Annotated in this window: 98 protein-coding genes and 1 tRNA gene (2 of these 99 cut by a window edge); 36 read left to right on the plus strand and 63 right to left on the minus strand. The window is 39.2% G+C overall.

Annotated features, from left to right (window positions below):
• Positions 1-601, minus strand: partial view of an NO-inducible flavohemoprotein gene (gene hmpA / locus PQO01_RS19270; protein WP_274315860.1) — the 5' portion only. It extends 551 nt beyond the left edge of the window; 601 of the gene's 1,152 nt are visible here — the first part of the coding sequence; it begins with the start codon at positions 599-601; the stop codon falls past the left edge of the window.
• Between the two features lie 117 nt (positions 602-718).
• On the opposite strand from hmpA, the gene PQO01_RS19275 reads away from it, so the two are divergent.
• Together PQO01_RS19275 and PQO01_RS19280 are read left to right on the plus strand one after the other, a co-directional pair.
• The gene (locus PQO01_RS19275; protein ID WP_274315861.1) at positions 719-1,117 is read left to right on the plus strand and encodes an RrF2 family transcriptional regulator; all 399 of its coding nucleotides are present in this window, start codon (positions 719-721) and stop codon (positions 1,115-1,117) included.
• A complete protein-coding gene (locus PQO01_RS19280; protein ID WP_274315862.1) occupies positions 1,089-1,709 on the plus strand; it encodes a hypothetical protein in 621 nt (206 codons plus the stop codon). Before PQO01_RS19275 ends, PQO01_RS19280 begins: the two co-directional genes overlap by 29 nt.
• A 2-nt stretch (positions 1,710-1,711) precedes the next feature.
• Here PQO01_RS19280 and PQO01_RS19285 read toward each other — a convergent pair whose 3' ends face one another.
• Positions 1,712-2,050 carry an STAS domain-containing protein gene (locus PQO01_RS19285; protein WP_274315863.1) on the minus strand — a complete coding sequence of 113 codons (339 nt, stop codon included), beginning with the start codon at positions 2,048-2,050 and terminating at the stop codon, positions 1,712-1,714.
• Between the two features lie 185 nt (positions 2,051-2,235).
• On the opposite strand from PQO01_RS19285, the gene PQO01_RS19290 reads away from it, so the two are divergent.
• The 3 genes from PQO01_RS19290 to PQO01_RS19300 are packed head-to-tail and all read left to right on the plus strand — an operon-like array spanning position 2,236 to position 5,667.
• Positions 2,236-2,961, plus strand: coding sequence for a succinate dehydrogenase cytochrome b subunit (locus PQO01_RS19290; protein WP_274315864.1), 726 nt, complete (start codon positions 2,236-2,238; stop codon positions 2,959-2,961).
• A gap of 1 nt (position 2,962) precedes the next feature.
• A complete protein-coding gene (locus PQO01_RS19295) occupies positions 2,963-4,897 on the plus strand; it encodes a fumarate reductase/succinate dehydrogenase flavoprotein subunit (protein ID WP_274315865.1) in 1,935 nt (644 codons plus the stop codon).
• Complete coding sequence (locus tag PQO01_RS19300; RefSeq protein WP_274315866.1) at positions 4,897-5,667, plus strand: succinate dehydrogenase/fumarate reductase iron-sulfur subunit; 771 nt, start codon at positions 4,897-4,899, stop codon at positions 5,665-5,667. The genes PQO01_RS19295 and PQO01_RS19300 overlap by 1 nt, the downstream gene beginning before the upstream one ends.
• 230 nt (positions 5,668-5,897) lie before the next feature.
• Here the strand turns inward: PQO01_RS19300 and PQO01_RS19305 are convergent, their stop codons facing one another.
• Together PQO01_RS19305 and rsgA are read right to left on the minus strand one after the other, a co-directional pair.
• Complete coding sequence (locus tag PQO01_RS19305) at positions 5,898-7,742, minus strand: DUF748 domain-containing protein (protein WP_274315867.1); 1,845 nt, start codon at positions 7,740-7,742, stop codon at positions 5,898-5,900.
• Between the two features lie 15 nt (positions 7,743-7,757).
• A complete protein-coding gene (gene rsgA, locus PQO01_RS19310) occupies positions 7,758-8,960 on the minus strand; it encodes a ribosome small subunit-dependent GTPase A (RefSeq protein WP_274315868.1) in 1,203 nt (400 codons plus the stop codon).
• A gap of 66 nt (positions 8,961-9,026) precedes the next feature.
• Here rsgA and PQO01_RS19315 point away from each other — a divergent pair, with 66 nt between their 5' ends.
• The 7 genes from PQO01_RS19315 (at position 9,027) to PQO01_RS19345 (ending at position 14,150) form a co-directional block, all read left to right on the plus strand.
• Positions 9,027-9,740: a zinc metallopeptidase gene (locus tag PQO01_RS19315; protein WP_274315869.1), complete on the plus strand. Its 714-nt coding sequence runs from the start codon at positions 9,027-9,029 to the stop codon at positions 9,738-9,740.
• Positions 9,741-9,817: 77 nt separating this feature from the next.
• Positions 9,818-10,666, plus strand: a complete 849-nt coding sequence (lpxC, locus tag PQO01_RS19320; RefSeq protein ID WP_274315870.1) for a UDP-3-O-acyl-N-acetylglucosamine deacetylase — start codon at positions 9,818-9,820, stop codon at positions 10,664-10,666.
• Between the two features lie 2 nt (positions 10,667-10,668).
• Positions 10,669-11,598: a 3-hydroxyacyl-ACP dehydratase FabZ gene (fabZ, locus tag PQO01_RS19325; RefSeq protein WP_274315871.1), complete on the plus strand. Its 930-nt coding sequence runs from the start codon at positions 10,669-10,671 to the stop codon at positions 11,596-11,598.
• Position 11,599: 1 nt separating this feature from the next.
• Positions 11,600-12,385, plus strand: a complete 786-nt coding sequence (lpxA, locus tag PQO01_RS19330) for an acyl-ACP--UDP-N-acetylglucosamine O-acyltransferase (protein ID WP_274315872.1) — start codon at positions 11,600-11,602, stop codon at positions 12,383-12,385.
• Between the two features lie 9 nt (positions 12,386-12,394).
• Positions 12,395-13,291, plus strand: a complete 897-nt coding sequence (locus PQO01_RS19335; protein ID WP_274315873.1) for a nucleotidyltransferase family protein — start codon at positions 12,395-12,397, stop codon at positions 13,289-13,291.
• On the plus strand, positions 13,292-13,780 hold the full coding sequence (locus tag PQO01_RS19340; RefSeq protein ID WP_274315874.1) for a CYTH domain-containing protein: 489 nt from the start codon (positions 13,292-13,294) through the stop codon (positions 13,778-13,780).
• Positions 13,773-14,150 (plus strand): peptide chain release factor family protein, encoded by a 378-nt coding sequence (locus PQO01_RS19345; RefSeq protein WP_274315875.1) that lies wholly within the window; start codon positions 13,773-13,775, stop codon positions 14,148-14,150. Before PQO01_RS19340 ends, PQO01_RS19345 begins: the two co-directional genes overlap by 8 nt.
• Position 14,151: 1 nt before the next feature.
• Here the strand turns inward: PQO01_RS19345 and rluF are convergent, their stop codons facing one another.
• The gene (rluF, locus tag PQO01_RS19350; protein WP_274315876.1) at positions 14,152-15,042 is read right to left on the minus strand and encodes a 23S rRNA pseudouridine(2604) synthase RluF; all 891 of its coding nucleotides are present in this window, start codon (positions 15,040-15,042) and stop codon (positions 14,152-14,154) included.
• 182 nt (positions 15,043-15,224) lie between these two features.
• Here rluF and PQO01_RS19355 point away from each other — a divergent pair, with 182 nt between their 5' ends.
• The gene (locus PQO01_RS19355) at positions 15,225-15,782 is read left to right on the plus strand and encodes a sugar O-acetyltransferase (RefSeq protein ID WP_274315877.1); all 558 of its coding nucleotides are present in this window, start codon (positions 15,225-15,227) and stop codon (positions 15,780-15,782) included.
• 362 nt (positions 15,783-16,144) lie between these two features.
• Complete coding sequence (locus PQO01_RS19360) at positions 16,145-16,669, plus strand: NADPH-dependent FMN reductase (RefSeq protein ID WP_274315878.1); 525 nt, start codon at positions 16,145-16,147, stop codon at positions 16,667-16,669.
• 93 nt (positions 16,670-16,762) lie between these two features.
• Here PQO01_RS19360 and PQO01_RS19365 read toward each other — a convergent pair whose 3' ends face one another.
• The 7 genes from PQO01_RS19365 to mnmC1 form a co-directional block, all read right to left on the minus strand.
• The gene (locus PQO01_RS19365) at positions 16,763-18,025 is read right to left on the minus strand and encodes a cell division FtsA domain-containing protein (protein ID WP_274315879.1); all 1,263 of its coding nucleotides are present in this window, start codon (positions 18,023-18,025) and stop codon (positions 16,763-16,765) included.
• Between the two features lie 102 nt (positions 18,026-18,127).
• Complete coding sequence (locus PQO01_RS19370; RefSeq protein WP_274315880.1) at positions 18,128-19,180, minus strand: serine/threonine protein kinase; 1,053 nt, start codon at positions 19,178-19,180, stop codon at positions 18,128-18,130.
• A gap of 3 nt (positions 19,181-19,183) precedes the next feature.
• Entirely contained in the window at positions 19,184-20,821 is a 1,638-nt protein-coding gene (locus PQO01_RS19375) for an ATP-binding protein (protein ID WP_274315881.1), read from the minus strand.
• Between the two features lie 146 nt (positions 20,822-20,967).
• Positions 20,968-22,941: a transketolase gene (gene tkt / locus PQO01_RS19380; protein ID WP_274315882.1), complete on the minus strand. Its 1,974-nt coding sequence runs from the start codon at positions 22,939-22,941 to the stop codon at positions 20,968-20,970.
• A gap of 180 nt (positions 22,942-23,121) precedes the next feature.
• Positions 23,122-23,349 carry a hypothetical protein gene (locus PQO01_RS19385; protein WP_274315883.1) on the minus strand — a complete coding sequence of 76 codons (228 nt, stop codon included), beginning with the start codon at positions 23,347-23,349 and terminating at the stop codon, positions 23,122-23,124.
• 306 nt (positions 23,350-23,655) lie between these two features.
• On the minus strand, positions 23,656-24,510 hold the full coding sequence (locus tag PQO01_RS19390; RefSeq protein ID WP_274315884.1) for a tetratricopeptide repeat protein: 855 nt from the start codon (positions 24,508-24,510) through the stop codon (positions 23,656-23,658).
• 46 nt (positions 24,511-24,556) lie between these two features.
• Positions 24,557-26,461: an FAD-dependent 5-carboxymethylaminomethyl-2-thiouridine(34) oxidoreductase MnmC1 gene (mnmC1, locus tag PQO01_RS19395; protein WP_274315885.1), complete on the minus strand. Its 1,905-nt coding sequence runs from the start codon at positions 26,459-26,461 to the stop codon at positions 24,557-24,559.
• Between the two features lie 135 nt (positions 26,462-26,596).
• Between mnmC1 and PQO01_RS19400 the strand changes: the two genes are divergently transcribed.
• From PQO01_RS19400 to PQO01_RS19410, 3 genes are all read left to right on the plus strand, one after another.
• Positions 26,597-27,292 (plus strand): potassium channel family protein, encoded by a 696-nt coding sequence (locus tag PQO01_RS19400; protein ID WP_274315886.1) that lies wholly within the window; start codon positions 26,597-26,599, stop codon positions 27,290-27,292.
• A complete protein-coding gene (locus PQO01_RS19405) occupies positions 27,292-28,941 on the plus strand; it encodes a cation:proton antiporter family protein (RefSeq protein ID WP_274315887.1) in 1,650 nt (549 codons plus the stop codon). The genes PQO01_RS19400 and PQO01_RS19405 overlap by 1 nt, the downstream gene beginning before the upstream one ends.
• 83 nt (positions 28,942-29,024) lie before the next feature.
• A complete protein-coding gene (locus tag PQO01_RS19410) occupies positions 29,025-30,404 on the plus strand; it encodes an NAD-dependent malic enzyme (protein ID WP_274315888.1) in 1,380 nt (459 codons plus the stop codon).
• A 2-nt stretch (positions 30,405-30,406) separates the two neighbouring features.
• Here the strand turns inward: PQO01_RS19410 and PQO01_RS19415 are convergent, their stop codons facing one another.
• Positions 30,407-31,126, minus strand: a complete 720-nt coding sequence (locus tag PQO01_RS19415; protein ID WP_274315889.1) for a GAF domain-containing protein — start codon at positions 31,124-31,126, stop codon at positions 30,407-30,409.
• 122 nt (positions 31,127-31,248) lie between these two features.
• Between PQO01_RS19415 and PQO01_RS19420 the strand changes: the two genes are divergently transcribed.
• The gene (locus PQO01_RS19420) at positions 31,249-32,370 is read left to right on the plus strand and encodes a response regulator (RefSeq protein ID WP_274315890.1); all 1,122 of its coding nucleotides are present in this window, start codon (positions 31,249-31,251) and stop codon (positions 32,368-32,370) included.
• Here the strand turns inward: PQO01_RS19420 and PQO01_RS19425 are convergent.
• The 3 genes from PQO01_RS19425 to PQO01_RS19435 form a co-directional block, all read right to left on the minus strand.
• Positions 32,358-32,498, minus strand: coding sequence for a hypothetical protein (locus tag PQO01_RS19425; RefSeq protein WP_274315891.1), 141 nt, complete (start codon positions 32,496-32,498; stop codon positions 32,358-32,360). The two genes, PQO01_RS19420 and PQO01_RS19425, sit on opposite strands and share 13 nt — an antisense overlap.
• A gap of 3 nt (positions 32,499-32,501) precedes the next feature.
• Entirely contained in the window at positions 32,502-33,038 is a 537-nt protein-coding gene (locus tag PQO01_RS19430) for an RNA polymerase sigma factor (protein WP_274315892.1), read from the minus strand.
• 103 nt (positions 33,039-33,141) lie between these two features.
• Positions 33,142-35,166, minus strand: a complete 2,025-nt coding sequence (locus PQO01_RS19435) for an ATP-dependent helicase (RefSeq protein WP_274315893.1) — start codon at positions 35,164-35,166, stop codon at positions 33,142-33,144.
• Positions 35,167-35,319: 153 nt separating this feature from the next.
• On the opposite strand from PQO01_RS19435, the gene PQO01_RS19440 reads away from it, so the two are divergent.
• The 6 genes from PQO01_RS19440 (at position 35,320) to PQO01_RS19465 (ending at position 43,147) form a co-directional block, all read left to right on the plus strand.
• A tRNA-Lys gene (locus PQO01_RS19440) sits at positions 35,320-35,392 on the plus strand.
• Between the two features lie 40 nt (positions 35,393-35,432).
• Entirely contained in the window at positions 35,433-35,657 is a 225-nt protein-coding gene (rpmB, locus tag PQO01_RS19445; RefSeq protein WP_007278385.1) for a 50S ribosomal protein L28, read from the plus strand.
• A gap of 75 nt (positions 35,658-35,732) precedes the next feature.
• Positions 35,733-36,215 (plus strand): adenylyltransferase/cytidyltransferase family protein, encoded by a 483-nt coding sequence (locus PQO01_RS19450; RefSeq protein ID WP_274315894.1) that lies wholly within the window; start codon positions 35,733-35,735, stop codon positions 36,213-36,215.
• A 112-nt stretch (positions 36,216-36,327) separates the two neighbouring features.
• Complete coding sequence (locus PQO01_RS19455) at positions 36,328-39,732, plus strand: PPi-type phosphoenolpyruvate carboxykinase family protein (protein ID WP_274315895.1); 3,405 nt, start codon at positions 36,328-36,330, stop codon at positions 39,730-39,732.
• A 176-nt stretch (positions 39,733-39,908) separates the two neighbouring features.
• Complete coding sequence (locus PQO01_RS19460) at positions 39,909-41,654, plus strand: c-type cytochrome (RefSeq protein ID WP_274315896.1); 1,746 nt, start codon at positions 39,909-39,911, stop codon at positions 41,652-41,654.
• 11 nt (positions 41,655-41,665) lie between these two features.
• Positions 41,666-43,147, plus strand: a complete 1,482-nt coding sequence (locus PQO01_RS19465; RefSeq protein ID WP_274315897.1) for a DUF7133 domain-containing protein — start codon at positions 41,666-41,668, stop codon at positions 43,145-43,147.
• A 200-nt stretch (positions 43,148-43,347) separates the two neighbouring features.
• Here PQO01_RS19465 and vapC read toward each other — a convergent pair whose 3' ends face one another.
• The gene (gene vapC / locus PQO01_RS19470; protein WP_274315898.1) at positions 43,348-43,749 is read right to left on the minus strand and encodes a type II toxin-antitoxin system tRNA(fMet)-specific endonuclease VapC; all 402 of its coding nucleotides are present in this window, start codon (positions 43,747-43,749) and stop codon (positions 43,348-43,350) included.
• On the minus strand, positions 43,749-43,976 hold the full coding sequence (vapB, locus tag PQO01_RS19475; protein ID WP_274315899.1) for a type II toxin-antitoxin system antitoxin VapB: 228 nt from the start codon (positions 43,974-43,976) through the stop codon (positions 43,749-43,751). The genes vapC and vapB overlap by 1 nt, the downstream gene beginning before the upstream one ends.
• Positions 43,977-44,563: 587 nt before the next feature.
• Here vapB and PQO01_RS19480 point away from each other — a divergent pair.
• Complete coding sequence (locus tag PQO01_RS19480; RefSeq protein ID WP_274315900.1) at positions 44,564-45,802, plus strand: IS4 family transposase; 1,239 nt, start codon at positions 44,564-44,566, stop codon at positions 45,800-45,802.
• Positions 45,803-46,248: 446 nt separating this feature from the next.
• Here PQO01_RS19480 and PQO01_RS19485 read toward each other — a convergent pair whose 3' ends face one another.
• The 23 genes from PQO01_RS19485 to PQO01_RS19595 form a co-directional block, all read right to left on the minus strand.
• On the minus strand, positions 46,249-47,415 hold the full coding sequence (locus PQO01_RS19485; RefSeq protein ID WP_274312071.1) for an IS256 family transposase: 1,167 nt from the start codon (positions 47,413-47,415) through the stop codon (positions 46,249-46,251).
• Between the two features lie 447 nt (positions 47,416-47,862).
• Positions 47,863-48,282: an SMI1/KNR4 family protein gene (locus tag PQO01_RS19490; RefSeq protein ID WP_274315901.1), complete on the minus strand. Its 420-nt coding sequence runs from the start codon at positions 48,280-48,282 to the stop codon at positions 47,863-47,865.
• 83 nt (positions 48,283-48,365) lie between these two features.
• A complete protein-coding gene (locus PQO01_RS19495; protein WP_274315902.1) occupies positions 48,366-48,659 on the minus strand; it encodes a hypothetical protein in 294 nt (97 codons plus the stop codon).
• A gap of 645 nt (positions 48,660-49,304) precedes the next feature.
• Positions 49,305-49,652, minus strand: a complete 348-nt coding sequence (locus tag PQO01_RS19500; RefSeq protein ID WP_274315903.1) for a hypothetical protein — start codon at positions 49,650-49,652, stop codon at positions 49,305-49,307.
• A gap of 78 nt (positions 49,653-49,730) precedes the next feature.
• On the minus strand, positions 49,731-50,036 hold the full coding sequence (locus PQO01_RS19505) for a type II toxin-antitoxin system RelE/ParE family toxin (protein ID WP_274315904.1): 306 nt from the start codon (positions 50,034-50,036) through the stop codon (positions 49,731-49,733).
• Positions 50,029-50,271 carry a type II toxin-antitoxin system ParD family antitoxin gene (locus PQO01_RS19510; RefSeq protein ID WP_274315905.1) on the minus strand — a complete coding sequence of 81 codons (243 nt, stop codon included), beginning with the start codon at positions 50,269-50,271 and terminating at the stop codon, positions 50,029-50,031. The genes PQO01_RS19505 and PQO01_RS19510 overlap by 8 nt, the downstream gene beginning before the upstream one ends.
• Positions 50,272-50,415: 144 nt before the next feature.
• A complete protein-coding gene (locus tag PQO01_RS19515) occupies positions 50,416-50,748 on the minus strand; it encodes a hypothetical protein (protein WP_274315906.1) in 333 nt (110 codons plus the stop codon).
• Between the two features lie 86 nt (positions 50,749-50,834).
• A complete protein-coding gene (locus PQO01_RS19520; RefSeq protein ID WP_274315907.1) occupies positions 50,835-51,389 on the minus strand; it encodes a hypothetical protein in 555 nt (184 codons plus the stop codon).
• 314 nt (positions 51,390-51,703) lie between these two features.
• Positions 51,704-53,023: an IS1380 family transposase gene (locus PQO01_RS19525; RefSeq protein WP_274311999.1), complete on the minus strand. Its 1,320-nt coding sequence runs from the start codon at positions 53,021-53,023 to the stop codon at positions 51,704-51,706.
• A gap of 392 nt (positions 53,024-53,415) precedes the next feature.
• Positions 53,416-53,817, minus strand: coding sequence for a hypothetical protein (locus PQO01_RS19530; RefSeq protein ID WP_274315908.1), 402 nt, complete (start codon positions 53,815-53,817; stop codon positions 53,416-53,418).
• 80 nt (positions 53,818-53,897) lie between these two features.
• Positions 53,898-54,368: a hypothetical protein gene (locus tag PQO01_RS19535; protein WP_274315909.1), complete on the minus strand. Its 471-nt coding sequence runs from the start codon at positions 54,366-54,368 to the stop codon at positions 53,898-53,900.
• 338 nt (positions 54,369-54,706) lie between these two features.
• Positions 54,707-55,111 (minus strand): hypothetical protein, encoded by a 405-nt coding sequence (locus tag PQO01_RS19540; protein ID WP_274315910.1) that lies wholly within the window; start codon positions 55,109-55,111, stop codon positions 54,707-54,709.
• Between the two features lie 69 nt (positions 55,112-55,180).
• Positions 55,181-55,414, minus strand: coding sequence for a hypothetical protein (locus PQO01_RS19545; protein ID WP_274315911.1), 234 nt, complete (start codon positions 55,412-55,414; stop codon positions 55,181-55,183).
• 552 nt (positions 55,415-55,966) lie between these two features.
• The gene (locus PQO01_RS19550) at positions 55,967-56,314 is read right to left on the minus strand and encodes a hypothetical protein (RefSeq protein ID WP_274315912.1); all 348 of its coding nucleotides are present in this window, start codon (positions 56,312-56,314) and stop codon (positions 55,967-55,969) included.
• Positions 56,315-56,393: 79 nt separating this feature from the next.
• Positions 56,394-56,864: a hypothetical protein gene (locus PQO01_RS19555; RefSeq protein ID WP_274315913.1), complete on the minus strand. Its 471-nt coding sequence runs from the start codon at positions 56,862-56,864 to the stop codon at positions 56,394-56,396.
• A 432-nt stretch (positions 56,865-57,296) separates the two neighbouring features.
• Positions 57,297-57,983 (minus strand): DUF4288 domain-containing protein, encoded by a 687-nt coding sequence (locus PQO01_RS19560; protein WP_274315914.1) that lies wholly within the window; start codon positions 57,981-57,983, stop codon positions 57,297-57,299.
• 67 nt (positions 57,984-58,050) lie between these two features.
• The gene (locus tag PQO01_RS19565; RefSeq protein WP_274315915.1) at positions 58,051-58,401 is read right to left on the minus strand and encodes a hypothetical protein; all 351 of its coding nucleotides are present in this window, start codon (positions 58,399-58,401) and stop codon (positions 58,051-58,053) included.
• Positions 58,402-59,034: 633 nt separating this feature from the next.
• Complete coding sequence (locus tag PQO01_RS19570) at positions 59,035-59,481, minus strand: DUF6036 family nucleotidyltransferase (protein ID WP_274315916.1); 447 nt, start codon at positions 59,479-59,481, stop codon at positions 59,035-59,037.
• A gap of 274 nt (positions 59,482-59,755) precedes the next feature.
• On the minus strand, positions 59,756-60,172 hold the full coding sequence (locus PQO01_RS19575; RefSeq protein WP_274315917.1) for a hypothetical protein: 417 nt from the start codon (positions 60,170-60,172) through the stop codon (positions 59,756-59,758).
• A 1,343-nt stretch (positions 60,173-61,515) separates the two neighbouring features.
• Entirely contained in the window at positions 61,516-61,842 is a 327-nt protein-coding gene (locus tag PQO01_RS19580) for a hypothetical protein (protein WP_274315918.1), read from the minus strand.
• A gap of 90 nt (positions 61,843-61,932) precedes the next feature.
• Positions 61,933-62,352 (minus strand): SMI1/KNR4 family protein, encoded by a 420-nt coding sequence (locus PQO01_RS19585; protein WP_274315901.1) that lies wholly within the window; start codon positions 62,350-62,352, stop codon positions 61,933-61,935.
• A 650-nt stretch (positions 62,353-63,002) separates the two neighbouring features.
• Positions 63,003-63,473, minus strand: a complete 471-nt coding sequence (locus tag PQO01_RS19590) for a hypothetical protein (RefSeq protein WP_274315919.1) — start codon at positions 63,471-63,473, stop codon at positions 63,003-63,005.
• A gap of 579 nt (positions 63,474-64,052) precedes the next feature.
• Positions 64,053-64,385, minus strand: a complete 333-nt coding sequence (locus PQO01_RS19595; protein WP_274315920.1) for a hypothetical protein — start codon at positions 64,383-64,385, stop codon at positions 64,053-64,055.
• A gap of 468 nt (positions 64,386-64,853) precedes the next feature.
• Between PQO01_RS19595 and PQO01_RS19600 the strand changes: the two genes are divergently transcribed.
• From PQO01_RS19600 to PQO01_RS19615, 4 genes are all read left to right on the plus strand, one after another.
• The gene (locus tag PQO01_RS19600; protein WP_337994461.1) at positions 64,854-66,128 is read left to right on the plus strand and encodes an integron integrase; all 1,275 of its coding nucleotides are present in this window, start codon (positions 64,854-64,856) and stop codon (positions 66,126-66,128) included.
• 277 nt (positions 66,129-66,405) lie between these two features.
• A complete protein-coding gene (locus tag PQO01_RS19605; protein ID WP_274315921.1) occupies positions 66,406-67,461 on the plus strand; it encodes a CNNM domain-containing protein in 1,056 nt (351 codons plus the stop codon).
• A gap of 154 nt (positions 67,462-67,615) precedes the next feature.
• On the plus strand, positions 67,616-68,086 hold the full coding sequence (locus PQO01_RS19610; RefSeq protein WP_274315922.1) for a vacuolar protein sorting-associated family 26 protein: 471 nt from the start codon (positions 67,616-67,618) through the stop codon (positions 68,084-68,086).
• A gap of 484 nt (positions 68,087-68,570) precedes the next feature.
• Entirely contained in the window at positions 68,571-70,997 is a 2,427-nt protein-coding gene (locus tag PQO01_RS19615; protein WP_274315923.1) for a sulfatase-like hydrolase/transferase, read from the plus strand.
• Positions 70,998-70,999: 2 nt separating this feature from the next.
• Here the strand turns inward: PQO01_RS19615 and PQO01_RS19620 are convergent, their stop codons facing one another.
• Genes PQO01_RS19620 through PQO01_RS19635 form a run of 4 tightly spaced genes read right to left on the minus strand, consistent with a single transcriptional unit; the run spans position 71,000 to position 73,453 of the window.
• Positions 71,000-71,542, minus strand: coding sequence for a hypothetical protein (locus tag PQO01_RS19620; RefSeq protein WP_274315924.1), 543 nt, complete (start codon positions 71,540-71,542; stop codon positions 71,000-71,002).
• Entirely contained in the window at positions 71,535-72,017 is a 483-nt protein-coding gene (locus tag PQO01_RS19625) for a hypothetical protein (RefSeq protein ID WP_274315925.1), read from the minus strand. The genes PQO01_RS19620 and PQO01_RS19625 overlap by 8 nt, the downstream gene beginning before the upstream one ends.
• Positions 72,014-72,568, minus strand: coding sequence for an RNA polymerase sigma factor (locus PQO01_RS19630; protein WP_274315926.1), 555 nt, complete (start codon positions 72,566-72,568; stop codon positions 72,014-72,016). The genes PQO01_RS19625 and PQO01_RS19630 overlap by 4 nt, the downstream gene beginning before the upstream one ends.
• Positions 72,569-72,574: 6 nt before the next feature.
• A complete protein-coding gene (locus tag PQO01_RS19635; protein WP_274315927.1) occupies positions 72,575-73,453 on the minus strand; it encodes a hypothetical protein in 879 nt (292 codons plus the stop codon).
• Between the two features lie 144 nt (positions 73,454-73,597).
• Between PQO01_RS19635 and PQO01_RS19640 the strand changes: the two genes are divergently transcribed.
• Both PQO01_RS19640 and PQO01_RS19645 read left to right on the plus strand, forming a co-directional pair.
• On the plus strand, positions 73,598-74,290 hold the full coding sequence (locus PQO01_RS19640) for a type II secretion system protein (RefSeq protein ID WP_274315928.1): 693 nt from the start codon (positions 73,598-73,600) through the stop codon (positions 74,288-74,290).
• 161 nt (positions 74,291-74,451) lie between these two features.
• Complete coding sequence (locus tag PQO01_RS19645; protein ID WP_274315929.1) at positions 74,452-75,237, plus strand: type II secretion system protein; 786 nt, start codon at positions 74,452-74,454, stop codon at positions 75,235-75,237.
• A gap of 190 nt (positions 75,238-75,427) precedes the next feature.
• On the opposite strand, the gene arsH is transcribed toward PQO01_RS19645, so the two are convergent.
• The 11 genes from arsH to PQO01_RS19700 all read right to left on the minus strand — a co-directional run bounded on the left by arsH (position 75,428) and on the right by PQO01_RS19700 (position 95,294).
• Positions 75,428-76,111 (minus strand): arsenical resistance protein ArsH, encoded by a 684-nt coding sequence (gene arsH / locus PQO01_RS19650; RefSeq protein WP_274315930.1) that lies wholly within the window; start codon positions 76,109-76,111, stop codon positions 75,428-75,430.
• Between the two features lie 35 nt (positions 76,112-76,146).
• A complete protein-coding gene (sigZ, locus tag PQO01_RS19655; protein ID WP_274315931.1) occupies positions 76,147-76,689 on the minus strand; it encodes an RNA polymerase sigma factor SigZ in 543 nt (180 codons plus the stop codon).
• Between the two features lie 72 nt (positions 76,690-76,761).
• A complete protein-coding gene (locus PQO01_RS19660) occupies positions 76,762-80,130 on the minus strand; it encodes a DUF1588 domain-containing protein (RefSeq protein WP_274315932.1) in 3,369 nt (1,122 codons plus the stop codon).
• A gap of 6 nt (positions 80,131-80,136) precedes the next feature.
• Positions 80,137-81,354, minus strand: a complete 1,218-nt coding sequence (locus PQO01_RS19665; protein WP_274315933.1) for a DUF1552 domain-containing protein — start codon at positions 81,352-81,354, stop codon at positions 80,137-80,139.
• A gap of 204 nt (positions 81,355-81,558) precedes the next feature.
• Positions 81,559-84,792, minus strand: a complete 3,234-nt coding sequence (locus PQO01_RS19670) for a DUF1588 domain-containing protein (RefSeq protein WP_274315934.1) — start codon at positions 84,790-84,792, stop codon at positions 81,559-81,561.
• A gap of 9 nt (positions 84,793-84,801) precedes the next feature.
• The gene (locus tag PQO01_RS19675) at positions 84,802-86,016 is read right to left on the minus strand and encodes a DUF1552 domain-containing protein (RefSeq protein WP_274315935.1); all 1,215 of its coding nucleotides are present in this window, start codon (positions 86,014-86,016) and stop codon (positions 84,802-84,804) included.
• Between the two features lie 350 nt (positions 86,017-86,366).
• Positions 86,367-86,996, minus strand: coding sequence for an HAD family hydrolase (locus PQO01_RS19680; protein WP_274315936.1), 630 nt, complete (start codon positions 86,994-86,996; stop codon positions 86,367-86,369).
• 121 nt (positions 86,997-87,117) lie between these two features.
• Complete coding sequence (locus tag PQO01_RS19685) at positions 87,118-90,339, minus strand: DUF1588 domain-containing protein (RefSeq protein WP_274315937.1); 3,222 nt, start codon at positions 90,337-90,339, stop codon at positions 87,118-87,120.
• A gap of 8 nt (positions 90,340-90,347) precedes the next feature.
• Positions 90,348-91,556: a DUF1552 domain-containing protein gene (locus tag PQO01_RS19690; protein WP_274315938.1), complete on the minus strand. Its 1,209-nt coding sequence runs from the start codon at positions 91,554-91,556 to the stop codon at positions 90,348-90,350.
• 429 nt (positions 91,557-91,985) lie between these two features.
• Positions 91,986-94,223 (minus strand): DNA polymerase domain-containing protein, encoded by a 2,238-nt coding sequence (locus PQO01_RS19695; protein ID WP_274315939.1) that lies wholly within the window; start codon positions 94,221-94,223, stop codon positions 91,986-91,988.
• Positions 94,224-94,427: 204 nt separating this feature from the next.
• Entirely contained in the window at positions 94,428-95,294 is an 867-nt protein-coding gene (locus PQO01_RS19700) for a ThuA domain-containing protein (protein ID WP_274315940.1), read from the minus strand.
• A gap of 155 nt (positions 95,295-95,449) precedes the next feature.
• Here PQO01_RS19700 and PQO01_RS19705 point away from each other — a divergent pair, with 155 nt between their 5' ends.
• From PQO01_RS19705 to PQO01_RS19720, 4 genes are all read left to right on the plus strand, one after another.
• Entirely contained in the window at positions 95,450-96,112 is a 663-nt protein-coding gene (locus PQO01_RS19705; RefSeq protein ID WP_274315941.1) for a type II secretion system protein, read from the plus strand.
• 52 nt (positions 96,113-96,164) lie between these two features.
• Positions 96,165-99,110: a glycosyl hydrolase family 95 catalytic domain-containing protein gene (locus PQO01_RS19710; protein ID WP_274315942.1), complete on the plus strand. Its 2,946-nt coding sequence runs from the start codon at positions 96,165-96,167 to the stop codon at positions 99,108-99,110.
• A 33-nt stretch (positions 99,111-99,143) separates the two neighbouring features.
• Positions 99,144-100,511, plus strand: coding sequence for a sulfatase-like hydrolase/transferase (locus tag PQO01_RS19715; protein WP_274315943.1), 1,368 nt, complete (start codon positions 99,144-99,146; stop codon positions 100,509-100,511).
• A 119-nt stretch (positions 100,512-100,630) separates the two neighbouring features.
• Positions 100,631-102,601, plus strand: coding sequence for a serine/threonine-protein kinase (locus tag PQO01_RS19720; protein WP_274315944.1), 1,971 nt, complete (start codon positions 100,631-100,633; stop codon positions 102,599-102,601).
• Positions 102,602-102,616: 15 nt separating this feature from the next.
• Here PQO01_RS19720 and PQO01_RS19725 read toward each other — a convergent pair whose 3' ends face one another.
• Positions 102,617-103,219, minus strand: a complete 603-nt coding sequence (locus tag PQO01_RS19725; protein WP_274315945.1) for an RNA polymerase sigma factor — start codon at positions 103,217-103,219, stop codon at positions 102,617-102,619.
• Between the two features lie 146 nt (positions 103,220-103,365).
• On the opposite strand from PQO01_RS19725, the gene PQO01_RS19730 reads away from it, so the two are divergent.
• On the plus strand, positions 103,366-105,099 hold the full coding sequence (locus PQO01_RS19730; RefSeq protein ID WP_274315946.1) for a glucoamylase family protein: 1,734 nt from the start codon (positions 103,366-103,368) through the stop codon (positions 105,097-105,099).
• Positions 105,100-105,271: 172 nt separating this feature from the next.
• On the opposite strand, the gene PQO01_RS19735 is transcribed toward PQO01_RS19730, so the two are convergent.
• From PQO01_RS19735 to PQO01_RS19760, 6 genes are all read right to left on the minus strand, one after another.
• Complete coding sequence (locus tag PQO01_RS19735) at positions 105,272-106,276, minus strand: ThuA domain-containing protein (RefSeq protein ID WP_274315947.1); 1,005 nt, start codon at positions 106,274-106,276, stop codon at positions 105,272-105,274.
• Between the two features lie 460 nt (positions 106,277-106,736).
• Positions 106,737-107,390, minus strand: coding sequence for a c-type cytochrome (locus PQO01_RS19740; protein WP_274315948.1), 654 nt, complete (start codon positions 107,388-107,390; stop codon positions 106,737-106,739).
• Between the two features lie 6 nt (positions 107,391-107,396).
• Positions 107,397-108,740 carry a DUF1552 domain-containing protein gene (locus PQO01_RS19745; RefSeq protein ID WP_274315949.1) on the minus strand — a complete coding sequence of 448 codons (1,344 nt, stop codon included), beginning with the start codon at positions 108,738-108,740 and terminating at the stop codon, positions 107,397-107,399.
• A gap of 12 nt (positions 108,741-108,752) precedes the next feature.
• On the minus strand, positions 108,753-112,553 hold the full coding sequence (locus PQO01_RS19750; protein ID WP_274315950.1) for a DUF1592 domain-containing protein: 3,801 nt from the start codon (positions 112,551-112,553) through the stop codon (positions 108,753-108,755).
• Positions 112,554-112,924: 371 nt separating this feature from the next.
• Positions 112,925-114,640 (minus strand): sodium:solute symporter, encoded by a 1,716-nt coding sequence (locus PQO01_RS19755; protein ID WP_274315951.1) that lies wholly within the window; start codon positions 114,638-114,640, stop codon positions 112,925-112,927.
• Position 114,641: 1 nt separating this feature from the next.
• A protein-coding gene (locus PQO01_RS19760) for an enolase C-terminal domain-like protein (RefSeq protein ID WP_274315952.1) crosses the window boundary here: on the minus strand, positions 114,642-115,343 show its 3' portion. Its footprint extends 561 nt past the window's final position; only the last 702 of its 1,263 coding nucleotides appear in the window; its start codon lies off the right edge, out of view; it ends in the stop codon at positions 114,642-114,644.

The following is a 115,343-nucleotide window of genomic DNA, read 5'->3' on the forward strand; positions in this document are numbered from 1 at the left end:
CTTCACCAAGGTCAAGTTTCATACTAATATATTGCCCTGAATCGTAGGAAATTATTGGTGATCCATCTTCTGCTGCAAAGTAAAAAGATGTCACGCTAGCAGACTCTTTGACTTTTTTGATCACTTTAAATGACTTATACCCATTCCAACCGCCCGCTTTATCTGCAGTTTTTTGATACTTTGTTTTTTCTACGCCAATTAAAATCTCTGCAAGAAAGCCATAAGCTTCGCCCCAAGCGTTCGCAATCTCAGGAGTCACTGCATCACCTAACACTTCTGCGATTGCCGCAAGTAAACACTCTCCCACAATCGGATAATGCTCTGGCTGTACATTTAATGAGGCATGCCTTTCTGTAATACCTTCCACAGCTCCGCCCAAGGCTCCTAAATTTTCAATATTCAAGGCATAGGCCACAACCGCATTTGCTAAAGCTTTTTGCTGCAAGCCTTCTCGTTGGTGACTTTGGTTGAAAAATTCTTTTACCATAGGGTAACGTTCGAACATTATGGGATAAAATCTACTCGTTATTTTTTCGGCGTTCTCGCCTACGACTGGTGCAGTAGCTTTTACTATATCAATTGTTTCTTGTGAAAGTGCCATATCATTTTCCTTCTAAATAAAGTGATGTATACTTAAACATGAATATTTAAGTTAAGTTTAATATTAAATTGTATTTGCTCACATTCAAATTATAGTTCGAAAAAATATAGAGATTCTATGAGATTAAATTTAAAGACCGACTATGCATTACGCATTTTACTCCATGCCGCAAGAAACAAGGATACACTGACGACTTCCACAGAAGTTGCCAAGGTCTACAACATCACCCAAGCTAACGTCACCCAAATCGTCAATACTTTAAAGAAGAAAGGTTATTTGAGTGTGAAGCGCGGCCGCTATGGTGGCGGGTTTACTCTGGCTGCACCTGCGGAAGAAATGCGAATCGGCAACATAATTAAGGATATTGAACCTGACTTAGACTTGGTTCAGTGCTTTAATAAAGAAAAAAACACCTGCCCCATCATAGATAGCTGCAGACTTGCTGGCTTAATGTATTCTGGACTTAACGCTTTTTTGGAGAAAATGAATGAACAAACTTTGGCTGACGTTATTTAGCTCTCTCTTTTGCTTTTCGTGTATCACAAAAACCGAAGTAGAAGATTTAAGTGAAAACGAATTACTTATCAAGCAGGATAAGCTAAAAATCATCTACAACAAAACAAATGGCGGCCATATAGCCAAAGCCACTTTTGATGGTAAACATGCCTTCTATTATATCCAGGAGACTTTCCCTTATCCAGCAAAAAACTTCCGCTCCAGCAAGAGTTCTAATATTGACGACGAGGAATCAATTGTTTCTCGCACTTTTCATCTAAGCCCTAAACTTAGCGTCAATCGTTCGTTTGAACTCAAAGAAAATGCTCTCGAGTTAAACTGGCGTTTTAAAAACACTTCCCAAGAACTGATCTCTGGAAAATTCCAAGTAGACCTAAAAATAGATAAAAATGCTAAAACTAGAGCCAATGAAAACGGCACAGAACTTACTCTAAGTAATGGTTTGAAACTCTTTTTTAATCACTCGGATGATTTGCGCTTAATAAACACAAAAAATGGTTTTACCTTTATCGATAAGCAAATACGTGAAATTAAACCTTCCCACAGGAACTCCGAAAAAATAAGCATATCTTTCTCGAACACTAGCCATTAAGCTTATTTTTTTTCTGCGGCTAACTCTGCACTACTTTTATTGATACCTATGGGAAACTGTTGATTGAGGCGAAATAACTCCAGACGTGATAATGTCTCGTCTGAGCATCCGATTACCATAAATTGACAATCGCGCTCCTCGCACATTTTAAACAAAAATTTAATGTAGCCAAAAGCGGCACTACACAAGGAACCTGCATTAAAGAGATCGAGAGTCATCTGCTCCCATTCCCCAAATGCATCAAAACCTACCGCAAGCTCTAATTGTAAAGCTTCAAGCTCCTGTAAGCCTAAATCACCCTCAAGCTGTATAAAAAAAATCTTGTTATCAACTAGTATCATGCTATCAAAAATCGCTTTGGTTTATATTATCTCCTTAACTGTATACTTACGGATAAAAAAAAACAGGAAGCTTGTGTAACTTTAAGCTTATTTTTTACAAATTCGGTATTGTTCCATGTTGAAATAAACCACGTATGACACATATTTGAGCGCGACTTAATATGAATTAAATAAAGAGAAAAAAAATGAGCAAATGCAAGTGCAGATTTATCTCATCTACCATAGGGATGAAAGTCCTTATGGCTGCTACGGGCCTCCTTCTCACAGGCTTCCTAGTAACACACCTTGCCGGTAACTTCCTGCTTCTCCCCACAATTGGTGGCCCTGAAGCCTTCAATGAATACGCCTACAAACTCACATCTTTGGGTCCCGTTCTTTGGGCTGCTGAGTTTGGCCTCCTCGCCCTTTTCGTGACTCACATTTTTTGCGCCATCCGCACGAAAATGATCAGTTCTGCTGCACGTGGATCGGATTACGTCGTCCGTAAAACTCATGGCGAAAGTAACCTTTCATCACGTTTCATGGTTCACACTGGTGGCATTATCTTGGTTTTCTTAATTGTTCACCTCGTAACATTTAAGTTCGGCACTGAGCACGCTCTAGAGCCAACTGCTGCGGCTCCCGCAACACGCGACCTCTACAGAACAGTTGTTGAACTATTCGCCAACAAACTTTACTCGGCTTACTATATTGCATCAATGGTACTTCTTGGTTTTCACCTTAAACACGGCTTCCAGAGTGCATTTCAAACACTTGGTCTCAACCACCCGCGTTACACACCATTAATCAAAAAAACATCTTTAGCTCTTGCTCTAATTTTTGCTATTGGTTATTCAATCTTCCCTATCTACTTCGGTTTCATTAACCCCGTAGATTGTTCGTCAACACCATGCTGCCCAGGAGAACACTAGTATGAAACTCAACGGAAATGTCCCTGAAGGCGACCTAAAGACACTTTGGGAACAACACAAATTCAACATGAAGCTGGTCAACCCAGCTAACCGCCGTAAATTCAAAGCAATTGTGGTTGGCTCTGGCCTTGCTGGTTCATCTGCAGCGGCATCACTCGCAGAAATGGGCTATAACGTTGATTGCTTCTGTATTCAAGACAGCCCACGTCGCGCTCACTCAATTGCTGCACAGGGTGGAATCAACTCTTCGAAATCATACCCCAATGATGGCGACAGTGTTCACAGACTTTTCTACGACACAGTAAAAGGTGGCGACTACCGTGCTCGAGAAGCTAACGTTCACCGTCTAGCAGAAGTCTCTGGTAACATAATTAACCAATGCGTTGCACAAGGTGTTCCATTTGCTCGCGAATACTCAGGCTACCTCGCCAACCGTTCATTCGGTGGTGCTCAGGTTTCACGTACTTTTTACGCTAAAGGCCAAACTGGCCAACAGCTTCTCCTCGGTGCTTACAGTGCATTAAGCCGTCAAATCAAATCTGGCCAAGTTACTATGCACACTAGGACAGAGATGCTTGACCTCGTTATGGTTGACGGAAAAGCTAAAGGTATTATAACTCGTAATCTACACTCAGGTAGCATTGATCGTCACGCTGCTGACGTGGTTCTATTATGCACTGGTGGATATGGTAATGTTTTCTTCCTTTCTACGAACGCAATGGGCTCAAACGTAACAGCAGCATGGCGTGCACACAAACGTGGCGCATACTTCGCTAACCCATGTTACACTCAAATCCACCCAACTTGTATTCCTGTACACGGTGAGAATCAATCCAAACTCACTTTGATGTCCGAATCACTACGTAACGATGGTCGCGTTTGGGTTCCACGTAAAAAAGAAGATGTAGAAGCCATTCGTAAAGGCACAAAAACTGCCAAAGATATTGCTGATGCTGATCGTTACTATTATCTAGAAGAACGCTACCCTGCTTTCGGCAACCTTGTTCCACGTGATGTAGCATCTCGCGGTGCAAAACTCGAATGTGACAACGGCCTTGGCGTGAACGAAACTGGCGAAGCCGTATTCCTTGACTTCAGTGCTGCAATTGAACGTGACGGTTACGAAGCTATTAAAGCTCGTTATGGTAACCTCTTTGATATGTATCAGTGTATTACAGCTGACTCACCTTACGACGTACCAATGAAAATTTACCCAGCTATTCACTACACAATGGGCGGACTATGGGTTGACTACAATCTCATGTCTAACCTCGAAGGCCTCTTCGTTCTCGGCGAAGCCAACTTCTCAGATCATGGTGCTAACCGTCTTGGCGCATCTGCACTCATGCAGGGACTTTCAGATGGTTACTTCGTAGCTCCTTACACAGTATCTAACTACCTCGGTTCCAACAAGCAAGAAAAAGTTAGCACTGACATGCCTGAGTTCGAAGCTGCTGAAAAAGCGGTAAAAGAAACTAATCAAAAACTTCTCGATATTAATGGTAAGCAATCAGTGGATGACATCCACAAGCGCCTTGGTAAAATGATGTGGGAATACTGTGGTATGGCTCGTAACAAAGCTGGCCTCGAAAAACTAGTTAAAGATACCTCAGAACTTCGCAAAGAATTTTGGTCCGATGTTTCAGTTGTTGGCGAAAATGCTGATTTAAATATCACACTAGAAAAAGCTGGTCGTGTAGCTGACTTCCTTGAACTCGGTGAACTCATGGGTCGCGATGCTCTTGCTCGTGAAGAATCTTGTGGCGGTCACTTCCGTGAAGAATCTCAGACTGAAGATAATGAAGCCAAGCGTGACGATGAAAACTTCCAGCACGTAGCTGCTTGGGAATTTAAGGGAGCCGACAATGAACCTGAACGACACATTGAAGAACTCGAATTCAAACACTGCATACCATCACAAAGGAGTTATAAATAATGAGCTCTAACGGAAAACTACTCAAGCTTACTCTTAAAATCTGGCGTCAAAAATCTCGCTCAGAGAAAGGTTTCATCGAAACTCACGAAATGGAAGGTATTTCAACCGAAATTTCTTTCCTAGAAATGCTCGATACACTCAACGACCAACTAGAACGCAGCGGTAAAGCTCCCGTTGTATTTGATCACGACTGTCGCGAAGGTATTTGCGGTATGTGCTCGCTCTATATCAATGGTCAGCCCCACGGTCCTGCTAAAGCAACAACAACTTGTCAGCTTCACATGCGTGAGTTTAGCGATGGCGAGACTATCTTCATTGAGCCTTGGCGTTCAGCTGCCTTCCCAGTTGTTCGTGACTTAAGAGTTGATCGCTCTTCTTTTGACCGCATCATCCAATCTGGTGGGTATACTTCCATCAAAACTGGCTCAGCTCCTGATGCTCACGCGATACCCGTACCTAAAGAGAATGCGGATCTCGCAATGGACGCAGCTACTTGCATCGGCTGTGGCGCTTGTGTAGCAGCTTGTAAGAACGCTTCAGCAAGCCTCTTTACTTCTGCTAAAGTATCACAGCTAGCTCTTCTCCCACAAGGACAAGTTGAACGTACAGAGCGCGCCCTCAACATGGTAGCTCAAATGGATGAAGAAGGTTTTGGTCACTGCACAAACGAAAGTGAGTGTGAAGCGGCCTGCCCTAAAGAAATTTCAGTTGAAAATATTGCTCGCATGAACCGCGAGTACTTAAGAGCTTCTGCTATTTCTCGTAAGTAAAACTTACTTTTACTTCATTAAAAAAATCCTCGGTTTTTACCGGGGATTTTTTTATCATAATTACTACCCCTATTAAATCTCTAAATCTAACGGCTTAAAGCTACCTAGAGTTGCCCGCCTCCAACCAAGCCCTCCCATATTCGACACGGTAGAGACTTCTGACACACCAACAAAAAAGGCTTGAAGCAACAATCACTTCAAGCCTTTTAACAAATCAAAACTTTCTTAGCTTAACGACCGAAAAGTCCTTTAAGCTTGTCATCAAGTTTTTCTTTGGCTTTCTCAATTTTCTCGTCAGCTTTCTTGCGAACTTTTTCTTCAGCCTTCTTTTTCTCAGCATCAATTTTCTGCTTAGCTAACTTTTTACCCGACTCCACAAGCGCCTTTTGAACTCGCTCCATTAAGCGATCGTAATCAATCTTAAGCTTTGGCTTATCCCACGACCCCAAGAACTCACCTTGAACATCTAATGACTCCATCGCATTGAGAACCATTTCAGCATCTTTTTCTTCTAAACCTAAAATCTTTTTACCAGGTCGAACATCGACATTCAGGTTTCTCAATTTAAGTAAAAAAGGAAGCTTCATTTGCTTAGCTGAAAAAGTTCCATCTAAATCAAAACTCATATCACCATCGCGAAGAACTGCCGCTGTATCTTCACCAAAATCAATATCTTCTTTTCTTTTCAAATCGCTCACTTTCACCATCAGCGTACTATCCGCATTTAACTCATGTACATTTAGTGTTGACTTAGCAGAAATATTTTTCCCATCCGTTAAATCAACTAATACTGGTTGCCCGATAATTACTGGGTGACTGCTAATATCAGAAACCTCTAAAGTGTAAGATCTTGAAGCTGATTTAATATTGCTAACACTCGTTTGCTTAATATGCCAAGCAGCCGAATTTTGATAGAGTTCTCTCGCTCTTAAATTGAGAAAACCTAACTTCTCAGCTTGTTCACGAAGATCTTCTTTAGTACTTTTCACAGGTTTATTCTCGGCTTTGGCTTGAGCATCCTGTTCTTGCTTAGCAAGGTAATCTTTTATTTTGTCGTAGTATTCTCTGTACTGACCTGCTTTATCCAAGTACTCATTAATGTCAAATTCACCTTCTTTATCCGTAGATTTTTCTTCAGGCTCTTTAGTCTCTTTTTCAGAACTAGAATCATAATCTTTACCTGGCGATTTACGCACAACACCAAACTCAACTGTATCAACTTTTAGCAGCTCAACCACCGCACGACTACGAAGTAAATCTGACATCTGAACATCTAGTGAGACATCTTGAATTTGAACACTATTTTTTGACAGGTCTGAACTATCGGTAAACTCTAAGCCTTTCATATTCAAACTGCCTTGTCCCATAGAGAAGTGTAATTCATTGATATTAACTTCCGCACCATTTGCACGAGTCAACTGTTTCTCGAGCTGAGACTTCATAATACTTTCCAGTAAGAAAAACTCCGCCACCAAGACAATGACTGCAGTAAAAATAATAAGCCCTAGGCCCATTGGACGGAAGAGTGGATGTTTTTTATCTTCTTGATCTTCTTTGCTGGGAAGCTTGCCTCCAAAGGCAATAAACAAAAGTGCTTTAACCCAAAACTTTTCATTGAGCTCCTGCATTTTGTCACTGCCTTCGAGCTTGAACATGCGTTCACGGAGCGACACAACTGTTTTACCTAAAAATAAACCAATTGCACCACCAGCTATTATACCCAATGGAACACCGCCTACTAAGCAGTAACTATCTAAACCTACCCAAGCAACAACTGCCGTATTATGCAAACTAGTAAACAGGCCTTGAAGGCTGGAGATTAATACATAACCAATTTCGAAGGTAAGAGGCGACAAGCCATAGCAAGCCAAAGTCCCTACCAACAAGCCCATAAGCATAAAACCAAAATTTGCATTCAGTAATAACACCAAAAACAGCATAAGGAATTGCGCCAAATTAAACCCTGGGATTAAACCCCACATCATACCGAGCATAAAGCCCAAAGTGATTTCACGAGTCGTGGCTCCGCCTCGTAAAATCTTTCCTATCTTCCTTAATAATTTTAAAGTAAACATCTTCCTATCCTTTTTTTATGTATCACTTTTTGGTAAAGTTTCTAAAATTCTTAAATAACTCTCATAACGACGATCGTAAATTTTTTCATCATCCACAGCATCTATGACCATGCAACCTAATTCGTGAACGTGCTGACAATTATTAAATTTACAACTATCAAGCCCTTCGAATTCGGGAAAATAAAATTTTAATTCTTCCTTACTGATTTCCATTAAATTAAACTCTCTGAAACCAGGCGTGTCAATTATATAGAGATCATCATCCTCTAAATAATGAAAGATTGACATCACAGTCGTATGCCTTCCTCGTCCCCTCGCCTTCTCTCTAGTTTCTTGTGTTTTTATATCGAGATCGGGGCTAATCGCATTAAGCAGAGAAGATTTACCCACTCCACTAGTCCCAACAAACACTGATTTGTGTCCCTTTAAGAATTTCTTTAAATCGTCAATCCCTTGATTATCATGCGCCGATACTTCAAAGATATTTACACCCAGATTTCGGTAGTAATCCAACTCCTTTAAGACCTGCTCTTTGTCATCGACTTCTAAATCCATCTTATTGAGGCACAAAACAAAATCCGCACCACTTTGACGTGCTCCAATGAGAACTCGATCGATAAAAAAGGGATTAAAGATGGGACTATCTAAAGACGACACCATACAGACATAATCGATATTCACGGCAATAACACGTTCGATCTTAGGACGTAAAGGGTCGGGGCGTGAGAAAATACTTTTACGCTTCGCGATACGCTCAACTAAAGCACTGCCATCGTCTTTCATCGAGTAAAAAACCTCTTCCCCCACCGATACACCAGTCTTCTGCAACATGGCTAATTCTGATTTTAAAAAGAAGGTGATCTCTCCATGCGAACCACGCAAAATTCCGCCTCCGCGAGAAATACTTTTCACCACACCTTCGAATAATTCGCGATCACTTTCTTTTTCTAGGGTATTCATCGAGTCGGCTAATTCCATCGCCTTACGCGTCCAATCCTCTAAGACATCGGGCTTTTGTTTCGCCATCCTCGAGGCTTTTTTTCCTGAATGATCTCTTCCGCGTTCTAAATTGCGTTTCCAGTCCCCACGATCACTGCCTTTCATCTTGTGCGCTTTACGCAAACGAGCCGCGGAACTAAGGATTTCCATTTTTTGTTCTTCGCTTAAATTCTCAAAGCGTTCGAGGTGACTTTTTTTTTGCTTTTTCTTCTTTGCCATATTTTTCTTTTGGAATTAATTATGATTTAAAATAAATTACTTAATTTCAAACTCAAGGAGATTAACATGATCTTTGCACCTTTAGCTGTTTTCGCTTTTGATATGACTTACATATTATTTTTCTTTTTGCCCGCCTTAGCGCTATCTCTTTTTGCGTCTTGGCATACAAAATCAACCTTTAATCGCTACAAAGAAGTTCCTGGCAGCAAAGGCTTAACTGGGGCTCAAGCGGCCAATGAAATGTTACAAAGAAATGGCGTTCACGATTGTACTATTGAAATAACCCAAGGTTTTCTTTCTGATCACTATGACCCCAGAGTCAAAACCTTGCGCCTTTCTCCCGATGTCTATAATGGTCGATCACTATCTGCCATTGGAGTCGCTTGCCATGAAGCCGGCCATGCTCTACAACACGCACAATCTTATGCTTTTTTAAACATGCGCTCAGCTATGTGCCCCTTAGTTGGCATTGGCAACCAAGTTGGTAACATTTGCTTAATTGCTGGATTGTTCCTAAGTTCACGACCCTTTATGCTAATCGGAATTTTAGGCTTAGCTCTAGCTTTTCTCTTCACTGTAATCACTCTTCCAGTCGAATGGGATGCCTCTGCTCGTGCAAAAAAGGCAATGATGACTGCAGGCCTTCTTGCTCCTCGCGAAGTGGATGGTGCCGGCAAAGTCCTCAATGCTGCTTTCTTAACCTATTTAGCTTCTGCGATTTCCGCACTCATGACCTTGATTTATTACGTCATGCGATATATGGGCTCCAGAGACGAGTAAAATTTCTTGCTCTGCCGTGAAATAAAGGCAAGTTCTCGTATAGTGTGCGATGATAAAATTATAATTTGGATCGCACTTTGAACCCAGACAAACAACACACAATTGAAAAGTCCGTTTCCTTCACGGGGATTTCCCTGCATACAGGGCACCGTGCTAGACTCACTTTCAAAGCGGCACCCGCCAACACAGGCATAATCTTCCGTCGTATGGATCTACCTGGACAGCCAGGAGTTCTTGCCGTTGGCACCAATGCAACAGACGTGGAACGTGCTACAACTTTAAAAGATGGCGATGCCGTCGTCCATACTGTTGAACACGTCTTAGCAGCCCTCATGAGTAGAGGCATAGACAACGTCTTTGTCGAAATGGATAGACCAGAGCCTCCCATTGCAGATGGTAGCTCATTACCTTTTTTAAAGATCTTAAAAGAAGCTGGCACCGTAGAACAGGATGCTGAACGTGAGTACTTTACGGTTGACGAAGTTCAAACCTTAGAAATGGATCACGCTCTTATCACGGTAGTTCCTGACGATAAATTCCGAATTTCATGCACGGTGAAATACGATCAATCCGTCTTAGACACTCAATACCTCAGTATGGAAGTCACACAAGATTCATTTGAAAAAGACTTGTCTGAAGCAAGAACTTTCTGCTCTTACTTTGAGCTCGAATACCTCATGAACGCCGGCCTCATTAAAGGTGGCAGCCTCGATAATGCTACTGTCATTCACGGCGGAACAATTTACTCCAAAGATGGCCTGCGTTATGACGACGAATTCGTTCGTCACAAAATGCTCGACATCGTCGGAGACTTTTCTTTACTCGGCAAGCCCTTAAAGGCTCACATCATTGCCGTAAAACCTGGCCACCCATCCAACGTGACCATGGTTCAAAAAATGCTTAAACTTACATCAGGATCAAAATAAACATGTCAAAAATCATTTCTTACCCCGAACTCTTCGACCTCATCCCTCAACGTTTCCCCGCGCTCTTAGTTGATCGTATAGAAGTTTCAGATGAAGCAGGTAAATACAGAGCTTTAAAAAATGTAACTGTTAATGAACACTACTTTGTAGGTCACTTCCCCAATAACCCTATCATGCCAGGTGTTTTACAATTGGCCGCAGTAGCTCAAGTTGCGGGTGCCGCATTTAAACTTGAGGGTGGCAAAGGCACTCCTTGGGTTAGAAAAATCAATAAAATGCGTTTCAAAAACCCTGTCCTTCCCGGCGACCAACTCATTATTGAACTCAGCATTTCCGAAGTCACTGAAAAATCTGCTCAAGTAAGTGCGACTGCTAAAAATAGTCACGGAAAAGTTTGCAGTATAGTGACTTTGACTCTCGGAACACTTGAGTGTACACCTATCGAACCATCAGTCCTTATCCCCGAAACTCTTCCTGAATTCGCTGAGTATAAAGAAAAAGTTATGGATACAAATGCGATCTCCGCAAGTATTCCGCACCGCTTTCCCTTTCAGTTTATTGATAATGTCATTCACATGGAAGACATGCATATCGTTGGAGAAAAACTTGTAAGCATCAATGAACCTTACTCACAAAACTATATTCCTCCTTCACCGGTTCTTCCCGTTTCTGTACTTACCGAAACTTGCGCACAACTCGGCTGTGTTTACATGCTCGCTCAACCGGAAAACAAAAATAAGATCGGTCTATTTGTCTCTATTGAAGAAGCTGAATTCTTCCGCCCCGCTGTTCCTGGCGATCTCTTAACGATTGATTTTAAACTCGATTTCCTTAAATCTCGTTTGGGTCGTGGTATATGTAAAGTTTACTGTGGCACTGAACTGAAAGCTGAACTCGCCATGGCCTTCGCCCTCGTAGACAAGGAAGCGTAATATGGCTTCAAACATCCACCCACAAGCTTTTGTTCACCCTAACGCTAAAATTGGTGACAACTGCGAAATCGGCCCTTTCTGCACTATTAGTGAACACGCGGAACTTGGCGATAACTGCTACCTCCAATCTCACGTTGTTATTGATGGTCGTACTAAAATTGGCTCTAACTGTAAAATTTACGCCTTTGCCTCTATTGGCTCACAATCACAAGATCTAAAGTTTAAAGAAGGCAACATCACTTATACTGAAGTCGGTTCAAACACAATCATTCGTGAGTATGTAACCATCCACTCTGGCACCGACGATGGTACCATCACAAAAGTCGGCTCAAACTGCGCACTCCTAGCTCTTTCTCATGTAGGACACAACACAATTGTTGGTGACCACGTCGTCCTCAGCCACAACGCAACTCTAGCTGGACATGTAAGTGTTGCGGACCACGCAAACATTGGCGGCTTATCTGCCGTTCACCAATTTTGTCATGTAGGTAAAAATGCCATGATTGCAGGTATGGCTCGCGTCGTCCAAGACGTACTGCCATACACCATATGTGAGGGTGCTCCCGCATCTTGTCGTATTATCAATAAAGTTGGCATGGAACGCAGTGGCTACAGTAAAGATGATGTGCGCAATGCTCTTGAAGCTTTTAAAATACTTTTCAAAAGAGGCAATACCGTCGAGCAAGCCATTGCATTACTCAAGGAAAACTTTGACAATAGCGACGTCATCGACAATATTATTAAATTTTGCGAGAATTCAGAGCGCGGTTTAGCCCGCCCACAATAAGGATAGTCAATGAATAAAACTCTTGTTATTTTAGCCGCAGGCATGGGCTCGCGCTATGGTGGCCTAAAACAATTAGATCAGCTCGGCCCCTCTGGTGAAGCCATCCTTGAGTACTCTGTATATGACGCTCTTCGTGCAGGCTTCAACAAAATTATTTTTATCATCCGTCGCGATTTCGCCAAAGAATTTAAAGAACTCATTGGCCCCAAATTCAATGACTTAGCAGAAATTGTGTACTGCTACCAAGAACTCGACCACCTACCTAATGGTTTTGATTGCCCCAGCGATCGCGAAAAACCTTGGGGTACGGGGCACGCTTTACTTTCTACTATCGATACCATAAAGAATCCCTTCCTCATTATAAATGCGGATGATTTTTATGGCCTCGAAAGCTTTAAACTAGCCTCTAACATGATTGACTCATGGGAAAATACTGAGGAAGAAAAAAGCGGCATTGTCACTTTCGAACTTGTACAAACACTCTCACAAAATGGTTCAGTTTCACGTGGGGTATGTCAAAAATCTTCCACAAATTCTTTAAGCGATATTACTGAAACTCATGGATTGACTCAACAAGGCGACAAAATCCTCGATGAAAACTCTAATGAGTTCTCAGCCAAGACGCCCGTCTCCATGAACATGTGGTGCATGAGTGCCTCTATGTTGGCTCATTATGAATCAGCATTCATTAAGTTTCTCTCAAATAATATCAATGTCCCGAAGTCTGAATTCTATATCCCCTCTGTAATTGATGAACTCATCAAAAATAATAAGATCTCATGTGATATTATCGAAAGCCCATGCAAATGGTTCGGAGTAACATATAAAGAAGACAAACAAGATGTGATTGATGCTTTGCAAGAAGCCGTCAAACAAAAGATTTACCCTCCAAGTTTACACATTTAAATGGCTATCGAAATTGAAAAGAAGTTTCTCGTCAAGGGATCCCCTTGGATTGGAGCTCCTTTTCAAATTTTGCACCAAGGCTACATAGCCAAAGAGGGCAAAGCAACTGTTCGTGTGCGCACTTCGCAAACGCAAGCTTGGCTCACTATCAAAGGACGAACTGCAGATAAGAGCTTTTCACGCCTTGAATGCGAATACGACATCCCTCTTCAAGACGCCGAAACTATGCTCAAAGAACTGGCTAGCTCAGACATCATCAGTAAAAAGCGTTACACCCTTATACACCAAGGTTTTGAATGGACTATAGATGTGTTTGATGGCAATAACGAAGGACTTGTGCTAGCTGAAATTGAGCTCCCCTCTGAAGATACGAAATTCGAATTACCCACCTGGGCCTATCGTGAAGTAACTTTTGATCACCGCTTCTCCAACTCTTCACTATCTAAACTTCCTTGGTCGAGCTTTTGTGGAGAATTCAGCGATGAATAATCGCCTTGAGAAACTCCCCTTTGGCTACGTCATCCCTAGTGAAGATGATGAACTTTTTAAAGAATGTCAATTTTCTGCTTTTCGTGCTTCTGGCGCTGGTGGCCAACATGTCAACACCACCGATTCCGCCGTACGCCTTGTCCACTTTCCCACTGGTTTAGTGGTTCAATCATCTGAATCACGTAGCCAACACCGCAATCGAGAAATCTGTCTTAAAAAATTGCGCCAAGCGCTAATACAAGCAGGAAGAAAGCGTAAACGACGTGTCGCAACACGTAAAAAACGCAGTGTTTCGGTACGCGAACGTCAGTATCGCGAGGCTCACAAGCAAAAAAAACAAAGCCGGCGTAAAATCGACCCAGAGGAATAATTTAACGTCGCTTTTTTTGCGGTCGAGAATTATTTTTGCGCTTTGAACTTTGACTCGATTTTTGCCCACCGCGTTTAGATTGGGGGGATTTACTCGTTTTAGAAAAAGCTTTAGCTTTGCCTTGAACAGGACGTTTTGCCATTGACCTACGCCCCTGTTTATTAGCATCTTTAGAGGCTTCTTTCGTATTGCTTGATTCAGAAATCATTTTATTAATTTCTTCCATCTCGCTAGGAGTCAAATGTCTCCAAGTCCCAAGCTTTAGCTTTGCCAATTCGACCTTCATGATACGCGTGCGTTGTAAAGAAAGTACACGACAAGCTAAATATTCACACATACGGCGAATCTGACGATTAAGACCTTGAGTTAAAATAATGCGAAAAGTATTCTTACTGACTTTAGTCACCTTACACTTTTGAGTCACCGTATCTAAAATGGGGATACCATTCGACATTTTCCTCAAAAAATCATCGCTAACAGGGCGATCAATGGTCACGACATATTCTTTTTCGTGTGCATTGCCGGCTCGAAGTATTTTATTCACTATATCGCCATCATTGGTCATAAAGATCAAGCCATTTGAGAACTTATCGAGTCTACCAATCGGAAATATTTTATCTGGGTAATTGATGAAGTCAACAATATTGCCTTTAACCGAGCTCTCCGTAGTACAAGTTATTCCCTCTGGCTTATTGAAGGCTAAGTAAACGCGCTCTTTTTGCCGCTTAGCTTTAATGCGTTGACCATCAATTTCAACAAAGTCATTCGCTTCAACTTGCTGACCAGTTTTACTGCGATGACCATTGATCAGCACACGTCCCTGCTCAATAAGTTTATCTGCCTCGCGCCGAGAACAGAAACCTGAATCACTGATGAATTTATTGAGTCGCATGACAATTAACCTACTTTATAGACTTATAAGGCCTCAATAATACAACCAGATCGTGTTTTAACCAGTGGAATCAAAAAGCGCCAAAATACTGAAAAACCGTCAACTAAGCAAGCAAGACAAATTGCTAATTATTATACTTAAGGCTCCAGTATATTCATCTCTAACAATAAGCTTATAAATTTATGACTGAAAAAGAAAAAATGCTTGCCGGCCAACTTTACGACCCAGCTGATAAGACACTCACCCATGAACGCCAAAACGCACGTAAACTTTGTCGACAATTTAATCAATCTACTGAAACAGAGAAAAAACTTCGTGTGAAACTTCTTAAAGAACTCTTCCAAACTGATAATTCGACTATTTGGATTGAACCAAGCTTCAAATGTGATTATGGCTACAACATTAAATTTGGCAATAAAGTATTTATAAACTTTGATTGCGTCATTCTCGACACTGCGGAAGTTAGCATAGGCAATAATGTCATGATTGGACCTGGGGTGCATATCTACACTCCTCAACATCCTATTGATCCCAATGAAAGATCGACATGGAAAGAATACTCTGAACCCGTACACATTGCTGACAATGTTTGGCTAGGGGGCAAAGTAACTATTTGCCCTGGTGTCTCCATTGGCGAGAATAGCGTCATTGGCGCTGGCAGTGTGGTAAGTAAAGATATCCCTAGCAATGTTGTAGCCGCTGGCAACCCCTGCAAAATCATTCGAAAAATTAAATCTTAAAAAAAATTAAAAAAAGTTCATATGTCGCGACAGATATATTCTAAGTGCTCCGTATTATTATTTGAGAAAGGAAATCATCAGATGGATCTTTGGGAAAGGAGACTGATGATGGAGAGGAGGAATTTCGATGTGGACTTTGGAAAGGAGGCATCGAAATTGGAGTCTCACTAATAATTTTGGAGGAAGTTTTTAGTGACTGGAGTAAGGAGAAACAATTTAGCCGCCTAATTGGCGGCTTTTTTGTTGTTTAGACGAAATAATTCCGTCAATCTTAAATCAAAGCCTGCGATTTCATTTATAATGACACTTGCCATTAGCTTTTAATAGGACATTTTAAGAAATCATTATTATAGGAGATTCACATGAAAGTCGTCACAATTCTTGGTTCCGCCAGTGCTTACAGCAATACAAAAAAAGCTTTATCTATCGTAGAAAATAAGTTTAACGACTTGGGGGCTGAAGTCAATCAACTCGACCCACTCTCACTCAAGCTCAACAACCCTGCAACAACTGAAACCGAAGACACTAAACGCATCACTCAACTTGTTCGTGAAGCAGACATTGTGATTATGGCTACTCCAGAGTACCACGGTAGCTACAGCTCCGTCATTAAACTCATTATTGACAACCTTGGCTACCCATCAGCCCTCTGCGGCAAAGCCGTCGGCCTCGTAGGTGTTGCCGCTAGCCCTTTTGGTGCACTAAAAGCTCTTGAGCATTTAAACAGCATCACAACTCACCTAGGCTGCTACACTTACCCCAAGATGGTGAATGTTGCTAGCTGCTATAAAGTTTTTGATAAAACGGGTGCACTCACCGATGAAAACCTCAAGGAAAGACTCGAGGAACTTGCCAATAACATGATGGATTACGCAAAAAAGTTTTAATGATCTCGAGATAATTCAAGAGCTCCATTTAAGGGTTTAATATCTTATTCGCTAAGTTATTAAACCCATTTTTTTGTCTAAGGCATACATGAATTACCACTTAATGTGGGAAAAGAGGTCTTTGACTAAACCGCCAATACGACGGAACTCCGTCGTGAACTGACTTAAAATTGGCATGCTACCCCTTTCGAGGCTAACTTGATAATCTCGCGCGCCAAGAATTAGAGTTCCAAGACAATTAGACCACAACTCTATTTCATCACGCATCTCGGGCAAGACATAACGCGGTTCGTAGTGCGGTGTACTTAAATTAAGATTCGTCACTTCTTGAATAAGACGATTAAAAACCTGTAATTTAGCACCACCACCAGTCATCAAAACGGCACTCACGGAACTATCTTTTTTGACCTGACAAACATCATGCCATATAAGTTCGAGCATTTCTCGCAAGCGAGCCACAACAACAGTTTCCACTGACTGTAGAGACACGCGCCTAGGTTCCGTTCCCGGGAGACCTTTTAATTCAATCATGCCATCTTCACCTTCGGGCAAAGAACCATAGACTTCTATATAGGCTTTTAAGAGTTTTTCCGATTCTTTGGAATGCAGGTCAAAACACTCACCCAAGTCCATACAAATGTGATCCAAACCAATAGGCAAAGTATTAAGGTATTGCTCATTACCTTTATAAACCGAGTAATCTAAAGTTCCATATCCTAAGTTGATACAGAGTGTGCCTCGTTCAGGATCTAAGGTATTTTGAAAAGCATGTGGTAAGACGCGACTACTAGGGAGTAAGCGCATTACGTCGCGACCTAAGTTTTCTTTAATCAAACGACGCACGCCTCCCACATAATTTTGGTCGGCACTTACAAGTACACCATCGCAAGATAATGCTACAGCTACTTGCCCTTCGGGATTGAGGACTTCTTTTTGGTTATCAATAAAGTACTTACATACATCGACGCAGAGCAACTCACGATTCGCGGGAATTTTATGGTCACTTAATAGGTGCTGAAGCTCACGCATCGCCTCTACTGTGACGACTCCCTCCGCATCATAAATATGCACATTGGCATTGGCTAAATCGGTATGAAGACCACTACCTGATATATTGGCGTAGACATAATCCACTGTTGCACCATGAACTAATTCTTCAGCATGTTGAAGTGCAAGTAGCAATTGCTCACCAACTACTTGAACCACTTGAATGTCGCCATTTTTGATTTTCAGGGAGGGTCGGCTAGCACAAGCCAACAAGCGAGGTTCACCATCGATAACTTCAGCTAAAATCACGCGAATATTCATTGACCCCAAATCAAGGGCACAAATTACTGGCGTTTTTTTTGATGGCATTTGGGAAGCTTTCTCACTAATAGTTTTTAGGTCTGCTTCATTGTAACTTTCGAGACTTATTTAATCAATTCAGTGACTGTAAAAAGATCCATGAAAATGGCTTTATCCCGAGACAATTTTTTGTAGTTCATCACGAAGCTGTGGGGGACCAAAAAAATAGAGCCCTGCAAAGAGTAAAACAAAAACTATAAAGCCGAGCATAATGAATCCTGCTGGTGCTTTCTTAGTCGTCTTTTTAGTTGGCTCACGCTGAATTGTTTTATCAATCTTGGGCGTTGCTTTAGGTTTTGCCTGAGCTTTTTTATTGTCTTTTGCTAAATCCGCAAGGACTTTTTTTATATTCTTTGGCGAACCAGGTAGTTTCTTTAATTCAATCAACAATGCCTGACAATCCTTGGGACGTTGATTAGGATCTATGGCCATCATGCGCTCAAGTAAATCATTAACCGGATGATCCTTTAATCCCGGTACAGCACGCATGTTTTTCTTTAAACGAGCTTCCATAACATGCACATACTCGGCTTTACTCCCCAAACCATGAGGATCTCGCTTACTGAGCAAGCGATAAAATATCACTCCCAAAGAATAAATGTCTGCACGGTGATCTAAAGTCTTTTCAGCGTTCAATTGTTCAGGAGACATGTAGAGCAAGGTCCCCATTGCAGTCCCCGTCCGAGTCATATTATTAGAGAGTTCTCGGGTAATGCCATAGTCCATTATTTTAAGTTCGCCCGTTTGACTTAAAATGATATTTTCGGGCTTCAAATCGCGATGTATGAGTCCTTTGGAATGAAAACTATGCAAGGCATTCGCTAAACTCGCGACGACCGCAATGGCCTGAGGTAACTCCATCAAGCGGTGCTCAAGAGTTTTGCCTTCGACCAATTGCATAAGGATACACCAAGAATTGTCGACTTTCTCTAGTGAATGCATATTCACAAAATTGTTGAAGCGCGCCATCTTTTTACCGATGGCAAATTCTTGCTTAAAGCGCTCGACAATTTTACGCTCACGATTTAGATGAGCGTGAAGAACTTTAAGGGCTGCATGCTGACCATTGCTATCTTGAACGCGATAAACAGTCGCCATACCACCGGAGCCCAAAGGGCGTCCGACGATTTTATAGGGACCTATTTGGCGTTGAGCAGCGGGCACGTCTTAGTGAAAGTGCTGACCGTAGAAAAGGTTAACCGCATCAGCCACAATCGGTGAATGGTAGCGATTTTCTTTGCCAAATTTTTCGTCGAAGAAAGGAACAAACTTTTCTAAGAAGAGCTGACGGATTTCTGTCATCGTTTCTGAATTGTAGTCACGTGCCAAAAATTTCGGGTGACAGATCACAAAGAGTTGGTGAGGAATATTGTGACGAAACGCTGGGCCATCGACAATAAATTCAGAGAGTGCCCGGAATAAAGCTTCTACCGCTTCTTGACGATCGTGACCACGACCAACTAATTTTGCAAACATGGGGTCAAAACTTGTGAGTGTATTACCACTATGAACGTAGCCGTAATGACGCATACGATCAGTACGTTTTGGTGGTAAGTAACGTTCAATTGTTTTACCGCCCATTGGACCGTAACTTTCGCTATAGGGGTCAAGATTAGTGATACGTGCTTCGATAGAGTGACCACGGAACTCAATATCTTCTTGTTTAAGAGTAATGGGAGCACCAAAAGCGTAAAGGATTTGCGATCTGAGTAAGTCGACACCAGTTGCTAGATTAGAAACGGGATGCTCAACCTGAATACGTGTATTCATCTCTAAGAAATAAAGATTCTGAGATTCTTCATCGTAAATACATTCAAGGGTTGAAACTGAATCGAGACCACATAATTGTGCGAGTTTGGGTGCAGCAGCAATCATTTTTTCTAATTCTTTAGCGGCTACAGGATCAGTGTCCATCAAACTTTCTGGTGCAAGAAACTCTTCAATTTCTTTTTGCGAAGAACGCATCAAAGTACATTCGCGACCATAGAAAGTGAGGTCTTTAAAAAGCTGAATTTCGTAGTGACGTGAAATCTCGATATTGAGTTCCATCACAAAGTGAGAAGGCCAACCTAGTGCATACGATACATTCTGAACTTCTTCAAATTTAGCAGGCAAATCTTCTGCACCTTGGAAAACAATTTGACCGCGACCACCGCCACCAGCAACTGCTTTTAAACGGAAACGGCGATCGGCGAGTTCGGGATTGTCAGCAATAATCTGTGCATGTGCTTTTTGAGCATCTTCTAAAGTGCGAATATCACCTGCACCCGGAACAACTTGAAGTCCTGATTTTATGGCGATATCACGAGCATTATCTTTAGGCCCCATGATCGACTGCGTGTATTCACCAGGTCCAATAAAGATGTAACCTTCATCGACAACTGCTTTAGCAAACTCAGGCTCTTCCGAGAGCATACCGTAACCTGGATGGATACCAATTTTGAAACCATCTTTACCGAAAAGATCTTCACCAATTTTGCGAACGATGCCACAAGCTGTGAGAAGTGTTGGGATATCCATATAAGGAGTTTTTGCACGACCCGCAGCTACTTGCTCCGGAGAAAAAGTGTCTGGACCAATACAAAGATGATATTCAGACTGTGCCACGTAAGGGTACTGGGCATCACCTGCAGTGTGCAGTGTCGCCGTCAATACGTGGGGGTTCATGATTTCTTTAGCTGCGCGCAAAGTATCTGCAGCAATTTCACCTCGGTTACATGAAATAACAAAGCAAGGTTTATCTTCGGGAATATGGCCCGTAATGCGAATGGATTCACCGTGAACGGTATCAGCGTGATAGCTCATAAATGTAGAGTTCCTGTTAGACTTTAATAATTTTTTGATAATAAAGCTGAAGTCACCATTTATTCCACATCTGATGCCCTAAAAATAGAAAAAGGCCGGCTTAAAAGCCGACCTTTTTTACACTTTTAAAAGTGGATTAGAAATTCTTATGCGAGGTAATCGCGAACTTCTGCAGTTAGAGCCTCAGTCGTATAGCCAAAGTGCTCTGCAACCTTACCACCAGGACCACACTCACCGAAACGATCGAGGCAGTGATGACCACCCTGAAGTCCGATGTAACGGTACCAGCTGATTGAAGAACCGTAATCAATCGCAAAACGACTGCTCACTGCACCTGGAAGAACGCTTTCTTTGTATTCTGCACTCTGCTCTTCGAAAAGAGTTGAAGAAGGCATTGATACAACGCGAACTGATTTACCATCAGCTTCAAGGTTTTTAGCTGTCTCAACTGCGAGCTCAACTTCAGAACCAGAAGCCATGAGGATGAGGTCAATAGAATCACCGCTTTCAGCTTTAGCAACATAAGCACCTTTGGCAACATCGTTGTCAACTGTTTCTGCGAGAGTTGTAAGATTTTGACGAGACATAAGAAGCGCAGTAGGACCATCAGTTTTTCTGATTGCCACTTCCCAGGCTGCTTTAACTTCGTTAGCATCTGCAGGGCGAAGAACAGTAAGACCAGGAATACACTCAAGAGCTGCTTTGTGCTCAACAGGCTGGTGAGTTGGACCATCTTCACCAACGAAGAATGAATCGTGAGTGAATACGTAAATTGCTGGAGTCTTCATAAGTGCCGCTAAACGAATAGTCGGACGCATATAATCAGCAAACACGAGGAAAGTTGAACAGTAAACGCGCATGCCACCGAAGTTGATCATACCATTAACAATGCCACCCATACCGTGCTCACGCACACCAAAGTGAAGATTGCGACCATCAAACTTACCAGTGTTGATATCACCCTCTGCATCGAGGCGAGTTAAGTTCGAGCAATCGAGGTCAGCAGAACCACCAAGAAGGTAAGGAACTTGCGCTGCGAGTGAATTAAGAACGGCGTGTGAAGATTTACGTGAAGCTACTTTTTCGCCGACAGGGAATTCTGGGAAAGAAAATTCTGCGGGGAGCTCGTGATTTTGGTAAACATCCCATTCTTTACGGAGCTCAGGATTAGCTTGTGACCAAGCTGCAAACTCTGCTTCCCATGCTTTTTGTGCTTCAGCACCAGCTGCAGCAGTTTCTGCGCAGAAAGCTTTGACTGAATCACTAACGTCAAAAGCTTCGCCACCGAGAAGTGTTTCACGGAAAGCTGTTACTTCTTCTGCACCGAGTGGAGCACCGTGTACTTTATGAGTACCGGCTTTAGTTGGTGAACCTTTACCAATAATTGTCGTTGCAATGATGATAACTGGCTTATCAGATTGTTTAGCAAGAGTTAAAGAGGCATCTACTGCTTCAATATCATTACCATTACATTCAATAACTTCCCAGTTGTAAGCACGGAAACGCATCGCTACGTCTTCAGTGAATGCTAAGTCAGTTGAACCTTCAATTGTAATACTATTTGAATCATAAACGAGAACTAGGTTATCGAGACCGAGGTGACCAGCAGTTGATGCAGCTTCAGATGCTACACCTTCCATAAGACAACCATCACCACAAATTGCATAAACATTTGAGTCAAGGATTGTGTGATCTGCTGTGTTGAATTTTTCACCTTGTACTTTCGCTGCAAGAGCCATACCTACTGCATTAGAGATACCGGCGCCAAGTGGGCCAGTTGTTGTCTCTACTCCATCAGTATGACCAAATTCTGGGTGACCAGGAGTTTTTGCACCGAGCTGGCGGAAGTTCGCAAGATCATCTTTACTTACATCGTAACCAAAGAGGTGAAGAAGTGAGTAAATGAACATAGATCCATGACCCGCAGACAAAACAAAGCGGTCGCGATTGAACCAACTTGAGTCAGCTGGATTGTGTTTTAAGTGTTTACTCCAAAGTACGCTACCGATGTCTGAACATCCCATTGGCATACCTGGGTGACCAGAGTTAGCGGCTTGAACACCTTCTGCACTGAGTACAGCAATGTGATTAGAAAGCTCTTGTAGTTTTTCTTGGCTCATGTCAAATTATTCCGTGTTATAATTTATGTTAAAGTTGTTTACGTGATTACATATTGCGTTTAGCCCATAAATTTCAAGCACTTCTGAAAACTTTAAGACAAAGTTTAAAAATTCTATGATAATAAGTTCATCATCAATCAATTTTTTGCCGTAAAAATACAAAATAATTGTCTAAGTTGCTTACTTATCTCTACGCAGTTGGCGAATGGTGAATTTTGCTGGGTGCTGGTGCCTGCGAAAGTCGTTTGGAAAACACTCGCAAGTTAAAATTACTACTCCGCGATTCTCGCGTCCCATCGCCCCTTCTTCACCAAACACCTCGCTGTAACAATAAAGTGTACGCCAAGCTAGGTTCTTAAATAGATTGATGGCTGGTTGCTCTACAAATGCATCTTCCGTATAAGTCATTTTACTCCAAACTCCATTTGCGATGAAATAAGCATCTTTTTGATTATTAGTGATTTACGAAAATAATGACCCTCGAGAGTACTTTGCGATGAAATAAAAACATATTTATGAGAGGGGAAAAATTTGTGTAACACAACCTGCAGTGAGTGCAAGGAACGATCTGCAAACTGATCGCTGATTTATAGCGATGTGTCACTCATTCAGGGTTCCGACTGATTTGCTACCTTATCCCCCGCGTTTCGCAAGGGGCTAAATAAGTACTGTTCTTTCAGAGCTCCATTAAATTACCTGACTTCTGGTCTTTGATTACGTCAAAGGATTTTGATTTTTGGCTAGAGTTTCGAGAACTGTATTCGTAACATTTACATTCCCCCCTAGTTCCTCTCCCTCTTTCAATGCTGAAATAATTCGTTTATTTTTTTTCGCTAGTTCATAATCAGGGTCCATCTTTAAGGCCTGATCTAAATGGCTGACAGCTTTTTTAATCTCGCCATCTCTAGCTAGGCAAATCGCCAAGTTACCGTGAGCAGGTGGCGATTCTGGATTAATTTTTACTGACTCAATAAAGAGTTCTTTTGCTCTTTTATACTCACCGTCTTCCATCCAATCCATAGCTTCATGAAAGGTGACTGCTGCGTGAATAAAGTTATCTGGCGATATTCCATTGTGTTCTTCAAAATTGTTTAAGTACTCGAGGCTTTGCACAACAATGGCGTGTTCTTTGGGGAAACTCTCAATGATCTCTAAATGAACTGATAAGGCTTCATCAAATTGTCCAATTTCTTCATATACATAAGCAAGGTTATGATAAGCCTCTATCATATCTTCATCACGATCTATGGCTATTTCCAAATGAATTCGAGCCTCGAAAAACTCTCCGAGTTGAAGGTAAAAAGTCCCCATAACATAATTGAGACTAGCATCCTCAGAGTTATCTTCGTAGATGTCTATTAATGATGTAAGCGCCTGCTCACGACGGCCTTCTTTAAAATCCACAAGTGATTGATCAATAATGTCATCAATTTGCTCTTCGCTTAGTTTTACCCTCACCAACTTAAACTTCTGCTGGAGTTCATTATGCTTTTGTAGACGCAATTTTTCTTTGCGGGCTTTTTTCTTTTGCGCTTTCTGCTGGTTCTTTTTATGTTGATTTTTCTTCATAGATTCTCTACACTTTTAATGATTACTAACTACGTTTGCTATACTACTAAGCCCGTCGCAAGTCACGAATGGTGAATTTTGCTGGGTGCAAGTGCCTGCGAAAGTCGTTTGGGAAAAAGCTACGACCATGAACAATTTCTTCCACGAGCATGCGAGCGCACATGGGAGCCGTCGTAAAACCTCTTGAGCCAAAGCCACTCGCTACAAAAAGCCCAGGCAAGTATTTTGCTTCAGGTAATCGTGAAGCAGCGTGAGTTCTTTTATCACCGCCATAAGTCTCTTTAAAACACTCTAAATCGGGCATCGGACCCACGACCGGTAAATAATCTTTTGATTTACAACGAAACGCTGTACGCCCTTGATCAAACTCAAGATCCGAATCTAAACTAGGAAGTAAATCTTTGAGCGCTTTTGCGAGTTCCGCAAAATCATTTGATCTTAAAGATTGATCCTCATCGTCTTCCTGATAAGTTGCCCCTAAAAGAAAGTCATCACCATCTTTGAGTAAATATTTATCGCCATACATATTGGGCAAATCATCAAACTGTTTAAGTAATTCGCCTTTAACGTGCGCTACTTGACCACGTAAACTGGAGAGTTTCAGAATAGATTCGCCATAAATTTGTTCCACTAATTGTCTTGTCCCAGTGCCCGCAGCAATAATCAGAGTGTCACTGCTTAGCTGACTTCCATCACTCATTGTTAAAGCCCAAAGCTGATCTTTGAATTCAATTTTTTGAACCTGACCTTTAACAAGCTCCGTTTGCGATTCTCGCAAAAAAACCTCACACACTTCAACTGGATTAATGACAGCTGATTGCTGCATATAAAGTGCCTGCTTCGCATAAGGAAATTCTTTTTCACGATGCACATAATCAGTCCCGTGACGTTTCTCTGCGTTTTCATATAGCTGATCATTTTCACACTTAACATCCAATTCATAGACCTGTGGATCGGTGCTGACGCCCAAATCTTCTAGTGCCCGTAAACTGTACTCAGCTCCACAAACTGTTAACATCTCCTGATGATTTCCATGCTGGGTAAAAAGAGGCATGATCATTCCACGACGGTTTCCCGAAGCGCCGCTGGCGACCTCGCCAGAAATATCGATTATTTGACTCTGAATCCCCTTCTTAAAAAACTCGCGTGCAATGCTTGTCCCCGCAATTCCAGACCCAATAATAATGGGTTTACCGTTTGGCTTTTGTTTTTTGTGCACATACCAAGGAAGTTCAATTTTAGCAAAGCGACGTGACCCAGGCTCGAACACCCCATTTAAACGATGACGCTTACCCGCAAAACCTGGAACTTTCTCCATCGCAAAACCGGCCTCCATCAAGCCTCGACGTACAAATCCCGCTGCAGTAAAAGTCGCCAAGGTCGTTCCTTCTCGAGAATGATTGGCTAAGAGTCGAAAAACATCCTGATTCCACATCTCAGGATTACTTGAAGGTGCGAAGCCATCTAAAAACCAAGCATCAGCGCGTAATGAGCACTCAGAAAAGGTATCCTGAACATCACCAAACATTAATAGTAATTGAACTTGCCCCTCTTCGAAATCTATGAGGTGAAAACCCTGCTTAGCTTTCGGCAGACGCGTCAACAAGATATCTGCGAGCTCCGCAAGCTCAGAGTACGGAGCTAAAGCTTTTCTTTGGAGCTCTAAATCTAAAGGGAAAAGTTCACAAGTAAAAAAAATCAGTCGACAAGTTTTCGAAGACTTACGCCAAGTATCCCAAGCCGCCAAAAAATTAAGCCCCGTGCCAAATCCCGTTTCACCAATAATAAGTTCATCTTCTTGCTCGAAACGTTCAGCAATGCAATTACCACCTAAAAAAATCTCTCGACTTTCAGCTAGACCACAACCTTCCATGAAGTAAGTATCTTCAAATTTCTGTGAATAAAGGGTTCCATCTTCTGTAAAGCTCCACGAATTTTCTTTAGCATTCATTTCTCATCCTAGAATTATAAACTTTTGGAATCTAAAGCCATTGATCACTTTTGCACTCTATAAGTAATTGCTAAGTTTATTGAAAATTTCACTTCTTGCTACTTGAGGCTTAACAATACAAATATAGATTCCTCTATGGATAAAAAAATTTACACCGAAAACAAATATATATGGCTGTTAACAAGCCTAGCCATTTTCCTCTTACTTGCTCCATTCAGAGCGACTGATTTGGCTGGGGCCGAATTCTTTTCCAGTATTGCCTACTCATGTATACTCGGAACTGCTATATATACCTGCCGTAAAGACAAACACCTTTTACTGATATCCGCTACCCTCAGTTTCCCGGCAGTTGTTTCTTACTGGGCTCACTCCAATCACCTTTACAGCTCTCCTGAAACACTACTCATTTCAGGATCTTTATTTTACATCTTCTATATTTTCATCATTACACGTGAAGTCTTCCGCTTTCAACAATCCATTTACAATAAGCTTGCGGCAAGTTTATGCACATATTTAATGATTGGTATCACATTTACTTATCTATTTACCTTAATTGAACTCAAATACCCAAACTCCTTCGCATTCCCCGACACCGAGTCCTTAAAACAAATGAATCAAGAGCAAGGGCTACCGCATATGTTTGACCTTATGTACCACAGCTTTGTCACCCTTTCCACTTTAGGGTATGGCGATATACAACCTCGCAGTGGACTTAGCCGCATTCTTTGCATCACCGAAGCCCTCATCGGCCAAATCTACTTAGTCGTTATCGTGGCTGGCATTGTCAGTTCTAGTAACGATGGCTCCCTTCACCCCAAATCTAAAAGATAATGAATGCTATCATTTGGATCGGTATCGCCTTCTTTTTTGGTACCATAGCCAAACTCATCCGTCTACCTCCGCTCATAGGTTATTTAGGCGCTGGCTTTTTACTCCCGAGTATTGCTCAACTCACATCAGATCCAAATCTCGCTTCCGAACTTAAGAATAGTGAAGCACTTAACCAATTTGCAGATCTAGGTGTCACCCTCCTGCTATTTACAATTGGCTTGAAACTAAAAGTTAAAAACTTACTACGATTACCCATTTGGGGAACGGGCTTTGGCCACATGGCTTTGATCACCCTTGCCATGTCAGGCTTACTCTTTCTACTCGCTTCAACTGGACTAGGTCCGATGAGTGGCCTAGATATAAAAGCCATTGCTCTAATTAGTTTTGCCTTAAGTTTTTCAAGTACGGTTTTTGTCGTCAAAGTTCTCGAAGAAAAGGCTGCCATGAATTCCTTTTATGGGAGCTTGGCAATTGGCATCCTAATTATTCAAGATATTGCGGCAGTCATCTATCTAGCTGCCTCAACAGGTAAAATCCCCTCTCCTTGGGCTTTAGCTCTAGTAATTGGACTCTACCCAATCCATCGTCTGATGAAAAAATTCCTCAACTTTATCCAGCACGGAGAACTACTGCTCTTATTCGGCTTACTTATTGCACTTGGTGGAGCGGTACTCTTTGAATCTTTCGGGATCAAAGGAGACCTAGGAGCTCTCATTTTAGGTATCATGCTTTCAAAACATAAGTACGCCACTAATCTCGCGAAAGAATTATTTAATTTCAAGGACTTGTTTCTTGTTGGCTTCTTTTTGAGCATTGGCTTAAGTGGCATCCCGGATTCTGACATCATTCTCACTGCCGCACTCATTTCTTTGGTCTTACCTTTAAAAGCCTTACTCTTTTTCTTTTTTCTCACAAAGTTGCGTGTTACGAGTCGAACTGCTATTCTATCTTCAGCTATCCTCTTCAATTATTCTGAATTTGGCCTCATTGTCGCTAAAGTTGGCGTCGATACACAAGTCTTAAGTCCAGAATGGTTGACAATTATCGCACTTTCGCTAGCCATCAGCTTTCTCTACGCCTCACCACTCTCCGCTAATAGTGAAAAACTCATAGAGTTTTTTATTGAAAAAGCCAAAAAATTCGAATCCAAATCACGTTTACCTGAAGAAATCATTATTGATCCAGGAGATGTCAATATTATTATCATAGGCATGGGACGTCTAGGAACCGGTGCCTACGATGAATTCCTCCACCAAGGCATAGACAAAATTGTTGGTTTTGATAATGATTCTTCTGTTATCGAACGCCACACTGAAGAAGGAAGACATGCCATCCTCGCCAATTCTGTTGATCCTGATTTCTGGGAACGCTTTTGCATAAATCACCCCTCTATTCACATGGTCCTTCTAAGTATGCCCCAAACTTCAAACAATCTCTTTGCTGCCCAACAATTACGATCCAATAATTTTGAAGGGAAAATATTTGCCACCGTAAAATACAAAGAAGACGAAGCCCTTCTTAAAGAAAATGGCGTGGATTACATCTTTAATTTTTATACTTCCGCTGGTGCAGGTTTTGCCAGTGAATCACTCTCGGTTTTACCACAAAAAGAGGGTTCCATGGAAATTTGTGCAGAAAACATTATCTAATGCTTCAAGACTGAGTTCTTCAAGCTTCTTTTCCTTTGGAAAAAGTCTACATTGAATCAACATAATCAATTAGGGAGCTCAATATGCCAAATACAGGTGCTAGCCATTCGATCACAATTCGCTTACAAATGGATCATCAGCCAGGACTTTTTGCTAAAGTCGCTGAAATTATTGGTCGACTAGGCGGTAACATTGGCGCCATTGACATTGTTAAAATCACCAAAGGTAAGATAACTCGTGACGTCACAGTCGACACGAGTGGAGATGATCATAAAGATGAAATCACCGAACAATTATCTCAACTACAAGGACTGAAAGTCCTCCACATCTCTGACCGAGTCTTGCTCATGCATTTGGGAGGAAAAATCGAAGTCAATAGTCGTTTCCCTCTCAATTCTCGTGACGAACTCTCCATGGCCTACACACCTGGTGTCGCTCGTGTTTGCGAAGCGATTCACAAAGATCCTCAACTCGCCCACAATTTAACTATAAAGAAAAATACCGTTGCCATTGTTTCAGACGGAACTGCGGTACTCGGTCTCGGCGATATTGGCCCCGAAGCTGCCATGCCGGTCATGGAAGGCAAAGCTATGCTTTTTAAAGAGTTTGGTGGTGTCGACGCCTTCCCAATTTGCTTAGACACAACTGACACGGAAGAAATCATCCGCACTGTAAAAGCCATTGCCCCAGGTTTTGGCGGTGTCAATTTAGAAGACATCTCTGCGCCACGATGTTTTGAGATCGAACGACGTCTTCAAGAAGAGCTTAACATTCCCATTTTTCACGATGACCAACACGGTACCGCCATTGTCATGATTGCCGGCTTAATTAATGCGCTAAAAGTTGTCAATAAAGAAGCTAAAGACATCAAAGCTGTCGTCGCAGGCGTTGGCGCCGCAGGAACTGCTTGCACCAAAATGATGCTTGATTTAGGGATCACTAACATCATTGGCTTAGATCGTACCGGTACACTCTACGAAGGACGCGATAATATGAATAGTTCAAAAATCGCTTACGCAGACATCACCAATCCACAAAAAATAAAAGGCGGAATGGACGAAGCCATCAAAGATGCTGATTTATTTGTCGGTTTATCTGGACCAGATGTACTCTCGCTAGTTCAACTCAAAACCATGGCAAGAGATCCTATAATCTTTGCCATGTCGAATCCTACGCCAGAAATCATGCCCGAAATTGCCCTGCCCCATGTCGCCGTAATGGCTACCGGCAGAAGCGACTACCCCAATCAACTTAATAATGTTCTATGTTTCCCAGGAATATTTAAAGGTGCATTAAAATGTCGTGCCAAATCTATCACTGAAGAGATGAAGCTTGCTGCTGCTCATGCTATTGCTGCCACTGTAAAAGATAGCGAACGCTGTGCAGATTATATTATTCCAGGTGTTTTCAATAAAGATGTTGCTCGCAATGTTTCACGAGCAGTTCGCAAGGCACACAAATAAAATTAAACTTGGCCAAGTGCCGCAATCACTTCGTCAAGTTTTTCAACCTGACTATCAATACCTTCTTTAATATCACTTAAGTCGTATTCAGTGAAGCCGTCGGCAATGACACCTAAGTTATCAATAACAATTTCCATTTCATTGAGTACTTGACGTAGGAAATCACTATATTGATCTAGGTCAACTCGACCACCACCATTAATCTCACGAGATAGAGCCCGTGCAATCAAGTCTCTAAGGAGGCGTGTTGCGTAATGTAAATGCGTCGGGAGTTTCTTTGAGGCCAACTGCTTATCCATATAAAAAACAGCTTTTAGCTCATTATCAATAAATACTGGAACAACCACTGCTGAACAAATATTAAAATCGACCACTGTCTGAGTCTTATCAGCCGACTGATCTAAAGCATCTTCAATAATAATTTTTTTACCTTCAATCGCTTTTTTAATAAAGCTTCGACTCAAACTATAGGATGAGTCACCGGGCTTGGGCTGAACACGTGCGCACTCGCGCAGATCTTCTTCGCCATTTTCTCCCGCATTAATAAAAGCAAAACCACGCTCAAGGCCAGTCATTTCCATATAAACACTGAGCCCTCTTTCCATTACTTCGTCCACTCCTTCCTTAGGATTGAACATCTGTAAAAAACCCATAGCCATCATTAAGCGCGCCGCATCCGGACTCATACGCCCTTCTTCTTCTTTAGCGCCTCTCCTATTCATGAGCTATTTCTCCATATATTAATTTAAATGCTTGGTTGTCATCAAAACTAACGTTACATTATCGCTGTGTCTATCCTTAATCTCGTACAATTTTGTAACATTAATGACAAAATAATATATTTATGCAGCTAAAAGACTCTTTAAAAGATAGTGGTCAACATACGGTTTTGATCGTGGACGATTTAGAAGACAACGTTTTCATTCTAAAATCCTTGCTCATTTCGCAAAACTATAAAGTCCTCGGAGCCTACACGGGAAGAACTGCCTTAGAAATTTGTTTTGAAGAAAAACCCGATCTCGTCTTGCTCGACCTTTCACTCCCAGACATCAATGGCGTAGAGGTTTTACAAGAAATCCGACAAGAACCAAGTCTGATTAATACCGGAATTATCATTCTTACTGCGACTAGCTCGAGCGATGCCCTCATTAATGGTTTCATGCTCGGCGCCGACGATTTTATCAAAAAGCCCTATCACCACCTCGAAATGTTGGCTCGTATGCAAGCCACTCTTAAGTTGCGAGATACTTATTCACAACTTCGAGATGTCAACAATCAACTTGACTCTATCAACAGAGATTTAGAAGGCACTGTAAAAGCGCAAGTCGAAGAGATAGAGAAATCCAACCGCTTCAAACGCTTCATGGCTCCGCAAGTTATTGATTCTTTCATGACTGAATCAAAAGACCTACTCAGCATTAGCGAACGCCGCAAACTCACTGTATTATTCCTTGACCTTAGAGGTTTTACTGCATACGCGAACTCCGCAAGCCCAGAAAGCTTAATGTCGAGTCTACAACACTTTCACAAAACCATTGGCCCCGTTATTTTTAAGCATCAAGCGACCATCGAACGCTTCACTGGCGATGGCCTCATGTGTATTATTGGTGCCCCCAATAACATACCAGATCACTCAACAGTGGCACTAGACATGGCCCGAGAAATCAGAAATGTCTACGAACATGAGAAAACTGAAAATGGTGAATTGCTCCCCTTAGATATGTCCATGGGTATTGCTACTGGCGAAGCCACTACTGGAACTATTGGCTTTGAAGGCCGATTAGATTACGCTGCCATCGGGCCCGTCACCAATATGGCTGCTAGATTATGTGCCAAAGCTGGACCAAATGAAATTCTAATTTCTCACAACGTGCGAAATCAAATTTCTAATAATGATGGAGTGGAATTTGTCGAGGAAGCCGACATAAAAGGTTTTGACTACAAGGTCAAATACTATAAAGCGTAGATCGCACCACAACTAAGCACAAAGACACATGCCCAAGGCCAAGTTTTTTGCCAAAGCTTCTTAGGTCGATTCTCACGTGCATAAGCCTTGATAAAGCGATCTGTTTCTAATGGGGGCTCATTTTCCATTATTCAAGACTCCCAAGATTTCAATAAAGTACGCAAACGCTTTACTGCATAATGCATACGTCCAAGAGCTGTATTTAAACTAACTCCCTGAATACTGGCAATTTCTTTGAAGGAAACATTTTCTTGGCGCAAATTTAGTACTTCTCTTTGCTCAGTTGGTAAAGTTAAGATAGCTCTTTTTAAAGCAGCTGATAATTCACCAAAGACCAAACTTTCACCTGGCACACTTCCGGAACAAGAAATTTCTTCGGGAAGCTCATCCATATAACGACGATTTTCTTTGCGGTAATGATCGATCAAAAGATTGTGGGCAATACGCATACTCCAGGCCAAAAAGGTTTGACGATCTTGGTAGCGAGGCAAATTAGCGACCACTTTCATCCAAGTCTTTTGGAATAGGTCATCGACGAGTTGGCTTTTGCCTGGTGCTAAACGATTAAGATAAGAATAAAGTTGTAAACGATAACGTGAATAGAGCTCATCGAAGGCACTATCGTCACCGCTTAAATATTTTTTTATCAGTTGATTATCGCTTAACATATTTCTCGACTCTTTAATTTACTTATCTCTATATACGTAAAACTTTGTCATTTATTGCAGTAGAAATATAAGTTCTTTAAAATTTTTTGCAAAAGCATTGATTTTACTTATTAAATTTCAAGGTTTTCATCTGAGCTAAAAACTCTTCACGCGATAATTTTTTCAATAAATCCTGTGGCAAACAATGCTCCACTAAATCCTTTGGGAGCTCATTCAAAAACTGCGAGGGCATGCGCTGACTCATACGGCGACCTGCTTTGCGCATCTTTGACCAAGTGAGAACTAATTCACTTTTTGCGCGCGTCAAAGCTACATAGAAAAGCCGACGCTCTTCTGCCAAAGCCTTTAAGCCCGCAGATTTTTCATGAGGAAAGAGGTTCTTTTCCATACCCGTCACATAAACACAAGGAAACTCCAAACCCTTAGAGGCGTGAACAGTCAATAACATAACTGTATTGGGATCTTCATCTTTTTCTTGTCGACGACGATACTCCTCCATCAGACTCACACCTTCCAGATATTCTTGTAAAGGAATACAGCGGCCCTGATCTTTTTCTCTACCCTCAATTGTATGAATAATTTCAATCACATTTTTATAGCGCTTCTCAGCATCCTCTCTAGGCTTATACATACGGCCCAAGCCTTCTATATAACCTATCCCTTCAAAGTATTCATCCACTAAACTTGCAAGCGAGACCTGCTCTTGGAATTTTTGACGAAACTCTTCCACGCGTTGATTAAACTTCATCAAGGCATCACTGGAACGCCCAAAACTCTCCATAAATTGCGGATTCCGCAAAAGGTCGTAAACAGAAGTTTTATGTTCAACTGCTTTCTCACGAAGAGTTTTAATTGTCCTTGGACCTATGCCACGAGGCGGAACATCCAAAACTCTAAGGAAGGAAAAATCATCGCGTGGATTGTGAATTATCTTCAAAAAGGCTAAGGCATCACGTACTTCTTTACGTTCATAAAAAGAAGTGTCGCCAATGATTCTGTAGGGTATCCTGCCGCGACGCATGGCATCTTCCAAAGCCCGACTCTGATGATTCGAGCGGTATAAAATCGCAAAGTCACCATAAGTATTTTGACGCCCGTTCACTTTATTTAAAATTGAATCCGCAATAGCTTTTGCTTCTCGTTCTTCACTTCCACATGCCACTACTTTCAGCTTTTCGCCGCCTTCTTGGGCTGACCACAAATTCTTGATATGTCTTTGCGAGTTTATACTTATCACTTTATTCGCTGCATTAAGGATCACATTATTGGAGCGATAATTCTGCTCCAACTTAATTAATTCGCCTCCAGGGAAAATTTGGGGGAAGGCAAGAATATTTGCGACCTCCGCACCACGCCAACTATATATAGACTGATCATCATCACCTACTACACAGATATTCGGCTCGTCTTTGGGCAAGAGCGCATGCAGAAGTTCCATCTGAATATGGTTGGTATCCTGAAATTCATCGACCATCACATATTTAAATTTCTGCTGCAGAGTTTGGCGAACTTTTTCATCTTTCTGTAAAAGGCGAACGGTTAACATCAATAAATCATCAAAGTCCATAATATTCAGCGCGTGTAAATACTCCTGATAATAACGATAAATTCCACCGATGCGTTGCTCCCATGGATCACTAGATTCTTCTAAATCTTCCGGAACTTGGTTTTTAGCTTTAGCCATACTGATTAAAGAAAGAATTGCTTTGGGATCCTGACTCATACCATCTTCTACCAAGCCCAATTCATTAAGACCTTGCTTAACCAAACCCACTTGATCACCATATTCGGCTAAAGTGAAATCTGGCGCATACCCCGCTTGATAGGCGTATTTTCTTAAAATCTTCATGCCAAATGAGTGGAAAGTACTTACCCATAAATCCCTGACTGCCTGCTGACCGATGAGCTTGCCCGCACGCTCCTTCATCTCATTAGCAGCTTTATTTGTGAAAGTTACCGCCAAAATCTCGCCCGGTTCCGCACGACCACTCTGGACAATAAAAGCAATGCGACTTGTCACCACCATAGTTTTGCCAGTTCCTGCTCCAGCCAAGATCAACAGAGGCTTCTCTGTCGTCGTAACTGCTTGGCGCTGTTCATCATTTAAACGGTCTAATAATACACTCATAGGATTCCTAGATTTTTATACTGTATACGCCACAATTGCCCATAGATCAAAAGCACTGGCAAGCTTATTTACTTTTTTTTACTTTTTCTAAAAAATACGGTTTGCATATATCTGACTTTTGCGTATTGTTAGCACACAATTTTTCAGGAACTCGAGTTGTTAGCTCAGTTGGTAGAGCAACGCCCTTTTAAGGCGTGGGTCCTGGGTTCGAGCCCCAGACAACTCACTTCCTCTTGTTTTTAAATGATTAGATTGAGAGAATAACGATGGCTAAAGAATGTCACTTTTGCGGAAAAAAACCACACGTTGGTGGAACAATTGTTCACCGTGGTATTTCGAAGAAAGCTGGTGGTATCGGTTTAAAGCTTGTTAAAACTAACAAGCGTGTTTTTAAGCCAAACATCCAGAAAGTAAAGGCCAAAATCAATGGTACTGCTTGCACAGTAAATGCTTGCACAGCTTGTATCCGTACTGGTCTTGTGGTAAAATAAACCACAAAGTATTGATTTTCAGGCGCCGATTTTATCGGCGCTTTTTTTTTGCTAAAATTCAAGGATCTGTATATTATGGCTAATACTGATAAAATTATGAGTCTTCGTGAATTCACCGAATGGAAATCTGAATTCACTGGAAAAGTCGTTGCCACCAATGGCGTTTTTGACCTACTTCACCCTGGACACATGGAGTACTTAGAAGAAGCATCTGAACTTGGGGATGCCCTAGTAATTGCACTCAATAGTGACAGCTCAGTAAAAGCCTTAAAAGACCCACGTCGCCCAATCATCAATGAAGAAGATCGTGCCTATATGCTCGCCTCACTCGATTGCGTCAGCAAAGTCGTGATTTTCGAAGATCTTGAAGCCCTAAACACTCTTCTGGAAATCAAACCCCATATCTATGTCAAAGGTGGTGACTACACGATTGATACTATCAATCAGAATGAGCGCCGTGCTTTAGAAGAACGAGATATCGAGATCCAAATCCTTAAATTTAAGGCCGGTTTTTCGACCACTCTAATGATTGACAAAATCATTAAAGCTTATGGCTAAAAAGGTAGCGTTATTTCTGAAAAGAAATTTTACCTTATATTAACTCAATTCATTTTGGTTTCCCAAGACTAGAGGCATATTTTACGCCGACAGTCAATTTTTGGAGATCGACATGAAAGATTTAGAGAAAGCTCGTTTACAAACGGGAACCAAAGCCACTTTTCGCAACCGTGAACAACTCGTAAAATACCTCAACCTTCGCTTGTCTTTACTAGGAGAGCCCACGACACTTGATGATGAAGAGATGGGCATTGCCCACAATATCATTAATAATATCCAAGCGCGCAAACGCTTTTCTAAAACAGAATTATCGCCGGTCGACACGCGTATTCAAAATTACATCAATGACTTAATCGGTGCTGACAAAGTCAGCCTCCCTGCGACCAGCTATTCTCTAGATATTTACGGTATGGCTCGTGAACTTTCTCTCCCCCCTGACGCTAAAGAATATAAAACTCCCTATGTCAACTCCGTTCGTATCAAGCAGGGTGTTTTACACAATCCCAAAAATGACCGTCGTACTACCAAAGGTGTTTTTCACATTGTCGAAGGTGATATCCCTGTTCCATTTGATAAAAAAGAAGTTCCCGTAGCCATTTTTGAAAAAATGCTTCATCACTCCTTTAATGATGTCCCCGATGAACTCATGCGCATACCTTTCACAAGTAAACTCTCTAAACCCGCGCATGCTTTCACCTCACTTCTTCTTCGTCCATTGGTTGTCCCGTCTATCCCTGGCTTCACTTCTGCCAAATCTCTTGAGATTCGTTTCTTTGCACCTGCAGGCCTCGTTTCTAGCCTTGATTTCGTCGAATCTATTTTTGGCAATGGTGGAGATCCTTATCAAGCTGAAAATGATGCAGCTTTGGATCCTGAAACATGGACGGGGCACACTGGCTGCGTCATTTTAGCTCCGCAGCTCCTCACACTCACCAAAAAAGAATTAGGCTTGCCTAAATTTTCTGATGCTAGCGAACGCCAAAAACGCGATGGTATGTGTTGGACCAAAGACGATGAACTCTATAATGATGGTCAACCCTTTAAGATCTGTTCTCGCAATAAAGATGGACAAGTCATTACTATCATTACCGACAACTATTTTGGTTATTGTAAGAAAGAAGTCAAAACTCAAATATCCTATTCCGCCAACCTCTTTGGTTTAGCAGAAGAAGAACATGCAGGTGGTGCCCTTGCCCTCCCACGTTACCACTTGGCGAGTAAAATTTCTGCAAGCGTTTTAAACAAAGACCCCGAAGCCACATTTGAAAAAATGATGCAAGCTTTGGGTGATAATGCTGAGCATAAACGATTGGGCTACGCCATCGACAAAAACTTCAGCAATATTTTTTACCTTCCCAATGATGCTTACTTTGATCTCTCTACACAAAGAGTTTCTTGGGGTGATGAACTGAGTATCCCCATTGCCGAGAACGCTCACTATGTTCTAGCCAATGGCTATAAAGTCTCTCTCGAAAAACATCCTTACACAGATTCATGGAGACTTGTGGGAACTGAAGCAGAAGGAACCTTGTGTCACAAGCCCTGTACCGTTTCTGGTGGTGGTAAATCCGAGATCTCAAAATCTCTTTCAAATGCCACTTTTGCTGGCCCCGTTTTTGTCAATCAATTTCATGATGACATGAAACAGGTTGAAGAGATTATCAACCGCACCTATCGCGGACGCTTTAAAGACTCAGGGCCCTCCGATCCTATGAGCCGTCCTATCCTCAGCCCTGAAAGGAGTTTGGGTTCAGTCATCAAACTACTCACGCCACTTTCAAAATATAGCGAATCCTATAATAGCTGGCTTCGTTCTATTCCTGGTTATATAAAAGCAATTGTCTTTATGGTGAAGCGCTTTTATCGCGAAGAATGGGGACAAGATTGGCAAAGTCATTTCTCCGTTGATGAAGTCAATGGCGAAAATGGTCACGAACTAAAATGCGACAACCGCAAACTCACGGGAATTTACTTGCGAGTTGCGCAAAATAATGACAGCAGCTGGCGCACATTTAAACTTCGCCAAGACTTCCTGCCAAGCTATAAAATCCAATGGGAAGATGATATTTCTGCTTCGGCAGTGGTTCCAAGCGATGCCTTAGTCGGCTTAAATAGCGACTATACTAATCCAAGTGTTAAAATTGTAGAGAACTGTGAATTCCGTTTTTTCCAACGTCCTGACGACGCCATCATCCGTGGTTTCGATCACGAAGCAGAGGCCGACCTTGCCAGTGACAATCTTTTTGTTTGCAACTTCGAAGCTCTCCCAGCTGAGAAAGCCAAAGAAATGCTGGAACACAGTATTCAGCTTTCTGAATACACCGATGTCATGCAAAATAATATTAAAGAAGCAGCCCAAGGCGACAATTTCTTTGTGGCTTCAGATGCTCCACGAATCGTTAATGGTGCTCCGTCAAAAAATCCTCGCTACTTACAAACTCGTGGAGACCTCTATTCCCAAGAACCCCATTATCTCGCAGAAGTCTCAGCAAGAATTGCTCGTCAACTCACACCGGAGCAAGCCCTCTACAATCCTGTTAATGCCGTTCTTCCTGGTCGACGCAACAATCCCGCGGAACCAGGAATTCGTCCGCTCGCCGTCTATAACCCACTTCACTACCAAGAACTCCCTGAACTTTTCATGGATTTCATTTGTAGCTTAACAGGCAAATCCCCCTCTACTACTGGGGCTGGATCTGAAGGCGCACTCACCAAAGGGCCTTTTAACTGCCTTCCTGCAACAGCGGACTTAAACAATGCCTTGCTATCCTATATCCTAACGGGCTATCAAGCTTTTTCTTCAGCTGCTGGCTTTATTGGCAAGCGCTATAAACTCGATCATGACATCAGTTTAATTATCCCAGAAATTTGGGCTCGTCTCACGTCTCAAGAACGCGATGCTGAGTACCTCATCAAAAATTCTTTCCTTGAGAAAATTGATGATTTTGAACATGCTGGCGAAGCAGTTAAAGCGAGTCGCTTGGGCTATCGAATTACTAAAGAGTTCACAACCCGTTTCATGGGGAAAATCTTCGATAACCCTCACACTATTTTCCCTGGCGATATGCTCCGCCCGGAGATTCAATCTATGGAAGATTTTGTCGATGGCATTAATAATATCGTAGAGAATCAGACGCTCATTGCGCAACGCTTTATTGATGAAGGCTCTGCGGAAACTGCCATCCCTCCTCTCAAAGCTCTTGTTCACATTATGGCCAATGGTGAATACGAAGGTATGACAATTGATGCCCCAAAATTCCGCGAACTCTTTTCAAGAGAGCATGTCATTGCAAGTGATTGGTATAAAGCCCGCATTAATGCGAAAGTCGCAAAAGATGAAAAAGCTCGTCTTCAACATATTGCTTACCTCAATGAGAAATTAGAGAAACTGAATATCCGTGAAGAAACTCGTCGTACTCTTGAAGAAAGATTAAAGATACTTAAGCAAAAAGTAAGGAAAAAAGATCAAGTCTCTAAACTCACTGGAAGCTTAGGCGCAGATCCAATCTCGATATAATACACGATTGTATACCTAAACTCACAAAAAGACTGAAATGACAAAAAAGAACACTTTTTTGCCGTTTTAGTGCAATAATCTCAATTTTGGTGACGTAGTATATGTTCAATATAACATAAAATGTAACACATTTTGTTTTCAAGCGTTTAGTGACACAAAGAAGTAAAGGATAAAATATGCTTATAGAACCATTTAAAAAAACATTGGCCATCGCCCTTTGTTTTACCTTCTCTATACCCTTATTAGGCGCACCTAATAAAGGCAAAGAAATTTATACTAAATCTTGTCTTGCGTGTCACGCTCCCAATGGCGGTGGTATTCCCGGACCTGCAGGTGGCCCGAATTTAACAATTTTAAAGAAAAAATATGCTCACCAACAAATGCATGCTATCATGGATGGCAAACGTGGTGGTACTGGCAGCACGACCATGGCTAGTCTTTTAAAGGCGATGAAAATTACAAAGGCAGAAATGGATGCCGCATTAGATTATGCTCTCAAACTTCCTGCCGCACCATCACCACATGAAGAAATGGGCAATGCAAAAAAAGGTGCCCAAATCTTCAATCAATGTACACACTGTCACGGTGCAACAGGAATGGGTTATCAAAATGCCGGACTCCCAGCACCTCGCTTAACAGGGCAATCCAACGCCTACCTTTATCAACAGCTTAAAAATTTCAAATCAGGTGTGAGAAATGATGGCAGTGCAGGCTCCCAACAAATGGCGGCGGTTTTAAAGCCTTTAAATGATCAAGATCTAAAAGACTTAGTTGCCTATATATCAACACTTGATAATAGCCCTACTCCACTTAGTGACTTGAAATACAAAGTATATAAAGGTAGTTGGAAGAAACTTCCTGACTTTACTAAACTCAAACCCATCAAAGGTGGGACAATAACAAATGGCCTGATCGACCTTAAAGTTGCTGAACAAAAAAATGAATTTGGCATGGTTTTTGAAGGTATACTCAATGTTCCTGCAAAGGGAAAATATAAATTTCACTTAGCCTCTGATGATGGTGCAAAGCTTTACCTCAATGATCGTAGCAAAGCCATCGTCGATAACGATGGCGTTCATCCTGCTAATGAAAAAGATAGTGCATGGGTTAACCTCCCCGCAGGTAAAACAAAAGTCATTGTCGATTACTTCGACCTCGCTGGTCAAACTAAATTAAGCCTCACTTGGAGTCGTCATAAAAACTTTGAGAAACGAGCCATCTCAGTTGATGTAATAGGCAAAAAGAAAAGTGGCCCCAATCTAAAGCCTATTGTCCTCGGTGCTAAAGACGGCAAGGCACTCGTTTTTAGGAATTTCTTAAACCAAGGCAATGCTCGTTCAATCGGAGTAAGTTTTCCAGGAAACATGAACATGATTTTCGATGCTTCTAATATGGCACTCGCATCATTTTGGTCGGGTCAATTTGTCGACATCGCTCCTATGTGGCACGGAAGAGGAGTGCGATCCATTGCACCTGTCAGCTCAAACATGGCTCTACTACCATTGGATCTACAGTTTGCTGAACTCGCAAATTCCGATGATAAATGGCCTGTAGAATTAAATCGAAATTCTAATCAGAGAAGAACTCATTCCCTGCGTTTTAAAGGCTACAAGCTCGATAAAAACCGTTACCCTACTTTTATGTACTTGCTAGGAGATATCACTTTTGAAGATCGCTTTGATCCTCTTCCCGAGCAAGCTGGCATAAAGAGAACAATCAAAATCAAAGGGCAATCAAATAAGCTCTACTTCAGAGCGGCTATCGATAAGATCACTAAAAATGAAGATAGCTATAAACTACCTTCATGTATAATGACTATCACAAATGCTGAACTTCGCCCCTTTGGTAAGGTACAGGAACTCCTGGTCCCCGTTAAACTTGCTAGCGGTGAAGCTCAAATCCAAATCCAATATTCTTTCTAAGGAGATCCCAAATGCTTAAAAAATTACTTTTCTTTTTTCTTCCTTTTGCGCTCTTCGCAGAAAGTGAAAACGATTATTACACAATTACCGACATCCCCGTTCCAGAAGGTTTCGAAGTCAGCTGTATTGATGTCCTTCCCGAGAATAAAATTGCTGTAGGTTCACGAAAAGGTGATATATACATCGTTGAAAATGCTTACGATAATGATCCGAAAAATGATAAATGGACTCTCTTTGCAACAGGTATTCACGAACCACTTGGTCTTTCCTACTACAAGGGTTGGCTCTGGTGTACTCAACGTCCCGAGGTCACTCGCATGAAGGATACCGATGGCGATGGTTTTGCGGATATTTATGAATGCATTAGCGATGACTGGGGAATTGACGGTAATTACCATGAGTACGCTTTTGGTACTAAGCACGATAAAGATGGTAACATCTGGGTTGTGCTTTGCCTCACTGGTTCAGGTGGTGCGGCCTCTGATTTCCGCGGTTGGTGTGTGCGTATCACTGAAGATGGCGAAATGATTCCAACAACTTCAGGCATTCGCTCCCCTGGTGGTATGGGCATTAACCACAAAGGTGATGTTTTCTATGGTGATAACCAAGGACTTTGGAATGGTACGAGCTGTGTCAAGCACCTCAAAATCGGCTCTTTCCAAGGAAACCCTACTGGTAATAGATACTATGCTTTAACTGACAAAATCGGTCCAAAGACTCCAGAGCCAAAATCAGGTAGTCGTATTGTCCTAGAAAGAGAGAAAATCAAAAACTTTGTCCCCCCTGCAGCTAATTTACCTCACCGTAAATTAGGTTCTTCAACAAGTGGTATAGCACTTGATGATACAAACGGAAAATTTGGCCCATTTGAAAACCAACTCTTTGCCAACGATCAATGGGGCTCACTTATTTCCCGTTTAGCCTTAGAAGAAGTGAATGGTGTCTACCAAGGTATGTCTATTCTTTTCCGTGAAGGTTTTGGTTCCGGCAATGTCCCTGCTGTTATGGCTGAAGATGGTTCACTTTTTATTGGTGGTACCAACCGTGGTTGGGCAAGTGCAGGCAAAAAACCTGGTGCTCTTGAGCGCGTCAACTGGACGGGTAAGATACCCTTTGAAATCCATAGTATGCAAATCACCAAAACTGGCTTCAACCTGAATTTCACTAAAAAAGTTGATGCCTCATCCTTAAATCCTACCAGCATTAAAGCAAATGCTAATAGCTGGATCTATCAGAGTGGTTATGGTAGCCCAGAAGTCGACCAAGTCGATCTTGAAATCACGGACCTTAAAGTCGCTGCTGATGGTATGTCAGCCCACATAACTTTAGATAAAATCTATAAAGGCCACAACCACAACTTCGATTTTTCAGCCATCAAATCTGCTGAAGGCAAAAACCTACTTCATAGTCAAGCTTACTACACCGTTAACGAAGTACTCGGCGAAGTTCACATCGTCCCTCCCAAAAATCCAGAGAAGAAGAAAAAGAAATAAGCTAAAATCCCTTCAATAAAAAAGGCTAAAGTTACCATCAACTTTAGCCTTTTTCTATGTTTTTATTAGCCAGTAGACACCAATTGAATATCGAAGGCATGCCATAAATTAGCCCCACTGCGGTAACTATTGGAAAAAAAGAGGGGGCCATTTTTAGAAATGCCGAAGGCATGGTATAGAGCCCTAAGTCGTACCTTTGGTTAGTGAGTCCAGTTTTCTATTTTTAATTCTTCTATTCGGTTGAACTCTTTTACATTGTTTGTCACAAGTGTGTAATCTAAAGATAGAGCATGAGCACCAATTAAAGTGTCTAGAGGACCAATAGGTGTTCCATTTTTTTCTAAATTAGCTCTTACACTTCCATATATTTCAGCAGCTTTATCGTCAAAGTCGTATATATCGATTGGACCTAGAAATTGAGTTAATGCAATTTTGTTTTTAAGTGGATGTGCACTTTTTGACACGCCATATTCCAATTCACTTAAAGTAATCGATGAAATACATACATCCGATACATTTAGTGTTCGTAGTTTCTGAATGACTTCAATAGGCTTTTGTTTGATTATATAAATACAAATATTTGTATCTAACATATATTTCATTAAAGAGCTTCCCTCAATTGTTCTTGAGGTTGATTACGATCATTAAGAAAATCTTCAGAAAATTGATCAAGACTATCTGTTAATGATACCCATGGATCATCTTTTGGAAGTAATACTACCATATTCTCGAATCTTTTGATAAATACATCTTCACCACTAAACCGACAATCTTTTGGTAATCTTACGGCTTGGCTTCTACCATTTTGAAATAGTTTTGCTGTTTGCATTTTTAATCTCCTCTAAATTGGTATATACCAAGATATATCTCTTTAAGTGTTTTTTCAATTATTATTCACTAACGTCTAAGCTGAGGGAGATTGAGCCTTAGCGAAAATCTTTCTTCCAGCTTCTTGTTCTGCTTTTTGATTTCTTGTGTATTTCAATGATTGTTTAATACTGAATTAAAGCTATAATCGAGTTCGGTTTTTCACTTCCTTTTATTAATCGTTTTTCCATACCTAGCAATAGGTAAATCTAGGGAAAAAAGGAGGTGATGCAATGCATAAGAGAAAACCGAAAAAAAAGAAGGCTGAAAGCTGGATTGTCTTGGCGGGACTCCATGCGATCAACCTGATCTTAAAGCTCATTGAATTATTTACTAGATAATTCGTAAGCACGTGCCTCCAAGAGTTTTTCCCTTGCTTGGGGGCTTTTGTGTTTATAATATTACTCATCTTTCGTTTTGATTCAAGTAGTAACGGTATTTTATATTTTTTCATTCACAGTCATCCCATAAGAAATGATAAATTGGACTAACTGAAAGTAAGTCTGGCTTCATTGAGTACTTTAAATTACCACAAATAAAGGAACTACAATGAAGCCAAACAAAAGTAATCTATCAACCTTAAAACAGATCTGCCAATTAATCCCACCTCACATAGTTAATAAACTTGCTAAGAAGCATGGAATAAAGACTCGTAAATTCAGTTCGTGGAGTCACGTCGTAAGTTTATTGTATACTCAGCTCTCTCATGCTCTAAGTTTAAATGATGTATGTGATGGTTTGCATTATCACTCCAGTTCATTATTTCAGATTAGAGGTGCGACAGCACCAAAAAGAAACACTTTCTCAAATGCCAATCGAACACGAAATGCAGCAATGGCGGAAGATTTGTTTTGGGAAGTTTTAAAGTCACTGCAGTCTCAACTTCCTAGCTTTGGTTTAGATAAACAGAATTCAAACTTTCCACAACGTTTCAAAAGAGCCGTATATGCGGTTGATTCTACGACAATTCAATTCGTAGCTCATTGTTTGAATTGGGCCAAACATCGTCGCCGCAAAGCTGCGGCTAAATGTCATATGCAATTAAACCTTCAAACTTTTTTACCTTCCTATGCAATTGTTAAAGAAGCTAATACTCATGATTCAACAGAAGCCAAGGAGATGTGTGCTACCATTAAAGATGGTGAAATCGTTGTCTTCGATAAAGCTTATGTTGATTTCAAGCACCTTTTTCACCTTGATGCCCGAGGAGTCAATTGGGTGACTCGTTCTAAAGACAATATGACTTATGATATAATTGAGGAACGGCCCTCTAAAGGGGATATCATTTCAGATCAACTCATTAAACTGAATGGGGTGAATACCGAAAAACATTACCCCAAAGTCCTCCGATTAGTTACCACTAATGTTGAGGTTGATGGAAAAATGAAGACCCTGAAATTTCTAAGTAATAATTTACAGTGGGCACCAAGCTCTATCGCTTCTATTTATCAATCGCGATGGGGTATTGAAGTTTTCTTTAAACAACTAAAACAAAACTTGAAGCTAGCTGACTTCTTAGGTCATAATAAAAATGCAATTCAATGGCAAGTTTGGACGGCTCTACTTACGTATGTTTTACTAAGGTTTTTAGCTTTTAGATCTCAGTGGCCACATTCCTTTTCAAGAATTACGACTCTAATCCGAGGTGTTTTGTGGAGCTATTTCGATTTATCATCTCTTTTGAAAACTTGTGGGACAGCCAGTGATCCTCCAAAGATCAAAGCAGTTCCAGATCAAGCGTATTTACCTAACTTTGATAAAGCATTCTATGGGACAGCATGTGTTTAATTAAGCTCAGTTTTAGTAAAAACCGTTAAACCCCCTCTTTAGAAAAGAGAAGTTTCTAAGCTCAAAGGTTAAGCGGATAAGGCTATTTTAAAGATTTATGGGATGATTGTGTTTTTCATTTATGCAGAACGACCTAAATTACCTGAATTCGAGGAACGAGAATTTCAGGTTCATTTTTTGGTTAGATCTTTTTTGTTTGACTTGAATTTGTTTATATATTTTTTGTTTAAAATATCTAGAATTATAAAAGGAAATACTCCACCAAATATTAAAAATTGTAAAATAAAAAATACTGACCCAATTTCTACAATCATTTTTGTTTCATTATCAGTTTTGGATAAAATTAATATAATTTTGATAGCATAATAAAGAATAAAGCCGATTAGAGAACTATAAATTAGGATAGAGTCCCGTTGTTTCTGTAAATTGGTGTTGACCAATTTTAGTTAAACAGACAGATAAACTCTTTTTGTAGCTATCCAGGTTTCATCTAATTCCATAAGAATAGCGGACGCTAATCTAAGCAGTGAAGCTTCATTTGGGAAAATAGACACGGTTCTAGTTCGCCTTAGAATTTCTCGATTCTGTCTTTCAATCATATTGGTGGTTCTCAGTTTTGTCCAACAAGAACGATCTAAATCAAATACAGAAAAGCCTTCAGGAAGTGCGGATTCCATCCATTCAGATAATTGAGAAGCACTGTTTTCATACTTTAAGCAAGTAAGCTTTAAAAGTCTTTCGGCGTCCTGTTTTGAAGGGGTATTAAAGATATCTCGAATGTCTTGTGCAACTTCTGAACGCATCGCTTTCTTAGGCACATAAGCCCCCGCATTCTGCTGTAAATGAAATTGACACCTCTGCCATGGGATTGACCCAAAGACAGTTGTTAAAGCGGCTTTCAGTCCCGAATGACTGTCGCTCGTGATCATCTTAAGACCATGAAGTCCTCGAGCATTCAATGATAGGAAAAAGTTTCTCCAATGAACCTCAGCTTCACTTAAAGAGACACTTGTACCTAAAACTGAGCGTTTTCCTGATTCATCTATCCCATAAGCAATTAACAAAGCACAATCTCGAACAGTCTTATCTACTCTAACTTTTTCGTATCTCGCATCCACCAAAAGGTAATGATATTTCCCTAAAGGACGGTTACGCCACTTTTCTAAGCTTTCATCTAGCTCAGATACAACTCGTGACACCTGTGATTTACTCACGGAAAGACCACACATTTTCTCTAGAAGTTTCGTGACTTTTCTTGTCGAAGTTCCCTGAATATAACTCTCGGCCATAGCTGTCATCAAAGCTCGCTCACTTCGTAAGCCTTTTTCTAAAGAACTTGGATAAAAATCGATTTCACCTCTGACTTGAGGAATGTTGAGCTTCATTGCTCCAAGTCGAGTGTTTACGGTTTTGTTTTTATAGCCATTAGCATAACCTAAGCGATTTTCATTGCGTTCATATGGAGCAGCATCAAGAGAATTACTTCTCTCTACTTTCATCGCTTCATTTAGTAATACTCTCATAGCTTCAAGCATTCCGCTTTCGCCGTTTTCTGTGACTTGGTGGATCATTTCTAATAAGACACTACTGTTCTCGTGTGTAGAGTGGTGCATAATAATTCCTTGTGGGTTGTTTTGGTGCAACACCACTCTGCATCTTCTTTACCCCGAGTTACAAACAACTTCCTCAATTTCGCTCCGACGAGAAAGTTCCCATTCTCGCGAAGTCTCGGAAGCTATTCATAACTCTTAAAGTAGAGCTATAGCAGAATTTACAGAAAATTTGGGACACTACCTATTTTTCTATTTTTTTTTGATTTTTTCATTTCTATCGGACTATTGCAGACTTCGCATTTGTCTGAGTTTGTGATCCAAGTTAGCTTCGTAATTCATGGTGATTTAAGAGGCAAAATACAGATTGATAATCGTATTTCGTTTTCTACTTCGTTTGCCCTAAAAATCTTTTTTTATTATTCCTACAGAACGATCTAAATGAGCTGTATTTTCTATTTAAAATTTGATTCGAAACGAAAATATCAGTTCGATTTTTTGGTTAGGCTTTTAGATTTCTATCCAGTCGGTATCTGAAATTAAATCTTTAAATGAGTCATGTAGACATTCTATTTGATCATCATCGTGACTAATATAGTATATTTTTGATTGTGGACATTCACTCGCTTTCATACAAACACAATCTCCATTACCTACATCATAAATTGGAATATAATCTTCCGTTAGATTACCACATTCCATTTCTTGCTCATAAACAGTTTTAATGGAATCACAATTATAGATTTCTCTGATGGTTAAAAAACCACCCTCAATATGATTTGTGAGTAGAACCTCATGAAAGTTTTTAAAAACATCATCAAATTTACAATTAAATAATGATTCAAGTTTATTCCAATCACTCTCCAAATTCGGTTTGTAGGGCTCAGATCGTTTATAAGTCTTATTTCGTATTTTATCTATTATGTTCATTTTTATTCTAGCCTAACGTTTAAGCTGAGGGAGATTTGAGCCTTAGCGAAAATCTTCCTTCCGGCTTCTTGTTAGATGTTTTTCTATTTCTTTATTAGTTCTTTAAATTGTTCAAGAAGTTCACCAATGATTCCTTCTTTCCCATACTTTGTGTAAAATCTTGGAATTGCGTACTTCACAAAATTATGATCGTTATCTGTTATTTCTTTCTTATCCAAATTTTTGGGAATTTTGTGTATTAAATAACTTAATTCGTTAATTCCACTTAGAGCTTCTTTTGCTTCATTTCCATCAATTCGTTTATGTGCTCCTGCATTCATTCTGATGATGAGAATTGATTGATACAGAATTTCTTTGTAGAGTTCGTTTTTATTCATGTTTATTGTTCATCTAACGACTTAAATGAGCTGTATTTTCTATTTAAAATTTGATTCAAAACGAAAATATCAGTTCGATTTTTTGGTTAGAATTTGTCCATTTTGATTGTTGATAAGTAGCCAAATCAGGGATAAAACACATGATTCGATCAATTGCTGATTCCGCATTTACTTATTGTGTTTTGAGTGATGATTTGCGTTTAAGTTTGGTGAATTGTTGACTCTGCATTTAGTCAGCTTAATTCTGTGATTCCAAGAATAAAGTGATTTGCTTTGTCATTAACAATTCGTTGTAGATTTATTATTCCAATTTCCATTCTAACGTCTAAACTGAGTTTGTACTTTCTATTTAAATTGTGACTCATAACGAAAGTATCAACTCCAGTTACTGGTTCTGTATTTTTCTATTTTCTTTTAATTTTTTCATTTCTATAGGACTATTGCTGACTTCGCATTTGTCTGAGTTTGTGATCCAAATCAGCTTCGTAATTCATGGTGATTTAAGAGGCTAAATACAGATTGATAATCGTATTTCGTTTTTCACTGCGTTTGCTCTAAAAATCTTTTTTTATTATTCCTACAGAACGACCTAAATCACCTGTTTTCGAGGTACGAGAATATCAGGTGCATTTTTTGGTTCGGTTTTTATCCTTCTTTTAAAATATGGTGTCCAAAAAACAATTCAGAACCAATAAAACTAAGCGCTATAATTAAAAAAATTGTCGCTACAAAATAAAAGATACCTAAAATCAATTTATATTGAATAGATCCTGGTCCAATTTCTTCTTTACTCGAGTTAATATGAGCTATAACAGGACCACCATTTTTATGATTATAGATAGTGATAGAAAAAATAGCTGTACTAAAACAGAGAAAGAATGACCCTAAGCTTAAGTTCGCTAGCATGATACTAGTTTTTGTTAAGATAGAATATGCTAACAATAGGAATGAAATTAATGTTCCTAGTAAAGATAGATAAAATTGTTTTTTCATTTTTTTATTGTTACCGAACGACCTAAATCACCTGAATACGAGGAACGAGAATTTCAGGTTCATTTTTTGGTTAGATCTTTAGAGTTCTTCAGAAATATGTTTAATTATATCCATTTGATGATGTAAAAATCTAAGTATTTCGATTCCATCATCGCATTGTCTGTAGAAGATATAATGTTTACCTTCAGAGATGTAATATACATCAGAGGACAATTGTGGGTGCTTTCTTCCAATATCTGGAAAAATAACTATTGCGTTTAATCTTTTTTTTAATTGGTTTTGGTAAATAGAAACTTGATTTAAGCCCCATTCTTCAAGTGTATATTTAACAATGTTTTCAAAATCTATTTCAGCATTCTGAGTTAAAAAATACTTTTTATCCATTCTGTTTGGTGACTCTATTTACAATATCATCAATTGAGGATTCAGATCTGCCAGAATTAGCAGCTTCGCTTAGTAAATTATTAAGAGAGTCCCAGGACTTTTGTTTCTGTTCTTCTTTTTCTAAGTTTCTAATTGAGTCTCTAATTACTTCACTAGCATTCGAGTATAATCCAGATTTAACTTTACGTTGAACAATCTCATGTAATTCAGGTGTAAGTGATACATTCATTTGCATAATTTTACCTCTTATGTAAAAGTTTATACTAATATAGTTCTAACATTGATATAAAACAATTTCTGTCTGATCTAACGTCTGAGTTTACCTGTTTTCGAGCCTAGGCGAGAATATCAGGTGCGACTCTTTGTTCGGTTTTTGATTTTATTCTTTTTTTGTGATTCTAAAGCGATTATCTGATAGATATATAATCAGTTTTAAATCACCCTTTATTATTGCACCCATTTCCATGTTTTTTGAATTTATGTTTTTCAGTCTTTCAGCCTCATTATTATTTAATGTTCCTGATATAGATGGGCCACCTAACATGGATGGTGTGTAACTTCCTTTTATCATTTTCATTTTTGGATCAAACAAATTATTTGCTTCCTCAATCATTTGAAATTTATCTACGCTTATTTTGTAGCTAGAAATGAAATAAATAGATCCCACAATTGATAGAGTGATTCCTAGTTTAATAAGATGCTTTTTTTTCATTTTTATTATTACCGAACGTCTAAACTGAGTTCGTACTTTCTATCTAAATTGTGACTCACAACGAAAGTATCAACTCCAGTTTCTTGTTATACTTTTTTTGAATCCATTATTTGTTTCATATCTTGATAGATTAATTCCATGACATCAAGATCTATTCGATCAAACTCTCCTCCCCAACGACTCGTTTTCCCACGTTTTATGTATACATAAACTTTTTTGAAATCAGAGAAGACTTCTTTAATTAAATGTTCTTGAAGCATATAATCTAATTGAACTGTATTATTGTCATTCTTGAATTTTTTATAACTTTTAGCGTAGTCATATACAATTCCCATTCGTTGTTCCGATGAATCAAATAAGTCTAAATCTTTTATGAATTGATCTGTTATGGGCTCAATGTTTTTGTCTTTTAAAGATTTGATATACTTTTGATGTTCGTGCTCTTTTTTCTTTCTGTTCTGGGATTGTTGTTTAATTTCTGCTAATCGTTCATCACTTATCGGTTTGTTATACAACAGTTTGTGTAATTCTCTAGGGTTATCCCAAAACTCTAATGACTGTTTAGTTTCAATACTTTTTTCTTTTATTTTTCTAAGAAAGTCATTAATTAGAAAATTCCCTAGTCGTACATCAGTATTCAAAAATAATTCATTTGCAAAGTTTTTATATTTCTTTTTATCTAATGCTCTAACATTCCTAATTTTTTCGTTATAGCGATTATTAACCTGAATCCGTGATCAGGTTTTGAGATTCATGAGATAATGGTTTGGTCGAGTAATTCTTAGATCGTTTTTATCCCAGATTGTGAGATGTCCTTATTTCTTAAGCCTATCGCTCGTGATCAGGTGTCTAAGGATAGTAAATATAGCAATTTCTAAGGCAATTCACCCAACTTGGACAGAGTAAAGCACAAAACTCAATAAAAGAGCTTTGCAATAAACTTCTTATTAGTGGATTAAAGGCTAAATGATATTTTTTGATACAGCTTAAACCAAGGGCTATGTCGACCAAACTTGAGAGTTTCATCTCCTGCGTGCTTTACGTGTTTACAAGCGGTTAAAATCAAGTCACGTATCACGCACCGTAGGCGGCGTCGTTGGGCTTTGATTTTAATTGGAGCCAAAGATTTATTATGGATAAGGTGATTACCAATGACTCTGAGCACATTAAAAGCGAGCATAGCGCAGTGCAAAAAGAATTGATTCGCTTTAAATTTCCCTGAGGGTAAACGCTCTACATTCATATCGCTCTTCAATTCGCTATGGAACTGCTCACTGGTTCCATGATCGTGATAAAGTTCGATCACATCCTCGGCTTCTAAAGGTAAATTCGTCCAATAGGTCTCCACTTCGATTTCTGGCATCAAAAGTCGATTGCCATCTTGATCTTCGAGTCGTTCCGTAACTTTAAAAATAACAGGAACCACTTTATGTTCTTCATTGTTTCCAGGATGTTTGTGATGGAGTTCACCGACAAAGACACTCTTACCATCTCGAGATTTAAGCTGTCGCCCTAAACGCCGTGCGTTGGATAGCCACTGTTCTTTAGATTCCTTTCTAAGGTTCCGTTTAATCAGAAAATATTGATCATCAGGAAGGTGTCCGAAATTAACCTCAGCATCGTGAGCGGAATCTAAACGAAGTAGTACGGGGTGCTTAAGCTTTAATTTTTTGATCATAGTAAAGCTGTCATCTAAGAACTCTGGCATCCCTTTTTGTGCATGCTGTGAACCTGGACGCAGCTCATTATTTAGCATAAAGCCCTCAGTTCCAAGGTAGGCAAACATGGGAGAAAATCCGTCATGATTTTTATATGTCCAACTCACATTTTCTTTATGGCTACCGGAGTTATCCATGGGTGATACATCCATATCGAGTGGAATAAAATTCATCCCCCCTTTTGATATATTACCTATACACTGTTTTTTGAGCAGGTTTGTATTCGCTGATTTTAAATGCACTTCATGCTCAGAAGACATGATTTCTAGTCGTTGACGCAAACGTTCCTCGGATGGAACTTTGTTTAATCCAAGTGATTTCATAAAGACTTCGTTTTCACGAAACTGACTAATATCTGTGAAGCGTTCACGCCCCTGAATCAGTAACCCCACCTGTGATTTGAAAATATCTAGATCTTGAAAGATATGATTGGCCTTGTGATCTGTATTGAACTCATCGTCAATTTCACTTTGTTGAAGGACTTGGCCACCTAAAAATATTCCGCCAATACTGTGAAGGGAATCATTGCCTGTGTCGAGTTTAAATGCTTTATTCATGAGAAAACCTGTTGGGTGATTTTGGTGTCGTAACTTAAATTACTATAAACCAACAGGTTTTCTTGTTTTTAAGCTGTTTTTTAAGATCAGCTCACGGATTCAGGATTAAGACTATTTAGTTGTGAGTACGAGAAACATCTGCCTAAATATTCATACTGCTGTTCTGTTAATTCAGACTTTGATAAAAATTGTGAATTTAAAAAATGTAAGGTATAAGCCCAATTTTTAATAAAATCATACCCTTCAGATTCATCTAGATTTTTAATTATTGATTCTGCTGTGCTTAAATCTAAATTTTTGTATGTATAGTTCATTTTGTATTCTGTTTTTCAGTATAACGTCTAAGCTGAGGGAGATTGAGCCTTAGCGAAAATCTTCCTTCCGGCTTCTTGTTAGAATTTTTTTGTTATTCTACTGATTAGAGAACCAGTTTTTATATTTCGTGTTTCTTCAACTATGAAACCACCATCAGTTCTTAAAGAAAGAAGTGTACTAATAATTGTAAATTCATTTTCTGAAGTCGTAATTTCGACTTTATGTCTAGGTGATTTTTTTAGATATATATCCTGTGGTTCACAATATTTTTCCCATACATTCTTACCATCAACTACTTTAGTAATTTGAACTCCACCAAATGAATGTTCCTCATAGTGTAGAGATAAGTGTGTATTTTTATCGATAATTAATTTTAAATTTTCCCCCCAAAATGGTTGGTTCTCGGAAGGACTAATCATGATGAATGTCATAATGAGAATCAAAATAAGACTGATAATGGTGGGATAAAACTTTTTCATTTTATTATTCTAACGACCTAAATTACCTGAATTCGAGGAACGAGAATTTCAGGTTCATTTTTTGGTTAGGGTTTTGTTAATTATTTCCAAAACTGCCACCATGATTTAGTAGGCTGTTGATTATTTTTAAGTTCTGACATCATGGATCGAAGTGCCGCCATTTCTTCATCTGTTGCAGGAGGAAGGTCGTGCTCTTGTTTCAATTTTGCTTGTTGGGATTGTTCAATTTTAACTAATGGGACATTAGCTTTTTCTAGTATCGAACTACAAAGAGCATTTTGTTCATCCTCATAATTGACCTGTAACAGTTCATTATGATTATTAGAAAGGTATAACATAAAGGAATAGAAACGTAGTTCATCATTATCTGATACAGAGGATATAGCTTTGATTACATTCCCAAATTCGTTCAGTGTAGATACTGAAAAATTATGGTCACTAAAGAGGATATCTAAACCCATATCTTCTGTTGGTCCTGCTGAACATTTTGGGCAAGGGCACAAAGCACCAAATTTTGTATCACCACAGTTGAAGCATAATGCCATTGTCATAATGAAGATCCTTTATTTAATTTTATTCTACCCTAACGACCTAAATGAGCTGTATTTTCTATTTAAAATTTGATTCAAAACGAAAATATCAGTTCGATTTTTTGGTTAGTATTTCGTCTTTTTTTTGTTTTTTAATTTATAAAATCTGATCATTTGAGATAATTATTTCTGATTCAATTTAGTTCTAAAATTATCTAAATTCTGATCATTGTGAATGTGTGCATCTGCGATTCATGGGATAATTGTTTCTGACATTTAAATTTATTCTATACTAACGACCTAAATTACCTGAATTCGAGGAACGAGAATTTCAGGTTCATTTTTTGGTTCGGTATTTTCTATATGATTTCTTTTATGAAGTTAATTGCTTCAAGTTCGTTTATTAATTCAGATTTTGGAATGTCTCTCCAACCAGGAAGATAGAACGGAACAAGTGTTTCATCATTTGATGGGGAAGAGGACTTAATAAATCCCGTAGGTTCTGGTTTGATTCTAACTATTAACCAACCTGATTTAGATATACCAATTTGATATAATTCATGGTCAGTTTTCAAACAAAAAGAAAATCCAATATTTAATTTTTTAAGAGCTTCATTTTGTTCTAATTCTTTCTCGTGTTCAAAACTTAAATTTTTTATATATTCATTCAGTTCTTCAAAATTATGTATATCGACTATTCCACTTTGATTAGAGGATGCAGAACTTCCTAAAAAGGATTCAATAAACTGTGTTACTTTAGTCATATTTTATATTTACCGAACGTCTGAGTTTACCTGAATTCGAGGAACGAGAATTTCAGGTGCGACTCCTTGTTAGACTTTTGTTTCTATTTTTTGTGATTGTACTTCTGATAAATAATTGTTTTTTATCGATAAAGATTTCTTTAATGGGATAAGGACTGCTAGATAAATTGGTTCTTGAAATGTGTTGGAAAATAGTGTGTCTATGTAACTCATCGTACCGCCTATTATAAGACCATAGAACTGTATGTTGTTTATTAAATTAAGACCTTTTTTTGTTCCAAACTTTTTTTCATTTTTCATCATTTCGTCCATAATCCAAGTGTGAAAAAGAGCAAATAAAATTATTAACAGAAATGTGCTGAGTATTCCCATGAAATGATCAGAAGACCTGATGAAAAAAAGGTTTTTTATAAAGGGTATAGCAATTAATACTACGAGGACTTTTTTATTCATATTTTATGTATGTCTAACGTTTAAGCTGAGGGAGATTGAGCCTTAGCGAAAATCTTCCTTCCGGCTTCTTGTTAGTTGTTTTTCTTTTTCAATTTTGACTTTTTTGATGACATATGTGACTACAAAAAAGATGATTATTGATATGATGATATGGAATAAATATATCTGATTGATTTTTCGTATGAGAGTTCTTGATAATTGATTTAACTTTTCATTATCATCTTTAATAACTCTCAAAAATCCCATTTGTTGCATATTTAACCTCATTATGCCAAAGGTTGCCCACACGTATAATGCGGTGAGGAGAAATAAAATTTTATTGAAATGTTTAATCATTTATGTTCAACTAACGATCTAAATGAGCTGTATTTTCTATTTGAAATGTGATTCAAAACGAAAATATCAGTTCGATTTTTTGGTTAGAGTTTGTCCATTAATTATTTTTTCTTCTATTTGATATAGTACATCATTAAATTTGTGTATTTGATCCAATGCTTTTTCAGATGGTGTGTCGTAATTGAAATTATTTCTGAATTCTATGTCTTTCTGTATAAGTTCATGAATTAATTTTGAGTGAGCTTTTGGGTCTAATTGTGAAACAATTAATGTATACTTTTTAACTGTTGCCATGTATGCTGCTTTGTAGTTGTAAAGCTCTAATGTCGAGTGTTTCTTACCGATATAGTAGCCAGTTATTATGCTGAAAAAAATACTGATAATTATTATGATGTACAAGTTTTTTTGTTTCATTTTATTCTACTCTAACGACCGAGATTAGTGAGATTTGAGCCTAGGCGAAAATCTTCACTGCAGCTCATGGTTCGATTGTTTATTTTTTCTTAGGTTCATACTTAATTTGTGATGAATTGGAATATTGTGTTTCTACATGTCCATCTGCATAGAATATTGTTGCTTTACCACCATTTGAGTGAACTGTCTGATCTCCAGCAATGGGCCTTTCATGTGATTCTATTTCTAGGTATTTAATACCTGGTGTTACACCATTGTTCTTTGGTTCACAAAAAGAGTAACTATTCTCTTTTTTCTTTTCAGTGATTACTGGAGTGTCATGTTTTGCATCACAGTTGAAAGTACTGTCTTCTAATTCCCACATATTGTAAGCATTATGTGGGTCTGGAGCAGAATTGATAACACTTAGTGTTTTAGGCATGTATACATATGAATCTTGAATAGAATAATACATGATCATGGAAGTGGATATTTGTTTTAAATTACTGATGCAGCTTTTCTGTAAAGCTTTGTCTTTTGCTACCATAATTTGAGATGTTAGAATACTCACAAGAACCAGAATGATTCCAATGATTATTAAGACATCTCTTCGTTTTAAATTTGATTTCATTATTTATTTATCGAACGATTTAAATGAGCTGTATTTTCTATTTAAAATTTGATTCAAAACGAAAATATCAGTTCGATTTTTTGGTTAGAATTTGTCCATTTTGATTGTTGATAAGTAGCCAAATCATGGATAAAACAGATGATTCGATCAATTGCTGATTCCGCATTTACTTATTGTGTTTTGAGTGATGATTTGCGTTTAAGTTTGGTGAATTGTTGACTCTGCATTTAGTCAGCTTAATTCTGTGATTCCAAGAATAAAGTGATTTGCTTTGTCAGTAACAATTCGTTCTAGATTTACTATTCCATTTTCCATTCTAACGACCTAAATTACCTGAATTCGAGGAACGAGAATTTCAGGTTCATTTTTTGGTTATGATTTATATTTATTATTCCAGATCATGTTTTTTTTAATTTTTTTATCATATCTATGTGATGAAACTTCAATTACATCATCTTGAAATTCATATTCCATGAATTCAACATCTATTATTTCTATGAGCTTCCATCTAACAAGTTTAAAATCACCGTTTAGGTAGGGTTCTGAATAACTCTTAGATTCCCTTTTAACTTTTTGAATAGCTTCCTCTGTATCATGAGCTCGAACAATCATAGTTCGTTCTTCTTGAGTTTGTAAACCTTTTTCTTGGTTTTCTATCTGAATTGCATATAGAGCGGTAACACTAAACCAACCGATAATGGGTGATTCATTGACTTGTTTATTTGTTTCTTTTTTGCCTTTGATTTTTTCTACAAAAATCGCACTACATTTTGTTAGTTTTAAAAGATCTGATGATGTAAACCACCCTTCTATTCCTCTTGGATCATTCTTTTTACCAATGATTTGATAATTATTTTGATCCAAATTCTCTGTTATTTCTTTTAGTTGATTTCTACAAAATTTTGATAATAACTTTTTTCGCTTTTCTGGGGTATATTTAATAAAGTCATCTATTTCTGGATACTTGAAATGGGCTCTTATATATAGCTCATAATTGGTATTATTTAAATCTTCAAAAGTAAGATCAAATCTACTTAAATTGTGAATGTTTGTTTTCATTTTATTTTATCATAACGACCTAAATTACCTGAATTCGAGTAACGAGAATTTCAGGTTCATTTTTTGGTTAGGCTTTTGTTATTTCGTCTTCCAGTTTCCACAATAGTCTGTGGTTTATTTGTGTACTTAAAGTTTTAGCATTTTTATGACCATTAGGTAAAAAGCAACTTAAGTGTTGAATCTCTATCATACTTACAATGTCTTCTTTGTTTTCCACATCATAATATTCATTATCTTCTTTAGAATATGTCATTAGGGCTATTTCAGTTAATGGAGAGTTTGCTAGTCCTAAATCTGTACTTTCCTTTGAGTCGATAAATGAGATTTGATCTATCGATTCTAAAAGTTCTCTAACTTGTATTGCAGTTAGTTTTTCTTGATCTGGTTTACAGATGAGTTTTATTGTGAAGTATTCCATTTTTTATTCTAGCCTAACGATTTAAATGAGCTGTATTTTCTAATCAAAATTTGATTCAAAACGAAAATATCAGTTCGATTTTTTGGTTAGTTTTTGTCTTCTATTTCTTGTTTCTATATTTATAAAATTCTATCATTTGAGATAAATAATTCAGATCTGATTTTGTTCTAAAATCATCATGATTCAGATAATTCTAACTTCGTGCATCTGCGATTTATTTGGATTCTCATTTCTACAATTTGTTTTTAATTTTATTTCAAACTAACGACTTAAATGAGCTGTATTTTCTATTTAAAATTTGATTCAAAACGAAAATATCAGTTCGATTTTTTGGTTAGAATTTGTCCATTTTGATTGTTGATAAGTAGCCAAATCATGGATAAAACACATGATTCGATCAATTGCTGATTCCGCATTTACTTATTGTGTTTTGAGTGATGATTTGCGTTTAAGTTTGGTGAATTGTTGACTCTGCATTTAGTCAGCTTAATTCTGTGATTCCAAGAATAAAGTGATGTGCTTTGTCAGTAACAATTCATTCTAGATTTACTATTCCATTTTCCATTCTAACGAGCAAACTAAGTAGGATTCGAGCCTTAGCGAGAACCTCTACTTCAGTGTTATGTTATGTGTTTATAGTTCTCCCAGAGATTCTAAATCAGCTAAATCTTGGTGTCTTGCTGTTGCTTTCTTATTTTTAATCAAGTCGCTTTTGGAGATCATGATGATTTCTAAATCTCCCATTGTTGTCTTTTCGGCATTTTTATATGCAGAATCAAAATCTACTCCATCTATTGATGTCATAATATCGATTCGAACTGGCGGATAGCCTAATTGAAGAACTTGATCTTCATGAATGAAGTCTTCTTGTTTAATGCCTAGAGCACCAAAACCAAATTCGTTTAGAGCACTCACAACTTTTTCTGCATTATCTTGAGAAATTTTGATCCACAGATCAATGTCGCCTGTATACCTTGGTGCTCCATGGTATGCAAGCGCATACCCACCAACGATTATATATTTAACTTTTTGTTCGTTGAATAAGTTTAGCAGATCGTTGAAGTCTGGATGAATTTCCATTGTATTGACGCCTTAATAATTCTACACATGATAAGCGCTCTTCTGGTGTTTGTTTTAACCAAAAAGCTAAATCAGTATTTTGTTTTTTTGAAACTCGTTTTATAACCTTTATCATGATACTCTCAAATTGGTTTTTTATAATTTACTTTTTAATACCAGCAATACAAATAGTTAATATTTATTCTCACATAACGACCTAAATTACCTGAATTCGAGGAACGAGAATTTCAGGTTCATTTTTTGGTTATGATTGGTTTTTTTTGTGATCTACAACTCATATTATTTTCGTTTTAATATTACAAATAACGTTTATATAGTGTCGATAAAAGGATTTGTGATCTCTATCATCTGAATAATCCACATTTACTAAGGTGATATTTTTTTGATCTTGATTTTTAAATTTATATTTGATGGAAATTGTAGTGCCATCTAAACATATTTGTTCAAAGTCAGTAACTTTATGATATTTCATGAATTCAATTAGCTTAATTAATTTTCGGAATCCTTTTTTCGTGGAATCAAGGTAATGCTTTTCATTCGGTGTTTCACACTGATATCTAAATACGAAACTTCTATCGATATCAAGATACAAACAATGACTAAATTGTGGATCAGGCCCAAGTGTGGATAATTCAAATACTTCCATATCATGAAGTATAGAAGTATCTATTTTTCGAAAAAAATTAGACATGATTCTTAACCTTTTTTATTCTTTTCATAACGTCTGAGTTTACCTGTTTTCGAGCCTAGGCGAGAATATCAGGTGCGACTCTTTGTTAGTTTTTTATTTCTTTCATTTTGTTATTTTTTATTGCTCTATATATCAAAAATAAGATAACAATGAAAATTATTTCTCTAGCTTGTCCTGCTCGATAAACAATTTCTTTATTTAAGTCCATGAGTTTCTTTATTGTGTCCATATTTGTACTGCTGTTTCCATGGAATGTGAACATAGGAACTAAGAATCTGACTACTTCTAGAAACAACGCTAGAATGGATAATATAATTGCAAGTTTAGCTTCCTTAGCCTTTTTAGAATTGTATAAAACTTTAGCAATTTTGAACGTTATTATCAAGGGGATAATAATTAGAATTATTTGAGTAGCTATGTGTAATCTAGTTTCCATTTATATTAAACTAACGATCTAAATGAGCTGTATTTTCTATTTGAAATTTGATTCAAAACGAAAATATCAGTTCGATTTTTTGGTTAGAATTTGTCCATTTTGATTGTTGATAAGCAGCCAAATCAGGGATAAAACAGATGATTCGATCAATTGCTGATTCCGCATTTACTTATTGTGTTTTGAGTGATGATTTGCGTTTAAGTTTGGTGAATTGTTGACTCTGCATTTAGGCAGCTTAATTCTGTGATTCCAAGAATAAAGTGATGTGCTTTATCAGTAACAATTCGTTCTAGATTTATTATTCCATTTTCCATTCTAACGACCTAAATTACCTGAATTCGAGGAACGAGAATTTCAGGTTCATTTTTTGGTTAGTTTTTGTCTTCTATTTCTTGTTTCTATATTTATAAAATTCTATCATTTGAGATAAATAATTCAGATCTGATTTTGTTCTAAAATCATCATGATTCAGATAATTCTAACTTCGTGCATCTGCGATTTATTTGGATTCTCATTTCTACAATTTGTGTTTTAACTTTATTTCAAACTAACGACCTAAATTACCTGAATTCGAGGAACGAGAATTTCAGGTTCATTTTTTGGTTAGAATTTGTCCATTTTGATTGTTGATAAGTAGCCAAATCAGGGATAAAACAGATGATTCGATCAATTGCTGATTCCGCATTTACTTATTGTGTTTTGAGTGATGAGTTGCGTTTAAGTTTGGTGAATTGTTGACTCTGCATTTAGTCAGCTTAATTCTGTGATTCCAAGAATAAAGTGATGTGCTTTGTCAGTAACAATTCGTTCTAGATTTATTATTCCATTTTCCATTCTAACGACCTAAATTACCTGAATTCGAGGAACGAGAATTTCAGGTTCATTTTTTGGTTAGACTATTTTTCTTTCATGCTTTGATAAATGCGTATATAACTAATAATAACAAGGTAATTGGAATACCAAGACTTATTAAAATTGGTAAATTCCTAGGATCATCATCTCGATTTAGTGTTCCTCCAAATGGTGACATTTCTGTGAATTTATGCAACCAATCTGGTAAGTTTCCACCTCTAGAAATATACCATAAACCGATTAATGCTAGAGGAAGAATAGAGTGAATAGCAATACCTTTTCCATTTGCTAGTTGATGATCAGTTCTAAAATAAATATAGCCTGATAAAACAAATAAACCGATAGTAAGAACTGTGGCTACAGTTACTTTTTTATTCTTCATTATTATTGTCTAACGATTTAAATGAGCTGTATTTTCTATTTAAAATTTGATTCAAAACGAAAATATCAGTTCGATTTTTTGGTTAGGCTTTTAGATTTCTATCCAGTCGGTATCTGAAATTAAATCTTTAAATGAGTCATGTAGACATTCTATTTGATCATCATCGTGACTAATATAGTATATTTTTGATTGTGGACATTCACTCGCTTTCATACAAACACAATCTCCATTACCTACATCATAAATTGGAATATAATCTTCCGTTAGATTACCACATTCCATTTCTTGCTCATAAACAGTTTTAATGGAATCACAATTATAGATTTCTCTGATGGTTAAAAAACCACCCTCAATATGATTTGTGAGTAGAACCTCATGAAAGTTTTTAAAAACATCATCAAATTTACAATTAAATAATGATTCAAGTTTATTCCAATCACTCTCCAAATTCGGTTTGTAGGGCTCAGATCGTTTATAAGTCTTATTTCGTATTTTATCTATTATGTTCATTTTTATTCTAGCCTAACGTTTAAGCTGAGGGAGATTGAGCCTTAGCGAAAATCTTCCTTCCGGCTTCTTGTTAGATCTTTTCTTTTTTACTGTTGATAATTAGATTTATTTTCTTTTTTATTGCTGAGTTCGCATATACTTGGAATCGTATTTGATGCATAGTTTGCGTTGAATTCTGGTTAATTTCTGAGTTCGCATTTAGTCAGCTTAATTCTGTGATTTGAAGAATAGGGTGACTTGCTTTGTCAGTTACGTTTCCCAAGTAATTTTCATTAATTTTATTCTGATCTAACGATTTAAATGAGCTGTATTTTCTATTTAAAATTTGATTCAAAACGAAAATATCAGTTCGATTTTTTGGTTAGAATTTGTCCAATTTTAATTGTTGATAAGTAGCCAAATCAGGGATAAAACAGATGATTCGATCAATTGCTGATTCCGCATTTACTTATTGTGTTTTGAGTGATGATTTGCGTTTAAGTTTGGTGAATTGATGACTCTGCATTTAGTCAGCTTAATTCTGTGATTCCAAGAATAAAGTGATTTGCTTTGTCAGTAACAATTCGTTCTAGATTTACTATTCCATTTTCCATTCTAACGACCTAAATTACCTGAATGCGAGGAACGAGAATTTCAGGTTCATTTTTTGGTTAGACTTTTTCGTTTTTCAGTTTCTTCCATTTTTCTTCTGGTAACCAAATAAAGTTTTTTGTTGGTTTTTGATGATCTACAACTAAATAACAATTTCTGTTGAATAAATTGATATCATCTGTTTCTTTATCTAAGGATATTTTATATTCACAATTATTGAATATGAATTTTACTGTATAGTTTCCACTCCCTATAAAGTGTAATCCTTGTTCGTCATATTCTCCTAAAATATAATCTCCTGTTTTAACAAGGTGAATTTTTTTTACAGTCAACCATACATAAAAAAAGGTGAAGGTTATTCCTATAATAGTCAAGATCATATGAAATGTAAAAAATTCTTTGTATTGACCAGGAGGCACGATAAAAGGATAAATAATACTACCTAATACACTAACCATTGAGAATGCATGTAGTATTTTTACAGGAAGTTGTGTCCAAGTAAGGTATAAAGCTAGTTTGATATTATTCATTATTTATGAGTCTAACGACCTAAATTACCTGAATTCGAGGAACGAGAATTTCAGGTTCATTTTTTGGTTAGAATTTGTCCATTTTAATTGTTGATAAGTAGCCAAATCAGGGATAAAACACATGATTCGATCAATTGCTGATTCCGCATTTACTTATTGTGTTTTGAGTGATGATTTGCGTTTAAGTTTGGTGAATTGTTGACTCTGCATTTAGTCAGCTTAATTCTGTGATTCCAAGAATAAAGTGATGTGCTTTGTCAGTAACAATTCGTTCTAGATTCTTTATTCCAATTTTCATTCTAACGACCTAAATTACCTGAATTCGAGGAACGAGAATTTCAGGTTCATTTTTTGGTTATGATTTTTTCTATTTTCTTTTAAATTTTTCATTTTTATAAGGCTATTGCTGACTCAGCATAATTCTAGATTTTTTGTCTTTAGATAATTCTAAATTTGTGCATCCGCGATTTGTTGGATAATCGTTTCTATCATTTAATTTTTATTCTATCATAACGTCTGAGTTTACCTGAATTCGAGGAACGAGAATTTCAGGTGCGACTCTTGGTTCGGTTTTTGATTTTATTCTTTTTTTGTGATTCTAAAGCGATTATCTGATAGATATATAATCAGTTTTAAATCACCCTTTATTATTGCACCCATTTCCATGTTTTTTGAATTTATGTTTTTAAGTCTTTCAGCCTCATTATTATTTAATGTTCCTGATATAGATGGGCCACCTAACATGGATGGTGTGTAACTTCCTTTTATCATTTTCATTTTTGGATCAAATAAATTGTTTGCTTTCTCAATCATTTGAAATTTATCTACGCTTATTTTGTAACTAGAAATGAAATAAATAGATCCCACAATTGATAGAGTGATTCCTAGTTTAATAAGATGCTTTTTTTTCATTTATATTATTACCGAACATGGTATTAGTAGACTAAATATCGCTTGGGATATTTTTGTGGTTTTTGAGTGTGTGTGTTGTTAACATTGTGTTGTCTGACTCCTTTGTTACATAGTGATATTTAAGTTAAGTATAATAATTGTAGTAATGATTGTAAATAGAGTCTTGTAATAAAGCGACATTTTAGCTGTGAAAATTTGTCGCTATTCCGGATTAGCTGGAATGAGATTGGATAATTATATGAAATTCATAATTCAAATTTTGAATGAGTTTAGTCGAATAACCCCGAAGTCCCTGTAAGAGGACTGGAGGAAATCGACTAAAATAGGTCGAATAACTCGGAGTTTACTGATGGGTGCTGTAATGTGTCGTCTAAATACAAGGGGGTTTGAGCGGATTAAATGGCTATTAAATACTTGCTTTTATTAAAGAGTTGTCATAGGTTTTATAAAGTGAGATAAGGAAAATGTATGAATACTTTAGATGGATTTAAAAAGTTTTTAGTTCAAAAGGGGCGAGTGTATCCTAAACATATTGAGTTTTATATTGGCTGGGTAAAGCAGTACGCGAATTTTTCAAGAGATCTGGGTGAGTCTCCTTATGAAATGACATGTCTGAAACAGTATAAAAATAGTTTGATGAATCGTGTCGAAAAGTGGCAGTTAGAACAGGCCGAAGAAGCGATAAAACTTTATTGGTATTGGCGAACGGGGAAAGAGCCAGGCAATAGTGCTGAAGAGTTGAACAGCTTAATAGATAAGTGTCGACAGGATTCCGTACTTTGTGAAGAACAAATTGAATACTTACAAGAGTTTTCGCGAGTAATGAATTTACAGAAAAAATCATATAGAACAATTCAGAGTTATTTGTCTTGGATAGAGCGTTATTTAGCTTATGCGGGAGATCAAGCAAAAGATTCTGAGAGTGTGAGAAATTTTTTATCATATTTGGTAATGAATCAGAAGGTATCGGGTTCAACTCAAAATCAAGCTTTATGTGCTTTGGTGTTGTTTTTTAAGAGTGTTTTTCTAGAAGATTTGGGTGATGTGAGTGGTAGCTTAAGATCTCAGAAAAAGGAAAAACTCCCGGTTGTTTTAAGTCGAGCAGAGATCAAGAATATGATATCTGAGTTCAAGGGGGAGAGTGGTTTAATGTTAAAGTTGATCTATGGCGGAGGTTTGCGTAAAAATGAATGTTTAAGGTTGAGGGTTAAGGATATAGATTTTATTAGAGGTTCTTTAAATATTTATCAAGCCAAAGGTGATAAGACGCGTCAGACTTTATTAGCTGAAAATTTAAAAGATGAAATTGATTTGCATTTAAAGAAGGTGAAACAGTTATACGAAAAAGATATAGCGGATGGTATAGAGGGCGTTTACCTTCCCGATGCCTTAAATAGAAAGTATCCTAATGCGGGGAAAGAATGGAAGTGGTACTGGTTATTCCCTGCGCGACAAAGAAGTTTTGACCCAATGAAGAAAGAAAAAGTTCAACGTAGGCATCATCGCTTAGGGCATGGTTTGGTTAAAGAATTGAAAGAAATATGTCAAAGAGTCGGTATTCATAAATATTGTACGGTGCATACGCTACGGCATAGTTTTGCGACTCATTTACTGGAGGGTGGGACGGATTTGAGAACGATTCAGGAATTGTTGGGGCATGAAGATATAAGTACGACGCAAATTTATACACATGTATTGAGTTTGAATAAGTCGGGGACGAGAAGTCCTTTGGATGATTTGTAGTTAAGGAGTTTGGAATCAGGAATCAGACAGGCTCCGCATCAAAAGTGGACGAAGCACTTTTGTAAAAATAGTGGGGGCTGTGTTGTGTGAGTGACTCCTACCTCCAAGTAAATATCAATACTGCAATAGAGCTTTGTTTTGCGATCCTCGCAATACTAAAGCACTGGGGTGCGGTAGTTATTCTAGACTATTTGTCTAATCTCAGAGGGACTAGCGGTGAAGATTTTTAAGACTCCGCTATTTTATAGGGACTATTAAAACTTATCCAACGAAACTCATGACCTTACTTTTTACTTACCTTGCCATTGCTATTGGCGTTTCTTTCCTTTGCTCTATACTCGAAGCCGTACTACTCTCAATCACACCCAGTTTTGTTGAGAAAATGAAAACGGAAAAACCTGCCGCTGCTGCACGACTAGTAAAAGTCAAAGGGCGTATGGACTCATCCCTTTCCAGTATTTTGATCCTCAATACTTTCGCTCATACCATTGGTGCCGCTGGGGTTGGTTCTCAAGCCGTACAAATCTTTGGTCAGAAGTGGGAAAGCCTCATCGCCGTATTACTTACCCTCGCGATTTTATACCTATCCGAAATCATCCCAAAAACACTTGGTGCAACTTTCTGGCAGCAATTGGCAGTTCCCTCAGCACAATTAATTTCTTACCTCATCTATTTAGTCTACCCCCTCGTTTTAGTTTCTACTTTTCTCACCAAAATCTTGAGCGGAAAGAAAGAAAACAAAATCACTCGCGAAGAAATCATTGCCATGGCCTCACTGAGCCACAAAGGCGGCTCTCTCTTCACCCAGGAAAATGATTACATATCGAACCTCCTCAATCTTAGAGATAAAACTACCGAACAGATCCTGACTCCAAGAACAGTCGTTCACATGCTCGATGAATCGCTCACGGTTACGCAAGCTCTCGACGACCCAAACACAGCAAATTTCAGCCGCATCCCACTTTATACTGAAACGACTGATAATATTACGGGCAAAGTCACTCGTGCCGATCTCTTTGAGGCCGAACGTAAAGGACAAGGGAGCAGTTCTCTTAATGAACTAGCGAACCCCATTTTTCGTGTTTCAGAAAAGCTTTCCGTCCACAAGCTTTTAGATCTCTTTACTAAAAAGAAGTCTCATCTTTTTCTTGTTGAGGATGAATTTGGTCAAACTGCGGGCGTCGTTAGCTTAGAAGATGCCATAGAAACTTTACTCGGCATCGAAATCCTTGATGAGCGCGACACGGTTGAAGACATGCAAGCCTTAGCAAAGGACAAGTATCGCGATCGCCTCGATGAAGTCAAAGACCAAGCTAAATCTTCAGATAATTAAAGCTCATCCCTCTCAAGGTTTACCTCAAGAATATTTTTGGTATAAATCTCTCATCAGCAGGTGCGTTTTCATTTGCTTGATTTCTCTCTGAACAATATTTTGAAACTCAGACTAAAAAGTCTGCTTAAACAAAATGTAAAAAAGGAGGAAAAACATGGGGTTTTTCGATAAAATTAAATCGGCAGTTAATGTCGTCACAGGTGGTGCAGCCGAAGTTAATGTTTCATTTGGAGAAGCAAAATTTGGTGAGCCAATTAGTCTTCATATCAGAGCATTAGCTAAATCCGATCTAAAGATTGAAAAGGTATACCTAAAATTACGTGGCATCGAAGAAATCAATGTTGATGATGTGGACTACCACGACAAAGATGGCGACGGCGATAAAGAAAAAACTCACGAAAATGTTCGCAAGCAACACGAGACTTATGAAATGGAGCAAGTCATTTCTGGTGCTCAAGAACTCGAAGATGGCCAAGAATACGAATGGACCACAGAAATCCAACTCCCTGACCATCTTCAGAGCCCTTACCGTGGGCGTTACTGCACACACTCATATGAAGTATTTATTGGACTCGATGCCTTCGGCAACGATCCCGATACTGGCTGGGTCAACATTCCTTTCTAAAGTGAATTAACTTTATAAAAAAATCCGCAGATTTGTCCCTGCGGATTTTTTTTGCCATAAGCTCTAAAAAGTCTGAGGTCTATTATTTCTTTTTAGTCTTTTTCTTCTTGGGGTTCTCTGCGGCGTAAGCTTCTGGTTCAGACCACTTGCGAATATCTATTTCACGACTGGGAATATTGCCCACAAAAGCAGAGATCATCTTTGATAGCTGACCAAGTGTTACCAAGGGAGAACATGTAAGTAATAAAAACCTTGGTCCACACTACAATGGACTAAGAATCCAGAATAAAAGTGATTAGTCTTATCATATAAGACCCTTAGTTGTTTTCTGTGACAACTCATACTTTTCAAAAAAAATGAACCCATCATGATAAAAAAATTGCCAATAAACATATTTATGAGCCAACAAACTAAATTTTATTTGTTAGTTCATCCAATTTGGTAACGTAGTGTGATTTATAGTAGAAAAAATGGGACACACTTAATGAAAGCTTTCTTCACATCAATACTCTTTTTTACCTGCCTAGTTTATGGCGACACCCTCGACAAAACAAAACTCAATGTGGTGTTCATCACTCTCGATGACCTTAGTTACGAAAGCCTAGGAGTTAACGGCTGTAAAGTACCGGATATTTCACCCCATATGGATCGTATAGCCAATAGTGGCATGCGTTTCGAAGGCTTTCACGTTCAAGCGAGTAATTGCATCCCCTCTCGGGCCTTAATGATGACGGGCATGTACCAGCAACACAATAAAATATTTTCTCTCGGCAAAGCAGGAGCGGGAAATCAAATTATTCGCAACACAATTCCAAGCGCATTTCGCGACGCTGGCTACCACACGGGAATCATGGGCAAAAACTCGCATCACAACCCTTTTGATCCCTACACCGGTTTTGATGTAGAATACGAAGGTTACGGTTCAACAAAGTACCCCGATAAAGTTTATGCAAAAACTAAAGAAGCGATTGCGAACTCCGCAAAACTTGGCAAACCACTCTTCTTTAATCTGAATATATACGACCCACATGTGGGTTGGTATGGTTGGTCGAGAACAGCGGGAACTGTAAAAGAAAAAGAGAACCACCCAAGCCGTATTTATACACCAGAAGAAGTCCCCTACCCTTCTTGGTTCCCACTTCTTGCGGAGAACGCAAAAACGGGAAGAACAAAGCGCGGCGTCAAAGACATTCATATCATGGAAGAAGTAGCCGCTTACTACAATACAGTTAAACGTGCCGACGACTCTATTGGACAAATGCTACGCGCTTTTGATGAAGCTGGCATCACTGAAAAAACCGTATTTGTACTAATCTCAGATCACGGTGCTGAACTACCTGGTGGTAAAACGACTCTCTATAAGGAGGGCACTCACTCTCCTTTATTTGTCTCTTGGCCGGGTGTTACTAAAGCGGGTACGATAAATGATTCTGAAGTCATTGGCTCCATTGACTTGCTTCCCACTTTTTATGATATGCTCAATCTCCCCATTCCTGCCGATCTTGATGGTCGTAGTTTCCTCGCCATGATTAAAGGCCAAAAAATCCCTAATTGGCGCCCCTTCGTCTACATACAACAAAATGACCGAAATAAAGCCCGTGCACTCCAAAGTAAGGATGGCTTTCTTTATATCATCAATGCTTGGCATGACGGAGAAAGCAAGTTTGGTTCAGTTTCTACTGGAACCCTCGCTTGGAGCCTTTTCAAAGCGGCTCAACAAAGCCCGGAAAATGATCCCCTTGCTACAGCTTGGATCAATAAGCTCGAATACCGCGTCCCACACGAACTCTACGACATCAAAAATGACCCCTCATGCTTCAACAACCTTGTTAATGATCCCGCCTACAAAGACAAACTTAGCGAAATTCGCAAAACAATGATTCAGGAAGCCCAAATCAGTGGTGACCACATAGCTTTAGCTGCACTACGAAATCCGGATTCCGCTACTGCTCGTGCAGAAACTTTCAAAGCCATTGATGCAGATAAAGCGACTCGCATGAGTGATCCTAACTATGCACGCCGTGCTCACTACGATCCTCTTGATGGGAAATTGGTTCTCGATAACACCATGTTTGAAAAAGATAGTGGAATTTGGAATAGCTCAGCTCCTGGCATTAGTTTAAGTCAAACGGGTGGGAGTAAAGAACTGGGCCCAGGAACCATCAAATTTGAAGTTAAAGAAAGTAAAACTCTACGCTTTGAAACGGCAAAAACTTTTGATGCCTCACAATTCAAATCTATTGAATTTGCCTTCAATCTCGCAGCTCCTCAGCCACCGAAAGCAAAAAAAAGCAAGGGTAAAAAAAGCCAAGAAGACAAACTCAATGCAAGAGCTGAAAAGAGAAAGAAAACAAGTCCGCCTACAGGTAAATTCAGTTTGGAATATCATGATGGTCGGCAATGGCACAGCCTCGAAAAAGATAAGCTCTCTAAATTCTTCAATGAGCAAAAGCGTAAATTTGAAGCTCCCTCCAAAGGCTTTGGTAAAAACACCAAGTTTGCGATCAGTATCACTTTCGATAAGCCTGCAATCTTGTTCTTAGATGGTATGCGCCTTGCTGCAGACGTCGATTGGCAAAACATAAAAGCTCCTAGCCAAAAAGCTCTTAAGCCTGGAGAAAGCCAAATATTGATATCGAACCTTGATCGTTATAGTGAAGTGGAAATTAATTATAATTTCTCTAGTGAAAAAACTAATAGCCAACTAGTACTCGAATATCTAAAAGATGGTCAATGGCTCGCTCTAAACAATCACGACTATCGCTACGTTTTACAATCTCAACAAAAATATGCTACCTACGCAAAAATCTCTAGTTCCGAGGTTCCTGAACTCAAACTTCGTCTGCATAACAGCGGTTCGAGCACCGTGAGAGTTAACGCACTAAGCGTACAAAAACGCCCCTCTTTTTAATTTTATTCTGCCTTAACTAGGAGTTTCTGAACGGACACTCCCAAAGCTGGGATGGTCATTACGGCTAAGAGCCCCCAACCTAGAAAGGGGATGCAGCCAATCAGTAAAAGAGCGATACTAGCATAGATGACTGCGTAAAATGCCGAACCAAGTCGTGGGCTATTGATATTACTGAGGATTTTTTCTCCTATGCAGTGGCAAAGGCTAGTGAAGCCATGAAGCAGCAGGTAAATATAAAAAATAAGGATTGGCAAACACAGTAAACATTTATCCATGGGCAGCTTTTTACTCATAAAAATGGCCAGTATAAAAACCACATAAGTCATGATTCCCTGGAGAAATAAACGCCCTGTCAATTGATTGAGGTCGCGACTCCCACGCAACACACTTTGAGTTCTTAAAACGGTGTAAACCCCAAAGCAGGCACTTAGGGCAATGATCAAAATTAAGCAACAAAAAATAAAAACCCCCAGCGCGCCCACCTCATAAAAGCTTTTTTCTGCTTTACTAATGCTAAGTAATAATGGCGTCGATATATCAAACATGTTTTTCCTCACTTAAAGTTTTATAGGCTAGTGCGACCATACAGATAATAATAATTAAAATCTCGAATGCATAAGACAATGATTCACTGAAAATATAGCCCCATGCAGCATGCTCATCACTGAGTAGAGAAGGCAGCGAGACGCTATCAAAACGCTCTGTCAAAATTGTTAGATCCCATTCAAAACTCATGATTTCTACGTGAAAAACGAGAAAAATAGCCTGTAATAAAATCAGGCTAGCCAAAAGGTAAAAGGCCTTGTTGGATTTTGTCTTTTCGGAGGACTCAATTTGATCCATAATCGCTGTCGTAAAATCGTCGCTCAATTCTGGTGCACAAGTCTTGAGAAGATTTTCCATCTCCTGTAAGTCCTGCCATTGTTCGACATTTACTTCTTCTTTGATAAGTTCATCGAGGATCTTCTCATCGACTGAATCATATTCATAGATCAAGTCTTTGTGATACTTCTCTTTCATACAGACCTCCATTGGCCTATGCCATTTTCCAAGAGTTTTTTACGTGCTCGGTACAAGCCCACCTTTACACTATTTTCACTGGTATTCAAGATTCCTGCAATTTCTTTACAAGTGCATTGCGCCAAATAAAAGAGGGAACAAATTTCTCTTAAAGAATCTGGTAGCTGGGTCACCATTTCTCGTATTGCCTGATGCTTTTCTTGACGGCTCAATTCCTTCCCTGGCATTTCTTTGGCACAGGCTTCTTCTAGCTCGGCACTTTCTTTTAATTTCTTGTTAATCACTGCCTTTTTCACTAAGCTACGACTACAGTTCATGGCAATCGTGAGCAACCAAGGTTTGAGCGATCGAGAAGTATCGAATTGCTGAATATGTTTGTGGAAGCGAATAAATGTCTCCTGTGCTGCGTCCTGAGCATCAGAAGAGTTTTTGCAAATTCCATAACAGGCGGCAAAGACAATTTGCTGATATCGCAAAACGATCAGTCGAAAGGATTCCTGAGAACCCTTTAGAGCTGATTTGATCAGTTGGCTGTCGCTTTGTTCATTCATAGACTCTTAGTATACAAGGACATTCAACAAATTCTGAATAATTTGAGCGCTTAATTGAGTATTAATATTTATTTGATCATCATTAATTGATACTTTGGCTTGCCCTAAAAGCTCATCTTTCATCATGGGGGGAACTTTAGGCAAAGTCATTTGCTGGCCGAGACCGATTAAACCTTCTATCATTTGTTTTAAGGGTGTTAATACTTCTTTATTTTCACTTTTCATCATCAGCGATAATTTAAAATCTTGCTCATAAGCCACCTTAAACTCCATGGCGCTGAGTTGCTTAAGCAAAGGGTTATTTTTACATTTCTTATCATGTTCGAGCACCACGGCATGCATTAAGCCCGAATCATAAGCGAGACTATCTGTTTTTTGCAACTTAGCTTCAGTCATGAGGTCTTGCTCTTCAAAATAAGCTTTTAGGTAAGCTTGAATGTATTGAGGTGGCCCAAAAACCAACATTCCGTCGTCAATTACAGCTAATTGATTAATCTTTCCAGACTTTTTCTTATCCGGGATATTAACAATAAAAACTGCATCTGTATTATCAATCTTTTCAAAAAGGCCATGCATTTCACAGGCATTTTGAATTTTTTTCACATCGTAATCACCCTCCAAAACGATGACGGCTTGGTGTTTCTCCAAGGCGCCCATCCATAGGGTTTGAGTTTTTTGGAGCTCAACTCCAACAAAATTGGAGATCATCCCCCTAAACTTTTCACCATGGCGATTATTGAAGAGTTTATTTAATTCCGGAACTGCTCGCAAAGCTTCCATATCCGCTTTTAAGATGAGTTTAGTTTTAGGACTAAAAGAACGATGAATTTCTTCGGCTTGCAGTCCACTTGTTAATAATAATAAAAGACTAAGTAATTTTTTCATTTCTATCTCCTTTTTAAGTTGCTACTTCAGGTACTTCCAATTCGACAAAAAGGTTACAAATAAAAATAAATTATAAGATTTTTTTTCAGTCTGTCACTTACATACAGGCCTTATTCGTACGATAGTAAAATTAAGGATATAATTATGAAAAAGTTTAAGTTCAGTCTAATAGAATTATTGGTAGTTATTGCCATCATCGGCATACTCCCTTCATTTGTTCTACCTGCATTAGGTAAAGCTAGAGCCAAAGCTCGGACAACCATTTGTGTGAACAATATGTCTAGCCTTTATAAGGGCACACTGTTTTTCATTGATGATAATGAGCAACGCTATCCCGGCATTACTCAACTTTATAATCGTCAATATTTTAATAACAATAATGAAAATAAAGCAACTGATACAGGACATGCCAATCTCAATGCATTACTAGCGATTGACTACGGCTTTTCTCAAAATTCTCTAGAATGCGCCGAGTCAACTGATTTCGGTACTGCGGGTGCGAAAATGCATAACTATGGTTTTAATTCTCATTTAACTAGAGACAATGAAAACCAAGGCCCACAAACCAGTGATCAAGGCTACAAAATATCGAGTATCCACAATCCGACTGAGACTATCCAAAATGCTTCTGGACGTACATGGGGTCTTTTCAACAAAGGCTGGGAGTGGTCGATTTCAGTACGCCATGATAACAACTATAAACTAGTCCATTCGTTTACCGATGGTCACGTCTCTGTCTTACCTTGGACGGCTTTTCATAATAATGCTCAGTGGATGCGCCCCTATGAATATTTTCAGGAAAGTTGTAGCAGTAGCTTCTCATTTACAGGGAAATAGCGTTTTCACGAGCAAATAAAAATCATGCGCTATTCTCCCTTAGCTTTCTGATAAACTTTTGTATTTGAGTACTTTAAGAGATTAAAATTAATTTTTTTGTCAAAAAAATTTAATCATCACCGTACCTTTATATATATTAATGAAAATCCGGGATGAAATTTATGATAAAAAATCGTTTCACACTCATTGAACTTCTCGTCGTTGTCGCGATTATCGCAATTTTAGCATCTTTGTTATTACCTAGTTTGAAGAAGGCTAGGCAGTCGGCTCGCATTGTGACTTGTTCATCCCAAGTGGGACAATTTACTAAAGCTATTTTTATGTTTGCGGATGATTATGACAATCAAACTCCTCCTGGATATCGCCATAGTGGAACATGGGCAAATCCTGGTCCAGATGTGGATAACTCTTTGTTAGTAGATAATAACCCCATTGGTTATGTTGAAAATGCTGCGACATATCTTGGGGTAGATTTGGATTATTCAAGTAAAGCTGCTTTAGAGACCAGTGCATCAGACGCTGGTAGAATGAAACCTTTTATATGTACTGAGGAGAGTGATCCTCAGCCTAATAAGACTGCTTTTTGGGATTCGGGACTACAATATAATGCGACTAATTCCTATGGCTGTAATGGAGGTTTATTTTCACGCGAGGGAGCCACATCATCTATTTTAAATGATATTGGGGCAATTAAAGATACTAACAAAACTTATGTTTTTAATGATGCTCAAGAAATGTGGGCGGGGCGCTATATTAGTAATTATGGTAGGTCAAACCTACTTGAGTTTTTAAATCTGGGAGCCGGAAATGTTTGGTATGATATGTTGGCCAGTACTCGCCATCAAACAAAAGTTCCCATCAGTTTTTTAGATGGTCACGTCAAGGTTTATGACTGGACTAGAACTGAATCTTGGTCAGAGATCTATGGAACTCAGGGTGCTCAGTAAATTATTATAGGCAATTAATTCCCCAGAGTTCTAACACTAGTACATTCTTTTAGGTGGATATGTAAATGAGAGAAATTATGTCGTTTTCATAATGATGCATAATGATTTCATCCCTAAACATAGTAGGGCCACGCCCCCCACTAGATGAGTTAATTTTTCTAAAGAGGAAAAATCACTGTTTTAGTTCTATTTAATTAATCGAAGCATCTAAAACTATTTTATCTTTACGCTCGCTATAGCGATCCACCAAAAATTCAGCTTGCTCTCGTAAAATATATGTCATGCGCATGAGCTCTTCCATCACATCAACAACACGATCACGATAAGATGAATCCTTCATGCTTCCATCTTCTTCGAACTCCTGATAAGCCTTCGCCACCGATGATTGGTTTGGAATCGTGAACATCCGCATCCAACGGCCCAAAACGCGCATGTTATTAAGTGTATTGAAGCTTTGCGAACCGCCACTCACTTGCATCAAAGCCAATGTTTTTCCCTGGGTGGGACGAACGGCGCCTATACTAAGTGGAATCCAATCAATTTGCGTTTTCATTAAGCCCGACATATTGCCATGCAATTCTGGAGAGGACCAAACTTGTGCTTCTGACCATAGGCTCAAATTTCGTAACTCTTGTACTTTGGGATGCTCTAGATTCTTTTCTGAATCGTAGATAGGTAAATCTATTGGGTCAAATAGCTTAACTTCGGCACCCATATATTCTAGAATTCTAGCGGCTTCTTCTGCCAAGAGCTTTGAATAGGAGCGCTCGCGTAGTGATCCGTATAAAATGAGAACTCGAGGCGCATGTTGAATGTGAGTGGCGTTATTTTGAAGTTCAAATCTCTCGTCGTTTAGGTATGTTGATTTAGACATGCTTTTTATTCCTTAAATTATTATTCAGAGTATTTTTAGTCTTCTTTTTGAGCATAATCAATTATTTTTCCTTGTGGATTAAAGGAAAATTCACAGCAGTCCTCAAAACTCGTGCGCAATTTTAAACGCGCCTTCTTAAGGCGAGATTTAAAGGTGGAATAAGCTATCTCATGCTGTAATGCATAGTCTTTTTGTGATTGCCCATTTATATCAATCGCAAGCAATAAATCGCGATCTTCTTGATCTAGCAATTCAATAAAGGGCAATACGCATTGGGCAAGATCTTGCTCCACTTCATTATAATCATTTTTATCTTCAGTCAGAAAATCCAAAAACTCGACTTGTGGGGTCCTAGATTTTTTACGATAAAAATCAATAATGCTATTTTTCGCCAACTGAAAAAGCCAGGGCTTGAGTTTATTGACGGAATGTAAAGACTCGATTCCCTTCTGAGTTTTTATCATGATTTCTTGAAGTAAATCATCCACATCATCGGAGTTGGAAATTTTAGAATGTAAAAACCGTCTAATACTTAGATGATATTCTTTCCATACTAAATCTAATGGTATCGCTTTCATATTGGTCCTTATAATTAACTGTTTAACTATAAGACGTCGAAAGATTATAAAAGACGAAGCTTTTTTTAAAATTTATAAAAAATAGTGTTTTAGTATTTCCGCATATAAATCGCCAGTTCGATAGCCCTCAGCTTCCGTGGCATTCAAAATTTCATCGAGTTTTGCTTCATCTTGGACACCCGGTTCACGACCTAACATGAAACTAATAAGCTTTTTGGTAAAGGCTCGAGCCATGGGTTTTGAATGAGTACTTAAGTACTCTTTAAGCGCGCTGATATCGGTGATTTTTTGGTCGTTAATTTGCACTGGTGCCGGGGAGAACTTGTCATTGTAATGACCAATCGAATCGTATTTATCCATAATAATCGCCAAGGAATCCAAACGTTTATGGCAAGAATGACAAGCAGGATTCTTTGCGTGCACCTCTAAGCGCTCACGTAAAGTTTTGCCTCCTTCGTGATTCTCAAACTCATCGACATCGACATCCGGAGGAGAAGGTAAAGGCGAATCGAGAATATTCTCCGAAATCCACGCAGCACGACGCAGTGGCAGAGGATCAACGCCATTACTGGTTGCTGTCAGAAAAGCTCCTGAAGTCAAGATTCCACCACGCTCAGATTTCGAAGCATCGACCTGCATGAACACGCCTGAGTCTGGTGCATTTTTCAATGAAAAACGATAGAGTTTCATGAGATCTCTGTTCAAAAAAGCATAATCTGCATTAACCAAATCTGTGACAGGACGGTTATTGCGGAACATGTTCATCATGAACATCTCAACTTCTTGTTGCTGATAGGACTGCATGTTATCCCTGTAGTAATTTTTGAACTTACCTTCATCTGGCAAGTTATTGTCAATTTGACCTAGAGTTAACCACTGATAAGTGAAGGCATTAGAGAAACGACGGAAACGGTCATTCTTAATTAACCAATCCCCAAAGCTCTTATGATCTTTTTTCTTTACGGCTTCCGTATATTTTTCTGCGAACTCCGCATTTGGGGCTGACTTATGAGTCACATAAGAGCTATAACGCAATTTATCTTGAAGGGTTTTGGCTGCTGAGTCAATGATTAAGAAACGCGGCGACAAAAAGAAGCTGATCATCGTATTGCGGTAGGCATCTTCCATTTTCATTTTTTCTTTTCTTAGATCCCTGAACATGTAGGTGTAAATCACATTAAAGTTCATGCCATTAAAAGCATGCAAGTACTTAAATTTTTCTCTCACTTCCATATCGTTAATTTTCGTCCTTTCGTCAAAAGACATGGGGTTAAGTACCACATCGTAAGGACCTTCCAAAGTCATATTAGAAAACTTAACCATCGGAAAATCATACTTTTCTTTAGTGAAGAGGGGTGTCTCTTTCTCAATATGTTTAAGTTCTAACTTATCTCCGTGTTTGTTTAAGGCACTCAGGTAGCCAATTCTTCTTAAGCTGGGTAAGCTTTTCCAATCCAGACTATAGGCCAAGGCCGATTGACGCTTAATCGTGAACTCAATAGCGTATTCACCTTCCGATGAAATTTCGATCGTCTCTAAATACCTCAATTTGGCAAAGGGATCAGATACGCCTGGGGGCTCTAGATAAAACTTTACTGGCATGACAAGATTTTCGTTTTCCTCAAAGAATTTTTCATAGAGTGACACAAGTTCTTTACCGTACTTACTCTCGGTAATTTTACTCATATTCATATTTTCATTGCTTGCCTTAAAGCGCAAAGTATAAGTGCCAGGAGGCAAGACTCTTTCTGCTAATTCTTTGTTGACTAATTCATTATCATTATTGTCTAGATAACGATCTTGTTTCGTTTTTTTACGCTCGGTGATATCTTCGAAGTAGATCGAACTATAAAGACGGGGTTTGTATTGCGGCCATCGCAAATGGGTTTCCTCTAATTTTTTAAACTCGACACAACTGAAGCCCTGAGAAGGAAATTTCACAATCATATCGAGGGGATCAACTTGCGGACGCAAACCAATGAAACTCTGTAAGACATCGTAGAGAATATTGTAATAACGACTGATATAATGCGGACTCAAAATATTGCGCTGATGTGAATAATATTTGCTATCTGAATAAGATTGATACAAAGTTTTTAGCGGGTTGTACTGCTCATAATCAATATCAAACAAATCACCCATAGTATTTTGAATTTCATATGGAGTCAAAACTCGTGTGGTCATGCCTTCTTTGAGGTCATCAAACATCATTTTAATGGAAGCTAAAACCAGTTCTTGCTCTTCTTTTTCTAAGGGAATTGAATCGGGTTCATCTTCTACCGGCGGAGGCATCTCCCCTTTATTGATACTGCGATAGACCTTTGCCCAGGCTTTTGAATTGAGTGACTTGGATTGCATTAATCTAGCGATATTAAAATCCCCTTCAACTTCTTTGCCTTCCGCACCATGACAGCTCACACACTTAGTCTTGAGTGTTTCGTTAAAACTAAAGTGGCTCAATTCGCCTTTGAACATATCATTTTCTTCAGGCTGAAAAAAGTTGATCGCTTTCTCATCAAGATTAGCTTCTTCCTTCTTTACTGGCTCAACTTTTTTGACAATCACTTTAGGCTTAGGTTTTACTTCTTTTTTCTTTACAGCTTTGGGCTTATTTTTTTCTGCGAGTTCGGCCTGCTGCTGTTTCACATAATCAATAATCTCTTGATAGTAGAAGCCGAGGCCTGCTAGTACTAGCAGGCATACTAAGGTAGCAAGTGGAAATTTTTTCTTCTTTTGAATTTTAGGACGATTAGTCGGCACGCGCATTTTTTGCTTGGCTTTTATTTTCCCTTTATTCGTTTTCTTTTTTGTCTTGGTCTCTGTTGTCTGTTTTCCTACTTCTGGCGACTTATTCTCTTGAGCACTTTTTGCTTCCGAAGCTTTCGCTAGAAGTTTAGCTTTAGATTCATTCTCTAGCGGTTTAACGCGTTTTAAATTATTGAGTTCATCCCAGTTTAAATTTTCGACACTGGCTTTGTTACCCCCATCTTGGGGAGATAAGACACGCGCCTCTTGTAAAGTCTGCTGAGCACTCTCTTTGGAATTCTTGTGGTCTACACTAGGTAGGTCTTCATGCAATTGAATTTTTAGATCTGAATGCCGGCTCGAATTCGTAGCTGATGACAAAGCGTTTTGTGCGATAAAATCCTTATTTTCTGTACCTGGCGTTGAGGGTACTTCTTGAATGGAAGTTAGTTCAACTGACACCTCCCGAACACCATCAGTCTGTGCCTCACCCTCTTTCATGATCTCATCGATTTCAAATAAGGTTTGCTCTAACAATTTTTCCGTCTCGTCACCCTCTATTTTTCCTGCTGCCAAATCGGCTTCGAGCTGTTCGAGGTAGTCGAGTCTAGCTTTGAGTGTATCCTTCTGCTCGCGAGTTAAACGTAAGCCACTTTCCGGAGTATTAGCTCCCTCACTATTATCATCGATATTCATCTAATCTTAAGCCTTAAAAAGTTCTTCAACAATTTTCGAATCGTTCTGAAAACTGGGATTTGAAAAACCAATTTGTTTTAAGATAGAAGAAAACATATTTGATGTAGTATAAATGTGTTCTTTACCATCTAAGCAGGCAATTGATTCTTTATGCTGGAATCCACCACCGAAGAGGAAGGCTGGAGCACGTTTATTATCGTGATGACAGGCATTCGCCATGCCGCAGTGAAATAACACAACTGTATCATCGTAAAGCCCACCTTCTTGCAGTTTATGCAGAAAGTTTTTAACTCCCGTTAAGACTCCCGCATCAATGATTTCTAATCCACGTATGCGCTCAGAGTAATTACCATGGTGTGTATTGCCATGATGGCCCAGTTCTACACCCGGCAAGCCTTGTTGCAATGCCCAGGGACCAAACTGTACAATAGCAATTTTTGTCTGCTCTCTTTCCAAAGCATCATAGATTAATTGGAAATTATTATCACAAGAGGGGATCGGTTGATTTTCTTCATTTTCGGCAAAGGCTTTCTTTTGATAAGGTTTTGAGACCTTAAGCCATTTTTCACGTTCATCTAAGACCGCTAAGTGATAATCAAGCGAGGCCTTCATGGTCTCCTCTTGTGGGTTACCGCGCCAAAAACGACGTAAATTACGTGCTAAAGTCGACAAGATGTCACGCTCTCTTCTAATGCGGGCCTTATCTAAACGTGTATCAGATCGTGAAAAAAGTGTTTCATAAAGGCTGTTGGCTCCATCAATAGAAATCATCGGTTGCTCAAAACGGTTCCAAGACATATGATTACCACTTCTATTGAGCTTATGATATAGATATTTGTGACGCGTTTCCTGAATTGATCCGTCTGCAATAACTTGATCCAAGCTCATCATCAATTTCTCTGGATAGTGCTCTCTATGCTCGTATTTCAATGCCGTAAACGTCGCATGCTGGCATTCATGTCCTCCTCCCATCCCTGGCTGAGAAATACCATCGAAATAGGTCATTTGTCCTTTAAACTCTGAAAAGTGCTCGGTCATATACTTACTAGAAGCACCGCCGTCACGAAAGTTTGGCCCATAAAGACCTAAGTCTAAATTAATAAGGACCACATTTTTTTTGAGATTAACACGCGGCTCGATTTTTTTCTTTGCCGCGAAGACTTCACTAGGTGATAAGATTGAACTAGCTGCAAGGGATGCCAAAAATGATCTACGGTTTACCATTCTATATCTCACGATTTTATTTATGAATTCATTTACATAAAATATGTATCGTAAAAAGCTTGCTGTCCTAACACAAGCAAGTTAAATAAAAATACAAATGTCGTATTTGGATAAAAATTATTCGTCTTGGGATAAGTTAAAAAAAATCGACAGACCTGAGACGGATCTGTCGATTCATTATAAACTGCTCTGATTCAAGTCTTGCTAGAGCACGTAATACTTTAATATAGATGCATAGAGATCTCCCACTCGGTAGGATTTCTCTTTTGTCTCAGCTAAAATCATATCAAGTTTAGCTTCATCTTGAACACCTGGTTCACGACCTGTCATATAACTAATGAGTTTCTTAGAGAACGCTCGTGCCATAGCTTGTGAGTAGTTCTCTAGGTATGCCTTCAATTGACTCACATCAGAAACTTTTTGATCATTGATTTTAACTGGTTCTGCGACATAATGATTATTGAGCCCTCCAATAGAATCGTATTTATCCATGAGTATGGCGAGTGAATCCAAACGCTTGTGACAGGAGTTACATGCAGGATTTTGAGCATGAACTTCTAAACGTTCACGTAGAGTTCTTCCTGTCGAGGTATCTTCAAAATCATTGACATCCACGTCAGGGGGAGAAGGCAAGGGTGAATCGAGTATATTTTCCGATATCCATGCAGCACGTTTAATGGGTAATGGATCCACTCCATTGCCAGTGGCCGTTAAGAAGGCCGCCATACTTAAAATGCCACCACGACCAGCCTCTTTGGCATCAACCTTAGAAAACAAGCCATCATCTGACAAATTCCCCGTGTTTAGACCATAAAAATCCATCAAACCCTTATCCATGAAACTATAGTCGGCTTGGACCAATTCCAAGATAGGACGATTCTCACGGAACATATTTAATAAGAATAGTTCCGCTTCTTGACGCTGACGTCGTTCCATTTCATTCTTATAATAATTTCTAAATTTACCTTCATCAGGTAAATTATTATTAATCTCACCTAGTTTAAGCCATTGATAAGTAAAGGCATTAGAAAAGCGTCTAAAATTCTTATGTTGAATCAACCAATTTCCTAGAGTCTTATAATCTTTTTTCTTTACTGTAGTCTTATACATGGCTGCGAACTCCGCAGATGGTGGCGATTTATGAGTCATATAAGACGTGTAGCGGATTTTTTCTTCAATTGTTTTTGCCATTGAATCTAAAATGAGGAAGCGTGGCGACATAAAGAAAGTGATCATCGTATTGCGATAAGCATCTTCCATTTTCATTTTTTGTTTGCGTAAGTCCCCAAACATATAAGTGTAGATCACACTCAACTTCATACCATTAAAGGAATGGAGGTACTTAAATTTTTCACGAACTTCCGTATCGTTAATTTTAGTTCTTTCATCAAATGACAAGGGGTTTAACTTCACATCAAAAGGACCTTCGATTTTTTGATTAGTGATTTTAACCATCGGAAAATCATATTCTTGTCTGTCTATGAAAGCTCGTGCTGCTTCACGCTCTTTTTCTCCTGCATCTTCACCATGCCGATGATAGGCAAGCATACTGCCCAAACGATTATACCCAATTAGATCTTTCCGATCGAGAGCAAACGAAACCCCCGAACGACGTTTGATTTCAAATTCAATCCCATATTCACCTTCGGAAGAAATTTCTATTGTTTCCAAATACTTAAGTCTCGCAAATGGGTCAGCTGTTCCCGGGGGCTCTAAATAAAAACGTATCGGCATGGTAAGATTGGGGTTGTCTTCAAACAACTGCTCATAATGAGAGGCAATGGCTTCCCCATATTTTTCTTTAGTGATCTTACTCGTAGACATATTTTCACAACTCGCTGTGAAAGTGAGGCGGTACTTACCTGGTGGCAAAGAGCGGGCCGCAAGCATTTTGTTGACTAAGTCATTTTCATTACCATCTAAGTAACGATCTTGTTTGGTTTCTTTTTTCTCTGACAGGTCCTTGAAATTCAAAGAGCAATACCACGCAGGATTATATTGCGGCCATCGCACATGAGTTACGGCTCCAAAGTTCCTTACATGAAAAGGGGCACTCGGAAATTTAACTGATTGATTAAGAGGATCAAGTTGAGGGCGTAAGCCAATAAAACTCTGCAACATATCGTAAAGGATATTATAATAACGGCTGAGGTAATGCGGACTTAAAATTTTGCGTTGATGAGTATAAAAGCTCTTCTCAGAATAGGAGTTATGCATATCCGCTACCGGGTTGTACTGGGCATAATCCACATCAAACAAGTCGCCTAAAGTGTTCTGAATCTCGTAAGGAGTCATCACACGTGTTGTAACTCCTTCTTTTAGATCTTCAAACATCATTTTGATTGATGCTAAAAGCAATTCCTGTTCTTCATTTTCTAAGGGGACTGAATCGGGTTCATCTTCTACTGGAGGAGGCATTTCACCTTTGTCGATACTACGATAGATTTTTGCCCAGTACTTTGAGTTCAATGATTTTGACGCCATCAAACGAGCAATATTAAAATCACCCTCGACTTCTTTACCCTCTGCACCGTGACAAGAAACACATTTGTTTTTGAGAACTTCATTAAAACTCAAATGACTCAACTCCCCAGTGAATACATTTTCGTCGTTGGGTTGAAAGAAATTTTGTTGTTCCTCGGGCTCCTCTTCTTTGGGTTCTTCGACTACCGGTTTTGGCTTGGGCTTAGGTTTTGGCTTGGGCTTAGGTTTTTCTTTTTTTACTACAGGTTTCGGCTTATTTTTCTCTGCTAGTTCATCTTGTTGTTGTTTAACAAAAGCTAGGATATCTTTATAAAAAAAGGCACCCGCTGCAATAATTAGAAGTACGAGGACTTTACCTACTGGAAACGATTTTTTCTTAACTCTACTTGGAACCTTGGTGGGTACCTTGAGCTTTTTCTTTGACTTTATTTTACCCTTGCTTTTTGATTTCGAAGGATTTCCCGCGGATTCATTAGTCTTACGCCCTTCAAATTCTTGAGTGGGTTTTGCTTTTGAAGCTTGGCCATTACTAATATTGGCTTTTACTTGAGATTTTGCCGCAGTGAATTTCTCTTCGGCCGATTTCGGCTGAGCAGGTTTACTCTGCTGATTTGTGCTATGAGAGGAGTTTAATTTAGGTAAATCTTCCACAGCTTGAGGTTTCGGAGCTTGAGGAAGTTCTTCTAAATCAGTATTATTTTGGCTTTGCTCCGAACTTGCTTGGCTCTCTAAGTATTGACGTTCAAGCTCACGACCCACTTCTAGGATAGCTTCAACTTCTGCCATCCCATGGTTAAGTAAATTTTCTGCTTGGTCTTTGGGAACGTCGCCATTGGCAATTTGCGTCTCTAAGGCCTCAAGCTCGGCTAATTTATCGCGGAGTTTCTGCTTGAGCTCAGGGCTCATCATCGGCACTGAGTTATTTGCCTCAGCACCACCATCATTATCAGTCATTATTTTACCTTAGGCTTTAAACAGCTCAGGGATGACCTGTTTACTATTGCTAAATGTTTTGTTATTAAAACCACTCTGCTGGAGAATACTCGAGAATAAATCACTCGTAGAATAAATGTGCTCTTTGCCATTTAAGCAGGCTACTGATTCTTTATGGGCAAAGCCACCACCAAACAAAAAGGCCGGAGCTTTTTTATTCGTATGCTTAGAAGCATCGGCAAAACCACTGTGAAACAGCACTATGGTATCATCATACAAGCCACCTTCTTTTAACTTGTGAAGGAAATTTTTAACCGCTGTTAAGACACCTGTATCAATTGTTTCTAAAGCGTAAATACGTTCTGGGTAGCCACCGTGATGCGTGTTCCCGTGGTGACCAAGTTCAACACCCGCAAGACCTGAATTTAAGCCCCCCGCACCAAATTCTACTAAAGCAATTTTTGTCTGCTTCTTTTCTAAGGCGTCATAAATTAATTGAAAGTTATTGTGACTGGATGGAATGGGTTGCCTCTCATCTCTTTCGCCAAAAGCTTTTTTCAAATAGGGCTTACTAACTTTGAGCCATTTTTCACGTTCATCTAAGACGGCGAGCTGATAATCGAGTGAGGCCTTCATATCTTCTTCTTGAATATTTCCGCGCCAATAACGACGAAGATTGCGCGCTAGAGTTGAAAGGATATCGCGTTCACGACGAATCCTAGCTTTCTCTAGTTTGGTGTCAGTACGAGAAAAAAGCGTCTCGTACAGTTCATTTGCTCCTTCAATTGCCGGCAAGGGTTGTTCAAACTTATTCCAAGACATGTTAGAACCACGATTAATACGATGGTAAAGAAATTTGTGTCGCGTTTCTTGAATCGAACCATCAGCAATAATCTGGTCGAGACTGATCATCTTCTTTTGAGGGTAGTGTTGGCGATCTTCGTAGGGGATCGTGGTAAAAGTTGCAGGCTGACATTCATGACTACCCCTCATACCCTTTTCAGAAATACCATCAAAGTAAGTCATTTGACCTTTAAACTCAGAAAAAACCTCAGTCATGTACTTACAATTAGCACCATTTTCCTGGAAGTTTGGAGCATAAAGGCCGAGATCCAGGCTGATTAATACAACATTTTTCTTCAAATTAATTCTTGGCTCAACTTTCTTACTCGCTGCCGACAACTGGCTCGCTGGAATCGTCAATCCTGCTGCACTTGATGCCAAAAAAGCTCTACGATTCATCATCTTACAATCTCCAAAAAATTACTTACCATACAGTTAAACGTATATCTAAACTATTTATTTCACAAATTAATCATTATTTATAACATTTCCTTCAATTGATAACAATAGAAATACTTGAGTGTTACAATTTTCTTTATAAAAAACTATTAATCCCTAAAGTAGCTGTATGAAACATCAACGAAAAAAAAATCTTAGCGTTACAAAAAACTAAACAAAACTACAAACTATCTACTCTAGTCCTAAGAAGAAATGACTCCCCTGAACGAAAATATTAGACAGAAAACGCAATTATTATTTTATAAGGACTTGTTTTTTCGTATGCCTTTAAGATTAGTCAATAAGTCGAGAAATTATTTCAGAATCTTAGTCAGATCTGAAAATTTATTGAGGTAAATTAGGCCAATCCCTTTTAAGGTAGATCGATTATAAGCACAGAAGGCCACACTATTCGCCTCTGCTGCACGATAATCATTGATGGAATCACCAATAAGAATTGTTTCAGACGCGAGATAATCATTCGAAGACAAAATATCTTCCACGAGTATGGGCTTCGCAGTGGGTGAACCATGAAAGCTCTGAAAATAAGAACTTAATTGCTGCGCTTCCGCAACTCGCTTTAGTTCAGACTCTTCAGAACCCGACGCCACATGAAAATTATAATTTTTGTAATTCTCTTTGACCCATTTAATGGATTCGTGAATCTGTAATTTTGGGTCTACCAACTCTCGAAGAGCATAGGCGGAAAATTGCTGTGATAAGTCTTCGACTTGTTCAGAAGAGATTGTTTCTCCAAGCATTTCCTCAAAGAACATACGAAACTTAATAAAACGCGATATTCCTCCATTCGCTTGATGATAAGCGACGAGTTCAGCAACTTTCCCGGCATCATAATGACGCAAGACATATTCAAAGGCTCGGTCTTTCACTGAGTTGGAATCAAGGATCACTCCATCCCAGTCAAAAATAATATTTTTAATCACTAGCTAGCCCTCAGTCAAATTTATTGACCCAGTTTAATACTGAGAGTAGAAAGCTGCAAGAAGTCTGATAAAATAAGCTTTTTATTAAGCGTACTCCTTACGACTCGCTCTTTAGTTCATCCTAAAAAAGATAATACTTAATGATCTGAGCGTAAAGGTCGCCAACTCGATACCCTTCGGCTTCCGTTGCGGCTAAAATTGCATCTAATACCGCCTCATCTTTAACGCCAACTTCTCTGCCCATCATAAAGCTAATAAGTTTTCGTGTAAAAGCTCGCGCCATGGGCTTATCATATTTAGCAAGGTACTTTTTCAAGTCTTCGACATCATGGATATTGGTGTCGTTCACTTTGACAATTTCGGGATTGTAATGATTATTGTAGCCGCCAATTGAGTCATATTTATCCATGAGGATAGCTAGTGAATCTAGGCGTTTGTGACAAGAATGACAGGCGGGATTTTCTGCGTGCACCGCAAGGCGCTCGCGTAGGGTTTTTCCACTGCGCGCATTCTCAAATTCATTGATATCCACATCAGGTGGTGATGGCAAAGGCGAATCGAGAAGGTTTTCAGATATCCATGCTGCACGACGCAAAGGAAGTGGATCTACCCCATTTCCTGTCGCCGTCAAAAAGGATCCCATCGTGAGAATACCGCCACGTTGTTGATCTTTTGTCGATCGCTTTACAAAGCTCTCTGGATCAAGCCCCTCATCACTTTGATGTGAGCCTGTGTAAAAAGTCTGCAAATTTTGATTCCAGAAAGAATAATCTGAATCTACTAATTCACGCACGGGACGATTCTCTCGAAACATATTCATCAAATAAAACTCCACTTCCATGCGTTGTGCATCAGCTAAATTCATTTTGTAGTAATTTCTGTATTTCCCAGTATCGGGCTGATTTTGCTCAATAATCCCCAGCTTCAACCATTGATAAGTAAAGGCCTTCACAAAGCGCGGAAAGCGCTCATGATCAATGAGCCATTTGCCTAATTGCAGAGCATCTTTCCTTTTCTTTGCTGCAGTGTAAAACTTTAAGAACTCCTCTGATGGTGACGACTTGTGAGCCGCATAAGAGAGGTAACGAACTTTTTGTTCAGTCGTTTTTGGTTCACTATTGAGAATCAAAAATTTAGGTGACATAAAAAACATGATCATCGCATTGCGGTAAGCATCTTCATACTTCATTTTATCCTTCTGAAAATCACGAAAAAGATAAGTGTAAATAACATTAAATTTCATCGCATTAAACTCATGTAGGTAGCGAAATTTTTCTCGAATCTCAACATCACTATTGAGCTTTTCTTCCTGCTTAAAAGAAAGTGGGTTTAATTGTACGTTGTAGGGCCCGTCAATCTTCAAGTTTGTTATCTTTATCATAGGAAAATCATAGCGCTTTTGCGAGAGGTTTTTCATCTCGATCTGCATCGTTTTATTCTCGTGCTTATCTCCGTGCTTATGATACGAAATTAAATTGGCTAGTTGACGCTGCGCCGGTAGCTTAGCGGTGGTATTACAAGCTAGAGCCGAGCGACGTTTAAGTGTGAATTCTAAGCCATATTCACCTTCAGAAGAAATTTCTAAGGTTTCCAAAAATTTGCCCCGCGCAAAGGGATCGGCAAAATCTGGTGGCTCCAAGTGAAAATGAAGTGGCATCGAAAGGTTTTGATTCTGATCAAAATACTCGTCAAAGATCTTTACAATTTCTTCTCCATACTTCTTCTCGGTAATTTTAGCCATCGACATATTTTCTACACTGGCCTTAAAAGTCAATTTATAGGTTCCTGGGGGTAAGGTACGCTTCGCTATAACACTATTCACTAATTCATTCTCGTTGCCATCCAAGTAGCGGTCTTGCTTAGTCGCTTTGCGTTCTGTCTTATCCTCAAAGTTAAAGCCTGTATGCAGTTTAGCTTTGGATTGAGGCCAACGTATATGAGTTTCGTCTTTAAAAGCTTTGGCCGCATACACAGACCCTGGCAGAGTGGCTTTTACATCCATTTTATCCACTTGCGGACGCAAACCAATAAAGCTTTGTAATACATCGTATAAAATATTGTAATATTGACTTATATAATAGGGACTCAACACTTTTCGTTGATGAGTATAATAGGAGTCTTTTGAATAAGTTTGATGCATTGATTTGAAAGGGTTATACATACTCACGTCTATATCAAATAGGTCATTCATGGTGTTCTCTAACTCATAGGGAGTTAAAACGCGAGTGGCGATGCCCTCTTTTAAACTCTCAAACATATCCTTTATCGATGCCATTAGCAGCTCTTTTTCTTCTTCCTCGAGCTCTACAGACTCATCGTAATCTTCTTTTGGTGGAGGCATTTCGCCTTTATCAATACTACGATAAACTTTAGCCCAAGCTTTTGAGTTTGAAGCTCGAGAATTCATAAGTAAGGCAATATTAAAGTCACCTTCTACCTCTTTGCCTTCAGCCCCGTGACAAGTTACACATTTGTCTTTTAAAACTTGATTAAAGCTATAATGAACGAGTTCACCCGTAAAGACATTCGATTCTTTTGGTTGAAAAAAGTTTTGTGGTTCCTCTACAGGCTCTTCTACCTTGGGTTTTTCAATGACTTTTGGCTTAGGTTTCACTTTAGATTTTTCTTTTTTCTTGACAGCTTTAGGCTTATTTTTTTCCGCGAGTTCAGCCTGTTGCTGACGAATAAAACCTAGAATATCTTGGTAAAAAAATGCGACTCCCGCAATAACCAGCAAGGCAACAACTTTTCCCAATGGAAACACTTTCTTTTTTTTGCGCAACACGGGTTGGCTCGGAGCTTTAAGCTTCTTTTTCGTCGTCCCTTTTTTGCATTTTCCTGACCTTGTCTTTAAGGGCTTCGGTTTATCCTCAAAGCTTGCTTGCTTCACCTCGGATTTCAAAGACTTATCCACTTCATCCAAAGCTTGATCAAGTTTATTTGGCGCTTTCTTTTTTTCTACTTGCTTCTCGTCAAAAACTTTTTTAGCCAATGAACTCCCACTCGCTTTTAACACCGTAAGATCTTCTAAAGCTGGTTCTTTTGCGCTTTCTGCAAGAGAAATTTCTTTTGCGCTTTCCGCATTATTTACTGACTCATCATTCTCCACAAGAGCGTCGATATTCGACTCAGTACTTGGCGCCAGTTTGACTTCTAGTTTTTTCGCCTCTGCTAACACAGCTTCGATTTCCAACATCGATTTATCTAGGAGTTTTTCGGCTTCATAACTCTGAATTTTACCTTCGGCAACTTCTTGCTCCAGACTCTCTAATTCAGCAATTTTTAGACGCAACTTTTCTTTTTGCTCCGCAGTCATCAAGGGTAGATTTTGATCTTCAGACATCTCGTCACCTATGCTTTAAAGAGCTCAGGAATCACTTCCTTGCTACTGTTGAATGAATAATCTTTAAAGCCACTCTGCTTCAAGACACTAGAGAACAGGTTACATGTCGAGTAAATATGCTCTTTTTTTCCCTCGAGGCACTTAATAGATTTCTTATGAGTAAAACCACCGCCAAAAAGGAAGGACGCGGTACGACGGGAATCGTGCGCTGCCGCATTGCCCATGCCGCAGTGAAATAGTACAATGGTATCATCATAGAGATTGCTCTCTTGCAACTTACGCAAAAATGTTCTGACATTAGTCAGCACCGCTGTATCAATTTGCTCACAAGCATAAATTCGTTCCGGATAACCCGCATGGTGACCATTGGCATGATGCCCCAGTTCAAAGCCCATGCCTCTTTGTAAGCTGGAACCTCCAAATTGGACAAAAGCTATTTTTGTCTGTTGCTTCATTAATGCTTCGTGAATGAGTTCAAAATTATTGGCGCAGGAAGGCAAGGGATTGCTTTCTTCTTTTTCTCCAAAAGTCTTCTTTAAATAAGGCTTTTTGACTTTGAGCCATCTCTCACGTTCATCCAAAAGATCCACTTGGTAATCTAATGAATTTTTCATGTCTGTTTCCTGAGGCGTTCCCGTCCACTGACGACGAATATTTCGCGATAGAGCGGCTAAAATATCGCGCTCACGTCGAATCCTTGCCTTATCCAAATCTTTATCTGTCCTCGCAAAGAGTTGCTCGTAAAGTTCATTTGCCCCTGAAATTGCTGGGATCGGTTGCTCAAAGCGATTCCAACTCATACTACTACCTCGATTCACTTGATGGTACAAAAATTTGTGTCGAGTTTCCTGGACTGAACCATCTGCCAAGCGCTGATCGAGGGACATCATTTTTCGTGTCGTATAAAGATCTCGGTGATCATACCGTAAAGCAGTAAAACTCGCAGGCTGGCATTCGTGCCCTCCACCCATACCTGGCTCAGAAATCCCATCTAAATAAGTCATTTTTCCTTTAAACTCAGAAAAGATCTCGGTCATGTATTTACAATCGGCACCATTATCGCGAAAATGGGGAGCATAAAGTCCTAGGTCCAAATTCACAAGGACTACATTTTTCTTTAAATTAACGCGAATCGCATCCTCTTTCTTCGCCGCAAAAGAATTCATGGGAGCAACTGCTCCGAGGGCACTCAACTTCAAAAAATCTCTTCTTTTCATTACACAATCTCCTTGGCATTATTAGGCTCTTGTAGTAATACGTTGGTGAAAATTCATTTGTGACAAAAACGTCAAATTTGACGAAAATTTAATAAACATGCACTCAAAGGTGTATTGATTCTCGCCCCTCCCCTTTTATATTTTTTCTCTCTTTTCTTGCTCGACCTTCAAATATCCTTGAACTTTTCCAAGCAACTCAATATTTTATTAATGAGAGCGAAACGTCCTTTGAGCCACGCTTCCTAGAGTGTTCATCATTGCGTCAATATTACCTACCCCTTGGCCAGTCACGCAATGTGGCGCTCTATGTTCATGTACTAGACTCTTTGAGTTATATTATTGATTCAGAACGCTTTGTGAAAAAAATAAATTTTTAGCTTGGTTTTTAATCAAAAATTTTTAAATCAGGAATTTACTCCCTACCCAAATTCAGAAGAGTTCTTGTTGATTGAGAACCGCCACTTGCCAAGAGAAGTCATAATGCTGAGCTAAACTTTTTACTATCGGCTCAATCTGTTTGTCAATATAATGTTGATAATCAATTGGATTGCTGAGAACTTGCTTAGCTTCAGGCCCGGCAATCGTCATATAATAAAAAATAACCCGAGGAACCTCGCTCAGTTGTCGAGCCGCTTTCACATGGGGTGGGGTTGTACTGGTATATGAATCGAGTGCTTTACTTAAAGTCTTTCGATAAATGAGTTGCTCATCCAAAGCTCCCGATTTTAAATCCTTAATCAGCTCTTGTACATGTAATTCAATTTCTTGACCTGGAACTTGATTAAAGATCTTTGTCAACAAGTCTCGCTGGAGCTCACGAGCCAGTTCAGTCCAATCGCGGCGCACCGCTTCCAAACCCACAATTTCGAGTTCATTTCCTTCAGGAGTCGATTTCAGAGCTGCATAACTCTTGGCTCTGCCCTTGGCATCATCACCGCGCATTGATGGCTGAAAGAAGGCTGGATAAAACTTCTCAAATTCTAAATCTAAGCAGGATTCTAGACCAAACTCATCTTTCAAATGATCACCTAAGGCCAAGTTGAGTTCCCGATGTAATTCATTTCCCATTTCCTGCGCCTGCTCGTGACTTAAATCATGCTGAATCTTTAGATCGACAAAGAGCGAATCTGTATCACCGTACAAGACTTTATAGTTACGCGTTTCCAAGACGGATTTCATCCAACGTAACAGGTAATGACTCGTTTGTGAAACCGATGAAACCACTGGCCCTTGAGCAAAACGACAACCCGGCGTGCCCAAAACTCCAAAAAAAGAATTCATTAATATCTTACAGACAAAAGAGGCCAATTCATCATGCTCATTTTTCGCGGCTTCACGACTAGCAAAGAAGCTTTCTAGAGTCCTTGGCAAAATGCCTTTCTCACGATGAAAACTCACTTTATTAGGCAGAGTCAGAGTAACTTTTGGATCATCTGATTCACCTCGCTTGGCATAGGCCAAGGGATCAATATTAAAACTACGAATGATAGAAGGGTAAAGACTTTTGAAATCGAAGACAAAGATATTTTTGTGAATCCCCGCATGGGGTTGCATTACTAGCCCACCTGGATTAGAATTTCTTAGCGTCTGATCAACCCCGAGGGTGGGTGCCACAAAGCCTTTCTTATGTAATTCGAGTAAGTAAAGGAACTCAAAGCTAGCAATACTTCCCCAACAACGTTCCAATTGTAGACCCGTGAGCAGACTTCTTCGCAAGCTGAGGGCAAGTAGATTTTTATGATCAACTAAGCGAGTCAATTGTAGGGCTCGAGATTCAGTATTCCCGGCTTCAGATGGGACTAAATCCGTATCAAAGATCTCTTTAATAATACATTCTGGAGTTGATTCGTCGTAGCGTTCCCATGTGTGACTCATGAGCTGTTCGATATCAAGTAATTGCCGTCCCTGAACAATAGCTAATTCATGCCCTCTGTATTGACGTTCAATAAACCAATAATCTTCACGACTCCGCCCTATATCAAAAGTGAGACAATGCCATTGAAAACGCTTTTGCAGCGGTAAAAAGACCTTCTCTTGAACTGCCCAAGCACAAATCACATCTGGATCAATATTTTTCACACAGTCCTTAAAATGAACTAGTAAGGCCATTTCATCCTCGCTTTCTTGTTGAGCTAAGGTCTTAGCTTGTTCAAGATCAATAAGCGCGAAAGACTTTAAAATTTCTTCATCAAAATAAGTCTCAAGAACAACTGCCTTTAGCTGCAAATTTTCTTGCTTAATTTGAGTTGGTAGAATTTGAGTCTTGCTATAGATACGATCCACCCCACTACCCCGCCTCCATTGCCCCGAAAGTTGACAAGTACTTTCGATACCACGCTCGATTAGATACTGTGTTTCAACTTTGATATCGGCTTCATAAGTTCGAATTTTATTTGTTTTGAGCAAACGAGCTAATTTATCCACTAAGCTTTTATTCGCATGGCTGACCACCAAGCTTGCCTCTCCATCCATACATTTACGTGAGCTCGCTTGAAACTCTAAGCCCATTCCATGAGCATGCTTTTGCGCTTGATCTCGATCACTCGCTCGAACATGAAAAAAAGGCTTAAAAGCCTTGTCTACATAGCCAAAAGTCTCACCATTTTCTAAACGTCCAATCAGGTAAACATAGCAATGACCCTGATGGTAACGGGAAAAGCTGTGCACTATGTACGCTGAAAGGGCCATATAAATCTCGCTTATTTAATCAGCTCAGTGTAGGTGATTTCCCCATGACTTCAATTAATTTTCGGGGGTGACTCTTAGATAAACAAAAAAAGCGCAGACGAAACTGCGCTTTTTTGTATTGACTTATCTGGCCAAGTCTTTACGGATTCATATCAACTTATCTAGAGGCTAAGTTCGATTGACTTATTTTAGTAAGTAATTCACTGCATCTTTAATGAGCAGCTGAAATTCCTTTTGTTGCCATTCCTCGGTTGAATGTCCCGTAGTAAGACCAATTACTTCTGACTTACCTTGAGGGACTTGCCACATAATGATCGCTTCATCATCAACTTTCACGAGCTTTTTGTTGTTCCCTTTGCCTCTCATTGCTTCACCTTTTTGCACTCCTCGCAAAAGTGGCTTAACGCCATCAACCATGTAGTAATTATTATAGAGTTCTGCATTCACAGTCGTATAACCTTGCTTAGCTAAAGATTTTGTTGCTTCATGTTCACAGCACTTTTCAACTTTCATGGGAATCTTGGGACCGTGAGACGTGGATGCTATCCCTGTAAAGTCACCCCAAACTGGGAAAGGACGATCTGGATATTGTTCTTGCCATTTTTTCACTTCTTCGGGATCTGGTTTTCCAGAACCTTTATAGTTGCTTCCTAAAACCTCTGAAGATTCACCATCTTTAAAAGTGGGCCAAAAACTGTGCATGGAGCAATGAATCACCATGGCAGGAGTCCCTTTCACGCGAGTCTGATTAATCATGTTTTCGGCAGCCAACAAATCTTTTGATTTTGCAAAACAGAAATTATACACAACCGCATCATAACCCGTAGTCAAATTAGAATCGACTAATTGCTTAAGTTGTTCATAGTGTTCATTACTATGCACGGTATAATCCCAACCGGCGTCTTTGGCAACTTGTTCAAAAATTAAACGCTGCGCCGTATAATCGTGATGTTTGCCAGGTTCCGTGGTCACATACAAAACTTTTTGAGTTTTGGGGACAGTCGAACAGCTAACTAATAAACCAACAATGAACAATATTAAGTACTTCACAAAACACTCCTTTTATTTTTTACCCACATTACTACGCATTATAATAGAAATCTGAACAGCTAATAAAAAATTTATAAAAATATTAGTTTCTTGTCAAAAAACTTTATTCTAGCTCCGTACCTCAGTTTATTAAGACAGATTAAGGGCAATTTTTTATGAAACAGCGATTCACACTTATAGAACTTCTCGTCGTCATTGCGATTATAGGCATCCTTGCGTCGCTTTTACTCCCCAGTCTATCAAAAGCAAGAATTCGAGCCAAAGAATCCATTTGTACTAATAATTTAAAAATGACCGGTATCGCGATCATGAATTTTGCCGACAATGAGGATAATGAACTCCCACAAAACCCAGACAATAATCCACTAGCTCCAGGTAACGGTTCTGTTTGGGCCGGTGGTTTTGGTTGGTACGGCTTAGGTCGACTCTATGATGAAGAGTATATCTCTACTGGCGAAATCTATTATTGCCCCACCGAAGATTCTCCAGAACTCGACATGGATGCCACCCGCGGCTTCAATAATCAAAACGGTTGGATTGACATGTCTTATTACTACAGAAGAAGCTTTACAATTCTTACTAATGGGTTAAATGCCACCCCACCAAGTGCCACTGATGATGGTGGTTTAAGCATTGCAGCTGACCATTTCTCTCCCCCCTGGAGCGGCCCCTATAATCATAAAAACTTTCGATACAATGTACTCTACCTCGACGGCTCTGTGAGTTACCGAGTTAACCCGATCTCCCAAAGCACATTATCCAACCACTATGAATGGTGGGATGTTGAAATAGACGGTTGGCCCATTTTTGACCGTTAGAAAATCTCCACACCTTCAATCACTCAACACATCACAATTTTAAGGAATTTAAATGAAACTAAATCGCCTCATCTCTCATGCTGTACATAGCCTTATAATCAGCTCAATTTTCACTATAAATGCTAATGAAATCATCCAACTTAAGCCCGAAAATAGCCAAGTCGTCAATATTGGCCAAGGTTCACTAGGCGTTGCGAACAAAGTATCTAAAGCCAACTTTGCTTATTGGACTAGTGAACAATCCTGGGCGAGCTGGAATTTTGCCGCTGATGAATCAGGTCTTTATGAAGTCTGGTCAGAAATTTCTTCTACCGCAGTCAATTCAGGTTTCTTTTTAAACTATAACGATGAAAAAGTTAAAGTTGACATCAAAGGTTCAGGTTCCTACGATAATTACCAAAAGGTCAAGCTAGCTACGATTGAACTTAAAAAAGGTCGCAATACCATCACTTTAAATCCCCACAGGGATCAGTGGCAGCCTCTTAATATTCGCGAGCTACAAATCAAAAAAATCAGCGAGCTACCTACAAATGAAAACTCTGCCACTATTCAAACGACGCAGGCACCTGAATATATTCTAAAAAGCGAAAGAGCTGCCGACTGGAAAACTGGCCCTTTTAAAGGAGAGGAATTTAAAGATCATTGGCGTGATGCATACCCCATTGGTAGCGGTCGCTTGGGTGGCATGGTTTACGGAGATGTAGAAGAAGCTCGCTTTATGCTTCAGGATGCTCGCCATTGGTATAATCATAAGAGTCCAAACACCCTTCCAGACCTATCTACTAATCTTAAGGTGCTGCGTAAACTTCAAAATGAAGGAAAATTCGTAGAAGCCAACTTACTTTACAGAAATGCCTTCAAGGGTAAAAACTATGGTGGCAATATTGGCTCTCCCCTTGTCATTGGTGATTTAGTCATAAAGTCAAAGCAAAAGGATGTGAGCCAATATCAGCGTTCACTCAATTTAAAAAAATCAGAAACGAATACTCAGTGGTCAAGTGCGGGGACCAATTATTCACGTCAAGCCTTCATTTCTAGGGTGGGCAAGACCAAGGATATTATGTTCGTTCAAATCAATGCTGATAGAAAGAAAAAACTAGATTTATCTATTCACTTGGGCTTACACAATCCAGAAAAAGCCCGTGGAAGTCGACCCAAAGCTTTTCATCCTCAAGTAGATGTCGATTTTGCTGGCCATCTTCAATACCGTGCGACTAATCCCAACACTACTTCTGCTTTAAAAGATTTTGGGGCGGTTGCTAGAGTTATATCTCACGATGGGACACTCGTCGATGGGATCGATCATGTCAAAATTCAAAAGGCTAGTCGAGTTCTCCTCGCTGTGAAAACCTACAATTCGGCCGATGCCGACGAAGCGATTGATCGCCTGACTAGAGAACTCTATAATCTAAAAGGTAGCTACCAAGATTTTTTAAAGCCTCATTTGAAAGCACACCAAGCGCTCTTTAATTCAGCTTCATTAAATTTAAATGCTGCTAAAAATAGTCGTGCCAAGACTAATGAAGAATTAATTAGCAAGGCAAGAAAACTAGATTTGGATAAAGCCTTTGTTGAACGTTTGTGGGCCATGGGTCGCTACCTCTCTATCGTTGGCTCGAGAAAAGGTGGACATCCAGTGCACCTAACTGGTCTTTGGAATGGCGATTATAATCCCACTTGGGCAATCCATTTAATGAATATCAATATGCCGATGATTCATTGGCACTTGATGGACGGCAACTTATCTGAACTTATGCTGCCATTCTTCGACATGTTCGATCGTCAACTCTCGGCTTCCAGAGAAAATGCCAAAAAACTTTACGGCCTTGATGGCATCTATATCAACCCACTTTTAGGCAATAATGAAGATGGTTTAGTGAAAGTTATTTCGCCTCACTTGCTTCATATGATTGGCAATAATGCTTGGGTAGCACAGCACTACTGGGATTACTACACCTTCACTATGGACAAGAAATTCCTCGCTGAACGCGCCGTCCCCCTCATGCAAGAAGCCGCGGTATTTTACGAAGCTTTTCTAGTTAAAAATGAAGATGGTTTTTACGATATTTCTCCTTCTAATTCACCAGAAAATTCGCCTCTCAATGCCGAAGGACATCGATTATTCCCCAATCGCCATATTGATACTCATAAAAACTCAACTTGGGAATATGCCGCAATTCGCGAAATGTTTACAAACTTAATTGAAGCCTCTAGAACTTTAAATATTAATAGTAACAAGATTCCACAATGGGAAGAACTCATCTCTAAGTTACGTCCTTACGAAATGAACGCTCAGGGTGGTATCCGTGAATGGCTAGTCGATGGCTTTTATGATAACCCTGCTCACCGTCACTTAACTCACCTCTACCCGATCATGCCTGGTTATGAAATCAACCAAGAGGATACTGACCCCAAACTCTTTAAAGCCTTTGTTCAAAGCTCTCGCAATCGCCTCGATGCCGGGCTCGCAGCCCAATCTGCTTGGTCACTATTAAATAATGCCAATGTACTCGCACGTGGTGGCGACGCTGAAAAAGCTTATCAAGCCCTTAAATGGTTAGCTGGTAGTTCGGTGCTAGAAAATTTATTAACGACTCATAATGATTGGCGTGAGAGTGGTTTTACCATGAACCAAGCCCCTATCTTCCAAATTGAATCCAATATGGGTTGGGTTTCTGCCGTTCAAGAAATGATTTTCACTTCACGTCCTGGAGTGCTCAAACTCCTTCCCGCTCTGCCCAAGGAATGGCCCTCAGGAGAAATACAGGGCATGCAAGCCCGAGGTGCAGTTCATATCAAACATATGGCTTGGTCTAATGATGGCCATTCTGTAAAGGTCGAACTTCAGAGCCAGCATGCCCAAAAGCTTGCAGTGATCATGACTAAAAATATCAAATCTTTAAAGCTCAATGGAAAAGCTTACTCTTTTGCCAAAAACAAAATTTCTATCAATCTGAAACCTGGGCAAGTATATTCATTAGAACTCATACTACAATAATGAATACCACTAACCTTTTTACTTAAAAAACTTATGAAAGCTATTTTTCTACTACTATTTTTTGCCAGTTCAAATTGGCTTATGGCCAACAAGAAACCGAATATCATTCTCATCTTAGCGGATGATTTGGGTTACCAAGATCTCGGCCATATGGGTGCTAAAGATATTACAACTCCGCATATCGATGCCCTAGCAAAATCTGGTATGGTTTTTACTCAAGCCTATCAATCTGCCTCCGTTTGTGGCCCCGCTCGTGCGGGACTTCTCACGGGGCGCTATCAGCAGATATTTGGTTCGGGTGAAAATCCTCCTGAAACGGGAGAACTAAGTCAGCGCTTCCCAGATGCTGGCATACCTTTGGACGAACAAATGATCTTCGAACTCCTTAAACCTGCTTCGTATCGTACGGGAGTTATTGGTAAATGGCATATGGGTTTGAGTCATGAGCAACGCCCGAGCCAAAGATCGGTTGATTATTTTTATGGCTTCTTAAACGGAGCGCACTCCTACCGAGAAGCCAAAATGAACATGCAAGGCCCACCCATGACATGGCCGATATTTCGCAATAATGACGCGGTCGAATTCTCTGGATATACGACTGAGGTATTCAATGATGAAGGGGTGAATTTTATTAAACGCAATAAGCAAAACCCCTTCTTTCTCTACATGTCTTATAATTCCGTTCACGGCCCATGGGAAGCTCAACCCAAGGACTTGGAACGTTCAGCACATATTAAAAAGAAATGGCGAAGAATTTACAGTGCTATGCTCATTTCCATGGATGATGGTGTCGGCCGTATCGTCCAAACGCTAAAAGATGAAGGGATTTATGATGATACGATAATCATTTTCATGAGTGATAATGGCGCCCCAAATAAATTAAACGAAGCCACTCGAGAAAATGATTATCTCGCTTCTAATGGTCCACTTAAAGGACGTAAAGGCGATACTTATGAAGGAGGAATTCGAGTTCCTTGCATCATAACTTGGCCTAAAGAAATTAAAGAACAAAGCACTTATAAGTATCCCGTCAGCGGCTTGGACATAGTACCGACCCTATTACATGTGAGCCAAGCAGCACCCGCTAAAAAGCAACTCAGTGGAGTTAACCTCATGCCTTATATTACAGGAGAAAATAAAGCCAGACCTCATGAAGTTCTTTACTGGCGCCGTGACGATGATTATGCCATTCGCAAAAAGGATTGGAAACTAACATGGAATGATCACAATGGCCCTCGTGTCCCCATGCTTTTTAATTTGGCAAATGACCCCAATGAAGAACAAAACCTCATTAAGCAATTTCCTGAAATAGCCAATAAACTTCAAAAAGAATTCGATCAATGGGATAGTCGTCTCCCCGATAATAAGTGGTGGGGTGGCCCAAGTAACCGCAAGCGCTAAGAAACTTGTGATTAATTATAGTTAAAAATAACTTTACTCTTCCACTAATACCTTTCAGCGTTTAAAATCATATCAAGCCAAATTTGATTTAGATAAGGGGCTCAATTGAGCTGAAATTTATGCCAAAAAAAATCAGTAATGAAGAATTTTTCCAAGATTTCATCCAAGTCGATGACTTCTTAAATGATGATAATTCTGCTGATCAATTTTGCCCCATTTTACAAAGCATCCAAAAATGTACTCAACGCTACGAACAAGCCCAAGACCTTGATCGCGGTGGATCAAAAAAAATCATCAAAGTTCACGATGCCATGACTTCGCGCCAAATTGCTTTGGCGGAACTCATTGATCAAGATCAGCCCGAGCGTTCCGAGCGTTTTTTTAGCGAAGTCTTTCTCACCGCATCCTTGGAACATCCAAATATTATTCCCATATATGATGCGGGCTTAAATGAGCAAGGCCAACCCTATTTCACCATGAAATTGGTAGAGGGAGAAAACCTAGAAAAACTTATTAAAGATGGTCCCAAAGATTTTTCACTGCAACAAGCCATCGATATTTTCCTCAAGATATGCGATGCCATCGAGTACGCTCACTCAAAAAACATCATTCATCTCGATATCAAACCCGCCAATATTCGCATGGGAAAATACGGTGAAGTCTTGGTCTGTGACTGGGGCATCGCCAAAATTTTTACTGACGATGATGCCCACGAAGAAGCGCAAAACTTTGAGCTTGATCCAAATATTATTAATGACGTCACTTTAGATGGTTTTATTAAGGGCTCTCCAGGCTACCTTGCTCCAGAACAAATTGACCCCTCATATGGTGTGAAAGATTATCAGAGCGATATTTATGCCCTTGGTGGGGTTCTCTATTTTCTCCTTTCTTTCCGCCCTCCACACGCACATGAGGATCTTCAGGAATGTATTCATCAGACCCTCAATGAACCCATAACTGAACTTAGCGAACTACGCAATCCTCATTTTAAAATTCCTTCCAGCCTAGCCGCCGTCGCCATAAAAGCATTAAATAAAAACAAAGCTCTACGCTACGAATCTGTACAAGAACTCCGAAGTGATATCCTCAAATGGCGTGAGGGCTTTGCAACAGAGGCGGAAAATGCCGGCTTCTGGGTCCTCAGTAGTTTACTATTTAAACGACACAAAGTTTTGAGTGGTCTCACGCTCTCATTTTTCTTTGTATGCCTCACTTTTATCTACCAACTCAAAGTCAGCGAAAGCCGTGCACTTAAGCAAAAACAATTGGCAGAATCAAATGCACTACTGGCTCAACAAAATGAAGATAAAGCCATACGAGCTTTAACACTGTATAAACAGGAAAAGGAAGTCGCTTTCATCGCCAGTATTGAAGCTGCCCCGGCGCTTTATGAAAAAGCTCTGAAGATGATGAGAACTGGAGAATTTAATAAATCACTCAAACAACTTTTATTAACCATCAAAAGAGACAAGAACTATACCCCCGCTAAAGTTTCACTTGCAGAACTCTATTTTATTAAACAGCAATTCAAAAAGTCTTATGACTACATTGAGGAGCAAAATCTCGAACCCTACACGAGTCATTTTTTTAAGACTCTAGAAAAATTTAAAGATAGTAAACCTCTCAATGAACAAAGTTTATTTGCACTTACAAAGGATCTGAAGCACATCGAGCTCGAGCAAATGCTTTGTCTCTATTATATCCAAAACTCAAAGTCAGATCAGTTCAAGATCACCATCTTGAAGCGACTACTAAAGCGTTCAAATACTCAAATCGATACTTCCAAAATCATGATTGAATTAATCAATGGTGAATTCAATATTGACCTTTCAAACATCAAGGACTTTCGTTATCTCATTGCTTTAAATGGTCTCAATATTAATAAACTCAAACTAAAAAACACTATGCTCATTCACTCTAGTGAATTTAAGTTTATTAGAGCTAAAGAAATCAATTTAGAAAATACAAATATCGATTTGTTCCACGATATTTTATACCTCCCAAAGCTGAAAAAAGTCATTCTCTCAAAGGGGGCTTATAACTACTTAAATTACGCGGATTTCTCTCATTTAATTATTGAGTTTAAATAAGCTATAATTAGCTACTTAACTTAATTCTTGACTTAAACGGTTCACTTCTTCTTTGAGTTTAGCGGTCATACGCTTTTGGTAAACATATACAGAGTTTAACTGCAAGCCCATTTCCTCACTGATCACTTTATGAGTTTTTCCCTTCTGCAATTCTAAAAAAACATTCGACATTTTTTCAGAAACCTTAGTCTTTAAATTCTGCAAAGCCATATTGACCAAGTAATTCTCCCACTCTCTTTCTGCCAATGCTTCAAACTCAGGCTCACTATCCTCACGATAGTATGCCCAATGTTCACTGTCGTAGGCTTTTTCTAGCCTGTTTTCGCGCCGTTGAATGACACGAAAGTGATCCATGACTGTGTTCCTAGTTACCTGACATAACCAACTGCGAAAACGCTTATTTTGATCGACTTTAAACTCCGGGAGTTTCTTCCATAACTTCACCATAACTTGTTGTACAAGTTCTTGTGCTTCATGATGATCCAAGTTTGTCCTACGGCAAATTAAGTAGATATATTTTTCGTAATAATAAACAAAATCTTCCCAAGCTTTATCATCGTGGCGATCACAGATTTTCTGAAGTAAAGTATGACGGGTTTGAAGTGGTTCTTGACTCATAAGATTTCCTTGCTGATTCTAAAACCCTAAAACCTCTAAACTCTTTTGTCAAATCATAAATTTTTCCATCTTACTCTCACTAAGCTGTCAAAAACATGACTCGTACTTACGTACCTAGAGTAAAATTAATTAGCCATAAAAAAATTATGAAAACTCTTTCACTATTCATTTCTATCCTTTTGATTTTGCTTTCAACGCAAGCACAATCCCATTCTGACAAAGACCTACTCAAACGCTTACATGCCGACACTTGGAACTGCTTAGATAGTATGATAGATCCCGGCACGGGTTTTCCCCAAGACACCCAATACCCCGGTGGCCATACCAACACCACTAATATTGGTCTTTACCTGGCCTCTCTCTGTGTCGCCGTTGAAACCAATCTTACGACTCATGAACACGGTTTTCTACGCGCCGAAAGAATCCTCACTTCCCTAGAAAGTTTGGAACGCCTACATGGTTTTATCCCTCATATTTTAGATGTTCAACTCAAAAGTAAAAAAGCCACTGGCTACGTCGCCATCTCCGACTTTAACAAGCTCATTGTTGGCCTCATCATGACAAAGCAAATATGGCCCAAACTCAGCCCTCGTGTCGACAAGTTCATCAATGCTGTTCAATGGGAAAAGCTCTATCACAAAGAAACGGGGAATGTCAGCTGGGGTTATGATTTCGACAAGGACATGCCTCTTGGCAATGGTCAACTATGGCTCACTGCGGATACGCGTTCTGCAGCTTTTCTGATGATTGCCACTGGTGCTGCTCCTCCCAGAATGTGGGCAGCGATGGATCGTAGCCCTCTCTATACACCCTATGGAAAAATTCTGCGAGGCTATGGTATGGGTGGTTTATTTATGATGGCCATGGATAGTATTTTTCTTGATGAATTAGCCACCGAAGTCGGTGAGTCATCGGGTAATTTTGCCTGGCAACAAATTCAATTCTCTAAAAAACGTGGCTATCCCTTCTGGGGATGGTCAAACTGCTACATGCCTGGTAAAGGTTACACCGAAGGAGGTCACTTATCTGAGCAAGTCATCACTCCACATGCTTTGGCATTAATGATTGATTTCTACCCACGACACGTCACCCAAGCTCTGCGTGGCTTAATAGACTCTGGCGGGAGCAAAGGACCTCACGATTTCGAAGACGTCAACTGGGGCTTACGCGATGCCTATAACATGAAAACTAAGGAATGGGATCATCGTTATCTCTCACTCGATCAAGGTATGTTATTTCTCGCCCTCTCCAATCACCTGCACGATGGTTTAGTTAGAAAAATTTACAGTGCAGATCCACTCGTTCAGCATGGTCTCAAATTAATCGCCCCCTATACACAAACTAATAAGGGTTTAATTAATCTTTGGGCACAACGCGATGCGCAAATCGATGCCCTATCAATAAATAAAAAATCAACCCAAAAAAGTTTGCATATAAAACCACTTCTCCCAAAACTTATAAATAATGCCCATATCAAAGCACAGACCAATGCTAATCAATCCATCTCAATTTCATTTGATAATAAAGCTAGCGAAGAACCACATCATGTCGCTTTAGAGCTCCCGCTCATTGATATTAGCGGCCTGAAATCTATGCAAGTTAATATAGACAAGATCGATTCTAGCAAGGATCAGCCTGGCTGGCTTAGACTCATGCTTATCGATGAATTCAATCAAAGCCGCTATGCTCACATTGAACTCAATAAAAGTCAGCTTTCTTATCAAATTAATTTAGAAACAATGCTCGGAATTCATATTAATGAGCACAAAATCAAATCCCTGCAGCTAGTATTTTGGTCTAAGCCTTGGTATTACCAAGACTTTAAAATGAAGGCCGATAAAGTTAGTCTTCAAATCAATAAAATTGATTTCCTTCAATAGCTACAACTCACCTGTGACAAGGAACGCTCTAGTCTTTTTTGTGCTGCAAAAACCATTCATCATGGTTTTTCCTTTCTTTGTGAATTTATCTCCTCTCAATATAATGGCTCGCACTAAAAAAAATCGCAAGCCGATATCAGCCTGCGATCTTACAGAAAATCTAGTGTGGAACTTATTTCACAGCTTTTGGGAATTTACCAAGCTTCGCACTTGGGGTAGCATCAGCTTCAATATCGCCCGCCGCATACTGAATACCCGTAAGAATGTGTTGCATGGCTACTGGATTCATAAAGGTTGCATCATTGTGCCCTAAGTTTGTGTAAAACACTCTTGAGCCTGTATAGGATCTGAGCCAAGAAACTGCGTAGTCATTATCTTTGCGCTTCATATTCTTTTTCATCATATTCGGTCCTGATAAATCAAGACTTAAGAGCACGCGCATTTTTTCACGAGTGAAATGCGTGTCTTCTTTATACTGATAGATTTCATCTTGAATAACAAAGCCTTGGGGAACCATTTTCGCACAAGGATGATCGGGACATTCATTATAAATCGTCACTTTATCACGTGCATTCCACGGGTGACCATCAAAAATACCGCCCATGGCTTCCAAATAATTTGGCCAATTTTTATGGCAGTCTGTTGCTGCGTGAATGCCGACTAAGCCATTGTCCGATGCCATGAATTTCTCGAAAGCTGCACGAGCTTGAGGACTAGCAATAGGATCCCTTGTTGTGCTAAGCATCAGGATTACATCATATTTTGCGAGCTCCGCATCATTAATCATCGCTTCATCTTCTGTCTGAACTGCAGTGTAAGCACCCGTTTTTTCGCCCATAGCTTTTAAAAGTAAAGCACCTATTTCTATAGAACCGTGGCGAAAACCAGTCGTTCTAGAGTAAATCAAAACTTTTCTCGGCGACTTAGATTTCACTGTCTCAAGCGAAGAAAACAATTTATTAATCTCAGCTTCTTTTTCTATTAGTGTTTTATTTGCCTTCAGTAAACTAATTTTCTGCTTGGTCGCCTTGGGGAGTTTTTTCTTATCTTTTGATCCTTTTTGTAAAGTTTGGATCTCTTGATTGAGCTTATTAATTTTGGTAGTTTTGTCATCATTTGCAAAGCTCGCCATACTTGCGATAGCTAAAGCAGAAAAAATAAAGTTCTTTAGTTTCATGTGCTCTCCTAGATAATTATTGTTATAAATCTTTATAAGATATAAGTCTTGCTGAGTATTAATACTCCACATGACATAGATTTGTAACATTATTTAACATAAATTATAACCTGCTGTTTCAAAATAAGGAATTATTTACTCAAAAAATCATGAAATAATTAAAGTAATGAACTCAAGCACAGTTCTTATTATGGGCAGATTTAGCACACCCTCTTTAAAAATATAAGAGCGGCCGATACCGAATCTTTAGCCAATTGGGGTTTTATCTTGTATCAACAAATGTGTGGTGTCACGATTTTGTTGATACGACCAAAAGCTCGGCATCGACTGTTCTTGAACATAAGTACGACTGCTCAAATAGATATCTAACAAATGATTTAGCTTAAGTTATTAATTTTTGTAAAATTTAGATCCGCCTAATTAGTTAGATGCCGATGTTTTACCTTGCTACTTTAAATCACTAATCTTTGACTTGCTTTAAACCACTGATATAGGCAGCTAAATCTTTAAAATCTTGCGCTTGTAATGAGTAGTCTTTTAAAACCTTTACCATCAACTGACCATGGGGATCTTTACTGCCATCCGCAACTCGCTGACCATTGCTGAATTTCTTGAGTGCCGACTCAATATATTGCGCTGATAAAATATTGAGCTTGGGGGCCTTCATCGATTCATTGCCTTCGGCATATAAACCATGACAGGAAATGCAGTTCGCATGTTTTTGGTAAAGCTGTTCACCGCGCTTAAAAGACTCATTTTTTATTTGAGGGCTTATGGGGGCTTTGAGTGAGGACAAATAACTTGCCAAAGCATCAATTTGTTCAGAACTCAAGTTTTTCACCTGTTGTCCCATCAAATGACCCACTGCATCTGTTTTGGCATCTTTCCCACGCACACCTGCTTTAAACTTTTTGAGTTGTTCAAGTAGATAGACTTTTGATTGCGACGCCAAGGCAGGGGTTTTTAAACTCTTTTTACCTTCGGCTTTTTCCCCATGACATTGTATGCATTTATTTCTAAAGAGTTCCGCTGCCTGGAGATGACTTTGCTTTTCTTGAGCCCACAAAAATGGGCAAAAGAAAAGTACAAAAGCAAACTTGGGGAAGTTGCTCATTAATAATTAAGCATTCTTAAAGGTAAAAATGCCTTCTTCTAATGGCTTTGTACTATCAGAGAAACTTTCTTCTTTGATTCCCATACTATGTAAAATACTTAGGTATAAATTACTCAATTGCTCACCATCGCGACGGAAATAAGAGCCATGCTTAACACCCATGTTTTTACCACCAGCTAAGAGTGTCGGCACGTTCTTCACATTATGCGTTGTACTACATCCACTACCGAAAAGAACTAATGAGTTATCGAGAAGGTTGCTATTACCTTCTTTAGTTTTCTTGAGTTTATCAAGGAAATAAGCGACTTGGCCACTCAAGAACTGATCGTATTTAGCAAAATCCATTTGCCCTTTTTTATCCTTCGCATGTGAAAGTCCATGGTGATCTTTACTGAGGCCCAAGCGTACTGGGAAAGTATTGGAGATACCCATGCCATCTTCACGATTGAGCATAAAGGCAACCGAGCGAGTAATATCCGCGTCAAAAGCCAAAGTAATCACATCAAACATAGTCTGATAAAATTGGGCTGGGTCTTGCTCCAAATCATAATCAAAGTTCAAATGACTATAGTCCTGTTTTTTGAGTGGGATATCAATCCATTTTTCTGAGGTTTCAAAACGTGATTCGAGTTCACTTAATGAAGTTAGGTACTGATCCATTTTTTCACGATCGGCAGACCCTAAACGCTTGTTGAAGTCGCGTGAGCTATCAAGAACTGCATCGACAATCTTCATCTTCTTTTTCAGGAGTGCACGTTGCTGTTCCATAGAATCTTTTGAACCGAGGAAAAGACGATTAAATACATCTCTGGGATTATTTTCTGCCGGGATCGGTTTACCTTCATTATTATAGGCAATTGTTCCCGTTCTCGAAAGAAAGCCTACACCATTGTCAATTGATAAAACCAAAGAAGCCTGACGACAATACTGCTTAGTATTGCGAGCGATAACTTGGTCCAAAGACACGGTATTATATTGTCCTGGTTTGGGGTCGTGGAAGGGTGCTCCCGTGAGCCACATATCAGAGCAGACATGTGGATCTGATAAAATGGCATTCTTGTGCCCTAAGCCGCCAAAAAAGGTGACCTCATTGCGGAATCTTTCCAAAGGTTTGGTGGATTGATTAAACTTAAAGTTGCGCCCCGTTTCTGCAGGGTACCAACTCCAATCATCGATTTTATTTTTAGCTTGGGGAATGGACATGCCATTAGCTGTGTAAAGCCCACAAAAACGCTTGGCACGATTGGACTCACTCAAAACTTCTTCACCCATAATTTCTAATGTCGGAAGAGCTAGACTAACGCCCGCAATCCCCTTGAGAACTGATCTTCTATTAAATGATTTTTTCATTCTTATACTTCCTTACTTCGTATTAAAAACATGACTATTGATAATAAATTTGAGAACATCTCGTGTCTTGTAACCCGTGGGTTTCAAAGCCTTTGCTTGTTCTTTAAGAAATGCGACTTCATCGAAATTCAAACTTCTACCCGTTGCGTAGATCGCTAAATGTTTCATGAAGCTGAAGGCAACTTGATCCATGCGTTCATCAATCAGGTATTGCTTCATTTCATTGAGGTCATTGACTTCCGTGCCATCGGGCAATTCTGATTCTGATTCTGCTTCATACTTTGCTTTCACAAAACCTGCAGCATCGTACATCTCGAATGGGATACCCCAAGGATCAATCTTCATATGACAATTCTTACAGCCCTTTTGATTCCTGTGAGCTTCCAATTTTTCTCTCAGAGTCATGGATTTATCTTCTTCATCCACACCTGGAACATTTGGTGGTGGCGTTCCAGGAGGCTCCGCAACAATTTTTCTCGCGACCCAAGTACCACGTTTCACTGGGTGAGATTCGTGACCATCAGATAAACCAGCTAAAACACTTGCTTGGGTAAGTATGCCCCCGCGATTTTTATCTGTCAGCATTACTTTCTGGAATTTATAACCCTGAGGATTTTTGTTTTCCAACTTATAGTATTCGGCAACTAAATCATTCGCCATAGTAAAATCTGAATTAATGATGTTACTCAATTCAAGGTTTTCTTGAATGAGGTGATTCATAAATTCTACCGGCTCCTGGCGCAGTTGCTGCTTCATGCGTTTTGTTAAAGTTGGGTAGAGTTTGTTATCTACTTTAACGGAATCAAATTTATCGAGCAATAACCAATCACGAGTAAAACGCGACGTGAAATTCGCAAAGCGAGGGTCATTGATCATCGCATCGATCTGCTTATTGAGATCTTTACTAATTTCTTGTGACTCGGCTTTAGCTAATAAATCCGCATCAGGTGGGCTATTCCACAAGAAGTAAGATAGCTTGGATGCTAATTCTGTATTGCTTAAAGCTTCTTTTTCAGGAGATTCAGATTTCTCCGTAATGAACAAGAACTGAGGTGAAGTCAAAACAACGAGAAGTGCATCCTTCACACTCTCGTGGAAGTTTTGGTTTTCTTCGTAGCTATCCTGCCAAATCTTATATGCAATACCTAGATCCCTGTCATTCACTTCTCCGCGATAAGCACGGTACATGAAGTTCTCTATAACTTCTTTTGCATAAACTTCTGGCTTATCGGAATTACTAGAATCAATAAATACGCTCTTGTGTGATTTTGTCGGCCATGATTCGTAATAAGGCCCTTCAAATTCTACGGATTTAACGAGCAGTCGTGGCACATCAATTTCAGTCACAAAATCATGACGTAAACCAATTTCACGTACACCCGCTAAGTAGTTGTCATTAGCTTTGTTCAGAACGGGACTCGGGAAGTCGTTGATACTACCGGTGAATTCGTAGTTCTTAAACTCATAAGAATCCACTTCTTGGCTAGGTCCAATTTCATTCAAAGTACTACCATCGTCACGACGGAAGCCCATCTGTAGATTGACTAATGGATTGCGTTGTTCAAAAGCTAGGAAATCTTTATATGTTTTTGATTTCTCTTGAAGCGGAGTCAAAGAAACACTATCGATGATAAGCCCTTTAGAAGCATTAAGCTTAACGGGATAATCTCCTGCCTCTAAACGAACCACTTTCATGCCTTCATTGCGCATCACCTCTTGCTCCCTGTCACTGAGGAAGCGTTTTGCCACAATTGTATCACCTTGTGAAAACGAAAATTCAGCACCATCAAAACGATCTTCATATCCCTTGCGATTATACACTTTCAGGGAACTGATAACTTTGGGCGTATCAAAGACAACTTTTATCCAAGGATTATCTTCTTGCTGTGTGTGAGCTAAGTTCGTCTTGTTCCCATCACTTAATTTCTCTGGACCCATGTTATCTGAATAACTTGAGCTCATAGTGATTTTGCTGTTTTTGATTAGCTTTTTATTCTTATCAAAAACTTCGAGCTCCCCCAAGTTAATTATCCTATCTTTACCAGGAACCTGAATGAGTAAAGATTCCACCTCTTTACCTGCTGATCCTTTGATAGAGATACTTGCATCACTCTTTTGTGCCTTACCCATTTGGATGGGGATAAATAACTTTTGATCTCCCAAATCGAAGTCTAAATTAGCTTTTTTATTATTTGCTAGGTATTTAAAATCTAACTGATAAACACCCGCTTCTTTGACAGTAAAAACTTTAGCTTCAGGTTTCACATATTTCACTGCTATAAATTCAGCACCATCAAAGCGGCTTTCGAAATCTTTTCTATTATAGATTTTCACTGATGTCAGGCTTTGTGCTTTTGGAAATTCAATTTTTAACCAGGGATTATTTTCTAGCCCTGTATGCGCAAAATTATTTTTATCGCCATCCGTTAGCTTATCCGTTGCCATACTCTTATCAAAGAGGGAACTCAAAGTCATCTTAGCATTTTTTATGAGCTGATTATTTTGATCGTAAAGTTCGATTTCTGATAAGTTTAAATAGCGATCTTTTCCCTTTAAAGAAATTTGCAAAGAACTAAATTTTTGATCATCGAAACCAGAAATCGTTATGAGCTCACCACTCTTACCATCTTCTATACCCGATATTTCATATGACGCAAGATCATTGAGCTTGAGCTGATTAGACGATTCATTAAATGAAACCACCTGTGTCTTATCATCTCCCTGTATGGCGGCAAAACCTTTAGGCAAATTTAAGTTATCACGGTGCTTAGCGGCATTCACTTTAATTTTGAAATTCCCTGTACTAGGCAATTCACGTAATGAAATTTTAAATCTCGGTGACCATACCATAGTGGGAGACCAGGCTGCCTTCGCAGGAATAGAGGGGCGCATCAGCATGCCACCTTCTGCAAAGTTGATGGGATCACCTTTGGGGTAAGGGGCTCTAGGACCACTCAAACCTGCAAAAACCGCATGATATATACTATTAAAATCACGCCATTCTCTAACCGTGCTATTCCCCTTATAACCTTGAATGAAACGATACTCTTTTTTCATGATATAAGGTTCGACCGCAAACTCTTTCTCAGGAACTAATTCATTGAATAAAAAGTTCTTCAGTTCGATCTGCTTACTACCTGCCCCAAGAATAAGTCGATCTGCAATGGGTTCTTTATTGATTCCATCACCAAAATCAATACGGAAATTCTGTACTTTGGGTTTCTCCTCAGGGTTGACCACCGAGAGATCTAAAGCTTTCTGAGCAATCGCAAAATAGGTTTCCATTTGCATGGGTGACAATTGCATTGAACCACCATCATTCGTGAAACCTTCTGGTGAAACGGCATCATTTGGCAAAGTTCGCCCGACATTTTCATCTAGCTTTAATAATTCGCGCAGGGTGTTTCTATACTGACTCTTAGTTAACCTTCTTACAGAACCATTCTTTTCCGCCGCTCTCAAGCGACCCGCATCTAAGTTTTCACTGATCCATGCCGTAAGCTCTAAACGCTGCTCCATAGTCGGTTGCTTACTATCTTCTGGAGGCATCACTTCATCAGAATCTAGAGGCATAGTCAGAACGTGCTGCATCTTTTCCCAGGAAAAGAGTTTCTTGCCTGAGAAATCATTTGCTAATTGATCAATGCGGAAACCACCTTTTTGCTTTTTTTCGCCGTGGCATCGCACACAAAATTTATCTAAAATCGGTTTTATTTTTTCATCATATTGATGATCCTCTCCAGCTGCCTGAGCCAGTGAGGTCAAGCTCCCAAATAAGGCAACTAAGCCCAAGTATTTTTTTGTAATCAACATTATTCAATAACCTAATTATTTGTTCTTTAAAAACAGTATGTGATTTTGTCCGATAAGTTAACAGTTAGTACCAGTGGGAAGATAAAATGACTGCAAAAGCTAAAATCATATGAATTATTAGAAACAATATGCATCTTTTCACTTATAACTTTCATAAAAAAATGATCGAAATATATAAATACCTTTTCACGATAGGTATGCCTGTTCTACACAGAGCATCATCAAATGAGCTCCATTTATCATTTTTATCTTGAGCGTGTGAATATGGGTCTGCAAGAACAAAGAGGTCATATTATTCATAGTGAATATGACAAGCCATCAATAGTATTAAGATGATAAAAATAATTTCATAAAATCACCCAATCCTGTTTTTATCTAAAAGTATAAAAAAGAACTAACATGATGCAGACTAAAACCGCGGATAGAGTTTTGTAGTTACCAATCCCCTTCCAAGCTTCGCCCTGCAGAGCTTCAAAAGGAGTATTCCAGTAGAGTTTCTCACTTTCCTCAGTGTGTTCATGAGGATTAATCGTCGAGATAATCGCAATGATAATCACGTAAAAAACACAAAGGTAAAAAGCTTGCATTAGGAAGGGCACTTCACTCCAAACAGGAATGGTGACTCCTGTGAAACTGAACACCATTAAAGCTAATGACACAACAAAACCTAAAGCTAAGGTAATTACCGCTGCTTTAGACGAGGCTTTTTTCCAGAACACCCCCATAACAAAGACCGCGGTAATGGGTGCAGCAATGTAACCAATCAGCGTATTCAAACCCTGAATAATGCTACCAAATCGATCCAATTGTAATGAAATGATAATAGAGATGATTGTAGCGGCTACACAAGCAATACGTCCCACTTTTACTAAGTGCTGATCATCGGCATCTTCTTTAAAACGCTTGTAGATATCGTAACTCACCAAAGTAGAGATTGAGTTAAGGGCTCCAGACACTGTACTCATGAGAGCTGACAACAATGCGGCAGCAACCACACCTTTTAAGCCCACGGGAAGAAGTTCACGGATCATAACGGCATAAGTTTGACTCGAATCAATCACTTCTTTGCCATCTACCAATTTTGTGGGCATCGCCGATTCGGGAATAATTCCCTGCTGAACGATGGCATAAAACATTAGGCCAGGAAGAATGAAAATGAAAACGGGAAGAATCTTGATAAAGCCTGCAAATATAGAACCAACTCGCGCATGATTCTCATCTTTTGCTCCGAGTACGCGCTGCACAATCGTTTGGTCGGCACACCAATACCAAATGCCTAAAACTGGGAAGCCCAATAGGAAAGCATACCAAGGCGAATGCCCCCCGGATTTGAGCATGCTCAATTTGCTATCCACTACCTCGCCCGCTTCATTTTTAATCTGTGCATGACTCGTAATTAAATCGATCACACTCTCTCCGCTTGAACCAAGTTTAGTCCAACAGAAATAAGTCACAAAACAGGCGCCGAGTAAAAGCACAATCGTTTGAATAGATTCAGTAAGAACCACTGCCATAAGACCGCCCACCACCGTATAAATACCTGTCAGTATCGCGACGCCAATCACACTATAGAGAATGGGAAAGCCAAACATGCCTTTGAGCACCACGGCACCCGTATAGAGGGCAAACGCAATGTGAATAGCGATTGCTGAAACAACCGACATAACGGCTAACCAATCTCGACAAGTTCTCGAGTAACGTTTTTCTAAAAAGTCTGGTAAGGTGGTCACTTTAGATCTTATATAAAAAGGTGCAAAAAAGACTCCGAGAATGATCAATGTAAACACCGCCATCCATTCGTAGTTACCCGAAAGAAGCCCTTCGTCAAAACCCGTTTGAGCCAGAGAAACAAGATGAACTGTCGAGATATTTGTTGCGAAGAGCGCAAGTCCAATAGCAGGCCACTTCAATGTCCCACCTGCTAGAAAATAATCTTTTGCCGACTCTTGCTTATTTTTATTGCGCATGCCCGCCCAACAGCCAACCGCAATAATACCGACTATATAGAAAATAATTACCCCTATATCAATCCCGCCAATACTATTCACTGCTTCGGCATTGACATCCATATCTATTGATTTCGCCATTTTAGACCCCTACCTGAATTTGATCATTTTGTAAACATTTTAAATCGCTACTGGCTCCCACATCTTGAGGAGTGATGTAACGACCATCAACAATTTGGCAGGGCTGCACAAAGTGCTCCTGTAAATGAGGAATGTGTTCGAGGAAGAGTGCCTCATGTCCCATGGCAATATGATTATATAAAACCAAATGCTGATGGATTTGTCCCATATCACCCACGTGTGGAACAACGGGAATATTATATTTTCGGCTCATCAATGAGATGAGTAAAAACTCACTTATACCGCCAACGCGCACCGCATCAACTTGGTTAAAGTGCATCGCATTGGACTGCAAGTAATTTTTAAAAATGACGCGATTCGGCACATGCTCACCGCAGGCAACTTTAATAGGAGAAATAGCTCGTGCTAGAGTCTGATGCCCCAAAACATCATCGGGATGTGTTGGCTCTTCGATCCAATAAGGGTTCATATCCTTGGCCTTCATCATAAACTCGATGGATTCATGCAACTGCCATTGCTGATTGCAGTCGAGCATCACTGTCGCTGCATCTCCTGCGCACTCACGCACCATGTAGGCACGACGTAAATCGCGTTCGTGATCAGGCGACCCCACTTTGAGTTTCATAGAAGTAAAACCCGCTGCCATACTCTTTTTTATATTCTCACGAACTTTTTCATCTGAATAATTAAACCAGCCAATTGA

This window comes from Lentisphaera marina (assembly GCF_028745505.1).
Taxonomy (GTDB): domain Bacteria; phylum Verrucomicrobiota; class Lentisphaeria; order Lentisphaerales; family Lentisphaeraceae; genus Lentisphaera; species Lentisphaera marina.

What these genes read in the sequence shown, in the direction of transcription:
- PQO01_RS19360 (WP_274315878.1), top strand. Translation starts at nt 16,145, where the DNA reads ATGAAAGTCGTCACAATTCTTGGTTCCGCCAGTGCTTACAGCAATACA.
- PQO01_RS19615 (WP_274315923.1), top strand. Translation starts at nt 68,571, where the DNA reads ATGAAAGCTTTCTTCACATCAATACTCTTTTTTACCTGCCTAGTTTAT.
- PQO01_RS19495 (WP_274315902.1), bottom strand. Translation starts at nt 48,659, where the DNA reads ATGAATAAAAACGAACTCTACAAAGAAATTCTGTATCAATCAATTCTC.
- PQO01_RS19605 (WP_274315921.1), top strand. Translation starts at nt 66,406, where the DNA reads ATGACCTTACTTTTTACTTACCTTGCCATTGCTATTGGCGTTTCTTTC.
- PQO01_RS19295 (WP_274315865.1), top strand. Translation starts at nt 2,963, where the DNA reads ATGAAACTCAACGGAAATGTCCCTGAAGGCGACCTAAAGACACTTTGG.
- PQO01_RS19280 (WP_274315862.1), top strand. Translation starts at nt 1,089, where the DNA reads ATGAACAAACTTTGGCTGACGTTATTTAGCTCTCTCTTTTGCTTTTCG.
- PQO01_RS19580 (WP_274315918.1), bottom strand. Translation starts at nt 61,842, where the DNA reads ATGAAGAATAAAAAAGTAACTGTAGCCACAGTTCTTACTATCGGTTTA.
- PQO01_RS19455 (WP_274315895.1), top strand. Translation starts at nt 36,328, where the DNA reads ATGAAAGATTTAGAGAAAGCTCGTTTACAAACGGGAACCAAAGCCACT.
- PQO01_RS19340 (WP_274315874.1), top strand. Translation starts at nt 13,292, where the DNA reads ATGGCTATCGAAATTGAAAAGAAGTTTCTCGTCAAGGGATCCCCTTGG.
- mnmC1 (WP_274315885.1), bottom strand. Translation starts at nt 26,461, where the DNA reads ATGAATGCTAAAGAAAATTCGTGGAGCTTTACAGAAGATGGAACCCTT.
- PQO01_RS19640 (WP_274315928.1), top strand. Translation starts at nt 73,598, where the DNA reads ATGAAAAAGTTTAAGTTCAGTCTAATAGAATTATTGGTAGTTATTGCC.
- PQO01_RS19600 (WP_337994461.1), top strand. Translation starts at nt 64,854, where the DNA reads ATGAATACTTTAGATGGATTTAAAAAGTTTTTAGTTCAAAAGGGGCGA.
- PQO01_RS19400 (WP_274315886.1), top strand. Translation starts at nt 26,597, where the DNA reads ATGGATAAAAAAATTTACACCGAAAACAAATATATATGGCTGTTAACA.
- PQO01_RS19300 (WP_274315866.1), top strand. Translation starts at nt 4,897, where the DNA reads ATGAGCTCTAACGGAAAACTACTCAAGCTTACTCTTAAAATCTGGCGT.
- PQO01_RS19275 (WP_274315861.1), top strand. Translation starts at nt 719, where the DNA reads ATGAGATTAAATTTAAAGACCGACTATGCATTACGCATTTTACTCCAT.
- PQO01_RS19500 (WP_274315903.1), bottom strand. Translation starts at nt 49,652, where the DNA reads ATGAAAAAACAATTTTATCTATCTTTACTAGGAACATTAATTTCATTC.
- PQO01_RS19465 (WP_274315897.1), top strand. Translation starts at nt 41,666, where the DNA reads ATGCTTAAAAAATTACTTTTCTTTTTTCTTCCTTTTGCGCTCTTCGCA.
- PQO01_RS19665 (WP_274315933.1), bottom strand. Translation starts at nt 81,354, where the DNA reads ATGGTAAACCGTAGATCATTTTTGGCATCCCTTGCAGCTAGTTCAATC.
- rpmB (WP_007278385.1), top strand. Translation starts at nt 35,433, where the DNA reads ATGGCTAAAGAATGTCACTTTTGCGGAAAAAAACCACACGTTGGTGGA.
- PQO01_RS19610 (WP_274315922.1), top strand. Translation starts at nt 67,616, where the DNA reads ATGGGGTTTTTCGATAAAATTAAATCGGCAGTTAATGTCGTCACAGGT.
- PQO01_RS19505 (WP_274315904.1), bottom strand. Translation starts at nt 50,036, where the DNA reads ATGGATAAAAAGTATTTTTTAACTCAGAATGCTGAAATAGATTTTGAA.
- PQO01_RS19645 (WP_274315929.1), top strand. Translation starts at nt 74,452, where the DNA reads ATGATAAAAAATCGTTTCACACTCATTGAACTTCTCGTCGTTGTCGCG.
- PQO01_RS19390 (WP_274315884.1), bottom strand. Translation starts at nt 24,510, where the DNA reads ATGAAGAAAAATCAACATAAAAAGAACCAGCAGAAAGCGCAAAAGAAA.
- PQO01_RS19410 (WP_274315888.1), top strand. Translation starts at nt 29,025, where the DNA reads ATGCCAAATACAGGTGCTAGCCATTCGATCACAATTCGCTTACAAATG.
- PQO01_RS19365 (WP_274315879.1), bottom strand. Translation starts at nt 18,025, where the DNA reads ATGCCATCAAAAAAAACGCCAGTAATTTGTGCCCTTGATTTGGGGTCA.
- PQO01_RS19735 (WP_274315947.1), bottom strand. Translation starts at nt 106,276, where the DNA reads ATGAAACTAAAGAACTTTATTTTTTCTGCTTTAGCTATCGCAAGTATG.
- PQO01_RS19550 (WP_274315912.1), bottom strand. Translation starts at nt 56,314, where the DNA reads ATGAAACAAAAAAACTTGTACATCATAATAATTATCAGTATTTTTTTC.
- vapC (WP_274315898.1), bottom strand. Translation starts at nt 43,749, where the DNA reads ATGAAATATATGTTAGATACAAATATTTGTATTTATATAATCAAACAA.
- PQO01_RS19375 (WP_274315881.1), bottom strand. Translation starts at nt 20,821, where the DNA reads ATGAGCTATCACGCTGATACCGTTCACGGTGAATCCATTCGCATTACG.
- PQO01_RS19675 (WP_274315935.1), bottom strand. Translation starts at nt 86,016, where the DNA reads ATGATGAATCGTAGAGCTTTTTTGGCATCAAGTGCAGCAGGATTGACG.
- PQO01_RS19625 (WP_274315925.1), bottom strand. Translation starts at nt 72,017, where the DNA reads ATGAAAGAGAAGTATCACAAAGACTTGATCTATGAATATGATTCAGTC.
- PQO01_RS19485 (WP_274312071.1), bottom strand. Translation starts at nt 47,415, where the DNA reads ATGCACCACTCTACACACGAGAACAGTAGTGTCTTATTAGAAATGATC.
- lpxA (WP_274315872.1), top strand. Translation starts at nt 11,600, where the DNA reads ATGGCTTCAAACATCCACCCACAAGCTTTTGTTCACCCTAACGCTAAA.
- rsgA (WP_274315868.1), bottom strand. Translation starts at nt 8,960, where the DNA reads ATGGCAAAGAAGAAAAAGCAAAAAAAAAGTCACCTCGAACGCTTTGAG.
- PQO01_RS19670 (WP_274315934.1), bottom strand. Translation starts at nt 84,792, where the DNA reads ATGACTGATAATGATGGTGGTGCTGAGGCAAATAACTCAGTGCCGATG.
- PQO01_RS19740 (WP_274315948.1), bottom strand. Translation starts at nt 107,390, where the DNA reads ATGAGCAACTTCCCCAAGTTTGCTTTTGTACTTTTCTTTTGCCCATTT.
- PQO01_RS19420 (WP_274315890.1), top strand. Translation starts at nt 31,249, where the DNA reads ATGCAGCTAAAAGACTCTTTAAAAGATAGTGGTCAACATACGGTTTTG.
- PQO01_RS19315 (WP_274315869.1), top strand. Translation starts at nt 9,027, where the DNA reads ATGATCTTTGCACCTTTAGCTGTTTTCGCTTTTGATATGACTTACATA.
- PQO01_RS19545 (WP_274315911.1), bottom strand. Translation starts at nt 55,414, where the DNA reads ATGATGAAAAATGAAAAAAAGTTTGGAACAAAAAAAGGTCTTAATTTA.
- PQO01_RS19355 (WP_274315877.1), top strand. Translation starts at nt 15,225, where the DNA reads ATGACTGAAAAAGAAAAAATGCTTGCCGGCCAACTTTACGACCCAGCT.
- PQO01_RS19515 (WP_274315906.1), bottom strand. Translation starts at nt 50,748, where the DNA reads ATGAAAAAAAAGCATCTTATTAAACTAGGAATCACTCTATCAATTGTG.
- PQO01_RS19620 (WP_274315924.1), bottom strand. Translation starts at nt 71,542, where the DNA reads ATGTTTGATATATCGACGCCATTATTACTTAGCATTAGTAAAGCAGAA.
- PQO01_RS19385 (WP_274315883.1), bottom strand. Translation starts at nt 23,349, where the DNA reads ATGACTTATACGGAAGATGCATTTGTAGAGCAACCAGCCATCAATCTA.
- PQO01_RS19405 (WP_274315887.1), top strand. Translation starts at nt 27,292, where the DNA reads ATGAATGCTATCATTTGGATCGGTATCGCCTTCTTTTTTGGTACCATA.
- PQO01_RS19690 (WP_274315938.1), bottom strand. Translation starts at nt 91,556, where the DNA reads ATGAAAAGAAGAGATTTTTTGAAGTTGAGTGCCCTCGGAGCAGTTGCT.
- vapB (WP_274315899.1), bottom strand. Translation starts at nt 43,976, where the DNA reads ATGCAAACAGCAAAACTATTTCAAAATGGTAGAAGCCAAGCCGTAAGA.
- tkt (WP_274315882.1), bottom strand. Translation starts at nt 22,941, where the DNA reads ATGAGCCAAGAAAAACTACAAGAGCTTTCTAATCACATTGCTGTACTC.
- PQO01_RS19755 (WP_274315951.1), bottom strand. Translation starts at nt 114,640, where the DNA reads ATGGCGAAATCAATAGATATGGATGTCAATGCCGAAGCAGTGAATAGT.
- PQO01_RS19535 (WP_274315909.1), bottom strand. Translation starts at nt 54,368, where the DNA reads ATGACAATGGCATTATGCTTCAACTGTGGTGATACAAAATTTGGTGCT.
- PQO01_RS19450 (WP_274315894.1), top strand. Translation starts at nt 35,733, where the DNA reads ATGGCTAATACTGATAAAATTATGAGTCTTCGTGAATTCACCGAATGG.
- PQO01_RS19565 (WP_274315915.1), bottom strand. Translation starts at nt 58,401, where the DNA reads ATGGAATACTTCACAATAAAACTCATCTGTAAACCAGATCAAGAAAAA.
- PQO01_RS19595 (WP_274315920.1), bottom strand. Translation starts at nt 64,385, where the DNA reads ATGAAAAAAAAGCATCTTATTAAACTAGGAATCACTCTATCAATTGTG.
- sigZ (WP_274315931.1), bottom strand. Translation starts at nt 76,689, where the DNA reads ATGAAAGCGATACCATTAGATTTAGTATGGAAAGAATATCATCTAAGT.
- arsH (WP_274315930.1), bottom strand. Translation starts at nt 76,111, where the DNA reads ATGTCTAAATCAACATACCTAAACGACGAGAGATTTGAACTTCAAAAT.
- PQO01_RS19480 (WP_274315900.1), top strand. Translation starts at nt 44,564, where the DNA reads ATGAAGCCAAACAAAAGTAATCTATCAACCTTAAAACAGATCTGCCAA.
- PQO01_RS19285 (WP_274315863.1), bottom strand. Translation starts at nt 2,050, where the DNA reads ATGATACTAGTTGATAACAAGATTTTTTTTATACAGCTTGAGGGTGAT.
- PQO01_RS19490 (WP_274315901.1), bottom strand. Translation starts at nt 48,282, where the DNA reads ATGAACATAATAGATAAAATACGAAATAAGACTTATAAACGATCTGAG.
- PQO01_RS19305 (WP_274315867.1), bottom strand. Translation starts at nt 7,742, where the DNA reads ATGTTTACTTTAAAATTATTAAGGAAGATAGGAAAGATTTTACGAGGC.
- PQO01_RS19750 (WP_274315950.1), bottom strand. Translation starts at nt 112,553, where the DNA reads ATGTTGATTACAAAAAAATACTTGGGCTTAGTTGCCTTATTTGGGAGC.
- PQO01_RS19705 (WP_274315941.1), top strand. Translation starts at nt 95,450, where the DNA reads ATGAAACAGCGATTCACACTTATAGAACTTCTCGTCGTCATTGCGATT.
- PQO01_RS19590 (WP_274315919.1), bottom strand. Translation starts at nt 63,473, where the DNA reads ATGAATAATATCAAACTAGCTTTATACCTTACTTGGACACAACTTCCT.
- fabZ (WP_274315871.1), top strand. Translation starts at nt 10,669, where the DNA reads ATGTCAAAAATCATTTCTTACCCCGAACTCTTCGACCTCATCCCTCAA.
- PQO01_RS19560 (WP_274315914.1), bottom strand. Translation starts at nt 57,983, where the DNA reads ATGAAAACAAACATTCACAATTTAAGTAGATTTGATCTTACTTTTGAA.
- PQO01_RS19660 (WP_274315932.1), bottom strand. Translation starts at nt 80,130, where the DNA reads ATGAATATCGATGATAATAGTGAGGGAGCTAATACTCCGGAAAGTGGC.
- PQO01_RS19575 (WP_274315917.1), bottom strand. Translation starts at nt 60,172, where the DNA reads ATGTCTAATTTTTTTCGAAAAATAGATACTTCTATACTTCATGATATG.
- PQO01_RS19715 (WP_274315943.1), top strand. Translation starts at nt 99,144, where the DNA reads ATGAAAGCTATTTTTCTACTACTATTTTTTGCCAGTTCAAATTGGCTT.
- PQO01_RS19460 (WP_274315896.1), top strand. Translation starts at nt 39,909, where the DNA reads ATGCTTATAGAACCATTTAAAAAAACATTGGCCATCGCCCTTTGTTTT.
- PQO01_RS19430 (WP_274315892.1), bottom strand. Translation starts at nt 33,038, where the DNA reads ATGTTAAGCGATAATCAACTGATAAAAAAATATTTAAGCGGTGACGAT.
- PQO01_RS19630 (WP_274315926.1), bottom strand. Translation starts at nt 72,568, where the DNA reads ATGAATGAACAAAGCGACAGCCAACTGATCAAATCAGCTCTAAAGGGT.
- PQO01_RS19635 (WP_274315927.1), bottom strand. Translation starts at nt 73,453, where the DNA reads ATGAAAAAATTACTTAGTCTTTTATTATTATTAACAAGTGGACTGCAA.
- PQO01_RS19345 (WP_274315875.1), top strand. Translation starts at nt 13,773, where the DNA reads ATGAATAATCGCCTTGAGAAACTCCCCTTTGGCTACGTCATCCCTAGT.
- PQO01_RS19710 (WP_274315942.1), top strand. Translation starts at nt 96,165, where the DNA reads ATGAAACTAAATCGCCTCATCTCTCATGCTGTACATAGCCTTATAATC.
- PQO01_RS19585 (WP_274315901.1), bottom strand. Translation starts at nt 62,352, where the DNA reads ATGAACATAATAGATAAAATACGAAATAAGACTTATAAACGATCTGAG.
- PQO01_RS19745 (WP_274315949.1), bottom strand. Translation starts at nt 108,740, where the DNA reads ATGAAAAAATCATTTAATAGAAGATCAGTTCTCAAGGGGATTGCGGGC.
- PQO01_RS19525 (WP_274311999.1), bottom strand. Translation starts at nt 53,023, where the DNA reads ATGAATAAAGCATTTAAACTCGACACAGGCAATGATTCCCTTCACAGT.
- PQO01_RS19335 (WP_274315873.1), top strand. Translation starts at nt 12,395, where the DNA reads ATGAATAAAACTCTTGTTATTTTAGCCGCAGGCATGGGCTCGCGCTAT.
- PQO01_RS19415 (WP_274315889.1), bottom strand. Translation starts at nt 31,126, where the DNA reads ATGAATAGGAGAGGCGCTAAAGAAGAAGAAGGGCGTATGAGTCCGGAT.
- PQO01_RS19685 (WP_274315937.1), bottom strand. Translation starts at nt 90,339, where the DNA reads ATGTCTGAAGATCAAAATCTACCCTTGATGACTGCGGAGCAAAAAGAA.
- PQO01_RS19730 (WP_274315946.1), top strand. Translation starts at nt 103,366, where the DNA reads ATGAAAACTCTTTCACTATTCATTTCTATCCTTTTGATTTTGCTTTCA.
- PQO01_RS19540 (WP_274315910.1), bottom strand. Translation starts at nt 55,111, where the DNA reads ATGACTAAAGTAACACAGTTTATTGAATCCTTTTTAGGAAGTTCTGCA.
- PQO01_RS19510 (WP_274315905.1), bottom strand. Translation starts at nt 50,271, where the DNA reads ATGCAAATGAATGTATCACTTACACCTGAATTACATGAGATTGTTCAA.
- PQO01_RS19435 (WP_274315893.1), bottom strand. Translation starts at nt 35,166, where the DNA reads ATGAGTGTATTATTAGACCGTTTAAATGATGAACAGCGCCAAGCAGTT.
- rluF (WP_274315876.1), bottom strand. Translation starts at nt 15,042, where the DNA reads ATGCGACTCAATAAATTCATCAGTGATTCAGGTTTCTGTTCTCGGCGC.
- PQO01_RS19720 (WP_274315944.1), top strand. Translation starts at nt 100,631, where the DNA reads ATGCCAAAAAAAATCAGTAATGAAGAATTTTTCCAAGATTTCATCCAA.
- PQO01_RS19725 (WP_274315945.1), bottom strand. Translation starts at nt 103,219, where the DNA reads ATGAGTCAAGAACCACTTCAAACCCGTCATACTTTACTTCAGAAAATC.
- PQO01_RS19290 (WP_274315864.1), top strand. Translation starts at nt 2,236, where the DNA reads ATGAGCAAATGCAAGTGCAGATTTATCTCATCTACCATAGGGATGAAA.
- PQO01_RS19570 (WP_274315916.1), bottom strand. Translation starts at nt 59,481, where the DNA reads ATGGAAATTCATCCAGACTTCAACGATCTGCTAAACTTATTCAACGAA.
- PQO01_RS19530 (WP_274315908.1), bottom strand. Translation starts at nt 53,817, where the DNA reads ATGAAAAAGTTTTATCCCACCATTATCAGTCTTATTTTGATTCTCATT.
- PQO01_RS19425 (WP_274315891.1), bottom strand. Translation starts at nt 32,498, where the DNA reads ATGGAAAATGAGCCCCCATTAGAAACAGATCGCTTTATCAAGGCTTAT.